The sequence below is a fragment of the Acinetobacter sp. HZNU-JH01 genome, assembly GCF_037996845.1.
Taxonomy (GTDB): domain Bacteria; phylum Pseudomonadota; class Gammaproteobacteria; order Pseudomonadales; family Moraxellaceae; genus Acinetobacter; species Acinetobacter haemolyticus.
Window position 1 is genome coordinate 173015 of sequence record NZ_JBBMZX010000001.1, and the last position, 115343, is coordinate 288357.

A 115343-nucleotide genomic window follows, 5' to 3' on the forward strand; every position below is an offset into this window, starting at 1 on the left:
GGTTGTGGTGTTTGCCATTTTTGCATCTGTTGAAATAGCCATTCAAAATCTTTAGTTTTCGGTTTTGCATCGATCTGTATAAAGTTTCGAATGATATTTTGGATTTTAAAATATTTTTCAACATGAACCTCAGGTGAGCAATTGAACTGAATGATGTCAAACTCGACTAGCAATCGCCAAACAGGAGAGAAGTCTTTTATTTCCTTCAATTCTTTTTGTGCTCTCAACACTGCACTAGTGAGTGCAATCAAAGTGTTTGGATGTTGTTGAGCCCATTCTTGGGTTACTGCTAGTACTTTATCAGCTACATTTGGGATAATTTCCTGACTCGAACAAACAATATGGCTCAAGCCAAAGACTTCAGCTTGAGTATTCCAAGGTTCACCCACACAAAAACCATCAATCAGGTGGGTGTTGAGTGCTTCGACCATATAAGGTGGCGCTAAGGTTTTGACATCCATCGAATGTGCGAGATCTTCATCTGCAAGTGCTAACCACTCTCTTAAACAATAATGATGAATAGAGTGTTGAAATACATGCGCCAAAGAAAGCGTTTGGTGCGCTTTTATTTTTTGCACCAGCTTCTGTGCGGAAATTTCAACGGGATCGTGTTGGTGAATATCTAATTCATAGCAAAGTTTTTGACTCAGGCTAATAAACGCACGGTTTTCGCTCAAAACTAACGGGGTTTGCAATGGTATACCGATTTGATCTGCACCAACTGCGGCAGCTGGAAGCATTGCAGATAGGCAATGTGCGGCATCGAGCAGCCCAAAAGCAAGGCGATCACGCAAACTTGCCCAAGAAGCTTCTTTAACCAAACTGATATTTAATCCGACATCTTCAAAATAGCCACGTTGTTTGGCCCATAATAAGGCAACGCAGTCCAGTAATGGTATGTAGCCAAGCTGCAAGTCTACTTTTTCTAATTCTACTAAATGGCTCATCTATTCATCCTTTAGTTGATTATTTAAAAGTTGTTGCGCATCGAGTAGGCGACGAGCCATCTCACCAATGGTCATGCGATGGCTCATGGCATTTTTTCTGAGCAGCTGAAAGGCAGTGTCTTCACTTAAATCATGTAATTGCATCAATAAAACTTTGGCTTTCTCGATATCTTTGCGATCTGCAAGTTTGGTTTTTGCATCTCTAAGATCGCCTTCAAGTTTTTTATGCTTTTTATATTGTTCAATTGAAATATCTAAGATGGTATGTAGGCGAGACGGTTCTATACCATCAACAATATAGGCAGTAATACCAGCATCAATCGCTTGTTTTATGGTGTTTTTATCGGTGTTTTTGGTAAACAACACAGTTGGTAGATCAAAGTTACTGACACAGCTTTCGATTACATCACGATGTGGATGATCCATATCGAGTAAGATTACATCTGCTTGCAGATGTTCAAGTTTGAATATATTTAAGTGATCAAGGGTAAAGCAAGCAACCACATCAAAATCATGTTCTATCAAACAGGTTTTAATGTATTCCGCCCGAGCCTGATCATCGTCTATGAGTACGATCTTGAGTTTCGGCATAAGTATAAAGTCAAACAGTCGGTTTATGCACGTTATGAAGTCAGTGCTGTGGGTTTTATTATTTAAGCAAAATTAATGCCATGAGAAAATTTAATATAGTGCAAAAGTTCCAAAGGCGATCTATTGATGCGCTGTATTGTATTGCTGCTTAAATATTTAACGAAATAATTATTTGGTTTTATCCATCTATTTTATTGGGATGTGCATTTTTGGTGCGAAAAAAGTCATGTTTTGAAGCAAGCTGAATTGTGCTTTAAAACAGGTCATCTGCATATTTGTGTTGATGAGCACAATTTAGTGCGTGTTAAGAAAACTCGTTGTTTTGGATAAAATACTTATAAAACAATAGTTAATAAAATATTTTTGTTTAAATAATAAAATGTGGCATGACATTTGCTAAATCTTTACTAAGTCAAAGACGACTTTTCAAATAAAATGTAAGACGGCCAACGATGTCCGATCTGATCGGTTTGTTTACACAATGATTTGTGTCGACAAAGCAGTATACGTTCAGTATAGGAGATGGCAATGTCTTTAGATCTATCGGCTAAAAAAGCCACATCAATTAAGTTATTTAACTTTTCTGCTCCAGCGATGCGGGCATTCCATATGAGTTGGCTTGCTTTCTTCGTATGCTTCTTTGCTTGGTTCGCATGTGCACCTTTGATGCCAGTGATTGCTGGCGAATTCAATTTAACCAAAGATCAGATTGCCAATATCAATATTGCAGCAGTGGCAATCACGATTGTCGTGCGACTTATTGTTGGTCCATTGTGTGATAAATATGGTCCGCGAATCACTTATACCGCTTTACTGTTGATCGGAAGTATCCCTGTATTTGGAGTTGCCGCAGCCAATAGTTATGAATCATTTTTATTCTTTCGACTGTTGATTGGTGCAATTGGTGCAAGCTTTGTCATTACGCAATATCACACCAGCATCATGTTTGCTCCAAATGTTGTCGGAACCGCAAATGCAACAACCGCAGGCTGGGGAAATGCGGGTGGTGGTGCAACGCAAGCACTGATGCCTTTAGTCCTTGCAGCATTGGTAATGTTTGGTGTTGAACAGGCGATGGGCTGGCGTGTTGCGTTAATCGTACCTGGCTTGATGATGGTTATCGTCGGGATCTTATATTGGAAATATACACAAGACTCACCACAAGGCAACTTTAAAGAGCTTCGTGCACAAGGTGTGGTTGTCGGTAGCGATAAAAAAGGTGGATTAGCAATTTTAATGCACGCAGCACGTAACTATCGTGTGTGGATTCTCTTTATCTCTTATGCTGCTTGTTTCGGAATTGAAATCTTCATCCATAACATCATCGCGATGTATTACGTCACGCATTTTGAGTTTGGCTTAAAAGAAGCAGGCTTAGCTGCAGGAATCTTTGGTCTACTTGCATTATTTGCCCGTGCTTTAGGGGGGATGGTATCGGATCGAGTGGCGCTTAAAAAAGGATTGGATGGGCGTACAAAGGTTTTATTCCTTCTCATTTTAGGTGAAGGCTTATTCCTGATTCTTTTTTCTCAAATGAACAGCGTGACATTAGCAATTTTGAGTATGACGATTTTCGCTTTATTTACCCACATGGCGTGTGGAGCGACTTATGCATTGGTTCCATTTATTGATCGAGAGGCACTAGGTGGTGTTGCAGGCATTATTGGTGCTGGTGGCAATGTTGGTGCAGTTGCAGCTGGGTTCTTATTGAAAGGTATGTTGGATATCCAAACTTGTTTAATGGTTTTAGGTGGCTTGGTTGTTATTGCTGCGGGTTCTGTGATGTTTATCCGATTCTCAGTAGAGCATAAAGAAAAAGAGCAGCGTCTATTTGAACAAGCACTTATAGAACGCCACGCAGAACAAAACAGCGCAGCTTAATTGCAATCAGATTTTAGGAGAAACACAATGAAATTAGTGATGATTGGTCACGGTATGGTGGGGCATAAATTCATCGAAGCCATCTTAGAGAAAGCAGATGATGAATTGGAAATTACAATTCTCGCTGAAGAACCTCGCATTGCATATGACCGTGTACATTTGACAGAATATTTCTCTGGTAAATCGGCAAAAGACTTGTCTCTTGCACGTTTCGATTTCGCCGATGCACATGGAATTGATCTTCGTTTAAATACCAAAGCGACTGCCATTGATACAACTGAACAAACCATCACAACCAATCATGGTGATGTGATTCATTATGATAAATTGGTGTTGGCAACTGGTTCATACGCATTTGTTCCACCAATTTCGGGTAACGATCGTGAGAATTGCTTTGTTTACCGTACCATTGAAGATTTGGATGCGATTAAAGCTGCAAGTCTAAATGCGAAAACAGGTGTGGTTATTGGTGGTGGTTTGCTTGGGTTGGAAGCGGCTAAAGCTTTACGTGATTTAAATCTAGAAACCCATGTGGTTGAGTTTGCACCACGTTTAATGGCGGTACAGATTGATGATTTAGGCGGTAAAGTATTACGCCGTAAAATCGAAAACTTAGGTGTAAAAGTTCATACTCAAAAAGCGACACAATGTATCGAAGCAGGGAATGACGCTACACATGTGATGAAGTTTGCCGATGGTAGCGAACTTGAAACAGACATTATTTTATTCTCTGCTGGGATTCGTCCGCGTGATGAATTAGCACGTTCAAGCGGTTTAGCACTTGGGGAGCGTGGTGGTATCAAGATCAATGATTACTGCCAAACCTCTGATGAAAATATTTACGCAATTGGTGAATGTGCGCTTTGGGACAATAAAATCTATGGTCTCGTTGCGCCGGGCTATGACATGGCGCGTATCGCAGCCAAACATATCTTAGCTGAAGAAACACATTGTTTCGCAGGTGCTGATATGAGCACTAAGTTGAAATTGATGGGTGTAGATGTGGCATCGGTTGGTGATGCTCATGGCATGACACCGAATTCGCTTAGCTATTTCTATGCTGATGAAGATGCATTGGTTTATAAGAAAATCGTTGTCGATGCAGATAAAACCAAATTACTGGGTGCAGTACTGGTTGGTGATGCAAAAGAATATAACGATCTTCTGCAAATGATGTTGAATGGTATGGCATTGCCAGAAACACCTGAAAGCCTGATCATGCCAGGATTTGCTGATTCTGGTGCGAAGGCGGGTGGCAGTGGTGTTGATTTACTTCCAGACAGCGCAACGATTTGTTCATGTAACAACGTATCGAAAGCAGATATTTGCCAAGCCATTTGTGATGGTTCCACCTCTTTAGGTGCTTTAAAGAAATGTACTAAAGCAGCAACAGCATGTGGTGGTTGTGCACCATTAGTTACTCAAGTTTTAAAGTCTGAGTTACAACGTCAAGGTGTAACGGTTAATAACCATGTTTGTGAGCACTTCCCGTACTCACGTCAAGAGATCTATCACTTGGTGCGTGTCAATGAAATCAAAACATTTGATGATTTGATTCAACAACATGGTCATGGTTTAGGTTGTGATATCTGTAAACCAATGACAGCAAACATTTTGGCATCGTGCTGGAATGACTTTGTATTGGAGCCAACGCACGCAGGTCTACAAGACAGTAATGACTACTACTTGGGAAATATCCAAAAGGATGGTTCATACTCAGTTGTACCGCGTATGGCAGGTGGTGAAGTTACTCCAGATGGTTTGATTGCTGTAGGTCAAATTGCTAAAAAATATAACCTGTATACTAAAATTACAGGTGGTCAACGTGTTGACTTATTTGGTGCTCAACTGCACGAGCTACCATTGATTTGGGAAGAGTTGAATGCAGCAGGCTTCGAGTCAGGTCATGCTTATGGTAAATCATTGCGTACAGTGAAATCATGTGTAGGTAGCACGTGGTGCCGTTATGGCGTAGATGATTCTGTTGGTTTAGCGATTGAATTAGAAAATCGCTACAAAGGCTTACGCTCACCGCACAAACTAAAAATGGCTGTGTCGGGTTGTACGCGTGAGTGTGCTGAAGCACAAGGTAAAGATGTTGGTGTAATTGCGACAGAAAAAGGCTGGAACCTATATGTGTGTGGTAATGGTGGAATGAAACCACGCCATGCAGAGCTTTTAGCTTCTGATCTAGATACTGAAACTTTGATTCGTTATATCGACCGCTTCTTTATGTTCTATATCCAAACTGCTGATCGTTTACAACGTACCAGTGTATGGCGTGACAACATGGAAGGTGGTTTAGATTATCTCAAAGCTGTAATTGTCGATGATTCGCTTGGTCTTGCAGAAGAACTTGAAAATCGCATGGCACATGTCATTGGAACTTATCAAGACGAATGGCGTACTGCGGTAGAGAATCCTGAGATTCGTAAACGCTTCCAAACTTACATTAATGCAAGCGCTGAAGAGCAAGCTGATCCATATATTCAATTTACTGAAGTGCGTGATCAGATCCGTCCATTAAATGAAGCTGAGCGTTCAGTTGATCGTATCCCGATGGTAGAAGCATAAGGAGAATCAAAATGACAAATCTAAAAGACATGAATATGCTTCCAGAAAATCAATGGATTGATGTGTGTCATCTTGATGACATCACGCCAAATACAGGTGTAGGTGCACTTATTGCGGGTCAATCCGTTGCTTTATTCCGCGTAGGGAACGAAAAACGTATTTATGCATTAAGTAATAAAGATCCGTTTAGCCAAGCAAATGTAATGGCGCGCGGTATTATTGGTGATTTGCAAGGTGAGCGTGTTATTGCCTCACCGATTTACAAGCAGCACTTCAGTCTAGCAACAGGTCGATGCCTAGAAGATAAAGATCAAAAGCTTTCTGTTTTTCCAACCAAAATCGAAAATGGTCGAGTTTGGGTAGGTACTGTTCCGCAAAAAACTTATATTACCAATAATGGTGTTTCTCAAGAAAAACTGAAGCTCGTTTTGATCGGTAATGGTTTGGCTGGAATGCGCTGTCTAGAGGATTTACTCGACATGGCACCTGATCGTTATGATGTGACGGTGATTGGTGAAGAGCCTTGGGGTAACTATAACCGTATCATGCTTTCACCCGTGCTTTCTGGTGAGAAAACTATTGATGACATTATGTTGCATCCACATGCATGGTACAACGATAAGGGCATCAAATTTATTGCTGACGATCCTGCTATAAAAATAGATCGTACTCGTAAAGTAGTGCATACGCAAAAAGGCGAAAGTGTCGATTACGATCGTTTGATCATTGCAACAGGTTCATCTCCATTTATCCCACCTGTACAAGGCGTGGATTTGAAAGGTGTGATCAGCTTCCGTGATATTTATGATGTCAATACCATGATTAAATATTGCGAAACGAAGAAAAATGCTGTGGTGATTGGTGGTGGTCTGCTTGGCTTAGAAGCAGCTTACGGTCTCAAGCAACGTGGAATGAATGTTACTGTTCTTCATTTGATGGATCGCATTATGGAGCGTCAGCTTGATGGACGTGCGAGTCGTATGTTGCGTCAAAGTATTGAAGAAAAAGGGATTAATATTATCACTGAGGCAAATACTGAAGCGTTGATTGGTAAAGATGGTCATGTTAACCAAGTACGTCTGAAAGATGGAACAGTGTTGGATGCCGACCTTGTCGTATTTGCAGTCGGTATTCGTCCAAATATTGCTTTGGCTCAAAGTGCTGGTTTACGTTGCAATCGTGGTATTTTGGTTAATGATACGATGCAAACATTTGACCCAAGTATTTATGCAGTGGGTGAATGTATTGAGCATCGTAATCAGACTTTTGGTCTCGTCGAACCATTGTGGGGACAAGCATTTATCTGTGCAACACACTTGGCAGAACACGGTAGTTTAACTTTCAAATCACCAACCGTTCCAACTCAGCTTAAAGTTAGTGGTGTTGATGTATTCTCGGCTGGAAATTTTGAACCGAAAGAAGATTACGAAGACATTATCCTGAATGATGAAAAACGACAAATTTACAAGCGTATCATTATTCAAAAAGATAAAGTCATCGGTGCTGTTTTGTTCGGTGATACTGAAGATGGTATGTGGTATGCGGAATTGATTGCAGATCAAACACCAATTTCAACATTTAGAAATAAATTGTTATTTGGTAAGGATTTTGCAATGAAGAAAGCAGGATGAAAGCTAATCCTTTCGTAAAGATTAGGTTAAGCGTTAAAGGCATTGCCGCATATGTTGTGTAGGAGCAGATGTTTTTTGCAAATGCATTGCCTTACTTTTCAGGGATGAAAAGTAACAAAAATCCTTTGTTGAGCTGACGGTACGTCCTTGCTACCGCAGCCCAACAAGGCGGCATCCATGCCGCCTGTCACGGTAGTGTTTGAGGAGAAAATTCCAGTATTAGAATGGTGATCTAAGCTAAAACTGGGGAAGAACTCAGAATGATTTTTTAGTTAAGTGTAGAGTTCAGCGGATTAACTAGGTAAAAGGGGCAGTCATGAACAGTATTCAAAATTTAGAACACAGTCGCTCCGATCAAGCAGAAACAATCATTACAAAAACAACGTGTCCCTATTGTGGGGTTGGATGTGGTGTTGATGTCACGGTAAATCATAAAGCACAAGGAACAACGGTTCAGGTTTCTGGTGATTTGGAACATCCATCTAATTTTGGACGCCTTTGTATTAAAGGCAGTAATTTGGCGGATACTCTAGGATTAGAGACTCGCGTTTTGCATCCGATGTTTGGTCGTAAGAACCATCGTAAGGTAGCGACATGGGATGCAGCCATAGAAAAAATCGCAGATCAATTCCAAGCTTGTATCGATCAACACGGTCGTGACAGTGTGGCATTTTATGTATCAGGGCAGCTATTGACTGAGGATTATTACGTCGTCAATAAGTTTGTGAAAGGCTATCTAGGTACAGCCAATATCGACACCAATTCACGTCTGTGCATGTCTTCAGCAGTTGCAGCGCATAAGCGTGCTTTTGGTGAGGATATCGTGCCAGCAAGTTACGAAGACTTTGAATTTACCGATATGGTGGTGTTGGTGGGTTCAAATACTGCATGGTGTCATCCTGTACTTTACCAACGCATCATGCAGGCTAAAAGTAAAAATCCAGATTTATTCGTTGTTGTGGTTGATCCCCGTTTTACTAGTACCTGTGAACAAGCAGATTTGCACCTTCCAATTTTACCTGGACAAGATGTCGCTTTGTTCAATGGTTTATTTCAGTATTTATATAAGAATAACTTTATTGATCAACATTTTGTCGATACACATACAGAAGGTTTAGACACTTTACTAGAATCTAGTCAGACTGAAGCTGATTTTGACTCAGTCGTGAAACGTACGGGAATTTCAGCAGAAAAGCTAAAATTCTTCTTCGAAAAATTTGCAACAACTGAAAAAGTTGTGAGCTTATTTTCAATGGGGGTGAATCAATCTTCTCAAGGGGTGAATAAAGCCAATAGCATTATCAATTGCCATCTTTTGACAGGGAAAATTGGTAAGTTAGGTGCCGCGCCATTCTCAATGACAGGTCAACCGAATGCCATGGGTGGCCGTGAAGTGGGTGGTTTAGCCAATATGTTGGCAGCACATATGGACATCGATAATCCATCACACCAAACACTTGTACAAAACTTTTGGAACAGTCCTGTGATTGCCAATCAAGCGGGACTGAAAGCAGTTGACTTATTCCAAGCTGTAGAGTCTGGGAAAGTTAAAGCCATATGGATTATGGCAACCAATCCTGTGGTGAGTTTACCTGATGCGGATCAAGTAAAACGCGCATTGAACAAATGTGAGTTTGTCGTGGTTTCAGATATTTGTGCTGATACAGATACCACAGCTTATGCGGATGTGTTGCTTCCTGCGTTAGGTTGGGGTGAAAAAGATGGAACGGTGACCAACTCAGAGCGCCGTATTTCACGTCAAAGAGCTTTTTTACCTGCTCCAAAGCAAGCAAAAGCAGACTGGTGGGCCGTTGCTGAAGTTGCGAAAAAATTAGGTTTTTCTGGTTTTGATTTTAACCATGCATGTGACATCTTTAATGAGCACGCCGCCTTATCTGCGCATCAAAATGCAAGTTTGGATCAACGTGATCAAGTTGAAAACTTTCGTTATTTCAACCTAAAAGGACTAATGAATTTGTCTTTGGATGAATATGATCATTTACGTCCGATCCAATGGCCCGTTTGGGAAAAAGGTCAAAGTACTGCGGTTGAGCAGTTATTTGATCAAGGCTTGTTTAGCCATAAAAGCAAAAAAGCAAAACTGATCCCGACAGTGGCAATTGATCCTGTGCATGCAATTTCTGATGATTATCCATTGGTGTTGAATACAGGACGTATTCGTGATCAATGGCACACTATGACGCGAACAGGTTTATCAGCAAATCTGACCACTCACCGAGCTGAACCTTTCTGTGAAATTCACCCGAATGATGCTTTAAAATTTGGTATTCGTGATAAAGCATTGGTTGAAGTGAAGTCGCAATGGGGCAGTTGTGTTCTGCGTGTCACTTTGGCTCAAGGTGTTCGCCGTGGTCAAATTTTTGCACCGATTCATTGGACTGAGCAAGTTGCCTCTGATGCTCGTGTCGGAAAAGTAGTTAATCCAGTTGTAGATGCAATATCAGGCGAACCTGAGTTTAAACATACACCTGTTGCAATTCAGCCATTCCATACGACATGGCAAGGTGTTTTGTATGTCCGAGATGGGTTTGAACAACAAATCAAAACCTCATTGCAAACATGTGCATGGTGGGCAAAAGTTAAAATAGCCAAAGCAGTTCGTTTTGAAATTGCAGATCGTCATAATTTTGATCAGACTCAGAAGAATTTAAAAAGTTTCTTGCCTTTTGTAGATGAAACTTATGAATGGTTGAGTATTGAAGATGTTTCAGCGCAAATGAGTCATAGCATCATTCTGAAAGATGGGATTTTGATTGCCAGTCTTTATATTGCGCCATCGGATATGTTGCCTGACCGTGATTGGGTTGCGAGTTTATTCAAACGTGAGCGTTTAAGTGCATTACATCGTAAAGCACTGCTTGCTGGTATGCCGATGTCAGCCGCAAATAATGATGGACCATTGGTTTGTAGCTGCTTTAAAGTAGGTAAAAATAAGATCATTGAAGCGATTAAAACGCAGAATATTACTCATGAAAAACAAGTGACAGCTTGTCTAAAAGCGGGTGGTAATTGTGGTTCTTGTTTACCTGAGATCAGAGGTTTGATTAAAACCTGCCAGTTGGAGGCGGAAGCATGAATACAGATTTTCCCGCTACAGATCTCGTGATCTTGGCGGGAGGACAGGCACGACGAATGAATGGGATGAACAAACTATTGCAACAGTTTGATGATCAGATTCAATTGTCAAAAATTTGTCAACGCTTTAAATCGGAAGTTCAGCAGATATGGGTCAATAGTCATCGTGATAGCTCGATCTATAAAAGCATAGAGCCGACTGTTGAATGTTTTTCTGATGATCAACAAGGGTTTTTAGGGCCGTTGATGGGAATGAAAAGTGCATGGTCGCGTGTACAAGCAGAATATGCATTATTTATTCCTTGTGATGTGACTTATATCCCAAATCAAGTGCTTGCAAAGCTGCATAGGGCTTTAGAGAAAAATCCGCAAGCATCAGTTGCGTATGTAAATATCAATGGCGATGCCTTGTATCCATTTTGCTTGTTAAAAAGAGCGAGTTTGTCGATATTAGAAAACCAGCTCGCTGCAAATAAATTAAGTTTAAGAGAAACTTTTAGGCAACTACACGCTCAACACGTTGTCTTTCAAAAGCAAAGCCTGTTTTGTCATAGCATCAATTCATTGGATGAGCTTCAACAATACAAGCAGATGAAAGCTTTTAAACAGATGTTTGTTTCAAACTAATCAGTCAAAAGCTTTCTTGTGTAAAAGTTGATATGAAGGTTTAGATTATGGATTTTTGTAAATAAATTTCCATTTCTTCAACTGGAACCATACCACCACCAGTTGCCCAAACAATGTGATTAGTATTATTCATTTGTTGTGCAGTCAGTTGATGCATAGCAGCATATTCTTGGTGCTGACTGATTAAGATTGGACCTAACATTCCAGCTAAGGCAGATGGTTCCAGTTTTAAATCTTCTGATTGATTGAGTAGCCCTAATAATTTATACATGCTTTGATCATCCAGTGTGTAGAAAGCATCGAGTAGTCTTTCCATCGCTCGACCCACAAATCCAGATGCACGTCCTACAGCTAAACCATCTGCTGCGGTAATGTTATCAATGCCTAGGTCTTGTACTGAGATTTGATCATGTAAGCCTGTTGCTACACCTAGCAACATGCATGGTGAATGAGTTGGCTCTGCAAAGATAATATGCACGTGATCACCCAAAGCCATTTTTAGTCCAAATGCAACGCCACCAGGACCACCACCAACCCCACATGGTAAATAAACAAATAAAGGATGGTCTTGATCAACCGTAATTTTTTGAGATTCTAATTGTGCTTTTAAGCGTTCACCTGCAACGGCATATCCTAAAAATAAAGTTTTTGAATTTTCGTCATCAATAAAAAAGCAATTTGGATTTTTTAATGCTGCTTTACGACCTTCTTCAACTGCAACACCATAATCCTGTGCGTATTCAATAACGGTAACACCATGTGATCTTAATTTATCTTTTTTCCACTGACGTGCATCTGCTGACATATGCACAGTGACATCGAAGCCAAGTTTGGCACTCATGATACCAATCGAAAGTCCTAAATTTCCTGTAGAGCCAACGGCAATACTATATTGACTAAAAAAATCTCTAAATTCTGGACTATCTAATTTTGAATAATCATCTTCAACTGTTAATAAGCCTGCTTGAATGGCAAGTTTTTCAGCCTGATAGAGCGCCTCGTAAATACCGCCACGTGCTTTGATCGATCCTGAGATTGGCAAATGACTGTCTTTTTTTAGCCATAATTTTCCAGTGATATCTTGTTTGAAATGAGCTTCAAGCGTTTGCTGCATCTTTGGAATAGAAACCAGTTCAGACTCAATAATTCCTTTGCTTATCTTAGTCTCAGGAAATACAGACATCAGATAAGGAGCGAAGCGAGTTAAACGATCACGGGCATCATCAATATCTTGTTGAGTCAGTCCTACAAAGGGCAAACCTTGTGCTAAAGAGGTGGTTTGGGGATTCAACCAAATTGTTTCTTTAAGTTGAATCAGATCATCGACAATCGGATGTTGTGCAACAAGGGTTTCAATTTGTTTCGAGTTCATTAGGTTATTCATAAGATCTTTCTATTATGGTGAGGAATCGTTAAAGAAATTCCATTCTTTTTAGATATTCATGTATTACAGCGATTAGATCAATAAAAATTATATTTTTATATCAACAACCTTATTCATTTATAAAAACTCTGTTTAACCAAATCTTAATTTAATTTCGGATCGTTGTACTTGATCTTTACTTAAATAAGTTCTATTTTGGAACTTGATTGATTTTAAGCCATTGTCCAAATGATTTGTTAAGATTGAACATCATGTTTGGATAAGTAAAAAATCAGAAAAATAATCGAAATAAGTGCTTGTTGTGCTTTTTCATCATTTGTAGTTTGAACCTTGTTTGCTTTTTAAAAAATCAAAAAGGCCTTTAGCGGATGAGATCGCAAATCATAGGGAGAATAAAATGCCAATATCGACTACGATAGCAAGACAGGATGTGACTGCTTGTATTTTATGTTCGAGAAACTGTGGTTTAAGTGTTGAAGTTGAAAACAATCAATTTAAGAAAATTAAAGGTGATGAACAGCATCCGTTTTCACAAGGTTACATTTGTCAAAAAGCAGCGCGTTTACAGCATTATCAACAGCATGCAGATCGTTTAACTCATCCCTTGAAACGACAAGCTGATGGTTCATTTCAAGAAATTCCTTGGGATCAAGCGATCCAAGAAATCGCAAATCAATTGGTTAAAATTCGTGATGCACATGGCGGAACAGCATTTGCATCGGTTGGTGGTGGTGGACAAGGCAATCATCTAGGGGCGGCTTATGGTCGCCAACTATTGTATGCAATGAAAAGCTTTTATGCCTATAACTCACTTGCTCAAGAGAAAACTGGTGATTTCTGGGTAAATGGACGTTTGTTTGGCAGTCAAGCATGTCATACCACCGAAGATGTGGAACATGCGGATTATATTTTATTTATTGGAACCAATCCGTTTCAAGCACATGGTATTCCAAATGCTCGTGATACTTTAAAACATATCAAGAAAGATCCAAACCGAACAATGGTGGTTTTTGATCCGCGTGTTACCGAAACGGCTAAGCAAGCTGATATCCATGTGCAATTAAAACCAGGTACAGATTCCTATTTGATGTCTGCAATGATTGCGATCATGTTGCGCGAAGATTTGTATGATCAAGCATTTATTCAAAAACATACGCATGGGTTTGAGCGAGTTAAACAGGCATTTTCTACAATACCAATTGAAGAATATATTGAGAAGGCAGATGTCTCTGTAGAGCTGATTTATCAAATTGTACGGGATTTTGCCAAAGCTAAGCGTGGTTGTGTTCGGATTGATTTAGGTATTCAGCATACTTTAAACACCACCTTAAACGGATATTTGGAAAAACTACTTTATTTGCTTGCAGGACATTTTGGTAAACAGGGAACGAATAACTTACACACCATGTTTATTCCGATCTTGGCCAATACTGATGAGCGTAATCCTAAATATCGTCGTACGGTTCATCATAAGATGTTCCCAATATCAGGTTTCTTTCCACCAAATATTTTACCTGACGAAATTCTAAAAGCAGGCGAGAAGCGAGTACGTGCAGTCTTTGTAGATAGTTGCAATCCATTGCTCACCTATCCAGATACCACAGCTTATGAAAAAGCATTCCAGTCATTGGAGTTGCTAGTCGTGGTTGATGTTGCGATGACAGAAACAGCGCGATTAGCCCATTATGTATTGCCAGCGCATAGTCAATTTGAAAAGTGGGAATTTACGGGCTTTAATTTAGAATTCCCACAAAATGGTTTCCATTTACGTCATCCGCTTTTTAAAGCTCAAGCCAATACACTGCCTGAAGCGGAAATCTATACTCGCTTACTTGAAGCAATGGGCGTCATTCCCAAACAGTTTCCTTTACTGTATAAGATCGCGCAAAAGGATTCTCCGAAGACAGCTTATCTAGGTTATTTTGCTGCACTTGCTGCTAGTTTTGTGAGAAATAAAAAGTTAGTCCCATTTGCGGCATCTATTGTTTATCGAACACTTGGGCAGACATTACCCAATGATGCTGCATCAACGGCTTTATTATTGCCTTTGTGTATGCAGTATTCTGCTCAACATTATAAAGCCGTCAAACAAGCGGGTTATAAAGGAAATCGTTTAACATTAGGCGTAAACTTATTCCAAGCGATATTAAAAAAACGTTCTGGCGTGATTCTCTCTAAACACAACTATGATGATGTCTGGAATTTGGTTGCCTATAAAGATAAAAAGATTCATTTAGCAATCCCTGAAATGTTGATTGAATTAGCACAACTGAATCAACAAACTCAAGGCACAAGTGAACAGTTTCCATTTATCTTATTAGCGGGTGAACGCCGTAGCTATAATGCAAACCAAATCTACCGTGATCCAGCATGGCGTAAGGTTGATGCAGAAGGTCGACTGAGAATGAATCCTGAAGATGCAATTCATTTTGGCGTAGATACAGGTCACACATTACAGTGTATTTCAGAACATGGTCGGATCACAGTGGTTGTCGAGATTGATGAGGGAATGCGAAAAGGGGTCGTTTCGCTGCCGCATGGTTATGGTTTACGTTATAGCGGAGGTCAGGCGATTGGACCTGAATTAAACCGATTAACCTCGTTAAAGCATTGCGATCCTTTGTCGAAAACCCCATATCATAAATATGTGCCTGTACGACTAGAGAAACCTGCGGCATAGTGGATGGATTGAGTTGATGTGCACTATTTTATTGCGTTTAAATTGATATGTGTTTTGAAATAGTGCAATCTCGTTTAACGATAATCTCCTATAAATCATCAGATTTTGTTCTAGGATTAAAATGATAAGTTCATTCAACCAAAGATAGAGCATATAGTTGAATGAGTTTTAGGAATTGGAATAATAATTGCTTAGGTAAAATTCTCATATGTTCAAGAAAATTGATAAGCACATAACTTGTGCTGAACATGATGAGAAAATTCACAATATGAGTGCATATGATGAAGTATGAAATACCTGAAACGAATTTACCGATCTTGCAAGATCAGTATGCTCGTATTAAGCGTAAGTTACGTATTTCGGTGACGGATCGTTGCAATTTTAAATGTGTGTATTGTATGCCCGAGCATCCTGAATGGATGAAAAAGCAAGATTTATTGAGCTTTGAAGCATTATTTTTATTTTGCCAGTACATGGTCAGTCAAGGAATTGAAAACATCCGTATCACGGGCGGTGAACCACTCATGCGACAGGGAGTGGTTCATTTTATTGCTGATTTACAAGCTTTACGTGCAGAAGGGCTAAAACGTATCTCGATTACCACCAACGCTCACTATCTCACCAAATATGCACAACAATTGAAAAATGCGGGATTAGATGATTTAAATATCAGTCTTGATAGCTTAGATCCAACCCAATTTAAGTCGCTGACTAAAAAAGAGTTAGCACCTGTTTTGGCAGGTATAGAAGCGGCAAAGCAAGCCCAATTGCCATTTAAAATAAACTGTGTGTTAATGAAAGGCCAAAATGATAATCAAATTGTACCGATGGTCAAATGGGCTAAACAGCAAGACATTCCACTACGATTTATTGAGTTTATGCCATTGGATGGTGATCAGCACTGGTCACAACAGGCAGTGGTGAGCGAAGCAGAAATTTTGGAACAGCTTAAAGCACATTATGAAATTCAGCTAATTCCGCAGCAATATGAGCCAGCGAGACAATACCAACTGGATGGAAATTATCGCATTGGTATCATTTCTACGATTACTCACTCTTTTTGTGGGGAATGCGATCGAATTCGTTTAACTGCACAAGGTGAACTCTATAATTGTCTATTTGCCCAACAAGGTTTGAATATCAAACCGTACTTATTAAAGATACTCCGAGCGCAAAAAACACAACAATTATCTGATTTTGATCAACTAGATATGCAGGTTAAACCTTATATCTGGCAAAAAGCTCAAGGCTATCATGCAATTCAACATCAACAAGTGCGTAAAATCAGTATGCACATGTTGGGTGGTTAATTTAATAAAATGGTGTGGAGAAGAAATGCAAACCATTGAAGTGAAAATTGAAGCTTTTGGAGCGATAGAAAGACTTTTGCCAAAAGCACTTAGTTTTGAGTTTGCTCATCACCAATTAGTCAAAGATGTATTACAACAGATTGTGACCCTTTATCCAGAATCAAGTAATGCGATGGAAAAATGTGCCTGTGCGATTGGTGAGGATATTGTGACTCGTCAAACGACCTTAGATTCATCATGTACTCTGGTGCTATTATCACCAGTCGCAGGAGGATAACATGCGTGAGTTTGCTAGAGTCCAAGATCAGGTTTTAAGCTTAGACAGTTTTGATCCAATCCAGGATTTTCCAGAATGTGGTGGCATCGATATTTTCATCGGGACAGTGCGTAACCACCATGAAGGTAAAGCGGTAAAAGCACTTAAATACACGTCTTATACGCCCGTCGCTGAAAAAATGATTCGTGAAATCGAACAGGAAATCAAAGATAAATATCAGGTTTCTTATGTGCGCGTGATGCACCGTATTGGCTATTTAGATGTAAGTGATACTGCAATTATTGCGATTGCTTATGCTGCTCATCGCCGTGAAGCATTTCAGGCGTGTGAAGAAGCGGTAGAGCGGGTCAAGCACGAAGTGCCGATCTGGAAAGAAGAGTTTTTTATGGATGGAACGAGCCAATATGTTGAAGGGTGTTGTATTCGCAAAGACAGCCCTGATACCACTGCCCCAGAAAAACATAGACATGAACATAACCATCAACATTGCGCACATGAGCATACACACGAATAAGGTTTTAGGAAGTTAAGATGAAAAATGTTGGGATGAAACCTGAAAGTTATCGTGTTGCAGAAGCACAAGCGATTTTACATGCACCACCACATTGTATTCAGTTACTTCGAGATGGAAACACAGAAAAAGGTGATGCTTTAAAAACTGCACGGATTGCGGGTATTTTGGCAGCAAAACGTACCGATGAGCTGATTCCACTTTGCCATCCCTTACCGATCTATCGTGCAGATGTAGAATATGATTTACACGAAGATCATGTTGTGATTTTAACGACGGTTGAAACGATTGGACCAACTGGTGTTGAAATGGAAGCTTTAACTGCTGCAAGTTTGGCAGGCTTAACGATTTACGATATGTTAAAGCCACATTGTGAACCAGATGAGCTGTGTTTAGACCAATGTAAATTACTCAAGAAAAAAGGCGGAAAATCACATTTCAAACGTACCTTACGTCAGCCAGTCTCTGCTGCTGTGATTGTTCTTTCAGATACTGTGGCCGCTGGTCGCAAACCTGATACCGCTGGAAAATCTGTGGTTGATACACTAACTGAAGCTGGATTTGATCCAATTCATTATCAGATCTTGCCTGATGAATCTGATCAGTTAAAGGATCTAGTGTTAGAGTTAACCAAATCTTATGCGTGCATTATGACTGTTGGTGGTACAGGAATCGGGAAGCGTGACATTACTGTTGATACATTAGAGCCGCTATTAGAACGTAAATTAGATGGATTGATGGAAGCTTCTCGAGCATTTGGTCAAAGACGTACACCTTATGCAGCGATGTCTCGTGGTGTGGCAGGGTTTATTGATCGTTCATTGGTTGTGACTTTGCCGGGTAGCCGTGGTGGTGCAACTGAATCAATGGCTGCAATACTGCCTGCTTTGGTGCATATCTTTGATGTATGCCGTGATCTGCCTCATCCGGGAGGCTATGAATAATGTCTGGATGTGGCGCTGAAAAAGGTTTAATCAGTATTGATGAAGCATTAACTTTGATTCAAACCCAACCTAAAACTCTAACAGCAGAGACGCTGGCTTTAGGAGATAGTTTAAATCGTTATCTGGCAAAGGCGGTGTATTCTGAGGTTAACTTACCGAGCTTTTCTCAAAGTGCAGTTGATGGTTATGCAATCAACTGCTCGCTTGATGATCTTCAAAATGCTAGCTTCAAGCTGAATGGGGAAATCAAAGCAGGTACTGTTTCCGAGTTACCTTTGCAGCAAAACCACGCGATTCGGATTTTCACAGGTGGGAAAATACCTGAGGGAACGACCCATGTCGCTCGCCAAGAAATCGTGATCCTTGAAAGCGCTGATCAAATTCGTTTAAGTGAGCATATTAAACCACATGCTGATATTCGATTTACGGGTGAGGAAGTCCAACAAGGACAACAATTGGCAGATGTTGGACAAAAAATCAATATTGGTACACTCGCTGCTTTGAGTATGGCAGGAGTACAAAGTTTAGATGTCTTCTGCAAGCCAAAAGTCGCTGTGGTGATTACGGGGGATGAGGTTGCTAAAACGCCTAAGGATTTGCAAAGTGGCAAAGTTTTTGATGCGAATGGCCCACTTCTAAAGGCTTGGTTCAAAGATTATGGGCAGGATGTTGAAATCATACATATTGCCGATACTGCAGAGCAAGTAAGTGCATGTTTTGAGCAACTTAAACAAAAATATGATGTAATCATTACGACAGGAGGTGTTTCTGTTGGTGATTATGACTTTGTTCGTCCTTGTGCTTTTGAGACAGGATTTCAACAGGTTTTTTGGAAAGTGAAGCAAAAACCGGGTAAACCACTTTTTTTTGCTGAATATACACAAGCTGATGGTCTTCATCATTGTTATTTATTAGGGTTGCCGGGAAATCCTGCGGCTGTTTATGTTGCTATGCAGATTTATGGAAAAGTGTTATTGGATACACTGCAAAGTCAAACAAAAACCTTACAGTGGTTTAGTGCAACGCTAACCCATGCACTAAAACCTGATGCGCGAGAGCGTTTCTTGAGAATGCATGCTTATTTTGAAAATGGGCAACTCAAACTACAAAGTTTGGCCAAACAACAATCTCATATGCTCAGTAACTTGATGCAAGCGAATTGTCTGGTGCGCGTCCCATCCAATATGCAACTAGAAGCAGGTCAGCAGTTGTCAGGTTTATTTATTCAAAATTAAATTTTGAATAAATTAAAATTATCCTGAGTTTTACCAAGTTCCGATATTGCACTGATGTAAAAGGTGATTTAGTGTATATTCTATATCTTGCTTATTTTGTAAGCATAACGGTTCAAGGTATCGCTGCGATATCTGTTTAAAAAGATTGGGTGATAATAATGAAATGGGAAGAAATTGGTGACCAGCCATGTTCTGTGGCTAGAACACTTTCGATTCTTGGCGATCGTTGGACGATGCTTATTTTGCGTAATGCTTTTATGGGCGTCCGCCGTTTTGATGATTTCCAACGTAGTCTGGGTTTAACCAGACATGTTCTTTCCGAACGGCTAAAGCGTTTGGTTGAGCATGATATTCTTGTCAAAGTTCCATACGTAGAACGACAGGAGCGTTTTGAGTATAAATTAACCGAGAAGGGATTGGATTTATATCCTATTATTCTTTCAATGACCCAATGGGCAGATAAGTGGATGGATATGGGGTTAGGTAAACCAATTGAATTTACACATAAAACCTGCGGAAATAAAATGACCCCTAAAATGGTTTGTTCAGAATGTAATGAACCGATCAAGGCAAAAGAAGTACGTGCAAGTGCTGGTCCTGGCTATTTTGCTTATATCGAACAAAAACAAAAAAGTGCATGATTTAGTTTTTTTGTAGTTCTATTTCCTGTTGAATCGCGTGAGATAGAACTTCAAAAACTTTTTGCTCGGAACATTGAGCAACATTAAAGCGGATAAAGTTTTTATAATTTTGACTTTGGCTAAACGCATTTCCCGGCGCTAAAATGACATTATTTTCGAGACACGTTTGGGCGATACGTGCAGTATCTAAATTCTTAGCTAATTCACACCATAAGAAAATACCTGCTTGAGGCTTTATCCAAGGTCTAATCTTCAATTTTTCTAATTGTTTAATCGTAAAGTCCATTGATTTTGCTAAACGTATTTTTAATTCATCTAAATGTTTCCGGTAAGTTCCGTCGGTTAAAGCAGCGTATAAGATTTCAGCGGATAGATGGCTACCACCAAAACCAGTCGCAATTTTTATATCTGTGAGATCTTCTATCCATTGAGCTTTTGTTGCGATATAGCCCGTACGTACAGAACCTGACAACGTTTTAGAAAAACTACCAATGTGAATCACCTTTGAAAGGCCATCTAGTGCTGCTAGCCTAGGTGCTGGATCTAATTCTAAATCTGCAAAAATATCATCTTCGATTACAATCAGGTTGGATTGTTCCACCAATTTCAATAATTGATAGGCTGTAGATGCTGTTAGTCTTGCGCCTGTAGGGTTATGAATACCAGAATTGGTTATATATAACCGTGGATTATGTTGTGTGATTGCTTGTGAAAAAGCATTTAAATCTGGACCCGTAGGTGTATAAGGAATGCCAATAATTCGAATTTGGTGAACCTTGAGTAACGCATGAAAATTAAAATAACAAGGATCATCTACCAGAACGACATCATTTGGCTTTAAAAAATATCGACAAATTAAATCAATGGCTTGTGTACCCGAGTCTGTTAATAAGATTTGGTTAGGTGTTGCTTCGATTCCTTTACCTAGAATTTTACGCGCTAATAGTTCACGTAAGGCAGGGGAACCAAGTGGGGATGAATAATCAGTTAAAATTTTTGATTCAACTTTAGAAATTTTACGAATTGCTTTACGGATGTTTTCATGTGGCATCCAGTCATCAGGTAACCACCCACAGCCGGGCTTAAGCATATCGTGCTTGGCTTCTAAAGACTGTCTTGAAATCCATAAAGGATCTATGTTCCGATTAATTTTGGGATGAATTTGAGAGATAGATAGAGGCGGAATTGGTCCAGATACAAAAAAACCTGAACCTGTCTTAGACTCGATTAAACCTTGTGATGCAAGGCGCTCATAGGCTTCTACGATCGTAGAGACAGATAAATTGAGTTGCTTGGCCAGAGCTCTGACAGAAGGTAGACGTGAGCCCGCTGAGATTGAACGAGTTTTAATTAGTTCATGGATATGTTGTATAACAAAATCTATTTTCGTGGTTTTCATTGTGATCAACTTAAACTGTATTGTTAATATATACAGTACAGTTATTTGGAATTGTACTGGATTGTGTATGGTGTATCTACCATAACACAGTTTAAATTCTTCATATAGATGTGGAGAGTTTAAATGAAATATTTCAATAATGGATGGGTAAATGGACTGGTTGGGGTCATGATTTTTGCTGGCTCTTTGCCGGCCACACGTGTTGCTGTACTTGAATTTAGTCCTACTTTCTTAACTGCTGCAAGGGCTGTTATTGCTGGTCTTTTTGCAATGCTGTTATTGGTGTTGTTGCAGCAGCAGTTACCAAAACGAGTAGATTGGCTACCATTGTTTTATGTTGCGATCGGTGTCGTTGTCGGCTTTCCACTTTTTACAGCACTCGCTTTGCAATATGTGAGTGCAGCACATAGCATTGTTTTCATTGGGTTATTGCCATTAGCAACCGCTATTTTTGGTGTGGTTAGGGGGGGAGAAAAACCGAGCCAAAAATTTTGGTTTTTTGCAATTTTGGGGGCCGTTTTAGTCTTTGGCTATATGTTAGTTCAAACCAAGAGTTGGCTATTTCATTATGGTGACTTTTACATGTTGCTAGCGATTTTACTTTGTGGCTTTGGCTATGCTGAAGGGGGAAGGCTTTCAAAGCATTTAGGTGGCTGGCAAGTAATCTGTTGGGCACTTCTTTTAACTCTACCTGTAATGCTATGGATCTCATGGTTATATATGCCAAACAGTTTTGCTGATATTTCATGGTCAGCAAAGTTAGGTCTAATTTATGTCTCAATATTTAGTATGTTGATTGGTTTTTTCTTTTGGTATAAAGGCTTAGCTCAAGGAGGGATTGCTGCAGTGGGGCAGTTACAGTTATTGCAACCGCTATTCGGATTGGCAATCGCAGCTGTTTTATTACATGAACATGTCAGTATAACGATGTTTGCAGTTACGGTTGCTGTGATTGCCTGTGTTGCTTGTGCTAAAAAATTTGCTTAAGAAAATTATAAACAATTTGCAGGTTTAGGAACGCCAGCCAAACGGCTTAGATGACGAGCGACTAAACCTGTATTGAATCTTTGTTGTAAAACAGCATTATTAATTTCTGGACTGACAGTTTTCATTAAAAACTTGATCAGTGGTCGAGTTGCAGGTGAATGTCCGAACTGTTGATAGAACTGACGAACCGCTTGAAGTACTTCGAAATGCCATTCAGTTAATTCTAAATCTAGAGACTGCGCTAATACTTGCGCTACATCATGATTCCAAATCGTGTAATCAACTAAATGACCGTCTTGATCTAAATCTAATTGCATAAAATAGCCTAAGTGTATTTCAAATTGAAAGATGTTATTTCAAGCTAATACAGCGATTAAACTGTAATACAAGCTGAGCAAATTGAGCGTAATCAATGCACTTTACATGTGTTTTTAAGTCATCACTCAATAAAGCAGAGTCACTTTCTAAACAATATATATTAGGGTACGTCTCAATGATCATGTGATTGATACCCAATACAGCATCACTCATCATAACGATATGATCATTTGCCTGAGCCATTTGTGTTAAGTCTTTGCATATTTTTTCAATATGAAGATAAGGGGCTTGAATCAAAAAAAGTGTAGCTTCTTTCATTATGGCTCCTTACCAATACAGTACGTGATCAAATGATTGGATGAGCTCGGGATTGAGTTCAATAAACTCAATCTCTTGTTCTGAGTTCTGAACAATCTCGAGTTGTTGATTTTTTGTTTCGATGAACAAGGGGGTTAAATCATAAAACTCGAAACTTTCCACCATATTTGAGGCAATTTTAAAGGCATGCTGAATAGAATCAAAAGTAAGCTGATCATTGAGTAAGCTGAGTGCAGCATCTTTTAATAATACTTTGACAGAAATCCCAAAGGTTGCTAAAACCATAGTTGCAGATAAACTTTCGTTGATTTGCAAACTGGTTAAATTGGGCTGCGTTAGGATGACGAGTACAGATTTCACACAATATACCTTTTAAAAGCAACACTCTATTAAATAACTTAAACTAAAATTGAATTAAGCGAGAACAATCTTGCACTGCATCAGCAAGTTCGCCAAGACCGACTAGCTCAAAGCCATGGGCTAAGTTATGGTGTTGGAGAGAATGGCGTTGTGCATTGCTCGCATCGGTGATACCCCGGGCAAGGGCAGCACTGACACAGACAGGGAGTCGAATGCCAAGCTTTTGCCATTCTTGTTTTAGGTTGCGCTGATCATCAGGAAACCACTGTAAATCATTCGCAACTTGAACTCCATCTTGGTAAAAGAAGACACGAAATTCTTCACGCATATTGTGTAATGCTTGTGCCAGACCAAATGCATGCCAAGCCATGACAGAAGTTGGTGCGGAGGTAATTAGCAGTAATGTACTCATTGAATATTCACGGTCATGTAGGCGAATGATGCGGACATAATTAAAAAAGAAGGTAATTATACAATGATTTTGGTGACAGGTGGTTTAGGCTTTATCGGTTCACATATTGCTTTGAGTTTGCTGGCTCATGGAAAAGAGATTGTTATTGTCGATAATTTAGCGAATTCAACGTTACAAACCTTGGAACGACTTGAATATATTTCAGGGATGTATATCCCATTTGCAAAATTAGATGTCAGAAATACACCAGCGCTCAATAAAGTGTTTGAACAATATTCCATCGACACCGTCATACATACTGCTAGCTTTAAATCACTTGAAGAATCTACCTTAAAACCGCTTGAATATTACAATGATAATGTAAGTTGTATTATGAGTTTACTCAGAGCGATGCAGCGTATGGGTGTTCGACAACTCGTGAACTTGTCCAGTATTGCAGTTTATGGACAGTCTGATGCATTGCTTTCGGAGGAGACTGCGTTTAATTACAGTTATCCGAACCCTTATATCCGTTCTCAGCAAATCGTAGAAGATATTATTGCGGATACTTATAAAGTTGACCATGAATGGAAAATCGTAAACCTACGTTTATCCAATATTGTAGGTGCATTTGAACATGGAGTACTCGGTGAGTATGTCGTTCAATTACCTAAAAATATTGTCCCTTTAGCATTACAAGTTGCAGCGATGCAAAGAGAATGTATCGATCTACAGAATCAAGCAGAAACCGATGATGGAACTGTCGAGCGCAGTTTCTTGCATGTATTAGATGTTTGTGAAGCTGTAATGATGACGATGAATTGGTTAGAAACACAAAATAGCTGCTTAGAAGCATTTAACCTTGCACATAAACAATTGACTTCGATCCAAACCTTATTAGATGAAATTGCGAAAGTTACACAAGCTGAGATACGTGTTCAGCCTGCGGTTTATCAACATCAAGAGCTAGCAAGATTAGGTGCAAATATTGAAAAGGCGAAGCAGGTCCTCAATTGGGAACCAAAGCGGTCTTTGACCCAAATGTTAGAGGATGAGTGGCGTTTTTATCTCAATACGCTAAAAGGAAACTAGATAATGATTCTTATTTACATATTTTGATTGTTCTACGATAATGGTCAAGCTAATCAAATATCCGTCATGGATTGATTCTGATTTCGCTAGCCAAAGCATCTATTTGCTTCAGCCCGTGAGAACTTTAACCAAATAGAGCAGAGGTTGTTTTATGCAAATGCGAATTGAACACGATACGATGGGTGAAATTGAAGTTCCCAATGAAGCCTTGTGGGGTGCGCAAACGCAACGAAGTTTACAGAACTTCAAAATAGGTCAGGAGCGTTTACCACGCGCGATGATTCGAGCCATGGGGTTAGTAAAAAAAGCCGCAGCTATCACCAATGCAGAATTAAAACAACTCCCAGAAGATTTAAGCCAATATATTGTTGATGCAGCTGAAGAAGTGATCGCTGGTCAATGGGATGCTCAATTCCCATTGGTTGTATGGCAAACAGGTTCAGGTACGCAAAGTAACATGAACTGTAATGAAGTGATTGCCAATATTGCGAACCAAAAATTAGGTCAAGCACTTGGTGCGCAGAAGCCAGTACATCCAAATGATCATGTCAATCGTGCCCAATCAACCAATGACTCATTCCCAACAGCGATTCATGTGGCAGCAAGTCTGCAAATCAATGAGTTATTAATTCCTGCTGTCGAGCAATTAAAACATACTCTACAACGTAAATCTGAAGAATTTAATGACATAGTCAAGATTGGCCGGACTCACTTGCAAGATGCGACACCTTTAACTTTAGGGCAAGAGTTTAGCGGCTATGTTTCTCAATTAGAGCATGGCTTAAAGCGTTTGCATCAAGCACTTGCTGGTTTATATGAACTTCCTCTAGGCGGTACAGCTGTAGGCACTGGCTTGAACGCACATCCAGATTATGCAGTCAAAGCAGCAGCGCAATTAGCTGAATTAACTGGCTTGCCATTTGTGACTGCACCAAATAAGTTTGAAGCTTTGGCTGGACGTGATGCTGCAGTATTTGCTTCGGGCGCCTTGAAAACATTAGCTGCAAGTTTAAATAAGATCGCCAATGATATTCGCTGGCTAGCGAGTGGTCCACGCTGCGGATTTGGTGAGATTCGTATTCCAGAGAATGAACCTGGTTCAAGTATCATGCCTGGAAAAGTAAACCCAACCCAAAGTGAAGCAATGACAATGGTGGTGGCTCAGGTACTTGGTAATGACACTACCATTAACGTGGCGGGAGCATCAGGTAACTTTGAGTTAAATGTGTTTATGCCCGTAATTGCGTATAATTTGCTGCAATCTATTCAGCTACTTGGTGACGCTTGTAATAGTTTCAATGATCACTGTGCTGTGGGTATTGAACCGAATCGAGAAAAAATAGATTATTTCCTTCATAACTCTTTGATGTTAGTTACCGCGTTAAATCCTGTAATTGGTTATGAGAATTCAGCTAAAGTTGCGAAAACGGCTTATAAAGAAAACAAAACCTTAAAACAGGTCGCTGTTGAACTTGGTCTAGTCACTGAAGCACAATTTGATGAAGTGGTGAAGCCAGAGAATATGGTTTCACCAAATAGTAAATAGTATCCTGTAGTACAAAGTAGCCTTTTCTCATGAGGAAAGGCTATTTTTATCAGTGGTTTTTATAAAGTGAACTGCGTACAATATCGTTTTGATTGACTAGACCAATGTTTTATTATGCTTAATATTTACTTAACAGATACCCAAACCCATATTCAATATTCTGGTCTATCACATGAAAATCCTGTTAAGTTTTTATTGAATTTAAAGAAAATTTTTCCAAGCACAGCTGATTTATTGTTACCCGTCTTGCCTGATGACAATAATCTAGAAAATGTAACTTGGGAAGCAACATCTAAAGATTTTGAGGTATTTAAAAAGTTACTAGAAGGTTGGGGAATTATTGAGTTGCGTTTAAGTGCAATCACAACCTACAAAGATAAGAATTTTGCCAATGAACTGGTAAAAAAAGCACAAGCTCGACGTAAAAATATCGCCCAAACACAGCCGCAGCTATCTATGATTGCTTTAGATTATATTCTTATGCATGAGATTCATGCGCTGATAGATGCTGAGTTGGTGATGATTGGCGAAAAATTCTATCTGCCGACTTTGCGTGAGCTTTGGAAAGGACAATTTTCTGAACAAATTTTGCAAGTGAAGTTTTAACTTTTAAAAGCAGACCATTGGTCTGCTTTTTTGTGTTTGATTTAGAAGTCACTATTTGACCTACAAACTTTTACAAGATTTTCTTATAGATTTTTTTTCAAACGGCATATATATTGCTTAGAAGGGATATAAATATTATTGCGGGAGAGAAGTTCTTCAATGAACTCGCCGAAGGAGCAACGACCCCGGAAACTCTCAGGCAGAAGGGCTGTAATAATAGACATACAATCTGGAGAGCAGTGCTCAATTTGTAGAAATTTATAAAATCTGATCTACGATATACACTCACCGAAGGGGAAGGCTTAATGATTAATTGGTAATCATCTGCCGAAACTCTCAGGTACCATGACAGATGGGGCTATGCATTAAGGAATGTTCTGCATTTCTAGGAGTTTGCTATGCCACATGTTGTTGTCATTGGTGCGGGGATTACAGGTGTAACGTCTGCTTATGAACTAATTAAGCTAGGTTATCAAGTCACTGTCATTGATCGTCATCTATTTCCAGCAATGGAAACCTCTTTCGCCAATGGTGGGCAATTATCTGCGTGTAATGCTGAAGTTTGGAATCAAAAGGCAACGGTGCTCAAGGGTATCAAATGGATGAGCAAGAAAGATGCACCATTATTGCTCAATCCATCATTCAGTCTGCACAAATATCGTTGGTTAATTGAGTTTTTAACTCATATCAAAGATTATAAAGCCAATACCATTGAAACCGTACGCCTAGCTTTATTGGCAAGGCAGCGTTTATTTGAAATTGCAGAAAAAGAGAATATTTCTTTTGATTTGGAAAAACGTGGCATTTTGCACATGTACCATACCAAAGAAGATTTTGAAATCGCGAAAAAGGTCAACGATGTATTGGTTGAAGGAAAGCTGGAACGGAATGCGATTACACCTGAGGAAATGAAGGCAATTGAGCCGAATTTGACAGGTGATTATTATGGTGGATATTACACAGCTGGAGATGCAACGGGAGATATTCACAAGTATTCAGTGGGTTTGGCAGAAAAAACACAAGAATATGGAGTTAAATATCGCTTTGGTTTGGATGTTGTGGATGTCAAATGTTTGCAAGACAAAGTCCTTATTCAATGTAGAAACAGTTCTGAGAATATGCATCCAGAATCGGATGTCCATACTGAAATTGAAGCTGATCTCGTCTTGGTGTGTGGTGGCGTAGGAAGTTATCAATTGGCGGATCTACTAGGTGATAGTGTCAATGTCTATCCTGTGAAAGGTTATTCGATCACGGTTCAACTTAAAGATGAGCAAAGTGTCAAAAATGCCCCTTGGGTAAGTTTGTTGGATGAGAGTGCTAAAATCGTCACCTCGCGATTAGGCGCAGATCGATTCCGCGTTGCAGGGACAGCTGAGTTTAATGGCTATAATCGTGATATTCGTGCAGATCGGATTCAGCCTTTAATCAATTGGGTAAATCAAAACTTCGATATCTCGACGGAACATGTTGTGCCTTGGGCTGGTTTGCGTCCAATGATGCCGAATATGTTGCCTGTTGTGAAACAAGGAAAGCAGCCACGCGTATTCTATAATACTGGGCATGGTCATTTAGGATGGACGTTATCTGCTGCTACAGCAGTATTGATTAGTGAAGAGATTTCACGGAAGTTTCCAAACTAAAATTCAAAAAAAGCCGATGTTTAAACATCGGCTTTTGGTTTGTTTAGTCATACAAACGATAAATACCTGTAAAGCGTTCGCAACCTTTTTGTTCTGATCTGACCACTAATAGGGCACGTTGAAAGTCAAACTGATACTGACATTTTTTCTCATTGTCGATAATCTGGTTTTTTTGATCAGATGTACTATACGCCAGTAGAGACATCGTTTGCGATTCTAATCGATTGTTTGGGCTGCGATAGGCAGTTCCCTCGATTTTAAGGCGGTCTTTATCGAGTTGGTGGATTTGGATGTGCACAGGTTGCTTAGCTAGAGCGCCGTGTTCATATTTTAGATAATGTTGTGTAAGTGTTTGGTTGATTGATGTGTAAAAGTTCAAGTCATCCATGCGAGCATCAAACTGTTGTAAGTAACACGTTTTAGATTTGCACTGTTGTAGCTGACGTAACCACATTTCTTGGGTTGCGTGCAAAAGTTGCACAGGTGCATCCGTTACTAAATAAGCTGTTAAAAATTTATCATTCAGCTTAAATCGTTGTTCTTCGTATTGCTTAGAACATACATTCTGAAAGTCGGCACGCTGATTTGAACAATCGATTGCTTTAGCAAACGCAAATGTTGAGCATAAACAACTCAATGTGATGATACAGCCCGTTTTCTTTAATTGATTTCTTACAGTGTTCAACAGCATAATCACTTATACTTTCAGTCTAATTTGCTCACTGTACTATAGCGAAATAGAAAGCCTGAATTCAAGATTAGTTCAGTATATTCTAAAAGGAAAATCATATGGTTGCTCAGATTCGAATTGGACAAGGCATCGATGTACATGCTTTTGACGACGGGCAGTATGTTACTTTGGCAGGCATTAAAATACCGCATACACATGGTTTAAAGGCACATTCTGATGGTGATGTAATCCTACATGCGTTGTGTGATGCTTTGTTAGGGGCACTTGCCTTAGGGGATATCGGTCAGCATTTTCCAGACACAGATCCCGAATATAAAGGTGCAGATAGTCGTATTCTACTAAAGCATGTTTATCAATTGATCTTAGATCGTGGTTATCATTTAAATAACGCAGATATTACCGTTGCATGTGAACGACCAAAACTAGCACCACATAATTTAGAAATGCGTCAAAGTATTGCTGATGTATTAGATGTGGATATTACGCAGATTAGTATTAAAGCGACGACCACTGAAAAACTAGGTTTTACTGGCCGTCAGGAAGGTATTTTGGCGAGTGCAGTTGTACTACTTTCACATCAAGCAAAATGATCTGCATTGATCATGGATTGTTGGAGTTCTTGTGTTGCTTTACGACCTTGGAGTTGTAGAGCAATACTGTGAATGAGACCCGTCCATGTTTCATTAGGTTCCCAGATTTCATGTAACAGCGCTTGCGCGGTCGGTAGATCAATATTCATATAAAATTGACGATAGAGATACATCAAGCTACTCACACGCATATTCTTGGCACAATGCAGCCAAACCACTTCATTCTGAACAAGATGATCGATTAAATCTAAAACAAGTAGGCATTGTTCTGAGCAAGGTACATCCCAATCAATAGGAATGTGAATATAGTTAAGACCTAGGTCTAAACAAATTTGATCTTGTTTAACTAAATGATTTTCAGATTTACTTGTTGCGAGATTGATGACAGTGCTGCATCCATACTCTTTAATTAGTTGCAACTCTTCAGTAGAAGGTTGGGCTGAAGTAAAGAGGTGTTCATGCACTGAGGAAAAACTAGGAATTTGTGTGAGTGTTTGTTCTAATGAAGTCATCATGTACGCTATCGCAAGCATTTAATCGTGTCGATAAACTACTATAAGTGTTTTTGTTGGAGTGTTCAATTTAAGCGTATAAATAAAAACAGCACCACGAGGATGCTGTTTATAGGATCAAAGTAAGCGAATACAAGCTTAATCTTTTTTCATATTCTCATTGAGTAAAAATTCCATCAATGCTTTCTGTGCATGTAAGCGGTTTTCTGCTTCATCCCAAACGACCGCATTTTTGTGGTCTAACATGTTTTCAGAAATCTCTTCACCACGATGTGCTGGCAAACAATGCATAAATAAACAATCAGGATGAGCGAGATCCATCAATTGTTCATTGACTTGGAAATCTGCAAATGCTTTTTCACGAAGCTTTTGTTCTTCTTCCTGTCCCATGCTTGCCCATACGTCGGTGACAATCAGGTCGGCATTTACAGCAGCATCTTCTGCTTTGTTAAAGACTTCCACACAATCTGCAAACTCAGCTAGGAATTCTGGTTTTGGCTCATAGCCTTCAGGAGAGGCGATTTTGAGTTTAAAGCCCATCATATGTGCAGCTTCAACATATGAGTTACACATATTGTTGCCATCACCAATCCAAGCGACAGTTTTGCCTTCGATACTGCCACGATGCTCTTGAAACGTTTGCAGGTCTGCAAGGAGCTGGCAAGGGTGATGGTCGTCAGTGAGCCCATTGATCACTGGTACTTTCGAATAGGATGCAAAGCGTTCAACAATATCATGACCAAATGTGCGAATCATGACGATGTCAAGCATGCTTGAGATAACACGAGCAGAATCTTCGATTGGTTCACCACGACCAAGTTGTGTATCGCGTGGGGAAAGGAAGATTGCACTGCCACCGAACTGGCAAATACCTGCTTCAAAAGAAATACGTGTACGTGTACTCGACTTCTCAAAAATCATTCCCAAAACTTTACCAGCAAATGGTTGATACAACGTATTGCTATGCTGCATGCGTTTAAGTTCTTGTGCGCGATCTAAAATGCGTTGCAGTTCTAAAGAAGATAGGTCACGTAAAGTTAGAAAATGCCGAAGCGCCATAGCTACTCCCACAATAATTATTGAGTAAAAACAATAATTAATTGTTGTTTGACGGGTGGTGAATAAAAAAGAATTGAATACTATACTACAGGTATTCGAAAATGCAAAAGAATTAGACCTTTTGATGAGCTTTTAAAAACAAATCTACTGAATATTGAATATAATCAAAGATTTCTAGATCATTTTCTGGGATCTTTAAGCCCATTAAAATGCGCCATTCGACATCACGTAAAATACCGAAATACATTGTTGCTGAGTAATGTGGTTGTGTACAGATGATTTCATTTTTGAGATGGGATTGATGTAGTGCACATGCAATTGTATTTTGAACATTCACCGCACATTTATCATAGAAATAATTTGCCAGTTGCGCATCTTTCTGGGTTTGCTCTGTAAACATGCGCATAAATGCAATATTTTCTGGTTTGATAATGTGGTGGTAAAAGCGTTGAAGCGTTTGAGTTAAATAATGATTCAAACTGACACAATCTGGAGAGTAAGGTAAACATACACCATTAAAAAAAACCTCTCTTCGATAATCACAAATCGCAGTAAAAAGTCCTTCTTTATTACCAAAGTATTTATAAATAGAGGCTTTTGATCCTCCAGCATGACTTACGATGTCATCCAAAGAAACATCATCATAACCCTTTTCAAGAAATAGATCGGTTGCACAAAGTAATAGTGCAAGACGACGCTCTTGTCCGCGACGGGTTTGAGGCTGTTCACAGTTTGGGTAACAAATATCTGCCATTGTATTCGGTACTATTGATGGTGGGGTTGCGATTATTATAGCAAAAACCATATGTGTTGTATGGTGTTCTAGAGGAAGTTGTTTTCTCCTGTTAAATAGAAAAAGCGAGCTGATATTGAGCTCGCTTTTTTAATGACTTCTAAGGCTTAGGCTGAACGAATTTCTTCATCGTCATCATCTTCAGTCGAGTCCATGCCAAGCTCTTTAAGTTTACGGGTCAGGGTGTTGCGTCCCCAACCTAAAAGCTCAGCGGCATGACGTTTTCGACCACGGGTTTGCTGTAAAGCTGCTGTGATCAGTGTTCGCTCGAACATCGGTGTTGCAATATCAAGTATTTTCATTTCACCATTTTTGAGTTTTTGGATAGCCCATTGTGCCAATAACTCATCCCAATGATGAACAGCAATTCTTTCCACAATATTAGGATTGCTCGGAACTGTTGAGGCTGCTCCATCATTTGCTGATTTTTGGATCGAAACTTGTTTAAGTTCAGCAGGTAAGTCCTCTGGGTAAACTTCACGACCTGTGATCATTACTGTAAGCCAACGACACGTATTTTCGAGTTGGCGAACGTTACCTGGCCATGGCAACTGCTGCATATAGTCCGTGGTTTCGGTACGTAAAATTTTAGGACTCACGCCGAGTTCTTTACCTGCACGTGCCAAGAAATGCTGTGCAAGCATAGGGATGTCTTCGCTTCGATGAGCAAGTTTAGGAATATGAATACGAATGACATTCAAGCGGTGATATAAGTCTTCACGGAAACGACCTTCATTTACAAGTTTTTCTAGGTCTTGATGTGTCGCTGCGACAATTCGTACATCCACTTTCACAGGAATGTGTCCGCCAACACGGTAGAATTCACCGTCCGCAAGAACACGGAGCAAACGTGTTTGGGTTTCAAACGGCATATCGCCAATTTCATCGAGGAATAAAGTGCCACCATTCGCTTGTTCAAAACGACCTTGATGTTGTGTGTTAGCCCCTGTGAATGCGCCTTTTTCATGACCAAATAACTCGGTTTCAATCAAGTCCTTTGGAATAGCGGCCATGTTTAGTGCAATAAAAGGTTTAGCGCGACGAGGTGAGTGTTTATGCAATGCATGGGCAACCAACTCTTTACCTGTACCAGATTCACCATTGATTAGAACAGTAATATGGGATTGCGATAAACGTCCAATGGCACGAAATACTTCCTGCATAGCAGGAGATTCACCAATAATTTCGGTCGATTGCAGTGGTGAAGCTGTTTTGGTTGCTTCTTGTTGCTGCAATTTATTGATATGTAAGATTGCACGATTAACGAGTGCAAGTGCCTCATCAATATCAAAAGGTTTTGGTAAATACTCAAAAGCACCTGTTTGATAACTAGAGACAGCTGATTCAAGATCAGAATGTGCTGTCATAATAATTACAGGTAAATCAGGGTGTGAGTTCTTAACCTTAGATAAGAATGTTAAACCGTCAATTCCTGGCATGCGGATGTCGGTCAGAATGACATCTGGTGCATCATCATGTAAGCGCTCAAGAGCAGTTTGTGCTTCTTCAAAGTTGGTGACATCAAAACCTTCTTCTTTGAATGTTTTTTCAAGTACCCAACGCATGGCACGATCGTCATCTATAACCCAAATTTTATTTCGTGACATGGTTTGACTCCCAAGGTAGATATAAGCTAAATACGGTTTTTCCAGCAACGGATTGACATTCAATCATTCCGTTATGTTGATGCATAATGTTTTGAGCAATACTAAGCCCTAGTCCCGTACCTTTAGCACGTCCTGTGACCAGTGGATAAAAAACAGACTCCAGAATACTTTCTGGTACGCCTGGTCCATTGTCTTCTATGTCGATTCGGATCGTTGATCGATTTAACACGCCATTAATTGTGACAAGTCGTTGAATCCGAGTTCTTAAAATCAGTTCAGGTTCAGAATCAACAAAGAAATCCTTATTTTCAGTCATGGCTTGTACTGCATTGACACTAATGTTGAGCATGACTTGAATGAGTTGGTCACGATCAGCCATCACGTCAGGTAATGAAAGATCGTAATCACGAGTGATCTTGATTTTCTTTTTAGTTTGGTTGGTAATTAATGAGCGTACTCGCTCAAGTGGCTCATGCACATTGACATGCTCGTAACTAGGCAGTTGGCGTGAACCAAGCATCGTATCTGCGAGGTTGGTCAGCCGATCTACTTCACTAATAATAATGTCTGTAAATTCACTATAACTATCATCATTTAAGCTGCGAGCGAGTAGCTGAGTTGCACCACGGATTCCAGCCAATGGATTCTTGATTTCATGTGCGACTCCTCGAACGAGTTGACGAGCAACTTGATGCTGTTGAACTAGATTTTCTTCTTTCGAAATTTTCAGCATGCGATCAATCGGGTTGAGCTCAATTAAAAGTAAACTAGATTGATTTTTACCTGTATTGAGTTGTGAAACTGTATAATCGACATGGATGGATTTGAAGTTGACATTTATTACAGCTTCACGACGAGTGTAATGTTGTCCACTTTCCAAAGTATTTAATAAAGCTTCATGTGTGTTGAATGTGTCGTCGTGTGCATGTAACAAGTTAAGAACAGGCTGACCCGATGCACGCAGCAAACTAATATCAAATAATGCTTCACATGCTGAATTTAAATAAAAAATATTAAGCTGACTATCGACCAATAAAATGGCAGTTGTTAGGTTATCGACCAGTAGTCGATAGTCGATAGTGTTATGTTGATCCATTTGTGAATCGTCCTGTTTTAAAATGGCGCAATTAAATATCAATTTGAATAGATTGCCATTAACTTCTTAAATGTACGTTATGCAAAATGCAAGCCAACTTTGTATTGGCTAATTTTCAATAGCTTATTGATGAATACATCCATTTATACGGTATTTTTCACATAGATAGGATGATTTAATAATTTTATCATGTTCCAAAATGGTGCATGTGTGGATTTTTATCAAAACTTTGGTTGTATTTTGGTGCATTACACAAAGAGATGGCTTTGTAGCTATGCGTAAGGCGAGAAAAGACATACAATACGCCGATTCAAGTGGAGCGCAGATTCATGAAGACCCCCAAAGTCGGTTTTGTATCTTTAGGTTGTCCTAAGGCATTGGTAGATTCTGAACGAATTTTAACTCAGTTAAAGACTGAAGGTTATCAAGTTGCATCAGATTATGATGGTGCAGATTTGGTTGTGATTAACACCTGTGGTTTTATTGAATCTGCAGTACAAGAGTCTTTAGATGCGATTGGCGAAGCCATGAGCGAAAATGGTCGAGTTATCGTTACAGGTTGCCTAGGTAAGGACGAAGATAAAATCCGCCAAATGCACCCAAATGTTTTAAAAGTAACAGGTGCTGCGGCATATCAAGATGTGATGGAAGCTGTACATGAGTATGTACCAGCACCACCAAAACACAATCCATTTATTGATTTAGTTCCTGAGCAAGGTGTGCGTTTAACGCCAAAGCATTATGCTTACTTGAAAATCTCAGAAGGATGTAACCACCGTTGTACATTCTGCATCATCCCAAGTATGCGTGGTGACTTGGTTTCTCGTCCTATAGGTCAGGTGCTCGATGAAGCAGCAGCGCTTAAGCGTGCGGGCGTAAAAGAAGTTTTGGTGATTTCCCAAGATACTTCTGCGTATGGTGTAGATACTAAGTACAAGTTGGATTTTTGGAACGGGCAGCCAGTCAAAACCAAATTCTATGATATGTGTGAGGCACTTGGTCAATTAGGTATATGGGTACGTTTACATTACGTTTATCCTTATCCACATGTGGATGCTGCGATTGATTTAATGGCACAAGGCAAAATTTTACCTTATTTAGATATCCCTTTTCAGCACGCCAGTCCGCGCATCTTAAAATTGATGAAGCGACCAGCTCACAGTGAAAATACATTAGAGCGCCTTAAATTGTGGCGTGAAAAATGCCCTGAATTGGTGATTCGTTCTACTTTTGTTGTTGGTTTCCCTGGCGAAACAGAAGAAGATTTTCAAATGCTCTTAGATTGGTTGAAAGAAGCACAACTTGATCGTGTTGGATGCTTTACATATTCGCCAGTTGAAGGTGCGACAGCAAATGATTTGCCAGATCATGTACCAGAAGAAGTAAAACAAGAACGCTATGAACGTTTTATGGAAGTTCAGCAGCAAATTTCGGCTGCTAAATTACAAAAGCGTATTGGTCAACGAATGATCGTGTTGGTTGATAGTTTGGAAGAAGAGTTCCCGGTTGCAGTCGCACGTTCGTATGCTGATGCACCAGAGATTGATGGTAATGTTTTTGTTGAAGATATCGACAAGAGTGTAATTCAAGCAGGTAATTTGCTTGAGGTCGAAATTACAGATGCGGATGAATATGATTTATTTGCAAAGTTAATTGCGATTAAATCTACTTAATGTTGAATGAGATATAAAGAATAATTTTTGAGATTGGTCGGTTTGGAGTAACAGTATGTCAACGTCTAAAAATCCACGTTATGCGCGAATTTTGCTAAAGCTTTCGGGTGAAGCTTTAGCTGGAAATAAAGATATGGGTATCGATGCCCAAGTTCTAGATCAAATGTCACTTTCAATTGCGCACCTAGTTGGTTTGGGTGTTCAGGTCGGTATCGTGGTTGGTGGTGGTAATTTATACCGCGGTAGCCAATTGCAAAAAGACGGCTTGGTTGGACGTGTAACTGGCGATCAAATGGGAATGTTGGCAACCGTTATGAATGGCCTAGCAATGCGAGATGCATTGGTTCGTCGCAATATTAAAACCCGTTTAATGTCAGCTTTGTCGATCGGAACAGTGGTGGAGTCATATTCTAGTCGCGATGCGATTCGCCACTTAAGTCAAGGCGAGGTTTGTGTTTTTGTTGCAGGCACAGGCAATCCATTCTTTACAACCGATACCGCGGCTTGCTTGCGTGGTATTGAGATCGAAGCGAATTTGATCTTAAAAGCAACCAAAGTTGATGGTGTATATAATAAAGATCCAAGTAAATATGATGACGCTGTAAAATATGACAATCTGACTTTTGATCAAGTGCTTGATGAAAAGCTAGGTGTAATGGATCTTACAGCAATTTGTTTATGTCGTGACCATAATGTGCCATTACAAGTCTTTGATATGAACAAATCTGGTGCATTGCTTTCCGTCGTAATGGGCGAAAAAGAAGGAACTCACGTTACGAACTAATGTACGTAAGCCTGAAAGCTCTTTATACTACGCATAATTTTTTTGTAATATCTCATGAATAAGTAAGGAAGATCATATGATTAACGATCTTAAAAAAGACGCAGAAGACCGTATGAATAAGTCACTTGACTCGTTAGAACATGGTTTTGCCAAGGTTCGTACTGGACGTGCTCACCCATCAATTTTAAATGGTGTGATGGTTCCTTACTATGGTTCTGATGTTCCGCTTAACCAAGTTGCAAACATTGGGCTTGAGGATTCACGTACTTTACTCGTGCAACCATTCGAACGTTCAATGGTTTCTGCAATTGATAAAGCGATACGTGAGGCAGGTTTAGGATTGAATCCTATTACGGCTGACGCTATTCGTGTACCAATGGCAGCATTGACGGAGGAAACTCGTCGCGATATGCAAAAAGTTGCACGTAATGAAGCTGAAAATGCAAAAGTGGCGATTCGAAATATTCGTCGTGATGTATTGGGTGATATCAAAGCATTATTGAAAGAAAAAGAAATTTCTGAAGATGATGATCGTCGTGCATCAGATGAAATTCAAAAAATTACGGATAAATTTGTTGCCGAGGTTGATAAGCGTCTTGCAGCGAAAGAAGCAGAATTGATGAAGGTCTGATTTATGACCTCATCAGAAGAACATCATCCTCCTCAACATGTTGCCATCATTATGGATGGCAACAATCGTTTTGCTAAAAAAAAGCAAATGCAAAAAGGCGATGGGCATCGTGAGGGTAAAAATGTCCTAGATCCTGTCGTTGAACACTGTAAAAGATCAGGTGTACGTGCTTTAACTGTTTTTGCATTTTCAAGTGAAAATTGGAATCGACCACAATATGAGGTTGATTTACTCATGCAGTTGCTCAAAGAAACAATCTATGAGCAGCTTCCTCGTATGGAAAAATTCAATATTGCATTACGTTTTATTGGTGATCGATCTAGATTATCTGAAGAATTACGGGATTTGATGCAAGAAGCGGAGCAGAAAACAGCTGCGTTTGATTCTATGACACTTTCTATTGCAATTAGTTATGGTGGTATGTGGGATATGGCACATGCTGCAAAATCTATTGCTGAAGATGTGGTTGCAGGAAAGCTCCAAACAGATCAGATAAATGTTGATTTATTTGATAAATATGTCAGTCTAAATGATTTACCAGCTGTCGATTTGTTGATTCGTACAGGCGGTGATTATCGTTTGTCTAACTTCTTGCTGTGGCAGGCGGCCTATGCGGAGTTGTATTTTACCGATACTTTATGGCCAGAATTTACCATAAAGGAGTTAGATCACGCATTTCGTGTTTTCTCAGGGCGAGAAAGACGTTTTGGTAAAACCTCTGAACAAATTCAACAAGCGAAAATAGAGAATTAATAATGTTTGAGCGGATTATTACCGCATTGGTGTTAGTTGCAGTTGTTTTAAGTTGCATGTTTGCAACGCAATCACATTATCCAATGTTTGTGCTTATGATTTTAGCTGCGGGGGTAGCAGGTTATGAGTGGTTTAAACTCATGCCTCGTGTTCAAACGACTGCCTCAAAACCCAAAGCATGGGTGTATGGTGGCTTTGTCGCACTGGTTTCGACACTTGCATTGTTTTATGATGATGTTGCACTGTTACTTTGGGCTGCATCTATTCTTACTTGGCTAGGTAGTATTTATTGGGTGAGGAATTATCCCGAATCTGATAATTGGTACAATCCGTCATTATATCTTATTGGCTTTATCTTAATTTCAGCTGCGGTTACAGCGCTATATGCGGTTTGGCATAGTTCACCATGGTGGTTAATGTATTTGTTCCTTTTGGTTTGGGGAGCAGATAGTGGGGCTTATTTTGTGGGTCGTAAGTTTGGTCAAAAGAAACTTGCACCTTCAGTCAGTCCAAATAAATCACTAGAAGGTTTGTATGGTGGTATTGCAACAACTGTAATTATTATGTTGGTTGTTCAATATTTCTATCTAAATCTAACAATTGTACAGTTGATCCTATTTTTAATGCTCTCCATCATTACTGTATTTGCGTCAGTTTTAGGTGACTTATTTGAATCTATGATTAAGCGTCGTGCAGGTATTAAAGATTCTGGACGCGTGTTGCCAGGTCATGGTGGTGTGCTTGATCGTATTGATTCTTTACTTGCAGCCGCTCCGATTTTTGCAGCTGGAATGTATATTTTAAAACTTATTGGTGTAGATCTTTAGATGACTCAAGCTGTATGTATATTGGGTGTTACGGGCTCAATTGGACAAAGTACTTTAAGAGTATTACAACAACACCCAGATCAATACTCAGTATTTGCAGTTTCTGCTTATAGTCGTTTAGATGAACTTTTAGAAATTTGTAAACAATTTCATCCGAAAGTTGTTGTGGTTCCAAATAAAAAAGCATTGGAATTACAACAAAGATTCAAGCAAGAAAATTTAAACAATATTGAAATATTAACCGATGAAGCAGGTCTTGTTGCAATAGCTGAGCATTCAGAAGTTGATATTGTGATGGCAGCAATCGTCGGTGCTGCTGGGCTTTTGCCAACCTTGGCTGCGGTTAAGTCAGGCAAGCGAGTATTACTTGCGAATAAAGAGTCACTGGTGATGTCTGGTGATATCATGATGCAAGCTGCTAAGCAACATAATGCATTGTTATTGCCCGTAGACTCCGAACATAATGCAATTTTTCAATCACTTCCACATGATTATTTGGATGCTGAAAGAACGGGACAACCTCAGTTAGGCGTTTCTCGTATCCTATTAACAGCATCAGGTGGTCCATTTCTCAATCATTCGTTGGAACAATTATCCAAGGTCACTCCTCAACAAGCGTGCAAGCATCCGAATTGGTCGATGGGGCAAAAGATTTCTGTTGATTCTGCAACCCTGATGAATAAGGGGTTGGAATTGATAGAGGCGTGTCATTTGTTTTCAATATCCGAACATTTTGTTACAGTTGTTGTCCATCCACAAAGTATTATTCATTCGATGGTGCAATATGTGGATGGTTCGACTTTGGCACAAATGGGTAATCCTGATATGTGTACACCAATTGCACATGCATTGGCTTGGCCAAAACGTTTGGCAACAGATGTTCCAGCGTTAAATTTATTTGATACGGCACAGCTTGATTTTCAAGCACCTGATATTATTAAGTTTCCTGCATTGGATTTAGCTCGTCAAGCGATGCGTGCAGGCGGTTTGGCACCAACGATCTTAAATGCTGCGAATGAAATTGCTGTTTCGGCTTTTTTGCAGCATAAAATTAAGTTTACAGCGATTCCTGAAGTTGTTGGACATACTTTACAAGTTGTACAAAACGCTAAAGCAGAAAATATAGACATCATTTTGCATACTGATATGATCGCTAGACAAGTTGCAGAGACGTATATTGTGGATATAGGGGGCTAAATCGTATGAATGCACTATTTATGATTGTTGCAGCGATTTTATTACTTGGTCCACTTATCGCTATTCATGAATTTGGTCATTATTGGGTTGCTCGTAAATTAGGTGTCAAAGTCTTGGTTTATTCCATTGGTTTTGGTCCTACGTTATTGAAATGGCAATCCAAAAAATCAGGTATTCAATATCAGCTTTCTGCATTACCTTTGGGCGGTTACGTCAAAATGCTCGATGAGCGTGAGGGAAATGTCGCTGAAAAGGATCTTCCTTATGCATTTAATCGACAATCACCTTGGAAAAGGATTGCGATTGTTGCAGCAGGACCACTGGTTAACTTGATTTTTGCTGTATTACTGTTCTGGATTTTATTTTTACCCGCTCAGGAACAATTGAACACACGCATTGGCAAGATCATGCCGGATACTGTTGCTGCACAGGTTGATTTACAGGTGGGTGACAAGGTGGTTGCTGTTGATGGTCAGTCAACACCAACTTGGGAAAAACTAAATTTTGCATTAATTAACCGTATTGGTGAGTCTGGGCAGGTTTCAGTCGTTGTAGACCGTGAGGGTTCTGAAAAACAATTTAATTTGCCGATTCAGAACTTCCTTAAAGATCAAAGTCAGTCTCCTTTGGATGCATTGGGGTTTTTACCTTATCGGCCGATGATTCCAGCAATAGTAAAAGAGCTGACTACTGATGGCGCTGCAATACGTCAAGGCATGAAAGAGGGTGATCGAATTGTTGCGATTAATAATGTCGCAATGAATGACTGGTTTGATGTGGTTAATGTAGTACAAAACTCTCCAGAAAAATTGCTGAACATAGATGTAATGCGTCAAGGTGAATTGGTTCATTTACAGATGATCCCTCGTGGTCAACGTGACAATATGGGTAACGTTACGGGTGTTTTGGGTGTTAAAAGTGATGCAGGTAAAGTCACGATACCAAATGAATATAAGCAAACAATTCAGTACACACCTTTAGAGGCTTTAGGTGTTGCTTTTGATAAAACAGTGCAACTTTCACAGATGATTTTTAATTCGATCGTTAAAATGATTCGAGGATTGATTGGTCTGGATAATTTATCTGGTCCAATTACGATTGCTAAAGTGGCTGGACAAAGTGCGGAAATGGGATGGCAAACTTTTATTTCCTTTATGGCACTTATGAGTGTGAGCTTGGGGATTTTAAACCTGTTGCCAATTCCTATGCTTGATGGTGGTCATCTGGTTTATTACTTTATCGAGATCATCCGTGGAAAACCTGTTTCTGAACAAATACAGATATTGGGTCTAAAAGTTGGTATGTTACTGCTCGGTAGCATGATGCTTTTGGCTTTATTTAACGACTTCATGCGTTTATAAAAACGCAAATGGAATTTAACTTACTGGAAAATATATGGGCATGCGTCACACACATTTATTAATGCCTTTGGCACTGGTTAGTGCGATGGCAGTGGTACAACAAGCATACGCAGCAGATGAGTTTCTTGCACGAGATATACGAATTGATGGGCTAGTGCGTTTAACACCTGCAAGTATCTATTCGATGTTACCAATAAATAGTGGTGATCGTGTAAGTGACCCAATGATCGCGGAAGCAATTCGTAGCTTATATGCTTCGGGTTTGTTTGATGATATCAAGGCATATAAGCAAAATGATGTTTTGGTCTTCAACGTTGTCGAGCGACCAGTTATTTCAAAACTCGAATTTAAAGGCAATAAACTCATTCCTAAAGAAGCTTTAGAGCAAGGCTTAAAGAAAATGGGTATTGCTGAAGGAGAGGTTTTCAAAAAATCTGCGTTACAGATTATTGAAACTGAACTAGAGCAACAATATACCCAACAAGGGCGTTATGATGCTGATGTGACGGTTGAAACCGTAGCACGACCAAATAACCGTGTTGAGTTGATGTTGAATTTCAACGAAGGTACTGCAGCAAAAGTTTTCGATATCAATATTATCGGCAATACAGTATTTAGTGATAGTGATATTAAGCAAGCCTTTGCGGTAAAAGAAAGTGGTTGGGCTTCTATTGTTACCCGTAATGACCGCTATGCACGTGAGAAAATGGCAGCAAGCTTAGAGGCTTTACGTGCACTGTATCTCAACAAGGGTTATATCAATTTTAATATTATTAATTCACAACTAAATATCAGTGAAGATAAAAAGAATATCTTTATTGAAGTTTCAGTAGATGAAGGCAGTCAGTTTAAGTTTGGTGAAACCAAATTTTTAGGTGATGCACTTTATAAACCAGAAGAGTTGAATGCCTTAAAGCTTTATAAAGATGGTGAGACTTATTCGCAAGAGCGTGTAAATGCGGTTAAGCAATTATTACTGCGTAAATATGGTAATGCAGGTTATTACTACGCTGAAGTCAATGTCGTTCCAGATATTAACAATGAAACTGGTATTGTTAATCTAAATTACTATGTGAATCCTGGGCAGCAAGTTACAGTTCGTCGTGTTAACTTTTCAGGAAACAATAAAACTGCTGACGAAGTCTTACGCCGCGAAATGCGTCAGATGGAAGGTGCTTTAGCAAGTAACGAAAAAATCGACCTATCTAAAATTCGTTTAGAACGTACTGGTTTCTTTAAAACAGTAGATGTAAAACCTATTCGTGTTCCGAACTCGCCAGACCAAGTTGATCTGAATGTTGCCGTAGAAGAGCAACACTCAGGTACAACTACACTTGCTGTGGGTTATTCACAAAATGGTGGTGTGACTTTCCAAGCAGGTTTAAGTCAAACCAACTTTATGGGTACTGGTAATCGTGTTGCGATAGATCTTTCTCGTTCAGAGACACAAGATTACTACAACTTAAGTGTGACTGATCCATACTTTACGATTGATGGTGTAAGTCGTGGTTACAATGTTTATTACCGTAAGACAAAGCTGAATGAAAACTATAACGTTAACAACTACGTCACGGATAGTATAGGTGGTAGTTTAAGTTTTGGTTATCCAATTGATGAAAATCAGAGTTTAAGTGCTTCACTTGGTATTGATCAGACTAAAGTCAGAACTGGTCCAAGTGTATCGACTTATATTCGTGATTATTTACTTGCAAATGGTGGTAAGGCAACAGGTAGTAGTACTTATTGTCCAGAGGATGAGTTAACTAAGGATGATCAAGGGAATTATACTGGTGAGTGTAATGCTGGGCAAGAAAGAGAGTATTTCAATGCTTTTGAAGGTGAGTTCCTGACTTATATGCTTAATTTAGGTTGGTCGTACAATACACTCAATCGCCCGGTATTCCCGACTTCGGGTATGTCACATCGTGTTGGTCTTGAAGTTGGTCTTCCAGGTAGTGATGTGGATTACCAAAAACTGACCTATGATGCTCAAGCATTTAAATCACTCGGTGCCGGCTTTGTTCTCCGCGGTTACGGAAAGTTAGGTTATGGTAATGATTTACCATTCTATAAAAACTTCTATGCTGGTGGTTATGGTTCAGTACGTGGTTATGACAACAGTTCTTTAGGGCCTAGATACCCAAGTGTGATTTTCCAAGAAACAAGCCGAAATGACCCTGATCCAGAGGAAGTGGGTGGTAATGCACTTGTTCAGTTTGGTACTGAATTGGCATTACCAGTACCATTCAAAGGCGATTGGGCACGACAAGTACGTCCAGTCATATTTGCTGAAGGTGCACAAGTATTTGATACTAAATGTGATATTTCAAACAGTGCTTATGGTGAGAAAGGTATGATCCTGAACGGTCAAGCTATTTCTGATGTTAAGCAATACTGTAAAGATAATTACGGTTTAGATTTTGGAAATTTACGTTATAGCGTAGGCGTTGGTTTTACATGGATTACCATGATTGGACCTTTATCACTGAGCTATGCTTACCCGCTTAATGATAAGAAGGGTGATGATACTAAATCAATCCAATTTGAAATTGGTCGTACTTTCTAAGTACGACCTCGGTTAAATTTGTAAAATATATAAAGGACGGACTCATGAAAACATTAACAGCACTGGTATTCGGTTTGGGTTTAACTGTATCAGCTTTTAGTAATGCTGCGGGTATAGCAGTGGTAGACTTAGCAAAAGTTGTAGAAAGCAGCACTTATCTCAAACAACAAAATGCAAGCCTAGGTCAGTCAGTAAAACCAACATCGACGAAGTTAGAGCAGTTAGGCAAAGAAATCGAGACTTTACAGCAACGTGCTCAATCGGCAAATCAAGCGGATTTGCAGAAACTTTCGGCTCAGTACCAAGCAAAAGTGAATGAATTCAATACGACACAACAAAGCTTGCAGACTAAAGTTCAGTCAACTTTGCAAACGATGAATACCACTTTTGAGAATCGTGTGAAGCAAGCAGCTGAACAATTGCGTAAAGAGAACAATTTAGACTTTATTTTGAATAAAAATTCTACGATTGCCTCTGACGCTCAGTATGATTTAACTGATAAAATGATTCAAAAGGTCAATGCAATGAAATAATCAATGAATAGACGTAGTTACCGTTTAGAAGAAATTGCTCACCTTGTACAAGGTGAGTTTTTTGGTGAAAAAGACTTCGAAATTTTTAACTTAGCAAGTTTAGAACAAGCACAAAGTCAGCACATAAGTTTTGTAAATGGTGATAAGTATTTAGCACAGGCTGAGTCAAGTCTTGCTGGCGTTTATATCGTCACACCGACATTAAAAGCGCAATTGAAAGATAAGAAAAACTTTATTATTGTTGAAAATCCTTATTTAGCTTTCGCAATGTTAACCCATGTTTTTGCAAAAAAGATAACTCAACGTGGAATTGAAAGCACAGCTCAGATCCATCCTTCAGCTATCATCGCAGATGACGCCTATATTGGTCATTATGCCGTAATTGGTGAAAACTGTGTGGTTGGTGCTAACACGATTATTCAAGCTCATGTATTTTTAGATGATCATGTTGAAGTGGGCAAAGATGGTTTCATTGATACTCATGTGACGATCACAGGCGAAGCAAAACTTGGTGATCGTGTTCGTATTCATGCAAATACAGTGATTGGCTCTGAAGGTTTTGGTTTTGCACCATACCAAGGAAAATGGCATCGAATTGCCCAGTTGGGTTCTGTTCGTATCGGAAATGATGTTCGTATTGGTTCAAATTGCAGCATTGATCGTGGTGCTTTAGATGACACAATTTTAGAAGACGGTGTCATTATTGATAACCTTGTGCAAATCGCTCACAATGTACAGATCGGTGAAAACACTGCGATAGCAGCAAATTGTGGTATTGCAGGAAGTGCGAAGATTGGCAAAAACTGCATACTTGGTGGGGCAAGTGGGGTTGTTGGACACCTAGAAATCACAGATAATGTGACACTTACAGCAATGTCAATGGTCACAAAAAATATTTATGAAGCTGGAACCTATTCTTCAGGAATGGGACTTTTTGAAAATAAGCACTGGAAAAAGACGATTGTACGTTTAAGACAATTAGCAGATGTGCCATTGACCCAAATAATGAAAAGACTGGATCATATGCAAGCTCAATTAGAGTCCCTTGAATCAACCTTAAAGTTACGTAAATAATTTATTATGACCGAGTCTACATTACCAGCATTTACAATGCCTGAATTACCAATGGATATTCTCACCATTCGTGAATATTTACCGCATCGTTATCCTTTTTTATTGGTTGACAGAGTAACAGACGTTACAGAGAACAGCATCGTTGGCTATAAAAATGTGACGATCAATGAGGAGTTTTTCCAAGGGCACTTTCCAGCTTACCCAATTATGCCTGGTGTTTTAATCATTGAAGCATTAGCGCAAGTCTCTGGTATTCTGGGTTTTGTACTCACTAACCAAAAGCCAAAAGCAGGTTCATTATTTTTATTTGCAGGCGCAGAAAAAATAAGATTTAAGAAACAGGTTGTTGCAGGTGACCAGCTTGTCTTAAAATCTGAACTTGTGATGCAAAAACGTGGCATTTACAAGTACAATTGTACTGCAAGTGTTGACGGCATTGTTGCGGCAACAGCTGAGATTATTATTTCACACCAGAAAATTGAGCAGGCATGAGTAGTCAAAATTTAATACATCCTACAGCAATTATTGATCCGTCTGCAGAAATCGCATCTGATGTGCAGATCGGACCTTATTGTATTGTGGGTCCAAATGTAAGTATTGACACAGGTACAAAATTACACTCACATGTAGTGATTGGTGGTTTTACACGGATTGGTAAAAATAACGATATTTTTCAATTCGCAAGTGTTGGGGAAATCTGCCAAGATTTGAAGTATAAAGGCGAAGAAACTTGGTTAGAAATTGGGGATCACAACACGATTCGTGAGCATTGCACATTACACCGCGGTACTGTACAGGATCACAGTCTGACTAAAATTGGTAGCCATAACCTTTTCATGGTCAATACGCACATTGCGCATGACTGTATTATTGGTGATCACAATATTTTTGCCAACAACGTGGGTATTGCTGGACATGTACATGTGGGAAATCATGTCATTGTCGGTGGTAATGCTGGTGTACATCAATTCTGTCGAATCGATTCATATAGTATGATTGGTGGCGCAGCGTTGATCCTGAAAGATGTGCCTGCTTATGTGTTAGCTTCTGGTAATCCTGCACATGCGCATGGTTTAAATATCGAAGGTATGCGACGTAAAGGTTGGTCAAGAGAAACGATTCAGGGGCTAAGAACTGCATACAAACTGATTTATAAATCAGGTTTGACAACTGAACAAGCAATTGAGCAAATTCGAAATGAGATTTTAGGCTCAGTTTCAGAAGCGCAGTTGTTGATTGACTCATTAGAACAATCAACACGTGGCATCGTACGATAATTTATTGGTCATCTAAAAAGACACCTCGGTGTCTTTTTTTATTTGTACAATTTAAGGTTCAACTTCAACATATTGCTGTCGATATTGCTTAGGTGATAATTCAAAAGTTCGTTTAAATGCTTGGCTGAAAGCTGTTTCAGATGAATAGCCCACTTTATTGGCGATGACTTGTATAGAGTAGTTGCTTTTACGTAAATATTGGCTTGCTAGGCGCATGCGATGCTGTTGTAAATAGGCGAGAGGAGACTCACCAATGACTTCATGGAATAAACTCGCAAACTTCGAGCGTGACATACAGCACTGCTCTGCAAGGGATTCGACAGTCCAAGCATCTTCCGGATGATTGTGAATCGCTGCAAGACTATTACTAAGCTCGGGGTGATTTAATGCACTAAGCCAGCCATGTTGATTCGAAATTTGTTGAATATGGTCGCGGATACATTTGATCAGTAAAATATTAACTAGATGATCGATAATAATATCTCGACCTGCTTGAATATTTTGAGTCTCTAATGCCAGAAAATGTAATCCAATTTGCAGCCATTCAGGCGCTGTATTATCACCTTGTTGAATATGAATGAGTGAGGGTAGAGCTTGAATAAATGGACGAGCCATAATCGTATCAATTTGACATCGAATGGTAAGTATCAGATTTTTTTCAGATGACTCTGTACCAAACTCAACTGCCTCTTCACGATGACCATCAAACAATTTTGAGATATCAACTGCATCAATAAGCTTGGTGATGGCATTATCTGCGCCTGTATGTGCCTGTCCGGATGGGATTAAGACAATTTCACCTGCATGTGCGACGAGATTATTTTGCGCATCAATTTGAATATATACTGAACCGACTAAAACAATATGTACGATCAAAGCAGCTTGATCTTGGCAAATGAATCCCCATTCTCCTTGTGTTTTCAAATAGATATATTCAGTGTGATTTAAATGAATATCTGCAAAAATTTTACTTAAGGCGTCCATATGCGTTTTATTTAATGTATGTGATTTAAATTATAGAGAGCTGTTGTAATAACTCAATATGTGTTTTTAGGACAAAAACAGGGGGGATTACGCCAAAGACTTCTACATAGCTTTTTTGGACGCTTGCAACTGTCATCGCCTTCATAATTCTTCAAAATATACATATATATACGAAGACATGGATACGACGATGAATGCGCCAGTAAATGTTAGTCAAGAACTTACGCCAGTAAGCATTCCAAAATCAAAAACTGAATTGGATCGTAAACGTTATCTATGGGCCATCAGCCCAGCTTTACCTGCTATTGGGATTGCGATTTTAGCAGGTTATCAATTTGCACCACGTCCCCTAAAGAAAATTTTTGCTTTGGGCGGACCGATTGTTTTACATATTGTCATTCCAACAATTGATACGATTATTGGTAAAGATGCGAATAATCCATGCGATGAAGATATTAAATTGCTGGAAAAAGATCCGTATTATTCTCGCTTAGTAAAAAGCTTTATTCCATTACAATATGCAGCAAACTTATATGCATGTTATTTAACAAGCCGAAAAGAAACCTCTTTTCTTGATAAAATTTTGCTTGGTGTTTCAATGGGTGCGATCAATGGTATCGCCATTAATACGGCACACGAGTTGAGTCATAAACATGATCGTATTGACCATATTCTTTCTCACTTAGCATTGGTACCTACAGGTTATAACCATTTCCGTGTTGAACATCCTTACGGTCATCATAAGCGTGCCGCAACTCCTGAAGATCCAGCGTCTTCACAAATGGGAGAGACTTTTTACGAATTTTGGCCACGTACAGTGATTGGTTCTTTAAAATCCGCAATTGAGATTGAAACCAATCGTTTAAAACGTAAAGGCAAAGAGTTCTGGTCTACAGAGAATGAGTTGTTACAAGGTTGGGGCATGAGTGCTGCATTTCATGGTTCAATGGTTGGTTTATTTGGAAAAGGTGTAATTCCATATTTAGCAACTCAAGCATTTTATGGCATTAGTTTATTTGAAATTATTAACTATATTGAACACTATGGTTTAAAACGTCAAAAAGATGCAAACGGCAAGTATCAACGTACAATGCCAGAGCATAGCTGGAACAACAATAATATCGTGACGAACTTATTCTTGTACCAATTGCAACGTCACTCGGATCATCATGCTTATCCAACTCGTCCATTCCAAGCTTTACGTCATTTTGATGAGGCACCAGAGTTGCCAAGTGGTTATGCAAGTATGCTTCTACCAGCATTGATTCCACCTTTATGGTTTAAAATGATGGATAAACGTGTTGTTGATCACTACAAAGGTGATTTAAACAAAGCGAACATTTATCCAAAACGTCGTGCAAAACTTTTCAAAAAATTTGGCGGGGTTGATCAATCATTAGTACAAACGTCTACGGAAACTACAGACTAATACTAAAATTTGAGGTCTGTTAATATTTACAGACGCTCATCATGTTCCAAGCACTGTTCAGAAATGATCAGTGCTTTTTTCTTGTATTAAAAAATTAAAAAACCACGGTTTTTGCAAATTCTTATTGTATATCTATATAACCTAGAATCAAAACAGCACTTACAATCGATTTTACGAGGCGATGATGACAAAACATTATGATTATATTGCGATTGGCGGCGGTAGTGGCGGGATTGCATCAGTTAATCGTGCTGCAATGTATGGAAAGAAATGTGCATTGATTGAGAAAAGTGAAATTGGGGGGACGTGTGTAAACGTGGGATGTGTGCCTAAGAAAGTGATGTGGTATGCAGCACATGTTGCGGAGACGATACAGAAATATGCATCAGACTATGGATTTAATGCACATGTTGAATCATTTGATTGGCAGCATTTAATTAAAAATCGGCAAGCTTATATACAAAGAATTCATAAGTCTTATCAAAATAGCCTAAGTAGCAATAAAGTGGACCTTATACAAGGTGAGGCAACCTTTATTGATACTCATACGATTGAGGTTAATGGTAATCGACTTACTGCGGATCATATTTTAATAGCTACAGGGACACAGCCATCATTACCTGATATTGAAGGGGTTGAATATGGAATTGACTCTAATGGCTTCTTTGATTTATCTGATTTACCTAAAAGAGTAGCTGTTATAGGTTCTGGCTATATTGCGGTTGAACTTGCTGGGGTACTCAATACATTAGGTTCCGAGGTCAGGCTATTTATCCGTCAGAATCGACTAGTACGTCGTTTTGAATCATTTATTAGTGAAACACTTATGACTGTGATGCAAACAGATGGTATTACGGTACACACGCAAGCTGTTCCTAAAAAAGTCACAAAAAATGGGGATGGTTCGGTGGTGCTTCATTTAGAAAATGGTGAAAGTCATACGATCGATTGTCTTATCTGGGCAACAGGTCGAGAACCGAATACAGCAAGTTTAGCTCTAGAAAAAGCGAATATTGAGCTTGATGATAGGGGCTATATCTGCGTTGATAAATTCCAGAATACATCGCAAGCGGGCATTTATGCTGTAGGGGATATTACTGGAAAAATGGAACTTACACCTGTTGCTGTGGCGGCAGGACGTCGATTATCAGAACGGCTTTTTAATAATAAACCTGAAGAACATTTAGATTATGAAAATATTCCTACAGTGGTCTTTAGTCATCCGCCTATAGGTACTGTTGGGATCACCGAAGATGAAGCGGTAGATCAATATGGTCAGGAAGCTGTAAAGGTGTACAACACCTCTTTTACGGCTATGTTTAGTGCAATTACTGAACATCGTCAACCTACGAAGATGAAGCTAGTTTGCGTGGGTAAGGATGAGAAAATTGTGGGGATTCATGGTATTGGATTTGGGATGGATGAAATTTTGCAAGGCTTCGCTGTTGCTCTAAAAATGGGAGCGACTAAGAAAGATTTTGATAATACCGTTGCGATTCATCCAACTTCTGCCGAAGAGTTTGTGACCATGAGATAGTGACTGATCAATCCAGTCGAATGAGGCTTTCATCAAATTATTCGGAGATAAACTGAATGCTAGGAACTTAAAAACCAAGTGAACCAGATTCACTCTAGTGTAGCCGTGCTCAATAAATCTACTAAATTAGGTCGGTCTAATACCAAAGTTGTTACTGAAATTTGTGCTGTTGAGGGCAGTTCTATTTTTTATTTTTATACAGCAAAGCCTTTCTTAATAATTCACCAATAAGATGTACGTATGAAGCATTGATATAAGCATTGCTGATGAATGCGGAGAATACTCGTTGATCATGAAGATTCAAACATTATTAAAAAGAAAATATCGCTTAGCTCAGTGCAATGTCGTCGGAATTAGGTGTAAAAAACATTTTGGCACATGATGTAGTTAATCTGTCACGAAGTGTTTGTATTTGAAATATTGGCCTAATTTATATCGGTTATAATTCTTATTGGGGGTTGAGATACTTGTTTTATTAAAAACCAGAAGTTAGGTTTCTATTAGAACTTTAAATGTTGAAAGAAAATATTTAAACATCATCGTGTTAGCGAAAGCTGTGCTAAGTACATAGTGGATCTCTCGCATATGCAGGTTTTTAATTTTTTGCCTCAACAGTTTCATTGCAAAACGATAACCTTGACTTGTATTCAGTTATTGGTAGCACAAACTTTTCTTCTTGATATGCCAAAACCAAATATCCAATTTGGGGAACTACAACAACTTGCTCAAAAGATTAAAGCGAAAGGTGAATCTGAAAAGTTGTGTTCCATATGTGAAAATCTACTATGCAGAGATGCTGCTGATTGTTTGAAAAGGGTGGATCAAGAGGGGGCGATATGACATAGGAGCTATCATTATCTGCTTGCACGTAAACAAATACTCAAAATTAAAGATAATGAAGTTGATAAAGAAGCGGGAATAAAAGAGCTTCGAGACCATTGTCTTAACAACCCACAAGATATTTTAAGAGCTCAATCGTATGGAAATCATACATGATTAGCTGAAACACTAGTGGAAAGGAACTGTGATGAAACTAAACTGGAAATATCTGAATGTATTGGTTACTGGTGGTGGTAGTGGAATTGGCAAAGAGATATCAAAGCAATTATTAAACAAGGGTGCAACTGTTATTGTTGCTACTTTATTAGAAACCGAAATTGAACACCTCAAAAGAGAGCTCGGCAATTTACCAGGTAAACTCATTACAATTCAGATTGATTTAACTTCACATCAAGCAATAGATGAATTACTACAATACGTGGAAGAACAGAATTTAAAGATTGATGTTCTTATTAATAATGCTGGTACAGCTTTATTTGGTGATCACATTGATTTGGATATAACGCGTGTAAATACTATGCTGAATCTAAACATTCTTGCTATGACTGAATTATGTAGTAAGGTTGCACAACATATGATTCAAAAGAAAGTTTCTGGAAGTATTTTGAATATAGCATCAATAGGAGGCTTTACGCCTGTTCCTAAACTAGCGGCTTATGCTGCAAGTAAACATTATGTTGTTGCATTTACACAAGCTTTGCATGAAGAATTAGCCCCACATCATATTTTTGTGGGGGCATTTTGTCCAGGTATTACTCGTACGCCAATTTTTGATGCGATGGGCTTGGAACAGAACAGTAAATCTACAGGTTCTGTTAGTCATATAAGCCAAAAATTTTCAATGGATGTTAAAGACGTTGCCAGCTCTGCAATTCACTCATTGGAAAATAAAGCGATTGTTAGTCTGCCGGGCTTAAATAAAATTGTGCCTATATTGGGTCTTCTACCTGATCGGTTTTTAGCACGATTCATGTATCGGGCGGTTGTTGGTCGTAGTGCTAAGTGAGTGTAACAAAAATCAAGTTTAAATGTATGACACTAAAAAACCGAGCTAATTGCTTAGCTCGGTTTTAAAAAATATTATGAATCTATAACAGGGGTACATTTGAAAAAATTATTTTAATTCGCTCGATGATTTACCCAATTCACGACGCGCGATGATCAATTGCTGAATCTGTTGTGTACCTTCAAAAATATCTAGAATTTTTGAGTCACGTGCCCATTTCTCCAGCAATTCATCTTCACCATAACCTACACTTGCAGCTAGCTCTACACATTTCAGCGTAATTTCATTGCCGACACGACCAGCTTTGGCTTTAGCAATTGAAGCTTCTTTAGAGTTCGGCTTTTTATTGTCTGCCATCCATGTCGCTTTAAGCATAAGTAAACGGGCAGCTTCCCACTCAGCCTCCATACGATAGATTTGTGCAGCCAGATTTGAACTTTGCAAATACGGTGTTTGATAGTCAGGATCAAGTTGATCTTTGAAAATCTCTTTGATACGTTCTAAAGAGGCTTTTGCACAACCAATTGCCATCGCTGCAACAAGTGGGCGTGTATTATCAAACGTTTCCATTACTCCTGCAAAACCCTTCGCCACGTCGATATCAGGATTACCTAATAGATTTGCAGCAGGCACACGACAGTCGATGAAACTAATGACTGCAGTATCAGATGCTTTGATTCCAAGTTTATGTTCGAGACGTTCGACTTTCATTCCCGGTGTGCCTTTAGTCACAACAAAGGATTTAATCGCAGCACGTCCAAGTTTCTTATCTAAAGTTGCCCAAACGACAACTGAATCAGCACGTTCACCTGAAGTAACAAAGATTTTTTCACCGTTTAGAATATAATCATCGCCATCTTTGGTTGCAGTCGTACGGATAGCTGCTGAGTCAGAGCCACAACCTGGTTCAGTGATTGCCATTGCAGCCCAAGTGCCTTTGAAACGTTCGAGTTGTTCATCATTGGCAACCGCAGCAATAGCAGAGTTCCCCAAGCCTTGGCGTGGCATACTGAGTAATAATCCAGTATCGCCATAACACATTTCAATAATGCCAAGTGCTGCTGACATATTACCGCCATTTACGATCGAATCTGGATTGGCTGTACCGCGCTTGCTAGCATTTGCTGCACCTACGCCTTCGCCACTTTCATTCATCCCATCTAGTAAGGCAGCTAACATATCCAGTTCTTTTGGATAGGCATGTTCAGCTTTATCATACTTACGAGAAATTGGACGTAATACATTAATGGCAGTTTCGTGTGCTTGATCAACCAGCATTTTAAATTTTTTCGGATTCTGTAAATTCATTATTATTCTCCAAAATTAAGCGTGTAAGCCAGAATGCAAGATTGCGGTCGCACGTAAATCACGATACCAACGTTCAACAGGATGCTCTTTGGTAAAGCCATGCCCACCCAAGATTTGAACGCCATCCGTACCGATTTTCATTGATTTTTCAGCACAGAGTAGTCGTGCCAAATACGCTTCGCGGTGGAATGGTTGTCCAGCTTCCGCCAAACTTGCTGCGTTAAGTACCAACATACGCATCGCGTCAATTTCAATGGCCATATCAGCAATCATGAATGCAACGCTTTGACGGTGTGAGATTGGTTCCCCAAAGGCAGTACGTTCGTTTGCATATTTGATGCAATACGCTTTTATGGCTTCACAAGTTCCGATAGCCATTGCACACCACATCAAATTACCTAAATCCACAAACGCAGTGTAATCGAAGTCTGTATCACCTAAGCGAAGAGCAGGAGTTAGATTGAATTGAAGTGTCGCAGTCTCTGCTGCTTTTAAACCCATCGCGGGATTTGCTTTGATTGCAATCGTTTCATCACACTGCACCACAAAGATATCGGGTTTTCCGTTCCATTCAGCACTGACAATAAAGACATCTGCTGTATCACCTAAAACAACGAGAGTCTTTTCACCTGTGATATAGAATTTTCCATTTTGCTCAGTTGCTTTTGTTTTTAACTGGAATGGATTAAATGCTGGGGTTGCTTCTTGGAAGGCGAAAGTTGCAGTGACATCTGGATCTTCTGCAAACACAGGTAAATACATAGATTGAACTTGGGTTGAACCCCAACGAGTCATTGCATTGATCACACTAAAGGTACTTAATAGGCCTGCGGTTAAACTGAAATCACCTTTAGCAAGACTTTCTGCAATTAGAATATTACTGACAATATTCTGTTCAGCCGCAACACCGCCCAAAGCTTCGGGTAATGCGTAGTAATTTAAACCAAGATCAGTTAAATGCTGCCAAAGTTCTTCTGGAAATTGAGCATGATGATCTGCATCATGCGCTAAAGTATATAAAACCTCTTCAGCAAATTGTGACATGGCATCGCAGGTCATTTGCTGTTCTTCAGTTAAACTCAGATCAAATAGGTTTTTATTGCTTTGATTTGGTAGACGCTGTTTATCTATTGCTTGCGGTTTAAAGGCTTTTTGTGTTTTAGTCAGCACCTTAAAGCCAGTCTTTGAACCTTGATATAGCGATTTTTCAACAAATTTTCGTAGCTTGAGTTGATCAAGCATTTCGCTTCCTGCGATTTTTGTGATTAGAGATAGCCCGAAACCTTGAGCCTTATTCATCATATTAGACATGACTTTATCCTAGGGGATGATTGTAAATTCATGCTGACATGCCCCAGTTAAAAAAACTATGTCTTCTTTGACACGCTGAATTGAGAACGATAAAGTGTAATGTGAATACCTAAGTGGATTTATGTTATTGTTTTTTAAAATTTTAAAAAAATGATGAAAAATAAAAATTAAAAAAAATTGACCAATCTGACAAATCAGATTGGTCAAGATGACTTTGTATAGGTATTTTATGCAAATTGACGAATCATTTTACGGACGTTTGTCTTTGCATCAATGACGGTCATAAAGGTATATGCACCAATAAATTTACGGCTAATAAACATAAATTCTTTTGGGGGAACCGAGAAGTAGCGAGAAGCCATTGATTGCGCTGCTTGTTGCATCACTCGACTATGAAGCTGACTTTTCTTCCAGTCATAGCGATCTTGATCATCCATAATACCAATAGGCATGTCTGGATTGTTTTCAGGGCAACTAAATGCTTCAGTTGCAATTAAGAAAACATCTGCCATGCCTGGTTTAATACTTTCTGGCATACCATCAAAAAATTCGTAGCCTGTCATCGCTTTGACCATGGCTGCTTTGTCGTGATCATAGCCCGCTTGAATTAGGTTACGCGCAACAGACAGCAAATTCTCATCGAATTGACGTATCGCACCAAAATCAAGTAATACAATTTTATCGCGGACGTCAGTACCGTTCCCTAAACGGACTAAATAATTACCGAAGTTAGGATCGGTTTGCATTTCACCCCATTCAAATAATTCACGTACTGCGATCTCTAATGATGCTTCGCCCAATTGATTTCTACGTTCTTGTGGCAAAGAGAGCATGACAGGGCTGTTTACAGGAACACCACGCTCAAAAGTCATACAGAGCACTTTTTCAGCACAGAATTCATTGACAATCTGAGGGACAATATATCGAGGATCTTCTTTTAAACGTGCAGCAAAGCGACGTGTGGTCGCAGCTTCGATGCCATAATCAACTTCTCGATGCATCATTTCTCTAACTTCATCAAACCATTGATCAAATTCACGGGTCTGCGGAACCATGCGCGTGAGTTTAAGCATGTTTTTGAACAGATTCATATCTGAATCAATCGCTTCAGCTACACCTGGATATTGGATTTTAAGCACTAATTCTAAACCGTCCGATTTACGGATAGCACGATGTACTTGAGCTAATGAAGCTGTACCGATTGGCTCATGGTCGATGGTCAGGTCGTCCATTCTAGAACCTAGTTGTTCTTGTAAATGTGCTTTAATAGCAGGCCAAGCCAAAGCAACAGTTTGGTTGTTCAGCGTGTTTAATGCTTGAGTAATTTCTTCAGGTAGGAAATGCTCGCCATATAAGGCCATCATTTGCCCGATTTTTACGATCGAGCCTTTTAACTTTCCAATTTCAGAAACCAAATAATGAGCTTGTTCAGCCATCGCTTTCTTACGTTTCTTTTCTTTATCTTCTTCACTTGAAAACATAGAAGTAGCACTTGCGGTTGCCCAACGTGTTCCAGCAAGTAATGAGGCTTTAGCGATAGATAAGCGACGATCCACAGATGAGGTTTTTAGGTTCTTGAGCTTATCGTTCTGATCTGACATGAAAGAAAAATCCTATGCTGAAATCGGAGGGTTGAAAGCTGAGCGTAAATTGTAGTGGATATTACAGCGTTTGAACGTATTAAAATAGTTCAATCTCTTGAATTATCAGTCTAAATTTGTGAAATAGATCAATATTTATAAAATAGCCTAAGCAAATAATAGAATTTTTTAGACGCTAATAGATCTTTACATTAAATTCTAAACTGAATTTTTAATTCAGATTTTTTCATCAAATAAGTACGGTTACTTTGGATGTGCTGCTTTAACATTTGTTTGACTGAATTATGGTGAAAACCTAATGCATGAGCTTTAACAATAATAATACTGGGCAGGGTAAAGAAAAAATATTTGGTATCTTCTAAAGTCGCGTCTTTAAAGATACCTTCTTCAATTAAGGTGTGTTTAAGCAATTGTTTTTCAGCCTGTACGATACTTGAAGACTCATCATTCCAGTAGTTTTGGCGCATTGCCATTAGATTATTATGTTTGTAGCTCATTTGATTGCAGGTCCTATTTTTGATCCACATTGAAGAATATATGCGGGTAGTTGAGTAATTATCAAGAATAGATTTATATCAAAAATAGCCTAAGTAAATTTAAACATTTAACCTAAAATGCTACACTATTCCCACTTTAAAATTTTTATAACATCACTGAGTAATCATGACGCCAGCTTGTAAATTGCTTGAAAAACACAATATACCTTTTTCAATTCATGAATATGAGCATGATGTAAATGCTAAAAGTTTCGGTCTAGAAGCTGCTGAAAAACTAAATTTGAATGTTGAAGAAGTATTTAAAACGTTGATGGTTACTGATGAAAAAAACTTTTTTATTGCGATATTACCTGTAAACCATCTATTAAATTTGAAAAAGGTTGCTGCTGCAGTTGGTTGTAAAAAGTTGCAGATGGCAAATCCCAAAGATGCTGAGCGTTTGACTGGCTATCTTGTTGGGGGGATTAGCCCCTTGGGTCAAAAGAAACGCTTAAAGACTGTGATCGATAAAAGTGCACAAGCATTTGATAAAATTTACGTTAGTGGTGGAAAGCGTGGGCTTGATATTGGACTAAAGCCGCAAGATTTGGCAAGTTTATTAAATGCTTCATTTTTTGACATATTAGATTTTTGATGTGGGGAAATATTATATTTGAGACTATTTAAAAATTTTATACATCTATAAAAACTATTGATGGCTACAAGCTGATCATTTTATTTAATGAGAATTATTATTATCTTTTTGTATCTTTACTGAGCAATATCCCTTATTAAACAAAATAAATTCAATGATTTAGTGTTGTTTTTCTAGATTCTTTTATGGAATTGAAATAGTAAATGATAATAATTATCATTAGTTCCATCTTAACTACAAACTCCCTTGTACTTAAGATGTGTTTCAGGCCTAAAACATTTCGAAAAACAAATTAACTCTTTTGAAAGAGGATATCGACAGATGCAATCACTTGCTAATCGGTTGGCGTTACAACATTTCGTCAATGCATATACGCAAGAAACTGGCAAAGGTCACTTGCTTCATAAAAGTCAGCAATCTCTTCAACTACAGACGTTTAGCCAAGGTTTGACGCTGTTATCAATACCGATTACCTCTATTCAAGCACGTTGCTTTTTCCCTTTATCTTATGTGAGCTGTGTGGGGCGACATCGCTTAGCAGATCTTCCGCAAATTATTATCGATGAAAAAATTAAGGTATTTAGTCCTGTAGCAATTGTTGGGTTGTTGCTAGAAGAGCTTGTTCAAGAAGCCGCTGTTCATCTAGATGCTGCTTCATTAGTTGAAAAATGGATTCAAAGTCGAGATGCGCTACAACAGTTTTTACAAAATCGTGAATATGAATTTGATGCTTTAGTAAAAGCAGGGCAAAGCTTTATTGAAACAGAGCAAGCTTTGATTTTAGGGCATAGTATGCATCCCGCGCCAAAAAGTAGGACAGGCTTTGTTCATGAAGATTGGTTAAACTTTTCTCCTGAAAATAAAGGTAAGACTCAACTTCATTATTGGCTAGTGCACCAAGATTATATTGCAGAAGGTAGTGCGACTGATGAACCTATTTCAGCGCAATTAAAAACCGCGTTACAGTGGTATTTATCTGAAAATGATCTCAATTTATTAAAGACACATGCGGAATATAAGTTACTTCCTTTACATCCATGGCAAGCGCGTTATTTACAGGGCAAAGCTTGGTTTGAACGATTAAAGCAAACAGGGCAATTGATAGATTTGGGCTTGCGTGGTTGGCAATTCTCTCCAACCACTTCCATACGCACATTAGCGAGCTTCAATGCACCTTGGATGGTGAAGCCATCACTTTCAGTGATGATTACCAATTCTATTCGAGTGAATTTGGCCAAAGAATGTCATCGTGGTGAATTGACACATCGTTTGTGGCATAGTGAGTTTGGGCAAAATATTCTTAAACAGTGTCCAAGTCTAAAAGCAGTCAATGATCCAGCTTGGATCGCTTTAAAAATCGATGATGAAGTGATCAGTGAAAGTATTTGTATTTTCCGAGATCAGCCTTTCCATCCTCAACAACAAGTCACTTGTATCGCATCTTTGTGCCAAGATCATCCGATTAAGCCTTTAAATCGTTTTAATGCCTTATTTGCAAAAATTGCGAAAGCCCATCCTGATGCTGAAGTTTCAGAGATTGCTTCAGATTGGTTTAATCGGTTCCTCGAAGTCAGTTTGCAGCCTTTGATGTATCTATACCATCGTTATGGTATGGCATTTGAGTCACATCAGCAAAATGTGTTGTTGGAACTGGAAAATCATTTCCCAAAAACTTTATGGTTACGTGATAACCAAGGTTTTTATTATATTGAAGAATTTGCCACTGAAATTCTGCAAGCACTTCCTGAACTGAAAGAAAAAGCCTTTGCGGTAGGTCCGAAAGATTTTGTTGATGAACGTTTTAGTTATTATTTCTTTGGCAATACTTTGTTCGGGATTATTAATGCCATCGGTGCAACAGGCTATATCACTGAAGATGAATTGTTAGCGCATCTAACTGGATTTTTAGAAGAGCAATTACAGCAATATCCTGAGAGTACCTTAATACAAGGACTACTGTTCAATTCAACGCTGCCTTATAAAGGCAACTTGCTGACACGTTTGCATGAATTAGACGAGTTGATCGCACCTGTAGAAAATCAATCTGTTTACGTGCAACTGCCAAATCCGCTGCGTATTTTACAGAAGGACGTCAGTTATGCTTGATTTTATTGGAGTTGGTCTAGGGCCTTTTAATTTAAGTCTTGCTAGTTTGCTACAAAACAAAAGCTCACTCAATTACGTGTTTTTTGAGCAAAAGGTGCAATTTGATTGGCATGCAGGTATGCAACTACCTAATACGGTATTACAAGTGCCATTTATGGCAGATTTGGTCTCGATGGTTGATCCAACCAGTCCATTTAGTTTTTTGAATTATCTGCGTCATCAGCAACGTTTGTATAAGTTTTACTTTTTAGAGCAGCCACATATTCCACGTTGTGAATACAACCATTATTGCCAATGGGTTGCAGAACAACTCGATTGTATCCAATATCAATCTCGTGTCTTGAAGATTGAACCTCAAACGATAGGTTTTAAAGTAGTCGTTGAATCAAACGGTGTTCAGCAAAGTTATTTATGCCGTCATTTGGTGGTTGGTAGTGGCAATGTGCCTTATTTGCCTGAATGTTTGGCAAAAATTCAGAAAATCCGTCCACAACAATGTCTGCATTCAGCACAGTATATGACGCATGCCGACACAGATTTACATGGCGATGTGGTCGTACTTGGTTCTGGACAATCTGCAGCTGAAGTGTTTATCGACTTATTTGATGAACAGCAAGATACTGTCAATCATCAGTTTGATTTACATTGGTTTACTCGTTCTCAAGGTTTCTTCCCGATGGAGTATGCGCCATTAGGTTTGGAACATTTTAGTCCAGATTATGCACAGCATTTTTATGATTTGACTGCGCAGCAAAAGGAACAGCAGTTAAAGCAACAAGCCTTGTTATACAAGGGAATTAGTGCAAAAACCATTCGGGAAATTTATCAAAGACTTTATCACCGCAGCATAGCAGGTCAAAGCTTACAGACACATTTACATAGTCAATGTGATTTGAAAGATGCAGAAGCATTGGATACACAAAAAATCCGACTGCATTTCCAGCATCGTGCTACAGCTCAGTCTTTTCATCTCGACTGTGATTTTCTTGTAGCCGCAACGGGTTATTTCACACCTGATTTTGGTTTTATGCAGTTGCTCAAGCCATACATCGAGTTTGATCATAAACAGCGTTGGCAGATTACAGACGACTATCGTGTTGTACATCGGCTGAATGGTCATATTTTTGTTCAAAATCAGGAAATGCATAGTCATGGTGTCGGCACACCTGATTTAGGTCTTGGTGCTTATCGTGCAGCAACGATCATTAATCAATTGCTTGCTGAGCCTCTTTATGAATTAGGCAATCAAGCGCAGACATTCCAACACTTTAATCTCTCTCAAAATCCAAAAATTTGTATGGCAGATGACAAAGCACAATCAAACGAGTGCCTTTGCGAAAATTCTCCCAATAAAAACCATTCAATTTTCAAGAAAACAGAACAGAACGTGATGACGGCGCATCCTAATCGCCGTGGTGCAAACACACGTACACAAACTGCTTCTGTACATTCAACTTATGAGAAACTGATATGAACTTTGCAACTTTAAAAATTAATCAGCAGCAATGGCGTGCCGCAGGACAACGTCTTATTGAAATGGCGATTGCAGAGTTTCTATACGAAGAAATTATTGAAGTTAAAGCATTGTCAGCAGGGCTTTATCGTTTAGATTTAGGCAATCGTCGGTATGAGTTTCAAGGACATCAATATCTACTCGGACACTGGAATATTCAGGAAGCTTCGGTACGTGATGTGACTCATAGTCAGGAAAATGATCAACCTGCTTGGAACTTACATGAGTTCATTGTCGCAATGTCTGACAGTTCTAATGTTAAGCCATTTACTAAAGCGTATTTGATCAAAGAAATGAATAATACTTGGCTTGCAGAAGCACATTTGTTCAATGAAACACGTTTGCCAAGTACAGCGGTTTTGACAGAGCCACATTACAAAGTTGAAGGCATGCTACGTGGTCATCCTTGGCTCATCATGAGTAAAGGGCGTATGGGTTTTGGTTATGATGATTATTTAAGCGCTGCGCCAGAGCTTTCACCTGAAGTTAAAGTGTTGTGGTTAGCCGTTCATCGTGATTTAGCAGAGTATCGAAGTACTGAAGATTGGAACGCATGTGGTTTATATCAGCATGAGTTTGATGCCAATGAACTACAGCAGTTCATCAATATTCTCCAAGAAAAAAATCTAGACCCGCAAAATTACTTTTTGATTCCCGTACACGCATGGCAATGGCATCAATGGCTTGTTCCGACTTATGCCAATGAGATTGTGGATCAGAAAATTATTGAGTTAAATATCAGCCAAGATAGCTATGTGCCGATGCAATCAATCCGCACCTTATGCAACATATCAAATTTGCAGCGTCATTATATAAAGCTACCAGTCAGTATTTTTAATACCGCTGTTTATCGTGGATTACCCTCAAAACGTAATCTTGCAGCACCAGCAGTGACCGCATGGTTAAAAAAAATCCATCAACAAGATCAGGATTTACAAAATACAGGTGTGATTTTCTTAGGTGAAGTTGCGACTTTAACTATTCATCAACCATGTTTTGACCGCATTGACGGTGCACCGTATCAATTTAAAGAGCTGTTCGGTTGTTTATGGCGTGAAAGTGTTGATCGTTATGTTGATTCATCTCATCAAGTGTTATCTCAAGCAGCATTGTTACACCGTGATATTTCAGGTCAATCGATCTTGAGCGTGTTGATCCAGGCATCAGGTTTAAGCCCTTTGGCTTGGTTAGCACAATTTGCTCAAGTAAGTATGAGTCCATTATTACTTTGCTTATACCGCTATGGTTTGGCATTTTCACCACACGGTGAGAACACGATGTTGGTACATGAAAATGGAGTACCAAAAGCTATGGTATTAAAAGATTTCATTGATGACATTAATTTGGTGGATGAGGATTTCCCTGAGTTAGCTCAGTTACCACCTGAAGCGGCTTTGTTATTACGACATGAGGCGACCGATCTAAGTCATTTTATCTTCACTGGTCTGTTCATGGTGCATTACCGCTATATCTGTAATGTGTTCTTGCAAGACTATCCTGAATATTCAGAGCTTGATTTCTGGCAGACCATTTCCAACACGATTGTTGAATTTAACCACAAACATCCAGAACTGGCTGAACGTGCTGATAAATTCGCCATGCTGCGTCCTAACTACACCAAAATTTGTCTAAACCGTGTACGTCTATTTACCACAAGTTATAACGATGAAGCAGAGCGTCCTGTGCCTGTCTTTCTTGATCCCATTGCAAATCCAGTTAGCCCAGAAACATTGAAAACGTGGGCACAGCAACTTCGCCAAGCGAAAGTGGGCTAATTTTATTCGTCATTTTATAGGTTCGATATGAAAACAATCTCTCAGCAATTACCAGATTATTTTGAATACTTTGAAGATGGTACACAGTACTACTTACGCCAAGTGCAATATCCTCAGGATATTCCTTTATTACATCAATGGATGCATGAGCCACATGTAATTCCTCAGTGGCAGTTAAATAAATCGGAACTAGAGTTACAAGTTTACTTCGACAAAATGTTAGCAGATGACCATCACCGCTTATTAATCGTCGGAATTGATGGCAAAGATGTGGGCTATACCGAAATTTATGAAGGTAAACGAGATCGTTTAGGTCGTTATTACGATGGTGATGACAATGATCTCGGTTGGCATCTCCTGTTTGGTGACAAATCTGTGTTTGGCAAAGGCTTCTTGCGACCAACCATTCGTTTACTCAGCTTTTACATTTTTGAACATTCAAAAGCAAAAAAAATTGTGGGTGAGCCAGATCATACCGTTAAACCTTATGCAGCTGTGGTGGCAGAGCTTTGCTATGAAAGTCAACGTTTAATACCGATGCCTGAAAAAACTGCAATGTTGTATTACTGCTTTAGAGAAACTTTTTATCACAAGTTTGGGGAATATTACCAAACATCACAACAACAGCTAGCAGATCGGCCAGCCAAACTCCTGAGTGTTACATGAGCTTATATATCAATGAAATGCATATCTTAGACATGCGCTTTGCGGCGAATGTCTCTGTTGCAGAATTTGAACAATGGTTAGCACGGATTCAGCACTATTTCGAACATAAGCAAAATTTCGTGTTGATCATGCAAACCGATGTAAATACTGAATTTCCTGAAGAATATAGAGCAATCCAAGGCAAGTGGTATAAACAATATAAACAAGATTTTTACCAATATTGCTTAGGTTTTGCGCGTATTGCTCAGGATGACGAAGATCGTATTCGATTGGATACACCAGCACTACACAAAGCTTGGCACGTCCCATATTTTGTCAGCGTAGATAAAACTGAAGCCATGCAATGGGCGATGCAGAGGTATTTATGAATCAAAATTCATTAAATATTCAGAAAGTCTCAGCTTTGAGCCTGAGTGTCGTGGTGGTTTTATACCTCGCGCATGCTTTACCACTGTATTTTTATAACGTGGCATTACCAGCGATTCTGCGCCATCAAGGTGTAGATTTACGTTGGATTGGCATGTTGTCGTTGCTTTATATTCCTTGGGCATTCAAATTCTTTTGGGCGCCTTTAATTGATCGTTTCTACTTCAAAAAACTAGGAAAGCGTAAGACTTGGTTGCTATTTACACAAATTGCACTGGTGCTAGGTGTTGTTGCTTTGGCATTAACACAGTTTGATTATGGCCTCGGTGTATTTGTCATTGTTGGTTTATGGATTTCAACTTTTGCAGCAACTCAAGATATTGCCATTGATGGCTATACCGTCGAAACCTTTTCAGAGTCTGAATATCGCTTAGGAAGCATGGCGCAAAGCATCGGCGTTGCGCTCGGTAGTATGGTGGGTGGAGCAGCAACTTTATGGCTTTACCAGCTTTATGGCTGGCAAACTGCATTGATTTCCTTAGCCGCAATGACGGCACTGACTATGTTGGCGATTTTCCAAATCAAAGAAAAATCAATTTCTGAGAAAATCGCTAGAAATCCACCAAGTCTGATTCGTGCGTTTAAACGTCCAGAAATGTTATGGGCTTTAGCTTTGATCGTGTGTTATCGCTTCGTTGAAGCACCTGCAATGGCAATGCTGAATCCGATGCTAATTGATCAAAAGTGGTCTTTGGCAGAGATTGGAGTATTGATGTCTGTGATCGGTGCGGGTATTGGATTATTAGCTGCTGTATCTGCTGCATTTCTCTTGAAAAAAATAGCAGCTACACAATTACTGATCTGGGCAGGCTGGGCACGTACTTTGATTTATGCCTTGTTGGGTGCAGCTGTTCTACTCAGTTGGTTTGATCAATGGCACAGATTACTTGGTGTATTTGTAGTTGTCATTCTTGCAATTCGTTATATCGCGATGACGGCGTTATATGCACATTTCATGCAGACCAGCTCTAAAGATCAAGCAGGAACGGATTTTACGATTTTGGTCTGTTTTGAATTATTGGTTTATTTCATTGGTGGTGCGATGTCAGGTTTCTTAGCTAAAGCGTTTGGCTATGGAAATTTTTATTTAATTCTCGCCGCTGCATCCATTTTAAGCGTTTTACTCAGTCAAGTTTTGATTTCTAAAGCAAAACAATCGAAACAACTTATCTAGGGGCTAATTATGAAAGTTCATACACTTTCGACAACACTAACACTTCTAAGCTTGGCAGTAAGTGCCCAGCTTTATGCTCAAACAACTGAGATCGATACCTCGATTCAAAATAATGTTGCAGCAGAAGTCCAAAAACCAACACAACTTGCGCCAATTGTTGTAACAGCAACTCGTTCAGCACAAAGTATCGCTGAAATTGCAGGGACTGTTTACAGTATTAGCCAAGAAGATATTGCCAAACAAGCTGCTGCTGGGAAAAGTACCGCCGATATTTTAGGTTTGTTAGTTCCATCTTTAACTCCAAGTTCAGGTACGACCAGTAACTATGGTATGACCATGCGTGGTCGTACTGTGCAATATATGATTGATGGTGTTCCTCAAACAGGATCACGTGATAGTTCACGTCAGCTAAATAGTATTAGCCCAGACATGATTGAACGAGTTGAAGTTGTATCTGGTGCAAGCAGTATCTATGGTGCTGGTGCTACTGGGGGGATTATCAACATTATCACCAAAAGAGGTTCGGGTGATGGTGTAAACTTTGAAACCAAACTCGGTGTGACTTCTGGTGATAATTTTAAAAGTGATGCTTTAGCTTATGAAGCGTTTCAGTCTGCATCATTTAATCAAGGTGATTGGAGTGGTTTTTTAGGAGCAAGCTATACCAAACGTGGTGAAATCCAAGACAGTCATGGTAATCGCATTGGACCAGAAATTGCACAAACGGATCGCCAAGATACAGAAACGGTTGATGTGAGTGGTCGTTTGAGCTGGCAGTTTGCAGACAAACAAAAACTAAGTGTTGGTGCGCAATACTATAATGATGAGCAGGATAGTGAATATGGTGCGGATTATGGTCCTGGTTTAGCTGTGTTATTAGTTAAAGGCACAAAACCAAGCCAGAAAGCGGTTAAAGGTTTAGAACTTGATACTCAACCACGAACAAAGCGTGCTGCGGTAAATGCCCAATACGAAAATCAAGATTTTTTGGGTCAGACTTTAAATGCAGAGGCGTATTATCGTACTGAAAAAGGGCGATTCTTCCCTAGTGCAAATGCTTTAGCACATGCATCCATTCCAGGTGGAAGTACATTTATTGTTACCCAATCAGAAACAGATATTGATGTTTTTGGTGCTCGTTTAGCACTTCAAAGTAAGCTCAATCTGGCAGAACGTGCGCTAAACTTAACTTATGGTGTAGATTATGACCAAGAAAAAGGAAGTGCAACGGCACAACTATATGATTTAACAACCTTTATGGTAAGTAATGGTCTGAAATTTAAGCCTTTAAATAATTATGCTTTTGGTCCAGATGTAGATACTGAAAAGTTGGGTTTCTTCTTACAAAGCCAATTTGAAGCAACAGATCGCTTAAATCTACAAGCTGGTATTCGTCATGAGCGTATCGATAGTGATGTTAAAGACTCAGTTCCTTATTCTGAAGCAATGGTTGCCGACTTTGTTCCAACTTACCAAGCTAAAACTTTAAAAGGAGGTTCAGTTAAGCATGATGCAACACTTTTCAATGTGGGTGCGCTTTATCATTTAACTGATGCGCAACAGGTGTTTGCAAACTTCTCGCAAGGTGCGAATTTACCTGATGTACAACGCATGTTGAGAGATGTTCCAGCAAACTTTGTTGTAAGCAATCAAACGATTGATCCAATCAAAGTAAATAGTTTTGAGTTAGGTTGGCGTCTACAAGATGACACATTAAGTACAGGTATTACAGCGTTCTATAACAAATCTGACAAATCTTTGAAATTTGGTCCGCCAAGTTTTGCGATAGAGGTTATTGATACTGATGAACGAGTGTATGGCGTTGAAGGTAATGTGAAATATACCGTTTCAGATGATTGGAGTGTCGGAGGGACTTTAGCTTACACGCGTGGTCAGTTCAAAAACTCAAATGGTAAATGGCAAGAGCTAGATGCAATTCGAGTAGCGCCTTTAAAAGCAACTGTTTATTCAGACTGGCAATTTAATGATGGTTTAGGTTTACGAGTACAAGCTTTGGCTATCGACGGTACTGATAAAGCACGTAAGGATGCAATTGCGAATGGTAGTAATCCAACAGCAGAAATCAAAGGTTTTGCAGTGATGGATGTGATTGCTAACGCAAAAGCAGGACCAGGTACATTAGGCTTTGGTGTTTATAACGTTTGGAATACAGATTACAAGTCTGTATATAGCCAAGCAGTTTCGACTGTTTATGGTCCAATTTCTAGTCTACCAGCTCAAGGTCGTACATACGGTCTAAGCTATACACTTAAATACTAATCCAATCATAAAGGCATCTGATTAAGATGCCTTTTCTTTTGATGAATACTACCTATGCAACAAAATTTTAAATTATTGGCTTGGGCAACTCTAGCCAACGGTACTTGTTTTTCAATGATTTTACCTTTACTTGCCCCATTAATTCGTGAGCTTGGCTTAACAGAAGTACAGGGCGGAGTAATTGTTTCAGCGGGTGCAATTTGTATGGCGATTGCATCTATTCTGATTGCCCGAGGGGAAAAAATACAGACTCCTTATCAATTAATGAATTATGGTTTCTGGGGCATGACCATTACTTGGGCTATATTTACAGCGATTCTTTATTGGGGAATACAACAAACATTACCCGTAATGATAGTTTTTGCTTTGTTGGTGATTAGTCGAGCGAGTACTGGTGGTTTTATGGCTATGCCACAAATTGGCCTACAAAGTTATGTCATGCAACATGTCACAGAGGAGCAACAACGCAGTCAAAAAATGGCAATGTATGGTGCGATGAATAGTTTAGGTATGATCGTCGGCCCATTTCTAACTTCAGTGTTATTGTTCGGTGGAATTTTATTGCCAATGTGGATTGCGGTTATTTTATTGGTGATTTTTAGTTTGATTATCACAATGTATTTTAAACATGATGAGGGTAAACAAAACACAATATTGGATCAAAAACAGCCTGTAAACGTAGAACATTCATTTTCATTAAAACCAGCTATGCCTTGGCTTATTTTAGGATTTACTACCTATATGGCTATCGTGACGCTCAATATGACTGCAGGATTCTATATTCAAGACCATTTTCATTTAAGCTCACAACAAAGTGCTATTTATTTTTCCCAATGTATGCTCATTGTTGGTTTTAGCTTAGTGATTACTCAGATTCTGATTGTAAAAGTACTTCATTTAAAACTAAAAGCTTTGGTATTGGTGGGTACGTTTAGCATGGTTATTGGACTCATCCTATCTTTAAGTGCAATCCATATTTGGATGTTTCAAATAAGTTATTTATTTTATGGGGTCGGGGTGGCAAGCCTTTTGCCTGCATTTACCACAGGGGCGGCTCAATCTGTTCCGCAAACTGCTCAAGTCAAAATGGCAAGTATTTGTACAGCTACTCAAGCGATTGGTCTCATTGTGGCGCCTTTACTGAGCACTTTTCTATATCAGTTCGGCATTCAATTACCTTTTTATTTACTCTTAATATTGATGATTGCTGTGGCGATCTACTTGTTGATCATATCCTATTCAAATCAGAATACGATGATAAGCAATAAGGTTAACTCCTAAATCAAATATGCTTGAAAGACAGAGAATATTAAATTTTTATGATTGCAGTCTCGTAATCAATTCTTAGATGATTATTTTTAGTTGGACGTTTGATCTAGGCGTATGGATATTCATTCTGCAGTTTATTCACATTTTCTATCCAAAGGGATTTGCTAAGACAGAAAAACATAAAACCCATATATAAAAAATGTCAATCACAATATCTATCACAATGCAAGTTTTTTGATCAATACTGATAGTATTGAGAGAATCCTTTAGATTTTTGATTAAAATTTAATCATTTTCATTTCATTTATTTACAACTTGAATTATCGCAAATTTTATTCGGTATGCTAAAGATCGTGATAACAATCAAGGAGTAATAATGCTGATTTTTCATGATTATCCTGTCCATGGGGCGATCTTTGATATGGATGGCACAATGTTTGATACTGAGCGATTACGCTTTCAAACATTAAAACAAGCCTCTCAAGAACTCATTGGACAGGAATTCTCTGATGATTATTTGATGCAATGTCTAGGATTAAGTGCAAAAACAGCAGAACAACTCGCACAAAAAATTTATGGAACAGAAGTTCCTTATCAGACAATTCGTAAACGTGCAGACGAATTAGAGCTTGAGTTTGTACGAAATCAGGGGGTACCGATTAAAAAGGGATTGGTACAAGTGCTAGAACGACTGAGAAAGTCTGGACTTAGAATGGCTGTGGCAACATCAAGTCGCAGAGCGATCGCTGAAGAGTATTTGATTAATGCAAATGTATACAAGTTCTTTGATTTGCTTGTATGTGGCGATGAGGTAGAAAAAGGAAAGCCTCATCCTGAGATTTTTTTACAGGCAGCAGAAAAAATTAATTTAAAGCCTGAACAATGTTTAATGTTTGAAGACTCTGAAAATGGTATTCGTTCTGCATTTGATGCAGGAGGCATTACTGTTTTATTCAAAGATATTAAAGAACCGAATGATGCCATGCTGGCAAAAGCAAATTTCTATTATCCTGATATGTATGAATATTTGATTGCATTGGATCAACATATTCCTGAAATGCTTATGCCGCAGTTGCAAGAAGCATTTCCACAAAGTTTAAATCAGCTCACAGTCGGGATTCATGGTTTTGGTGCAATTGGCGGTGGTTATATTGCCCAAATATTATCGCATTGGGATGGTTTTACCCGTCCAAGACGTATTTTAGCATCGACTCGAAATCGTCTATATCGGGAAGCGGTGAATAGTTTTGGTAGTTATAGTATCCGCTATCCACAGTGTTCTTATGATGAACGAATTGAAAATCTAACAGTGATTGATGCTGATAATGAACAGCAGATGTTAGAAATGTATATGCAGTCAAGTCTAATCGCATTGTGTTTACCTGAACAAGCAATTGAGTCTGAATCGAAGATTATTGCTAAAGGTTTGTTAGCACGTTTTATGTCACAAGACGTTCAGAATTATGAACCAATTACATTCCTCATTATTTTAAATAAAGTCTGTGCAAAATATCTGGTGCTTAAATATATTCGTGATGCGTTATTAGAAATCACCGATGAGGACATTGCCGAACATATCCTGAGCGAGCATTACTTCTGTGATACCGTTGTAAACAGGATGGTTTCAAAGTTGACCGATCAGGATTTATATCGTCAATTAAAAATCAAGCATCGTTTATACCAACAATACCAATCTGATTTGAATGATGAGACGATTGAGCTTTCGGACGAAACGGCGCTGAGTGAGAAACAAGAGCAGCAATTAACACAATGTTTAGAAGACATGCGGGAGCAATTTCAAGCAGGTCAGTTCTTGCAAAATATGGATTTGATTTTATTTCATGGAGAAGCTGATATGCCGATCTATGTCGAAAATCGAAGTCCATTACTTGTCAAAATGCGTCAAATGGTTTTAGTGGATCAAATTTCTGATATCCAGATCATTAAGAATCGCTTATGGAATGGTTGCCATGCCATCCTCGCTTGGAATGCAAGTTTAAATGGGCATGAAACGATTGGGATCGCGATGGCTGACCCACAGATACAGGTTTTTGTCGAAAGGTTAGTGGATGAGGTGAAATTAGGTTTAACCAACTTAGTGCCAAATCAAGCGAAACAATTAGATCGTATGGCAAATAGTTTTCTCAACTCATGTCGTTATGCCTACAAAGATCCATGTGAGCGTGTAGCAAGAGATCCATTACGGAAATTAAGCTTTAATGAGCGTGTCTTTGGAAGTATTGAAACGCATATACAGCAACAGATTCCATATCAGAAGCTTGTTGAAGGTGCTGTGTTTGGCTATATCTATGCGATAAAATTTTTAGATTTAGATGAAATGAAGATTGTGCAGCATCTACAAAAGCACGTTAAACAGTTGGATATATCAGAAAGCCAATATAAAGATTTATTGGCTGATATTTACGATGGAATTACCACATATTTAAAGAAGGATCAGGATGTACTAAATCTTAAGCATTTTTCTGAGATTCAAACAGAAACTGTTTAAAGTTTAGAGTAATATATGCTTGAATAACACAACTTTAACTATGTTCAAAATGTTGTGTTATTACAAGCATCAACGAAACTGATGGCAACTGCAAACCACGATTATCCTGAATGGCATCGTGGACGCTGTAATTATGGCGTGTGGTATATCCAGATTAATCCCCCTGAGTTGATCCAATATTTAGACCAATTACAACAACATTTTGCGGATTTATTGATAACGCCTAATCTACGTCAATACCATATCACTTTGTTTGTTGCTGGTTTTTTGACAGAGCAACCAGCTCAGCATAATGATGATTTTGAAATTATTCAGCTCAATCAACAAATCAACATATTAGAAGCATTAGAATTAGATGATTTTGAGCTGGAACTGTCACATATTGATAGTTTTAGTAGCGCTTTATTTGTACAGATTCTGGACTCTCAAAATACATTAGATAAGATACGAAAGAGTTTGTATCAAGTTAAGGACGAAATTGCTGCGCCGATCTATTGCCCACATATCACCTTGGGGCTTTATCGCGAGGCTTGGTCAAGCGAATTAGTCCTAGAGCGTATTCAAGCCCTAACAATCCAAAAAATTAAAGTTCAGGTCAATCAGTTGACTTTCGGTTATTATAACGCTCAGATTTTACAAGGATTACTGTATCCTTATCATCAAGTCAAATTGGGTTGAATATGTTGCAATTAATTCTAGGTGGTGCGCGTTCAGGTAAAAGCCGTTTAGCTGAGAAAATTGCGACAGAAAGTGGTCAAGTGGTGGTCTATGTTGCAACGGCACAGCCTTTAGATGAGGAAATGCAACAGCGTATTCAGCACCATCAACAGCAACGACCGCAGCATTGGAAATTAAGTGAAGAGCCAATATTTCTGGCAGATCAGCTTTTACAAATAGATCAAGAGAATCAAATTATTTTGGTTGATTGTCTCACTTTGTGGTTAACCAATCTCTTGTTAGCTGAAGATTCTAACTTATATTTACAACAAATAGATCAGCTATTCAATGTGCTGCCCAAACTTAAATCACAAATTATTTTAGTGAGCAATGAAACAGGGCTTGGTGTAGTTCCAATGGGGGAAATCAGTCGTCGATTTGTCGATGAAGCAGGGCGCTTACATCAAGCTTTGGGGCAATTAGCAAACAAAGTGATGTTTTGTGTGGCGGGATTTCCTATGATTTTAAAAGATGAGCAATAAAATGTCAGAACAAGCTTGGTGGTTAGAAACAATTAAACATCCAGATTTAGCAGCAAAATCACAAGCTGAGTATCGTCAGTCGCAATTGACTAAGCCAACAGGTGCATTAGGTCAGTTGGAGCAAATTGCGATTCAACTTGCGAGTTTACAAGGAACTATTCAACCTCGGATTCAGAAGCCGTGGATTACGATCTTTGCTGGTGATCATGGTGTAGTTGAAGAAAATATTTCTGCTTATCCTCAAGCGGTTACACGGCAAATGCTTCAAAACTTTGCTTCTGGTGGCGCTGCGATTAGCGTAATTGCCCAATATCATCAAGCACACTTGCAAGTGATTGATTGCGGTACGGTGGGCGATGTTTATGATTATGTTGGTGTTGAACGACATTGTATTCGAGCTGGTACGGCGAACTTCACTAAACACGCTGCAATGACTGAGCAAGAATGCATTACAGCAATGGAATTAGGTAAACAAAGTGTTGATTTGGCACAATCTCAATCAGCAGATATCTTTATTGCTGGTGAGATGGGTATTGGAAATACCTGTTCCGCATCTGCAATGGCAAGTTTATTAATAAATGAAAGTGCTGAGCAATTAACCGGTGTCGGTACAGGAATTAACAATCAACAACTGCAGCACAAAATTGCAGTCATTCATCAAGCTATAAAACTTCATGCACCAAATACTGGCAATAATGCTTTAAAAATACTTGCAGCGGTTGGCGGTCTAGAAATTGCCGCAATGACTGGCGCCTATCTTCGTTGTGCTCAGATCGGTATGCCGATTATTGTTGATGGCTTTATTAGTTCTGTGGCGGCTTTATGTGCAGTGCGTATTCAACCTAGTGTGAGAGATTGGATGCTGTTTGGTCATCAATCTGCTGAGTATGGGCATCAACGAATCCTAAAAGAACTCAATGCTCAACCCATTTTAAATATGAATTTACGATTAGGTGAAGGCAGTGGTGCCGGTGCAGCGTTGTCAATGATTCAACTTGCTTGTGTGCTACATAATCAGATGGCAACCTTTGCAGAAGCAGCCGTCACAGGTGATAAAGTTGCAGATTGATCTATTGCGTCATGGTGAAACAACGCAAAGTCATACTTTACGTGGACACCTTGATGATGAATTGACAGAGCAGGGTTGGTTACAGATGCAAACAACCATTCAAGGTTATCTTGACACTCAGCAACATTGGGATGTCATCATTAGTTCCCCTCTGCAACGTTGCCGTCTTTTTGCTGAAAATTTGGCAAATCAATTACAACGCCCGCTATTGATCAATGAAAATATCAAAGAAATGTATTTTGGTGATTGGGAAGGTGTTTCAACTCAAAGGATTTATGAAACGACTCCTGAGTTACTGGCAAATTTTTGGCAATTCCCGAGTCAATATCAAGCACCGAATGGTGAGCCTTTAGCGCGATTCAAACAACGACTTTTGGTTGGTTTTAAACAAATTCATCAGCAAATGAAGGACAATAATTGGAAAACTGCTTTGATTGTTACGCACGGCGGAGTAATAAAGTTACTAACCTGTTTAGCAAGACAACATGACTTAAATGAGTTATTAAAAATGCCTGCTGAGCTGGGAAAACTGTATCGATTAGAGTTGCTTAAAGGTGAAAGTGAGATTGGTTTTATGGAAAAGTCACTTATTCTTTAGCTTCGAAATACGACTGTATTTAAAATTTTTTACTGAATGGTGTAATAGAACTGTCATTGCTCCTGTCTATGATACATGGCACTTCTTTATCTATAAGCAAAAAATTCATGAATATATTATTTAAAAGCAGTATGTTATGCGCAAGTGTATTGTTGGCCGCATGTAATAATGATGATCATCAACAATCACAAACAACGCCTGAAAATAATACGCCATCAAAATATTATCAAACTAAAACACCTTATCAGCCCTTACAAGATCTAAAAAAATATGAGCCAATTCCACAAGGATTTGAACCAGTTTTTACTGAATTAGTTGCACGTCATGGTTCCCGCGGTTTGTCCAGTATCAAATATGATTTAGCACTTTATAACCTTTGGAAACAAGCTAAAGCAGAAAATGCTTTGACACCATTGGGGGAAAAACTCGGTGCCGATTTAGAAAGTATGATGAAGGCGAATATTCTACTGGGGTATGGCGTAGATGGTATTCGCCAGTTTGGTTATGGCAATGAAAGTTTGACAGGGATATTAGAGCATAGGGGAATTGCTGATCGATTATTACAACGTCTACCGAATTTATTTAAAGCAACAGACATTCAGTCATCATCCATTTTGGTACAAAGTTCAGGTGTCGATCGTGCTGTAGACAGTGCGAAGTTTTTTACCGATGAATTGATTCAACAGCAACCTCAGCTTAAAGACCAAATTACACCGATTTCATATACCAGTTTGACGAGTGAAAGTGTGCCAACAGTTGAAGATGGTGGCGTAGATCGCTTCAAGCTTTATTTCCATAAGTTAACGGCAGATCAAGATTTGGCTCAATCTTTATCTGAGCAAGAAAAAGCCGTTTATGATGCGAGCCAGGCTTACCAGAAATTTGCCGAAGAAGATCATGATTTAGCTCAAAAATTGAAAGCGCTGGCAGGTGATATACGGGCTGAAACGGTTGCAATGCAAGTGCTTAAACCAATTTTCAAAACTGAGTTTATTCAAAAACTAGGGACGAATGAAACTTATACCTTTAGCAATAATGGTTCATATAGCGTAGTCGCACCGAAAGGTGAAACCATTACTGAAAAAGGTAAGGGTAAAAATAGCATTACTAGTGTTGTGGATGCAGCCGCTTATTTATATGAGCTTTATTCAATCATGGGAGGTATGCAGAGTGAACTCAAAGGTGTCGATTTTGATAAATATATGCCTGAAGATGCAGCAAAGTTCTATGCAGAATTCAATGATGCCAATGATTTCTATGAAAAAGGGCCAAGTTTTAGCGAGTCGAATCAAGTCACCAGTGCAATTGCACAGGGATTGACACAAGATCTGTTTAAGCAGGTCGACGCGGTTGTCGATAAACAACAATCACATCGTGCACTTTTACGTTTTGCGCATGCTGAAATCATTATTCCTTTAGCAACGAGCTTGGAGTTGTTTAATATGATGCAACCCTTAGCATTGCATCAAACTTATAATTATAACAATAGCCCATGGAGAGGTGAGATAGTTTCTCCAATGGCTGCGAATATACAATGGGATATCTATCAAAATGCGCAAGGAGCTACCTTAGTCAAAATGCTCTACAATGAAAAAGAAACCTTATTTAAACCCGCTTGTGATTATGCAAGATACCGTACAAATAGCTTTTATTATGACTATTTGAAGCTTAAACAATGCTATCAAATTCAATAATCTAATTTAATAATTTTTTAGGATGGGAATAGAGTTGCTATTCCCATTTTTATTTCTTCATAATGGGTGAATAAAAGATATAGCTTGGCTGAGATTTCTAGCATGACACCTTTTTGGATTGCCTTGCAATTTTTAACTGTTTTACCGATTCAATTAAAAAAGATGCCAACCGCACAGCAAAATGCACAATCCATTTTGTTTTATCCTTTCATTGGACTATTGATCGGTTTAGTTTTATTTGCATGTACAATATTGCTATTCAAACTGCCAACCTTATTGCTGGCAAGTATTATCCTCGTATTGTGGATTCGGCTGACTGGCGGATTACATTTAGATGGATTAGCAGATATTGCAGATGCATGGGTCGGTGGTTTCGGCGATCCTGAACGTACACTTAAAATTATGAAAGATCCAGCATGCGGGCCTATCGGTGTTTTAAGTTTGATCATGCTCTGCTTGCTTAAATTTGTCGCTATTTATGTGTTATTAGAACAACAATTATCAGTATTTCTGATTGTAGTACCTGCGATTGGCAGAAGTTCAGCTTTATTTCTTTTTCTCACTACAAGCTATGTGCGAAAACAAGGTTTAGGACGTTCTATTGCTGATTCGATACCGAAGGTATGCTCGTGGACTGTATTTGTCATTACATTATCATTTCTTTGTATGTTTGAGGGAGCCGGTATTTTCTGTTTAGCAATATTTTTACTACTGCTGTTTTATCTACGTGCGAAGTTCATTGAAAGAATTGGTGGGATTACTGGTGATACGATTGGTGCTTCGATTGAGTTATCAGAGGTATGTGTATTGATGAGTTTCTTGATAGCATTTTATTATCTGCCTTAGACACAAGAAGTTGAATCTCGATAGATTTTGATCCTCTCATTGTTTGTGAGAGGATCAAAAAAACATTATCTTTTTTTACGGTAGGTACAGAAGCCTAGTATCACCAAAACAGCAATCAATGCAGCGATCAGACCCAATAAAATATCACGAACAATTTTATCAATCGGTAACCAACTCCACTTATGCAAATAAGTAAAACTTTTGCCTTCCAGCGCATCCTGTGCAGTAACTTTTGCAGCAATAACACCACTACTTGGTTCTATATAGAGTCGCAATTGGTCCTTTAAATGAGTGTCAACTCTAACCACAGGAAGACGTTTATTAATAAAGCCATATTCTCCGCCAAAACTTGTGACCCAAGTACTTTGTCCGATTTTCTCGATCGGTAGATTGAGATAATCAGCAACAAAAAATCTACTTTGCTCAAGCACATCAATGGGTTTGGCTTTTTCAGCATCAATCCATTGGATCGCAGGCGTCTGATTTTTACTGTGTCCATGATGATCATGTTCTTTAACTGCAGTCATACTGCCTTGAAAGTCCTTTTTACCGATGAGTTGAATCATCCACGCAGCTCGTGTTTGCTCGCGACTATATGAAATAGGTACGAGGTGTAATCGTTGTATCGACTGAGCTGTTGCTAGTTGCCACGACGTTTGATCTAAATCTTGTGTCTTGAAAATAGGCTGAATATTTTTGATCTCAGGCTTCTTTTGCCAAAGATGGTAAAAACCACTGACCACCCAAAGTAAAATAAAGACACTCAGACTGATGCCTAAATAGCGATGCAGGAATCGAGTTGGTTTTTCACGTAAACGATGGTTTTTTCGATTATGAATTTTGAAAAATAATCCAATTCCCATACATGTGATGACGAGTATGCCAATCAGAGCAAACTGCATCAAAAGTGTTTGACCAAACCATTGTTGATTGTTCCATGTCCATGTGTGACCCAAACGAAAAATTCGTGCCATCCACATCTTTTGATCATTTGAAATCGTAGCAAGCCGTGAATGGCTAGGATCTACATAAGCACGTAAACCTTGATCAAAATCGACACGCCAAATTGGCAATAAGCGATTTACACTCGGATAATCATCACTAAACTCTGTAACCAGTTGCGCGAAAACAATACGTTCCTCTGTAAGACCTGTATACCAAACAGCCAAGTGTTTAGCATATTGTAGCTCTGCATTTTCAATACGATGACCCGAATGCACATCGTAGTATTCAGCCATATTTTGGTTTATGCCTAATACACGGTATGCCGTCTGATTGGCATTCACTTGAATCACTTGAAGAGCAGAAAATTGCTCAATCTGATTTTGCTCAAAGACCGTTTTTGCTGGTAAAGCATCGTTTAAATCTAGTTGTTGAGGTGGAGGCATTCGTTTCAATGGCTGGGGTTGTGTTGCACTCATAATTGGATGCAACACACCAGTTAAAGCCCAAAATAAAACCAAAATGCCCAAAACCATCCCAAAGCTACGATGAAACTTGAGTAACTTTTTGAGTTGATTGGCATTCATGGCTTATTTTCCAAAATGATAGCGTAAACCTAACAAATAGGTACGCGGTGCCGCAGGCGTAAAGCTCGCTTGATTATTACTAAATGAGGTACTTTCAGCATAATGTACATCTGCAGCATTGATGATATGACCATAGATTTCATAAGCATTATGGCGATAGGTTGCACGTAGGTTTAATACTGTATGCCCATCATATTTTTCGGTATTGGCATCATTGATCCAGTATGAGCCGACATAAACTCCTTCTGCTGATAATAACAACTCAGGAATGGGTTTAATCTGATATTCAACAGTACCGAAAGCTTTTGGAGAGCTCGGCATACGATTGCCATTATAATTTAAGCTCGCTGATGGCTGAAATTGCTTAAATTCATGTTTCGCCCAACTTCCAGATAGTTTCAAGCGTTGATCGTATTGATCAGAAATATTCCAAGTACCACCAATCTCGATCCCTTGATGTCTTGTTTTACCTGCATTACGAGGTTCGCGGGTGTTATCAGGTTTAGTATAATTAATGACTTCATCTTCTCCATCTAAGCGATAAAGCGTAATTTCACCATCTAAACGCTCATCGAAAAGTTTAAAGCGTATGCCAAGATCAATATTGTTAAATGTTGCTTCTGACAAATTTGGTGTAACCAGATTTGCACCGTATAAACTGCTTACTTCTGGTGGTACAAAACCTTGTGACCAGTTGCTATAGATGTCCAATAGGGGATGTGCATTCCAAATAAAGCCAAGTTGTGGGCTGGCTTTATGGAAGCGGCGTGTTTCGTTAGGTGCACCCGTAATATTTGATGGAGTTAAATTATTCTGATAGTCATATTTAATCCAGTCGTAGCGAGCGCCAGCAACTAGATTTAAGTTATCGAATGTTTGCCAATTTAGTTGGGTGTAAATGGCTTGATTGTCAACGTCTACATTGAAGTCACGTAGCAATTTTCTTGGTTGAAAACCAGTATAAATACGTGTTTCAGGATCACGAAATACTTCAATATCATTAGTTTTGGCTTTATTTGGCGTATGTTCTGCCATCGTACCAATTATCCATTTCAACTGATCGATGCTTGTAGCATGCTGCAAATTTAAACCATACGATTTGAACTGATTATATGTAGTTTGACCCGTGTAAGTCCCTGTAGGCACACCATTTCGCATATCAGTACGAATGCTATAACTTGGGTTCTGTTCAGTGGTGTTATCACGATAATACAGTGTGGCTTGACTTTGGTTCTGATCATTCCACGCATGGCTAATCTGCGAAGACAGGCGGGTAGAGTCTACTTCACGATAGGTAAATGTCTGATAACTGTAGCCAGGACGCTCACTAAAATCCTTGCTGTTTAGACTTCCTGTCATGTCTGCTTTTAGGTGGTTATAGCTCGCGATATTTTTGATTTGTGTGGCATCAGAAATACGCCAGTCATGTCGAAGCGTGAGACTTTGCTTATTGCTTTCAGCATGATCTTGCCAACTATCGCCACGATCACTTGCGTATCCAGATAAACGTAGACCATGTTCACCAAATTCAGTCGCAAAGGTGTTTGATGCACCTAGATCCAGACGGCGATAACCTTCCGTACTTGAAAGTATACCGATTTCAGTTGTCGGCGTTAGGCTTGGCGCTTTAGTTAAAAAGTTTATCGTACCGCCGATGGCATTACTTCCATATAAGCTACTGGCTGGTCCACGTAAGATCTCAATTCGATCAATCCCTGCAAGATTAAGTTCATAAAGCGCATTGTGGTTAAATACACCGACGGGACGAACTGAAATACCATCTTCAAGATATTGATAAACTGCTGCAGTCGTGATTGGTTGTCGGATCGACATCATATGCTGTTCATTACCCAAGTCATTCATCAAAACGCCAGGGGTTTGGTTGACTAATTGCCCAATAAAAGTGGCATTTTTATCGGCTAATGTTTGGCTGTTAATTTGGCTAATTGCAGCAGGGGTATTGCTGATAGATTCCCCCTCACGACTTGCTGTAACAACGATAGTCGCTAAGGTTTTGGTGTCTTGTGTCGGGGCTTCGGCAATCGCCAATGAACTGTAAGTAGCAGATAGACACGCAGCCGTTAAGACTGACAAACGAAAAGAAGTCGTCATTTTGAAAACTCTATAAAAGCATTAAACGAGCCGCATCGCAGCAATGAACTGGATACGAATGTAAAAGTTTGCGATTTATAGAGCGATTGGCGGAGCTTGTTTAAGGGGGGAAATATAGAAAATACGTGGGATGTGCAGATCTTTTGTCCACGCATGGCATAGGCAGCGTACACGACTAAACCAAGCCAATAAGAAAATAAGTATCAAGCCAAGCAATGGAATAATTGCGGCTGCATCTAAACCATAGGTGCACAGTGGACAATGTTTCATGATCTGGCTAGCCAGTGCATAAACTTGTTGTGCATATTCACTGAGTTGCGAACCATGTTGAGCATGCTCAAGGTGATGTTTATGTTGCTCCATCGTATGGTGATGATGTTCACTATGATGGTTGCTGTGCACTTGTGCTGATAGCAGCGTGGCTTTTTGAATCTCTGTGACTTGGCAATGCGATGGCATTGCATAAAGTGCGGGTACGACGCCAGTATGTACCATGGTTGGTAATAAGATATGCCAGAGTAAACAAAGCAATGTTACCGCGCCGATCAAGGCACGCCACTTTTGCAAATGTTGACGAAAACTGGAGTTCATATCAACGAGACGTCGTAGGGGGAAATGTGGCAGCAGTATAAATAAAAAAATGTTACAGTTCAAAACATACTTGATTTATCAATAAAAAAAACAGGCCCATGAGAGCCTGTTTTACATCTATTTAAAGATTAACGATTTGGTAAAACATCTTTTAATGCTTCATGCATTTCTAATAATGCTTTTTCAGTGGTTTCCCAATCAATACAACCATCGGTTACAGATTTGCCGTATTCTAGGTCGCATAAATTTTCAGGAATATCCTGACGACCACCTTTTAAGTGACTTTCAACCATGATACCCACGATTGATTTGTTGCCATCAAGAATTTGCTCTGTGATGTTTTTCAAAACTAATGGTTGTAGGTATGGGTCTTTGTTTGAGTTGGCATGACTGGTGTCGATCATGATTTTGGTGCTGACTTTAGCTTTGGCTAAAGCTGCTTCCGCTTCTGCAACTGAGGTTGCATCATAGTTTGGTTTGCCATTACCGCCACGTAAAACTACATGCGCGTATGGATTACCTTTGGTATTGATGATCGCTACCTGACCACTTTCGTTTAAACCCAAGAAGCTGTGTCCATGCTTTACGGATTGCATTGCATTGGTTGCAACTGTTAAGCCACCATCTGTACCGTTTTTAAAACCGACAGGTGAAGATAAACCTGAAGACATTTCACGATGTGTTTGGCTTTCTGTAGTACGTGCACCAATCGCTGACCAAGAAATCAAGTCTTGATAGTATTGCGGTGAGTTAGGATCAAGTGCTTCAGTTGCACAAGGTAAGCCTTTTTCATTCAATTCGAGCAGCAATCCACGACCAATATGTAGACCTTTTTCGATATTGAAAGAGTCATTCATATCAGGATCGTTAATTAAACCTTTCCAACCAACAGTCGTACGTGGTTTCTCAAAATACACACGCATGATGATGTAAAGTGTATCTTTTACTTTTTCGCTTAATACTTTTAAACGGTCAGCATACTCATGAGCAGCTTTAGGATCATGAATCGAACATGGTCCAATCACAACAAACAGGCGCTTGTCATTACCATCCAAAATATTACGAACGGTATTACGTCCTTTAAGTACAGTTTGAGAGGCGATTTCTGATAAAGGAAGATCGCGTTTGAGTTCTGCAGGCGTAATCAAAGTCTGAATGCTTTTAATGTTAACGTCGTCGATATCTGGCTGAGAAACTGGATTTGACTGTAGAGTATTCATTGCTGTCACAAATTCAATCGAAAGAAGAGGTTAATTTGTCTACGAATATAGCACGAAAAAGCGATTGATTAACTAGCGATTCAAACAAATTGTGTATAAACAATCGGCTATTTGGGGCTTAAACTATTGTCGTAGAATGACTTGTTGGCTGAATCATCATCACTTGAGCTGTTTCAATAGGTTTCGGTTTGGCTTTTACAGGGTTAATAATAAAGTTCAGACCTAAAGCAAATAAGGTGATTCCCAAGATTTTACGGATAAATCGTTCAGGTAAATGTGAGCTGATTAGTGTTCCAACCACAATCGCAGGAATTGAGCCCACCAATAACCACATCAATAAAGTAAAGTCTACGTTTCCTGATGACATGTGGCTTAAACCTGCCACAGCAGTCAATAAAACAGCATGCACAACATCCGAGCCAATAATTCGAATCATTGGTAAGTTAGGGAACATAATCACGAGAGCCATAATGCCAAAAGCACCTGCACCTACCGAAGAAAGTGTCACTAACACTCCCAATACAACACCCATAATCCAAATATAACGGCGTTTATGTTGTAGAGCATGTTGCTCACTTTCCATATTGGCTTGTTCTCGATTTCTAAATCGATCAAAAAACTTCTCAATTTGAGCACGAAAGATAATTGAAATACCTGTCAAAGTCAGCATCACACCTAATACCATCGTGAGTACCGATTTATAGTGGGTGGATTGGCTTAAATAATGTTCCAGTACCCAAGCCGTTGCAAATGATGCTGGGATACTACCTAATGCTAGCCAAATTACAATTGGCCAAACAATATTGAGTTTTTTTGCATGTACTAGGGAACCACAAAATTTTGAGATTGAGGCATAAAGCAGGTCTGTACCAATCGCAATATGAGGTTCAATTTTGAATAAGCTAATCAAGATTGGTGTCATCAAAGAACCACCGCCGACACCTGTGATTCCTACGCAGAAACCAACCAATACGCCAGCTAAAATAAATTCAATGGGACCAAACATTGCTGATATGCCTAACTTATACAGAAAACACCATATCTTATGCTTGTTTTGTATAAGGTGTTGTGATGAAAAATGATTTGCTTATACAAAAAAAAGATAAAGAAGCTATCCTAGACTCAGCCTTTTAATGGTGGTTTGTTGACATCGTTGACCCATAAAATTAACAAGAAGGTAATAGGCGTGGCGAAGATCCACCAACTAATAAAACCTATAGAGCGGCCATATTTCCAACATAACAAAGCACCAGCGATGAACAAACTGAAGAAAGCAATAAGTCTCAAGATCAATCTAAATTGCTTGATGTGATGCTGATATGGGGATTTATTGATTCGTTTATCACTACATTCATAGAGGATGAACATACCGATCAAGATGAGAAATAAACCTATAACAATCATGTTGCCACCTTTGATTTAGCTAATTTTGTTTTGATCTTTTGTGTTGCTTTCATTTGAATAGGTTGGATATTGCGATATATAAATAAGGCAAACAATGCAAAAAAAATAAAAAATAGATCTATTCGTAAAAACAGCCAATAACTATTTAAATTCGAAACTAATTGATTATTAATCAGGTAAATAAAATTATAAATTGGCAAACTGATCGCGAGTAAGCCGAAAACAGTAATTTGAGATTTCCATAAATAGTGTTTCTTTGTGAATAAAGCCACGATAAAGCTGAAGAGCCAAACGCTAAAAAACGTATAGATTTCATAATTTGGCGTGTTTCCTGAGATATGTACCAAACGATTTGCAAATAAATAGCTCAGCATAGCGATAGGTAAGCCGATAAAAGTTGCAATATTCAAACGGTCAACCAAGTAGTAACCGAAATGGAACTGATTTGATTTATTTTGAATCTGACGTTTTAAGCTCCATAACAACAAACCTGAAGCAATCATTAAACAGCCTAGAATTCCAGAAAGGAAAAAAGCCAGTCTAAGTATTGGTTGAGCGAAAGTCGCCATATGCAGGCTATAAACGCCAAAATTCAAAGTTGCAATAGGACTGTTATTTCTCGTATTCGTTAGAATTTTACCCGTATGGTTAAAACTGATTTGGGTCTGATCAAGCGTAATTGAGCGATCTTCAAGTTGCTTAAAGGTAATGATTGCTTGATCTGTATTGGGATTTTTTGCCTCAATGGTGGCTAGTGCTTGATCTCCCCATTGCTGGTGGACCTGTTTCAATAATTCAGATACAGGTACAGCTTTAAACGGCAGAGGCACTGCATTTGATTGCTGTGTTTCGGTAATGGTTCGAATTTCAGTAAAATATTGATAAGGATTATCTGGATAGAGTTTTTTCATCCCTAAGGGTAGATACAGATAAAAGAATATAGCCAAACCTGTAAAAGTAATGGTCAGAAAGAAAGGTAGTGCTACAACCGAAGATACGTTATGGAAATCAAGCCATGAGCGTTGAGACTTGAATGTTCTTAAAGTAAAAAAATCAGTAATTATTTTTTTGTGAGTAATAATCCCTGAAATTAAAACAATAAGCATTACAAATGCCGCTAAACTTGCAATTAATCGCCCAATCAAAACAGGCATTCCATACAATTGATAATGGAAACGATAGAAAAACTCTCCGCCTTGCGTTGCTGAAAGCTGTAATTCTTGTCCTGTATTTGCATCTAAAGTACGACTTTCATAAGCACCGTCAGCTTTCTCCCAATAAATTTTATTTACGGGTTGATCCTGATTGGCGATGCTTAAAAACCATGATTTCGCATCTGTAGCATTTTTTTCCAAATACTGTGTTGCAGTTTGAATTGCTGTGTCTTGATTAATTTGATATTCAGCCAGTTGTGGTTGCATCCACAGGTTTATATGGTGGCGATAGTAGGAACTCGTTCCCATTAAAAAAATGGCAAATAATAACCATCCGAAAATTAATCCAGTCCATGCGTGCAACCATGCCATTGATTGGCGAACACCTTTATTTCCCATTAACTTAGACCTACTGATAAGCCAAACAATACGGCCAATAAAATTGAGCTAATCAAAGTAAGTTTAATTAAAGAATTGGTACAGAAGCCGATGAGGACGAAACAAACATAAAATAGGATAGAGATAAACGCTGCCAAAAAGATAGCTTCGGCTTTGGCGAATAATAAGGATGTAAATAATTCGGTAAGACTTAAACTCAGATACAGCGTACACAAATAGCCCAGTACAAATACTAAAGCGAAACGATAGAAAATACTTATTCGATAGATGAATGAAAGGGAAGCTGACTTGGCCATAAGTATACTTGTAAAGCAAAAGGGAGAGATAAAGAATCACATGTGAAAATGATTCTTGTTTATATTAATATTTCATGTATGTACACGCAATCTGTAATTCATCGCAATTCTAGATAATTTTTTTGCTATAAAATGGTTTATTAGATTGAGATCATTTTCACCAATCGTGAACAAATTACAGTATTTACAGTGATTCGATGTAAAATCATTCTGTTAGAATCTTTTAAACTTTTGAATGGGGCGCAGGTCTTGTTAAAGCAAAAACTAAAAATTGGCATCGTTGTCGGGGAAGTTTCAGGAGATACGCTAGGGGTAAAACTCATGCGGAGTTTTCGCGAACAAGGAATTGATGCTGAATTTGAGGGGATTGGCGGTCCAGAAATGATCGCAGAGGGTTTTCATAGCTATTATCCTATGGAAATATTATCTGTTATGGGGATTGTAGAAGTTTTAAAAGATCTGAAAAAGTTGTTTGCAGTACGCGATGGTTTGGTTGAACGTTGGACAGAGCGTCCAGTTGATATTTTTATTGGTATTGACGCGCCTGATTTCAATTTGCGTTTATCGAAAACGATCAAGGAAAAGAATCTACCGATCAAAACAGTACAATACGTAAGCCCATCAGTATGGGCATGGCGTCAGGGTCGTGTTCATGGCATCAAACGTAGTATTGACCTTGTATTATGTCTATTTCCATTTGAAAAAACATTCTATGAAAATTATGAGGTTGCGGCTGCATTCGTTGGACATCCGCTCGCTAAACAATTGCCATTAAAAAATCCAATTATTGAAGCAAAACATCAACTCGGTTTATCTGCAGATAAAATACATATTGCATTATTACCTGGTAGCCGTCGTGGTGAAATTGAACGTTTACTACCTTTACTCACTGGTGCTGCCGAGATTTTACATCGTAAATATCCTGAGTTAGAGTTTTTGATCCCAGCGATTAATGAAGCACGTAAGCATCAAATTGAACAGGGTATTTTAAATCTAGACATCACACTCAAGTCGAAAATTCATATCCTGGAAAACATTGATTCAGAATCAAAAATTGGCCGTATGGTGATGAGTGCCAGTGACATTGTGGCACTTGCATCGGGTACAGCAACGCTGGAAGCCATGCTATTACATCGGCCAATGGTGACCTTTTATAAGTTGAATTGGTTAACGTATCTTATTGCAAAATTTTTGGTCAAAATTCCATATTATTCATTACCTAATATTATTGCAGGTAAGAAAGTGATTGAGGAACTTATTCAAGCAGATGCCACGCCACAAAATTTAGCTGCTGAAATTGAAAGATTGATGGATCATGAAACGGCTCATATTCAAATGATGCAGCATTTGAGTATGCATAAACGATTGATTTCTGGAGATACTGAAGATCCAGTTCAAGCGATTTTGCATTGTCTGGAAACAGAGTCGAATTAAAAAAAGGTGGCTTATAAATGCCACCTTTTTACTTATGCACGTAGAATTAACTCATAACCAGTGTATTTACGAATATTGATGACACCAATGTCCAATAATAAATACTGACCTTTAATACCCTGTAATACACCACGGATTTTTGGGGTTTTATCTAAATTCAAGGATTTAATTTTTTCAGGATAATGTTCAACAGGGTAAATGAATTCATGTGGCAATTCATTGTCTAAGAACTCTAAACCCTCATCAAACTCAAGATTTTGACTGAACTCCTCACGAATGCTTTGAATTTTTGGAGCAAACTCCTCGATGATTTGATCACATTGTTCAACCAAGTTCAGTGGTTCTGCTTCACCTTTAAGGAGTTTTCGCCAGTCAGTCTTGTCTGCAATCTGTGTCCCGAACATGGTTTCCAAATGCCCAGACAATCGACGTGAACCCACTTTCATGATCGGCAGTGCTTGAGTCGCACCTTGGTCTAACCATCGTGTGGGCATATTTACGATACGTGTAATTCCGATTTTGAGCGCACTTGAATTTGCTAAATACACGATATGAGGCTGGAAGCAGACCTGATGTGCAAAATCATCTTCACGGCAAGTACCGAGATGATAATGGCAGGTTTCAGGCTTCATAATACATAAGTCACATTCAGCCTTGGTTTTAAAGCATTTAAAACAATGTCCTTGTGAATATGACTTTGGTGTTTTCGCACCACAAGATGTACAGAAAATATTTCCTGTCCATTCGATCTCTATTTCTTGACCTAGATTAAACGGTAGATCAGTTTCTGAACGATCTAATATAAATTTATATTCAACATTTGCCTTGCGCGTTGATTGATCAGTTACACTATGCGCTGTGAGTGCTGCATGCATTTTATGACAAATGCCTTGTAGTTCCATGAATAAACTCTCATCTTTCTCAATCAAGGGTTGCAGTTATGGCTGAACAAAATGTCATCACTTCTATGCTAGACGATTTATCTCAGGAACAGCCCATACATACTGCACTTTGTATCGGTCAACAGATTGACCAAAATGCTTCAATTCAATGGCATCATTTTAACGTAACTGACTTTTTAAATCTGCCTTTTACTCAGCGTTATGATTTAGGTTTTGTATTATTTGACACCGAAGAAATGCAAAATATTACAGAAACACAAAAAGCACAGTTATTGGTAAGGTTACGTGACCTTATGGCAAAACGAATTGTGGTCGTAAGTAAAATTGATGACGAAAAGTTATTACGTTCACTTGGTTTCACTCAATTAATTGATAAAACAACACATGAAAGCAATTTTGCCTTGTGGCAGTTTAATATTTTGACCTATAAGCATGTGCCAGATTGGTTCAATTCCAAGTTTTGGGCAAACCCAGAAAACTGGGATAAATTCCGTTGGTAAATATCATGAACTGTTGAACTATTTGATCACTATCATCTGATTGAGTGTGTGTTCAAGTTCTTGCAAAATTTAACAATTCAATTTTGTTCTATACTTTCAAAGCAGCGTATGCTTTTTGGATAAATATTCCAAAGGAACATATGCGTCATGACAGATTTAAGCAATATTGTTGAAATGTTAGCAAAACAAGCTTTAGGCGGTCAGCAACAATCGAGTAGTGGGCTAGGTGGTATTCTTGGTTCTGTATTAGGACAAATGGGTGGACAACAGGGCAACTCCAATCAACAAGGCGGTTTGGGCGGAATACTTGGTTCTGTGCTGGGTCAATTGAATGGTGGTAATCAACAAAGTAGCGCCAAAGGTGGAAATTCAGCCCAAACTTTGCTTATAGCCGTTTTGCCCCTAATTTTGGCTTGGATTCAAAAACAAGGCGGTTTGCAAGGTGCGTTGGACAAATTAAAAAATGCAGGTTTGGCGAACCAAGTACAAAGTTGGGTTGATCCTAATCAGCCAAATAATACAGATATACCAACTCAAAACATGCAAAGTTTATTTGATGACCAAGATGTTGAGCAAGTTGCACAGCAAACTCAGGCGCCTAAACAAGCCATTTATGGCGCAATTGCATCGGTTTTACCGCAGGTGATCGACTCTTTAACGCCACAAGGGAGTGGTACTAATCCACAAGAAGCGAATAATGATATTCAAAATGTTTTGAATCTAGTGAGTGGTTTTTTGAAGAAGTAAATATTAAACGTAATAGATTTATAAGATAAAGCTCATTTGAATATGGGCTTTGTTTTTTTAGAGTTTAAATTTAGGAGATAGAATGACTGTAGCAGGTTCTGGAGTGGGCTTCTTTTTAATATTTTTATCTATTTCGTCATCACTTTACCGATGTTGATACTTGTTGCTTTTTTTATTAAAGAATTCCGACAAAAGTTATTTATCTTTTCATCTCTCTTATCGATTTTATTTATACCATCTTTATACAAAGACGTTTATTTTGTAGTAGAAAAAAATATTTGGGAAAGCTCCCAATTACTTGGAATAATTTGGCTGTTTTTCTCCACGATACTGCTGATCATACTTTTAATTTATTATGTTTTAAGAAAGGATCATTTTTTTAAAATTTTATGGTATTCATTTATTTCAATTGTTTTCATGAATGTAGTGGCAACGATTTATCTATTCTCTAAATGAAAAAAGGGCATAAAGCCCTTTTTTACTGATTAGGAAATAAGCTTCAAATTAGAAGTTATATTCCATACCTAAACCAATAGTTGTTTTCTTATCATCTTTCACTAACCAATCACGTTTTTGCTGACCAACTACGCCATAGAAACGTGCTTGTTTATTGATTTGATAATCAGCACCTAGACCATAAAGATCTTGTTTACGATCATCACGACCATTCGACTCTGTCGTAGCAGAAATATACTGTGCTTTTAACTTAATCGGAGTAGAAGGGATTTTGTATGCTGCTGTTACACCATATGCATCTTCTTGTAGGCCTTTATAAGAGGTTACATCAGAACCACTGGTTGTCGTCACAGTATCATCTGTAGGTTGAGCAGTTTGCCATAAAGCGCCCAAAACAAAACCATCAAAACCTAATTTCGTGAAATCAAGTGAACCTGTTACACGGATAGCATCTGTATAAATACCAGATAATCCATATGCGCCATATTTAGAAGCGATGCCATAGTTTCCAGCTACTGCAGCAGCTAAACCATAATCTTTATTGTCATAAGTGATCGAAGCAGAAACACCGTCACCGAAACCATCACGGCTGCCTTCTTTACCTTTAGATGCGCTATCAGCAGCAGAAGATTCTTCACCTTGTTGGAACATGATGTTGAAAGCTAAGCCACCTAATAATTTTTTATCAGTCTCAAAACCAATTACGTTAGTTAAGCGATCTTCACCAACAAGAACTTTAGTCATATCCAATTCGTTGTTATCGTTAAAGATGTCTTGATTGTTACCTGCAGCAGTTTTAAAGTAAGAGTCAAATTGACCTACTTTTAATGTTCCAACACCAGCAGATTTAACACCTACAAAACGGTTACGGTTTTTAAAAGCATCACCATCGCCATCTGCGAAAATTTCCCATTCAACTAAGTAAACTGCTGATAAGTTATCAGTCAATTTTTCTTCACCTTTCACACCCAAACGTGAAGCGTTTGAGTTTACTTTCACTACGCTTTCGTCTTTAAAATCATTGTTATCAATATTGTCTACAGTTACACTCAGCTTACCGTACAAAGTTGGTGCTGCTTGCGCTGCATTCATGGCTAAAGTTGCTACAGTAGCAGCAAGAAGCAATTTTTTCATTGAGATTTCTCCAAAACACTTTTTTGTAAATGGCAATTGCCTTAGTTACTGTTATAAGTTTGCTTGTGTACAAAAAGTTACATAGCTCACTAACTTGTATGCAGTATCGGCAAACTTTGTGACAGAGAAGTGAAAGAAAAATGACAGTTTAATGACGATTTACATTGGATATAAGTTTTGTTTGTTATTGATTTTTATATAAATAAATGAAAATAAAAAACGGAGTTTTCACTCCGTTTTTAGTCAAATCAAAGCTTAAAGTGCAGCTTTGATCTTTTCAGCTAGGGCCTTAATCTTTTCTTGATCGCCCATTTGCGCTGCATGACGACCTAGTTCATGGATTGAACTTGGGATCAGATGAAAATGTACATGTGGGACAGTCTGACCAGCAGCAGCACCTGAGAGCTGCATAAGTACAATGCCTTTAGCTTCTAGAGCTTTTTCCATCGCTTGAGCAACTTTTTGTACGATTTGAATCGTATAAGCAGCTGCATCGGCAGGTAGGTCGAGTAAGGTAATTGCTGGTGTCTTAGGAATCACTAGGGTGTGACCATCGGCTTGAGGCATGATATCCATAAACGCAAGAACTTGCTCATCTTCATAAATTTTTATCGCGGGTAGTTCACCACGAAGGATTCTTGCAAAAATATTTTGGTCATCGTATGCCATGATTAGTCCTTTAAACCTTTCTCCTCGTTGAGCTATATTCATGATCGTTTCAGCTCAAGATTAAGAGAAGATGCTTATTTACAATTCAATTCTTTTTGACGTGCTTTAATTTCATCTAAGCGTTGTTGTTCTTTCTCAGAAAACTTTGGCTTAGTAGTATGACAGTTTTCGTTACCGTACTTTGCTTTAGCATCTGCATCTTTAAAGCAGAAGCCTTTAGACGCATAGATAAGGTTATAGTTATCTTGTAACTTTTTACATTCTTGCTCTGATGCTGAAGCTTGCATGCTGAAACTTGTCAGTGCGACAAATCCAGCAAAAACTGCAACTGTAAACTTCTTCATGAGGTATTCCTCTCGTTATGAGTAAGCACTAAGTCGGACTTAGCGCATGTACTAATATAAGGTTTATTGATGAAATTTCAATGAAACTGTATTATTCGAGTGTAATTTTACCCTATCTTTTATCCTGAATAATATAGAAAAACTTTAGATATCAATGGTTTTTTTAAAGTGGTGCGAAAATTAAAAAATATATAGATTTTTCAGCTTTGTTTGATGTGTATTGTTCTGTTTGTTATTGATCAATGGGTTTTTACAGTGTTTCCTATCCTGAAATCCATAAATTTTAATCATAAGACATTCAATAAATAATTTGCTAGATTGTGTGATTTTTATAGTAATTGATAGGATTATGAAGAAATTATTAACTGCATCTGTATTGGGATTAGGGCTAGTTGGTTGTGCTTCATCGAATTATGAAAACTTTAATAAGCCACCAATTGTGCCTGTGAATGAAGCATTTAATAGCGTAAAAATGCCCGAACATGGGTTCATCACAGATCAGGATGTTCATAACATGCCTGAGCATGTAAATATTAATTATAGTTATAAAGTTGATTTCTAAAGTTAGCTATTTGAAATATTGAACACACAAAATGCATGTCTTTACCTTTGAACTTTAGGGTTCAAGGGGGAGAAGGGATACAAATGTAGTTGGATTGACCAACGGATTATGAGTCCGCTGCTCTAACCATCGTTTCATTTAGTTCTTTGGAATCTCATGCTCAGTTGACTTTCCTAGCATTGAAACATACGGGGCAGATAACGTAATCACCATTTGATGGCTCATCTCTTGTTAAGATAGTCATAGCATAAGCATGGATAGAACATTTTTTATTTCTATGTTGGTTGACAGATTGAACTTTAAACAAGAACAGTTGGTTGGGAAATTAGCTATTTAGCCATAACCAATAATTCAAAATACTTCAAGATGAGTTATAGTTTTACGATTATTGATAGTTAGGGATATAAAAAGTGTCATTTATAAAATATAAAGAAGACATGCCGAACTGGTTTAAAATAGATAAATATATTGATAAGGTAGGTAATGCTAGAGTAGCACTTTTAAACCTCGTATACAGACGAGTTCTTTTATTGATTATAAATAACAGACTTAAAATTGAGGTTGTTGATAGTGAAGAAATATATGGGCAAGAATGTATTTTAGAGTTAAAAGGTTACCTTAAAATTAATAGAAAAATTTCCCCCTTTTCTAATGAAGAAGCAAAAAATAAAATTATTAAAAATATGTTTTTAAATATAGCAGAAAATAATTTATTAGCATTTGAAAGAGAAAGTTATGAAGATAGTTCCATGCTAAATCCTATTAATATGTGCTTTAACATATATGCACATGGTCAGATAGAAAGTGCAAAAGCTAATACCATCAAAGAATTAACACCAATTGAGATTGCAGAAGAGTATTTTAGCTTTCCTAAACCACATAGGCATATTATTAAACAGCATCTATGTGCCTTAAGTACTATAAGGTGCAAAGATAATGAAAAAGAATTATTAGATCATGAAATGTGGTATGACGTAGGAGGAAAAGAAGAACATTTTGATGATTGTAGAAATTCTAGTTTTGATTTTTATATCAAAAATATGAAAGGAAAAGTTTTTGATAAGAAGCCAATTATTGAGGTTGATTTAGGATGTACGAATGCTGTACTGCTAAGAAATTTTGAAGAGTGGTTAATACAAAAAAGAAAACAATTGGCAATAAATGAAATTTCATATGAGGATGAATTACTTGATTCTGATCCAAAAACATTAGTTAAGAAAATTAATGACTATCGTCTATTTGCATACATCGATTTGAGTCTATGGGAGATAATTTCTGGGCATAAAATTAAGAAATCAGTGTTTGCAATCACTCTTTTTCCTAATGGAGAAAAAGGTGAAAGTTTTTTTAAGACTCTGGAAAGTCTCACTCCAAGATTGTTATCAAAGCCTTACTCACAAGAAAATAGAAAACTAGTTTCTTTATATAATTTGGAAAAAATGGAATATTGATTTTTTCCATTTTTTAAACTTTAAATAATTTCCATTTTTTTAAATTGATTGATTAGATAATTCACCTATCCCATTTGATAGACCAAGTAGTTATGGCGATAGCTAAATATGAAAGAAGTAGAAGTAAGCAAAGGAGATCCCTATGAACACACAAAGTCAGCCAATAGCGGAAGTTAAAACCTATGATGATGGTGATTTATTGGATGCCTATGCTGTTGCTCATGAGTCAACAGAATGGCTATCTACACTGATTACCCAAATTAAGAAAGAAGTGAAAAAAACTCAAAAGGATCTTGAAGAGAGAGGTATTCACCCAGCGCATTTTTATACATTAGAAAACCTATTGGGTTTGACGGAGTATTTTGCTGAAGATCGTGCCAATTTCTTTGATGTACAACGAGAGGAGTACGAAAAAAAATGGGATGCCAGTAAATAATCTTACAGAGCCTTGCGAAAGCAGGGCTTTTAAATATCTTCCCAAACTTACACTTGAAGAAATATAGCTTAAAACCTATAATATTTCCAGGTAATAAGGATTGAGTTATGTGGACTGTTCTATTTGAGCAACCTTTTGAAGAGTGGTTCTTGGAACTGACTACTGAAGAAAAGATAGACATACTTGCAAGTATTAAAGTACTTGAAGAATATGGTCCACAGTTATCACGCCCTCATGTAGATACTTTGAAAGGTAGTAAGTTAAAAAATCTGAAAGAATTACGTGTACAACATGCTGGCGATCCTTACCGTATTCTGTTTGTATTCGACCCATTAAGACAAGCTGTATTGTTATGTGGTGGCAATAAAATAGGTGATAAGCGCTTTTATGATCGTATGATCCCCATAGCGGAAAAGAGTTATCAACAATATCTTGAGGAGTTGAATGATGGCAAAACCGATTAGTGAATTATTTAATACGCTTTCTGTAGAGGATCAAGCCGCTGTTGAGACTAAAGCAGCTGAAATGATTACAGCGATGCGTTTGGCAAATTTACGCAAGCAGCTTGGTTTTACACAAGCACAAGTAGCAGGCGCAATGCACATTAAGCAACCCACTGTTGCACAGCTAGAAAAACGTGCAGATATTCAACTATCAACCTTGCGCCAATACCTCCATGTACTTGGGGCAAACCTGGAAATTAATGCCACCTTACCTGATGGTTCTCGTATTAATTTAACAGGTTTATGAGGCAAGTTATCATGGCCTAAGCCACAAGATTTAAGTTAATTATCTACTCCAAGTATTTTATTAGAATCGTAAAAAAACCGCTCAAAATGAGCGGTTTTTTGACATTCAAAATAGGGGATTTTACGCTTCATTTACGCCATAAAATTTTAAAATTAAAATAACCTATTGTTTTTAAATAACAATCCTATTCTAGCGTAATTTTACTCCATGATTCATACATTTTTACAGCAGCCGAAAAGTCACTATTAGGCTCAGCCGTTAAACTTGCCGCTTGGATTAGACTTTGTGTCAAAGAGAGGATTGGTGCAGGTAGTTTTGCATCATGAACTAAATCTAAAGCAATTCCAGTATCTTTCGCTAGCAATGGTAGAGCAAAGGTCACAGGAAATTCACGGCTTAACACACGTTGCGGAAAAATATTTTCTGTGACAAGACTTTTACCACTCGATGCATTGATACAATTTAATGCTGCATCGAGATTTACACCATGCGCTTTTAAAGTACTAAAACCTTCGGCAACAGACCATAGATTCACGGCGAGCAACATATTATTGATAGCTTTGACAGCAAAACCGGCGCCAGAATCCCCAACATGCTGAATCAATTTTCCAACTGCTGACATCGCAGGATATGCACGTTCAAATGCATGAACATCGCCACCCACCATAAAAGTTAAAGTTGCATTTTCAGCACCAATTGTTTGACCACTCACAGGAGCATCAAGAAAATCGATATTTTGAGGCTTTAACTTTTCAGCTAACCGCTGAGCAGCCTCTGGCACTCCACTGGTACAGTCGATCCAAATCGCACCTGATTTAATTTCAACACTGTCAATTAATGTTTCAACATCTTGGCTCGTGGGCAAACAAGAAAAAATAATATCTGCTTGTACAGCTTCGGATAGTTCAACTGCTGTGGTGCCATATTCTGTTGCATGTTGTTCAGCTTTACTGAAATTTCGATTCCAAACCAAGACCGTATCGAAATGCTTGGGTAAATGTGCCGCCATGCGATAACCCATAGCGCCTAAACCGATAAATGCAACAGATTGAATCATTGTCTACCTTCTTATTAGCGTTGATCGTTCTGATAGCCAATTTGTAAGTGTTGGCCAGAACTCAATTGAACTATTTTGACTAGACATTAAACCTAAATGTCCGCCCGGTATCAAGGTAAACGTCACATCTTGGCTACTGGTCAGTTGAGTTAAAGGAAAAGCGGCATCTGCTGTAACCAATTGATCACTTTTCCCTGCACCGACCAAAAGTGAACAATTAATATTTTTCAATTCAATGGTTTTGTTCTTGAGGGTAATTGCACCGTTCTTCAGAGGGTTCTGCATCCAAACATTAAACAGCATGTCTTGGTTAATACCACCCGGATAATCAATCATGTTGTTTAAGAAATGGCTCAGTGTCGCATCTTCTTGTACAAGTTTAAGATTATCCAAGTTTTTTAATAATTGGATATTTCCATCAATCCAGCCTTTAGGATCAAGAAGTTTAAATCCAAGGGAGTTTAAAAAACCCGGAGAATGAATCATTACTTTGGGTAAGCGATTATAAATGTAATCTTTAACTTTTTCATTTCGTGAAGTCACATAAGCAAGTGTTTTATAGAGTTTGCCGATATAACCAGATGCATAACTATCAATTGGGCTACCAAGCACCACGAGATTTTTGACAGCATTAGGTTGATGTCGTGCGGTATAAAGTGTGACAAAGATGCCAGCCATACTCCAACCATGTAGTGAAATTTTTTCAGATTTAGAATGCTTTTGAATTGCTTCAATACAACGTGGAATAAACTTATCAAGAAAGGAAAGAAAATTAATTTGATAATTTTTATAGGTGAGCTTACCCCAATCAATCAGATAGACATCAAAACCAGCCTCTTGGAAATGTTTGACTAAAGAGCGATAAGGATAGAGGTCATAGATATCCATATTGATGGCGAGTGGAGCAACAAAAACCAGGGGCTCTTTGTAGCGTTTATTCTCAGATGCATAAAAACGTACACGGGTTTGTTTAAATTGAGCGATGACTTGATAGGGTGTTGATTGGGACAGCACGAGTTTGTCAGATTCAAATACGCGCATAGCGAGATGTTTAAAATTTATTTTTTGCTGTTCCACAAGCGATTTCATCTATGAAAGTCTCATCATGAGTCAAGATTGCACGAAGTCTAAGCGATAATTTCATCTTATGCCTTGACCTTAAATACATTAGGCGATCAAAATGTTGGCATATTTAGACAGGATTTGATAACCCTTTATAAAAATTATTACTTTTTATAAAGGAAGATTGAGACCATTGATCATAAGGCATACAAAACGATGAATCCAAGCGATGATTTAGAATACCAACTTGAAACACTGGCCATTCGTACTGGGCATGATCGTACCTTTGAAGGTGAACACAGTGAACCTATCTTTTTAACGTCATCGTTTGTCTGTGAGAGTGCTGCCGATGCTGCTGCCAAGTTTTCTGGGCAAATCGCGGGGAATACATATTCACGGTATACCAATCCGACTGTACAGGCATTTGAGAAGCGTTTAGCGGTGCTTGATGGCGCAGAACGTGCTGTAGCGACCAGTTCAGGTATGGCGGCAGTGCATGCGATCTGTATGGCGTATCTGAAAGCAGGCGATCATGTGATTTGCTCACGCGCTGTATTTGGTTCAATCATCGCTTTGTTTGAAAAATACGTTGCTAAATTCGCAGTTGAAGTGACTTTTGTTGATTTGGGCGATCTTGAGGGATGGAAACAAGCGATTCGTCCAAATACGCGTTTATTATTTATAGAAACGCCATCAAATCCATTGGCGCAAGTGGGTGATATGCAGGCAATTGCGGATATTGCACATGCACATGGTGCTTTGTTTGCAGTAGATAATTGTTTCTGTACGCCAGTATTACAGCAACCAATTAAGTTTGGTGCAGATTTAGTTTTATACTCAGCAACGAAGTATATCGATGGTCAAGGTCGTGCTTTGGGTGGTGCAGTAGTTGGAAAGCATGACCTGCTTGAAGAGATTAATGGGGTTATTCGTACCCTAGGTAACTCAATGAGTCCATTCAATGCTTGGATTTTCTTAAAAGGTTTAGAAACGCTGAGCATTCGAATGAAAGCCCATTGTGAAAATGCGCAGAAATTGGCTGAGTGGTTACAACAGCATGATAAAGTGGAAAAAGTTTATTATGCTGGTTTACCAAATCATCCAGGCCATGAGCTTGCCAAGAAACAGCAAAAAGGTTTTGGTGGCGTGGTATCGTTTGTAGTGAAAGGTGAGCGTCAAGCTGCTTGGACTGTGATTGATAATACCCGTTTCTTATCCATTACTAGTAATTTGGGTGACGTTAAGTCAACAATTACCCATCCAGCAACCACCTCACATGGTAGAATGTCAGCTGAAGCTAAACAAGCCGCAGGAATTGAAGAAGGCTTAATTCGTGTGTCTGTCGGTTTAGAGGACATTAATGATATTATTCGTGATTTATCACGCGGTTTAGATTTAATTTAACGAGAGAAACTTATGAACATTAATATGCTCATGCAGCAAGCTCAACGCATGCAAAAGGATATGGAATCGAACCTTAAAAAAGCCAAAGAAGAGCTTGCGAACACCGAAGTTCATGCTGAAGCGGGTGGTGGTTTAGTTAAAGTAACGATGACTTGTCGTAATGTGGTGAAACGTATCGAGATTAGTCCAGATCTTTTACAAGATGAAGCCGATATGATTGAAGATCTAATTGCAGCGGCAATGAATGATGCGGCGCGTCAAGCTGAAGCGATTTCTGAAGAGAAGTTGCAAGGTGCAAATTCTGGTATGGGCTTACCGCCAGGTCTATCTGGTTTATTTTAAATCCCTCCCAGCCTCCCTTTCTTGCGATACTCTAATCGCATTTTGGGGAGGGGCTGCCTTCTTTATTAAAGAGGGATTGGCGGAGATTCTGAGAGTTAATTTGTGTTTAGTGAAAGATTTGAACAATTAGTTCAAGCATTGCGTATCCTACCGAGTGTTGGTCCAAAGTCTGCGCAGCGTATGGCATTACATTTATTGATGAAAAACCGTGAAGGAGCATTTGCTTTGTCACATGCTTTGCATGAGGCTTCTAGTCATATTCATGAATGTCATATTTGTCATTCTCTAACCGAAAATGAAATTTGTGATATTTGTGCATCGACTGAGCGTGATGAGCAGTTACTTTGTGTGGTTGAATCGCCTGCAGATGTGATGGCGATTGAACAAAGTGGTAGTTTTAGAGGTAAATATCATGTCTTGGGTGGACACTTATCACCTTTAGACGGAATTGGCCCTGAAGAAATTGGTATTCCCTATTTGATTCAGCGTTTGAGTGAAGGGAAGGTCCAAGAGGTGATTTTGGCAACCAATGCAACAGTAGAAGGCCAAGCGACAGCGCATTATTTGGTAGAGGCAACCAAGCATTTACCGATTCATATGACACGCATTGCACAGGGCGTACCACAAGGCGGTGAGTTGGAATATGTTGATAGCCATACTTTAAGTCAAGCTGTACATAATCGAATGCGGATGAAATAACAGTAAAATAATCATTTGTGGATATTTATTTTAAATTCATGCTGTTAATTTAAACAAATAATTAACTTTTACATTTTGTCTAACATTATTCTAGATCTATTTAGCGCAATGTATGGCACTATTAGCAGGCGAAAAGGATTTTCGTTTTTTTGATTATAGGGAAGAGGAGTAATTTCATGTGCAAGTGGAATACTGATTGAGTTTTGCGTTTATTTTGTTTGAGTAATCACTGTGTTTTTGCAGTTTGATTGCAAATGGTTCTTTTTATTGTATTTGAGCAAATATGTTTCAGTTTATCCAGCAGCAAGAAGATTTAGCTGTTCTCCTCCACAAAATGGAACATTGTTCCACCTATGCACTTGATACTGAGTTTATTAAGGTTGATACCTTATATCCAAAACTCGGGGTGTGCCAAATTAATCTAGACGGTCAGGTTGCATTGCTTGATGGTACGGTATTAGATCTCACACATTTTTGGGACAAAGTGTTCAATGCACAGCAGAATATCTTTCATGCATGTAGTGAAGATATTGATTTAATTTATCATTATGCTGATCAAAAACCATTGCATAATATTTTTGATACACAAGTCGCGATGGCTTTTCTTGGGAATGGTTTGCAGGTTAGCTATCAAAACGCTCTCAAGACTTATTTAGATATTGAGATAGAGAAAGATCAAACACGCTCAGATTGGTTGGCACGTCCGCTAACACCACAACAAATCAGTTATGCTGCGAATGATGTACTTTATTTACCTAGACTTGCTGAAGCATTAAAACGCGATTTGCAGAGCAAAGGGATATATCACTATGTGTTGGAAGACTGTCAGAATTTAACCAAAGAAATTGGAACAGATACTCCACTCGCCGAGCTGTATACCGATATCGGTAATTATCGCCATTCACGCCGTGAGTTAATGCAATTACAACAATTAAGCATCTGGCGTGAGCAAATTACCAAAGCGATGAATCAACCGCGTAGTTTTATTCTTAAAAACGCAACGATGATTGATTTGGTAGAGAAAAATCCGCGCAATACATTTCAACTTGCTCAAGTCAAAGATATTCGACCTAATGTTGTGCGTGAGCACGGCAAAATGATTTTAGAACTTTTGAGGTTTTTGCCGCCAGAAGATGAGTGGCCGCTTAGAATTGCACGTCCGATTAAGAATAATTCGAAAGAGTTAGCCCCGAAAGTTGATCAGTTGATTGATGGTATTGTTAATCAAACATCTATACCTAAAGAGGTGTTGTTACGAAAGAAATGGCTTCATGCGATTTATGAGCATGTCGTATTTGGTTTGGACGAACAAGTTTTACCAGATTATTTATTAGGCTGGCGTTATGAGCTTTTAACTAAGCCTCTGATCGCACTTTTGCATCAAGATAGTGAATATTTAGCAATGCAAATGAAAGTCACTCGGTAAAAATACGGTTGCTAAAAAATACGACTCTAGCGTTAACATTCCTTAATGTACCTGTGGTTTTTTTCATGTATCCTGTTTAGTGTCTATTGAGGTCTAATTGGCTTGATAGTCACTAAAATTGACAAAAGTTGTGAGTAAACATGCACTGCGATATTTATAGATCGAGCAAAAAAGACGAAATGTATATGTATATTGCTCGTCCGAACTCTTCTGAGAATAATGAGTCTGAGAACCCTTTTGACGGTATTCCAGAAACTGTTTTACAAGCATTTGGAAAAGCCACTTTTGTTATGCGTTTAGAACTTCATGCTGAGCGTAAACTTGCACGTGTAAATGTGATGCATGTTATGGATTCGTTAGAAACCAAAGGCTTTTTTATTCAAATGCCACCAGAAGGATTAATCAATCCGAATGCGGTAGAACCTGAGGGCTTACGAGGTGCTTGAGACATTAACAGCGGTATGGGCAAATATTCTTTCAGTACTGGATCAGTTTCCTGAGGAAAATGTTGCGATCATAGTCTATGTTACTGGAACAATCATTGCCTTGTGGTGTTGGTATCGTTTAATGACGCGTTTACCGAGTCCCATCGGTGGCATCTTGTGGATTATCGCTTTTGCAGTCCTTGCAACACCAACAATTTCTGAAGGTCCGAATTCTGGAATCGCACCTGCAATTTTTGGATTGATTTTTGGTGTATTAACCAAAGAACATGTGTTGGTGTGGGCCAATTTATCCTTGATCCTCTTTGTCATAGGGATTGGTTTATCGATTGGTTTTTGCTGGTCAAAATATACCACCAATAAAAAAGCTGCTCGTTCAGTTTAAATATTTACACAAAGTTAGATACAGAAAAATAAGGTTTTTTAAATGTCTGCTGATAATCAACACTTTACTGGTACAGATCAATATATTGCAACCGATAGCCTAAAGCTTGCTGTAAAAGCGGCGCGTGCTCTACAAAAACCATTATTGGTTAAAGGTGAGCCGGGTACAGGTAAAACGTTACTGGCTGAACAGGTTGCCGAAAGTCTTGGGTTAAAACTGATCACTTGGCATATCAAATCAACAACCAAAGCACAGCAAGGTTTGTATGAATATGATGCTGTTTCGCGTTTACGTGATAGCCAGCTAGGTGATGACCGTGTCTATGACATTAAAAACTATATTAAGCCTGGTAAATTGTGGGAAGCATTTACTAGCGATGAGCGCTGTGTATTATTAATTGATGAGATTGATAAAGCAGATATTGAATTTCCAAATGACTTGTTGCATGAGCTCGACAAAATGTCGTTCTATGTGTATGAGACAGGTGAGACGATTACTGCAACTCAGCGTCCAATCGTGATTATTACTTCAAATAATGAAAAAGAACTTCCAGATGCGTTCTTGCGCCGTTGTTTCTTCCATTACATTGAGTTCCCTGATGAAGCAACGATGCGTGACATCATTGCAGTTCATTTCCCAAGTATTTCGAACACTTTGGTGAGTGAGGCTTTACAGATCTTCTTCAAATTACGTCAAGTACCAAGTTTGAAAAAGCCACCCTCAACGTCTGAATTAATCGATTGGTTAAGCTTATTGATGGCAGATGATATGCCAGAAGATGTGTTACGTAATCATGATAAATCAAAAGCGATTCCACCGTTGTATGGTGCGTTAATCAAGAATGAACAAGATGTACAGTTGCTAGAACGTTTAGCCTTTATGTCACGTCGTTAAGAGTGCTCGTATATGTTTGTACGACTTTTCTACACTTTACGCAAATATGGCGTACCTGTTACGACACGTGAACTGATTGATCTGAATCAAGCGGTGGCTTCAGGTCTTGTTTTTGCAGATCAAGAAGAGTTTTATCAATTGGCTAAAACGGTTTTAGTCAAAGATGAACGTTTCTTCGATAAGTTTGATCGTGCCATGAAAGATTATTTTGATGGTATTGAAACCTTTGACTTAGATGAGCTACTTAAACACGTTCATAAATTGCCAAAAGACTGGTTTGATCTTGAGCTACTAGAAAAGCATTTAACCCCAGAGCAACGTGCTGAATTGCAAAAAGCAGGTTCTCTGGAAGAACTGATGAAAATGTTGGAAGAGCGTTTGCGCGAACAACATAAAAAACATCAGGGTGGCAACCGGATGATTGGTACAGGTGGAACCTCACCTTTTGGTGCTTTTGGTGATCATCCTGAAGGTGTCCGTATCGGTGGGCCGGGTCGTAAACGCTCAGCGGTAAAAGTATGGGAACAACGTAAATACCAAAATCTTGACGATGATCAGGTTTTAGGAACACGTCAGATGCAAATCGCCTTACGTCGTTTGCGGAAATTCGCGCGTCAAGGGGCTGCCGAAGAGCTAGATGTTGATAGCACGATTCGTGAAACTGCAAAACAAGGTATCTTGGATGTGCAACTTGTTCCAGAACGCCGTAATCGAATCAAAGTATTGATGTTGTTTGATGTAGGTGGTTCTATGGATGCCTATATCGCTGAATGTGAAAAACTGTTTAGTGCTGCAAAATCTGAGTTCAAGACTTTAGAATATTTTTATTTCCATAATTGTCTTTATGATTATGTTTGGAAAGACAATCACCGTCGTAGCTCGACACGTATGAACACATGGGATCTATTGCATACTTATGGACGTGATTATCGGGTTATCATTGTAGGCGATGCTAGTATGGCGCCTTACGAACTCAAGTCTGCTGGTGGTTCAGTTGAATATATGAATGACGAGGCTGGGGAAGTGTGGTTAAGACGTTTACGTCAGCACTTTGATAAAACGGCTTGGCTCAACCCTGAAGTGGAGGGTTATTGGCATTACACCCAAACTATTCAGTGGATTAAAGAAACATTTGAAGATCATATGTATCCAATGACCTTGAAAGGGATCGAGGATATGACCCGTTATTTGTCTCGTTAAAATTTAAATAAATCCGATATAAAACCGTTTCTTTGATCTGAAGCGGTTTTTTCTTATTAAATAAGCTTCAAGATAGCTAGAAACTGGTTAAAGCGTTGCTTTGCTTTTCTTGGCTCAGGTAAAATAAACCGTTTTGCAATTAGCACTTTTGGAGACGCCTAAGTGGAGCGACCAACGATCAGCCCTGAACATTTACAAGAAGCGGCTGAAAACTTAGTAAACATAAGAGATTTTATCCGTTTTGGTGTCACAGCACTTCGCCAATACGACGCGCACTTAGGTCAAGGCACAGAAGATTATTTCGCTGAAAGTTCGGCATTGGTTTTGCAAACACTTTCTCTTGAGTGGAAGGCTGATGCGGAAATCCTAGATGCGAAGCTATTACCAAGTGAAAAAGCAGAATTTCTAAGCTTATTAGAACGTCGTATTAATGAGCGTATCCCAACTTCATACTTATTAAATCTTGCATATTTCTTTAATAAACCATTTTATGTTGATGAACGTGTCTTAATCCCACGTTCACCGATTGCTGAGTTAATTGAACAGCGTTTTGCACCATATTGTTTAGATGAAAATGGTCAAATGCTTGAAGCGTTAAACAGCCTACCAGAAAACCCTAAACCGAAAACACCACAACGTATCTTGGATATGTGCACGGGTTCAGGCTGTATTGCAATTGCATTGGCGTATGCATATCCAGAATCAGAAGTTGATGCTACAGATATTTCTAAAGAAGCGTTAGAAGTTGCTTCGATCAATACAGAACATCACAATAAACAGTATCAAGTTGCACTACTTGAATCTGATCTATTTGCAAAAATACCTGCTGAAAATCAATATGACTTGATCGTAAGTAATCCGCCTTATGTAGATGCTGAAGATATGGCAGATTTACCGGAAGAATTCTTACATGAGCCAGAACTTGCGCTTGCTGCAGGACAAGATGGTTTGGACTTGGTGCGTAAAATGTTGGCTCAAGCTGCAGATTATTTAACTGAAGATGGTCTGATCGTTATCGAAGTGGGTAATTCAGAATGGGCGATGCGTCAAAATTTCAATACGGTTGACTTTCACTGGCTAACTTTCCAAAAAGGTGGTTCTGGTATTTTTGCTTTGACTGCTGAACAATGCCGTCGTTATAAAGAAATATTTCAGCAATCCATTCAGAATTAAGGGGATAGAACATGGCTGGGAATAGTATTGGTCAACTTTTTCAAGTCACGACATGTGGAGAGTCTCATGGCGTCGGTTTGATGGCAATTGTTGATGGCGTGCCGCCGGGTCTTGAACTTTGTGAAGCTGATTTGCAGAAAGATTTGGATCGCCGCAAGCCTGGTACATCTAAATTTGCAACTCAACGTAAAGAGCCAGATGAAGTCGAGATTATTTCTGGTGTTTTCGAAGGGAAAACAACTGGAACTTCGATTGGTTTATTGATTCGTAATACAGATCAAAAATCTAAAGACTACGGCAATATTGCTCAAACTTTCCGTCCTGGTCATGCTGATTATACCTATACACAAAAGTACGGATTCCGTGATTATCGTGGTGGCGGACGTTCAAGTGCACGTGAAACTGCGATGCGCGTTGCAGCGGGTGCGATTGCAAAAAAGTATCTAGCTGAAAAATTTGGGATTGATATTCGTGGACATGTCACTCAAATTGGTAACGAAGTTGCAGAGAAATTAGATTGGAACGAAGTACCTAACAATCCATTTTTCTGTGGTGATGTTGATGCGGTGCCACGTTTTGAAAAATTGGTTACGTCTTTACGTGAACAAGGAACAAGTTGTGGTGCAAAACTAGAGATCATTGCCGAGAATGTTCCTGTTGGTTGGGGTGAACCTGTATTTGATCGTTTAGATGCTGATATTGCACATGCAATGATGAGTATTAACGCGGTTAAAGGGGTTGAGATCGGTGATGGCTTTGCTGTAGCGGGGCAATTTGGTCATGAAACTCGTGATGAACTCACCACAGATGGTTTCCTTGCTAATCATGCTGGCGGAATTTTAGGTGGGATTTCGAGTGGTCAAACTATTCGTGTTGCAATTGCATTGAAACCAACAGCTAGTATTACAACACCAGGTAAGACAATTACGATTAACCGTGAAAATACCGATGTCTTAACTAAAGGTCGTCATGACCCTTGTGTGGGCGTACGTGCAACACCAATTGCAGAAGCGATGTTGGCGATCGTATTAATGGATCATTTTTTAAGACATCGTGCACAAAATGCAGATGTCGTACCTCCATTTAAACCAATCGAAGCATAATCATATTTAGTCACACTTTTAATTTATTATAAGTGTGACTTTTATTTAATGTAATATTCAATTAATTTACTGAATAATAATCTTCTGTATATTATAAAGCTTCAGAAATCATATTTTCAGAAGAGGCGATGTGATATTGATTTCTACCATTACTTTTCGCAATATAAAGGGCATGGTCGGCACGAGAAATAAATTCTGAAAGACTATCACCTAAACTTGGTACCATCGTCGCAACACCAACACTTATCGTTACATGTTTAGAAATTTGGCTTTTAGGATGATTGATGCCAATATTACTCACCAGCTCCATTAATCGTTTAACTTGGATGAGTGCTTGATCTTGATCCGTCATTGAAAATAGTAACAAGAATTCTTCCCCACCATAACGCGCTGCTAGATCACCACTGCGTGAAGTTATTGACCCCAATAAAATAGCGATACGTCTTAAGCATTGATCACCTTGAATATGACCAAGTGTGTCGTTATAGAGTTTAAAGAAATCAATATCAATCATCATAATCGTGATGGGCATTTCATGGCGCATGGCTCGTTTCCATTCATTTTCAAGTACTTCATCGAGATAACGACGATTCGCTAAACCCGTTAGAGCATCTTGTTGTGAAAGAATTGAGAGTTGTTGTGCCTGTCGCATGAGCTCTAATCGGTTAAGTTCGATCATGCAGTTTTGCAAGTAATTTTCGCGGTGCTGTCGATCCGTCGCATACGCTAACGCCATCCCCAAAAAACTACTAAATGTGTATGTTCTATGTAAAAAAGTCCAATCAATAGAACCACTTAACCAGGTGCTTGCTGCAATACCAATTAAACCTCCCATCCATCCTGCAAACATTGCGGTATAAAAACGCATACCAACAAAGCCATAAATAATGACAACCGCATACATCATTGCAGCATGGAATAAAATGTTATGTTGGCCTTGTGCAAGAACGTTAATGAGGGTGAAAGTAATGGCTACAGCACCCATTGATCCTATACAAACGTAATGATCGAACCACCGATTCATGATCGGAACAAAAGACAATAACCATGCGAGAAGGATAATAATACCAACCCAGCCATAGTAAGCAATCCACTCAAGACGCATATCTGGTGGTAGGACTTGATAAATACCAAAGCTCAGAAATAAATATAGGCCCAAGATGATTGGCGCACGATAACGGAATTCGTGTGCGGCCTCATTTCTATACTGATCTCGGTAGATCGCTTCTAACTCTTTAGGAAACCAAACAAAATTTAGCCCACGAGAAATTAGCAAGTCGATTTGATCTTGTCCCAATATATTGGAAGCTTTCAACTTCATCTTATCGCTTACCACTCCCTAATGTTTTTATGTAAGTCATCTAATATTGGAATTGTTTTTTACTACGTTACACTGAATTAAATAAAATGTGTATTAGATAATCAAAAAATCCCACTTTTTTGTGATAATCATCTTTTTGTTGTTCAAAACTTATGCTGATTAAAGGTTTATATCGCTTTTATTGTTGATAACATATGGATTAAATGAGGATGATATTCAATAAATAACTCAGTAGTACAAATCGAGGAATGGTAATTGTATATTTGCTGCAATAAGATACAATCTAGAAAAAGCAGCAATCATGGAATATGATTGGATTAAGTCATACGAAATAGGATGCATCGCAATGACTGCTATGAATCAATACGAAAAAAAATTGGAAATTACGGCTCATTCTGAGTGGTCACAACGGTTCTGGGATGAACTTTTGCCAGCAAAAGAACGAGTTAGCAAACACCCTTTATTCTTGGATATGGCAAGTGGTTCATTAAGCTTGGAGTGTTTTCGCTCAGCCTTATTGAATTTTTATCCTTTAGTCGCTCATTTTCCTTCTTATATGGCTGGAACACTAGCCAAAGCTACTGCGTTTTCCTTATCTGGTGTAACCGAAACACGAGATTGGCTGATTCAAAATATTAAAGTTGAGGAGCGCCATCTTACTTGGTATCAGGATTGGGCAGGTGGTTTTGGACTTACGGTCGACATGCTAAATAATGTTCGGCCCCCAGCAGCGATGAATGCAGTTAATCATTTCTTATGGGATGTGAATTACCGAGGTAGCTTAGCTGAGAGTATCGCAGCCACGAATCTTGCAATCGAGTGGGCGACAGGGGACTGGAGTATACAAGTTTACAAGGGGGTGCAAAGTTATACTGAAAATCCAGAAGTAACGATAAATAAACGATCATTGGCTTGGTTGAGAGCACATGCGCATTATGATGATCTTCATCCGTATGAAGCGATGGAACTTATCAAACGGTTATGTGATCAAGATCCTGTGATGCAGAAAAAAGCATTTTTGGCTGCACAAGAAGGTTTAGCGTATTATGAACTTGCATTGGATGAGTGTTACAAAATTCAGCAAGCGAATCGATAATACAAAGAATAAAACTGCGATCTAGCTTGGGGACGGATCGCAGTTTTTTTATAATTTTTTTACATTTGTTGGTTAGGTTTTAGGATTCATTTTTTCATCAAAATTTTCAAGATGAGGAAATTCTAGAGGGCTAAGATTATCCAGATTTTGAAGGTATTGTTCCAAGTTGGTTAAAATGTCTTGTCGGCTTTCATTGCTAATATATGGAACATGATATGCAATAAATGGCGGTATAACTTCAAAACCAACATAAGCCAAAGAACCACGTTGAATTGAAGATAAATATTGTTCGATTGGACCATGAATTGAGTTCTCACCAAACATATGATCTCGTCCACCAAGACTAAAACAAAGCATTGCTTTTTTGCCAATCATACCACCATGATTATAAAAACGTTTACCGCCATAAAATAGTCCTGAGACAAATACTCGATCTATCCAACCTTTGAGGATCGCCGGTATAGATGTCCAATATAAAGGAAAAGTAAAAATCACAAGATCAGCACGTTTAACTTTTTCGATTTCAACGGCAATATCAGGCGAAAGTGTATTGCTTTTTAATGCATTACGTTGCTCGAGGGCATAATTTAGATATTCAGTTTCATCAAAATCACTAAAATCATGAACTGATGCAACAGGATTAAATTTTATTTCATACAAATCAGATACTTCTACTGTATGTCCAAGTTGTTCAAAAGTCTGTTGAATCGTGGTTTTCATAGCAGTTGTAAATGATCGTTTTTCAGGATGCGCGTGAACAATTAGTACATTCATTGGAAAATAAACCTTTAACCTTGGATTTTTTACGAACTTACTATGCCTTAATGATAAATCGTGGCATAGTTCATAAACCGCCAATTTTTACCAATTTACGCCAAAATATTAGCTGTATAGGATCTAAAAATATGAATCCTGAACTTCCTGGTAGTTATGTGAATTTATTAGTTGATGTACTTAAAAAATGGGGCATTGCACCCGAACAACTATTATCTGGAACAGGTATTTCAATTGATAAACTCAATGCACCTTTTTGGTATGTGGATTTTAATATTTTCAACTACTTGTTAGAACGAGCTGCACAGATTACTGATGAACCAGCAATCAGTGTATATCTTGCAAAAGAAATGAAAATTTCTTGTTATGGACATATCGGAGTCGCTGCAACAGCTTCAGAAGATCTTGGTTCCGCGATTAAAGTTTTGGAGCAATTTATCGGATTGCATTGTACAGTATTTAAGCCCAAACTTCAGGTGAATGATGGAAAAGCATACTTGTATTTTAATCAACCTTTACAACAATTTAGGTTTAACAGACATGCGATTATATTCTTGGTTTTTGGTTTTGCTCAGATTGTAGAAAACTTAGCTCAACAGCGGTTGGATATCCGTTTTGAATTCCAGCAAGATAAGCCAGATTTCTACAAAAAAATATTTAATATTAATCAGTTAAATGGTGAGTTTAACGCAAAAAATGACTGCTTAATATTGAATCAAAATGTATTATCTTTACCATTAAAGACAGCCGATGCATTGGTTGCGCGATTAACAATTCAGCAGTGTAAACAGGATATTCAAAAGCTATTTTTAAAAAGGAAAAATGTAGATAGTGCGGCAAAAAATGTGAAAGAAGAACTATATGATGAAGCACTTGGATTTCTATCGCTTAAACAGGTTGCTGAAAGATTACATTTGTCAGAGAGAACATTACAGCGCCAACTCGCGAAAGAACAAACTTCATTTCAGTTGTTAGTTGCTGAGGTTCGTAGAAAACAAGCAGAATTTTTATTAAAACAACAACATCTATCTATTGAACAAATTGCAGAACGATTAGGATACGCAGATATTTCTCATTTTTCACGTGCATTTAAAAAATGGACGAACGTTACGCCCAAGTTTTATAGAGAGGTTGAACGACACAAAACAACAGTGGTTTTGTAGTATATGTTAGCAATTTTATTCATGGATAAATTGTTAAATATCAATATCCTATGTTGGTAAATTGCGCATAATGTATATTATGTTAAATAGAAGATTCAAAGAACGGCACGCTATTCACTACTAATTGTGCGTGCCGCGTTTGACTAAATTTAATTAAGATAGCTGGTACTACTTAATCAAACCCAGTCAAACGTCCTCTATGTAACATAACAAATATTATGCAAAATCAGGACACCATCATTAGAGCCTATATTCTCCAGTAACAGTGTTACCCACCTACTTTAACCGCATATTATAAATGGGGGTTGCTCGAGCTAAATTTGTGAGGCTTTCCTTTGTGTTTTCTTTGTTTTTGATTGTTTTTTGAACAGGTTTTTCCTCATAGCGAACTTGAGCAGCATCTACTCTGTCTGACCATGATTTTTGTTGTTCTTGGGTAATTAGATTTAATTCAAAGTATGACTTGATGAAGATACGCATCTTGTTCAAATCAGATTGAAGTGCTTTCTGAGAAATTGGCTTTTTACTCTCAAATTTAGAGATACGTTGTTCAAGTGAATCAACTAATTTCTGAGTGTGGGCATTAGCAATCATTACTCATCCTCATCTGGACGATTAAATTCATGTTCACAGCAGTCAGAACATAAATGCATGTGAATAGCAGTCTCTCGACGACCTTTACTGTAATAATGAAGCGTTTCATCTGTTGTTAAGACACCACAGATTTCACAATGAATTGGCTTTTCCATTAGCACTCACCCTCTAAATATTCTGAAATTTCAGCGTTAAATTTTTTATAAGTATCTAAATACGCATCAATCTTGGTGTAGTCATACGACCAGTCAGAAGCAACTACAGCCAACTGCTCTAAACAACGTTCTGTAGGAATAGCTGGAACACATGCTTCTACACATGCATTGCCATGTTCTGACACGATGCGAGCCACCTCATCAAAGGCTGCCTGAATAAAGGATTGTCGATCACTAAAAATTATATTCATTGTAATCACATTACATGTAATTTTATTGGAGAAACTTTACAGCATTACACGTTACAAATCAATTCGTGACAAAATAACAGAATCCTAAGTAATGCTGTAATGGTGTTTTATGAAAAAAACTGACTTATCAAAAGCTTATCGTGTTCGCGGAGAATTCATTGAGGACATTAAAAAGAAATCAATTGATTTCATAGTTGAAACAAAAGAAAGAATCGAAGAAGCCGATATAATTAATGCGTTAGTTTACAAGCACTTAGGTGAATTGAAGGCTAAAGATGTAACAAAATATATTGAAGAAATAAAAAAACCTGACTAATGCGGAGAAAGAAATAATGGATAAAATTGAGCAACTTGGATATGCGGTGGAATTCCTATTCAATGGAGAACCCAATGGATATGTGCAAAACTTTGAATTTAAGTTTAATGCTAAAAAAAGAGATTCTCAAAAAATTGGCTATACAAGATTGCAAAGTCCAACAATAAAAACAAACAAAGATTCATATATTTATGATGATATTCCTGATGCTGAAATGGTATTAAAAATATTAGAAGCAAATCGAAGCTCAGGAAGAATTTGCAAAGTTATAAAAACGACCAAAGCAGGCAAGGAAAAAATAGAAATATCCCCTGTTGAATAAATACCGTCACTGAAGTCGCATAATATCCCATTATGTTAAATAGAAGATTCAAAGAACGGCACGCTATTCACTACTAATTGTGCGTGCCGCGTTTGACTAAATTTAATTAAGATAGCTGGTACTACTTAATCAAACCCAGTCAAACGTCCTCTATGTAACATAACAAATATTATGCAAAATCAGGACACCATCATTAGAGCCTATATTCTCCAGTAACAGTGTTACCCACCTACTTTAACCGCATATTATCATTGTAATTCTGTATGTCAGTTCGCTTTCGGAATACTCCGAAAGCTCTGTTAATGCTATGCAAGAGCCAATCTTTTTTATTTGTAATCAGAAAACGAGATGCTCAAATTTCGTTGTAACGCTGGCTAGACAGCCAGCTTTAGCCGCACAGACGTGCGGTATTTTCTAGGATTTAGGAAAGTGATTCTGTTTAGATCGATATATGCGCTTTGTGAGCGCATATATGGCACAGCATAGCTGTGCTAAATCAAATAATTTTGTATAGCTTTATATATTCAAAAACTTTATCAAGATCGTTGTATTGAGCATGATGATGAGAACTAAAACCATCACCAAAGGTATCGAGATAAAGTAAATAAGCAATCTGTCCATTAACAATAGCGAACTCTATCTTAGCAAAACCGCAATCAGACTTAATCGCATGCGGACCATCTTGAGTAAATTTCAAAATGTCACCCCCCCAAAAAAAACTTAAAGGTAGTGTCATATTTTGCCAATCCATTTCTTCTACTCCAACGAACTATCAATAACTTAAGTACATTTTTGTTCCACTGCAGATCTCTCCGGGATAATCGAGCGATGTAATAAAATGCCAATCAATCAATGTTGTCATGATAATGATTTTCTGATTTTTCAAAGAAACCAGCACAAATCGGACATGGTCTATAAAACTGAAAAATCTTATCAAGTATTATGTTTTCGCTATCTAATCGCCCAGAACGCATAAGCAACCAAAAATAGTCTCAACCTCATCTTTTGAAAATTTCATAAGTACGTCCCGATCCAATGACTGTTTAAATTCAATCTTCAGACACATCAAGAACTATAGCAATGATTGATGCTATAGAAAAACCCAATATCATCAAAACACCACCAGCGATGCTAAGTGAAAACACTTCATCATTAAAGTATAAATCTATATAACTCACATATAGATTAAATAAATAAAAAGCAGCATCTCTAATGAACCCCAAAAGCTTTAAAATCAATGGAGTTGCAAATAAGAGTACAGCAATAAAAACAACTAATTTCAGGATAAATTTCTTATTATCAGACATAAATAGTCCCACCTTATAAATTACAATGAACTAGCAGCAAAACCCTGAGATTTAAGCGTTTGCGTTTCTATAACAACATTATTTGCCGTATTGGTATCAGCAAGATATTGCAAGTATCTTGCATACTGATCAGGCGTCATTTTTTGTTGCTGATCCTGCCCCATTGACACAAAACCCCTATTGTTATCAGCGATCATTGAGCCATTTCTATTATTTTGATCTACAAAGTAATTGAATGGCCTATCACCGTTTTCAATCAACTTCTTACAGTCATCTTGTGACACATTCAGACGTGTACCTTGTTGCGTATATGCATAGTAATTACCCTCAAATTTAACGCAACCAGCGAATACTGGCTTGGTTGTGGCTTGATAGTTAAAACTAGCAGCTAAATCGCGATATGGATCAGATGGATCGTAATTAATTGCTTGAGCAACTTCGCCTTGTAACTTTGCATTTCTCTCACGCTGAACTAATTGGCA

112 protein-coding genes, 1 pseudogene and 1 riboswitch (2 of these 114 running past the window's edge) are annotated in these 115343 nt (G+C 38.6%); of the genes and pseudogenes, 72 read left to right on the plus strand and 41 right to left on the minus strand.

What is annotated here, in order from left to right; all coding sequences use genetic code 11:
* On the minus strand, positions 1-947 hold the 5' portion of the coding sequence (locus AAC851_RS00835) for an ABC transporter substrate-binding protein (protein WP_100833696.1). It extends 88 nt beyond the left edge of the window; 947 of the gene's 1035 nt are visible here — the first part of the coding sequence; the start codon lies at positions 945-947; its stop codon lies off the left edge, out of view.
* A complete protein-coding gene (locus tag AAC851_RS00840; protein WP_004638917.1) occupies positions 948-1538 on the minus strand; it encodes an ANTAR domain-containing response regulator in 591 nt (196 codons plus the stop codon).
* Positions 1539-2066: 528 nt separating this feature from the next.
* Between AAC851_RS00840 and AAC851_RS00845 the strand changes: the two genes are divergently transcribed.
* From AAC851_RS00845 to mobA, 5 genes are all read left to right on the plus strand, one after another.
* Positions 2067-3419, plus strand: coding sequence for an MFS transporter (locus AAC851_RS00845; RefSeq protein ID WP_005080938.1), 1353 nt, complete (start codon positions 2067-2069; stop codon positions 3417-3419).
* A 27-nt stretch (positions 3420-3446) separates the two neighbouring features.
* Positions 3447-5993 carry a nitrite reductase large subunit NirB gene (gene nirB, locus AAC851_RS00850; RefSeq protein ID WP_340600339.1) on the plus strand — a complete coding sequence of 849 codons (2547 nt, stop codon included), beginning with the start codon at positions 3447-3449 and terminating at the stop codon, positions 5991-5993.
* A gap of 11 nt (positions 5994-6004) precedes the next feature.
* Positions 6005-7624: a nitrite reductase small subunit NirD gene (gene nirD, locus AAC851_RS00855; protein WP_099948753.1), complete on the plus strand. Its 1620-nt coding sequence runs from the start codon at positions 6005-6007 to the stop codon at positions 7622-7624.
* Positions 7625-7940: 316 nt separating this feature from the next.
* Positions 7941-10721: a molybdopterin-dependent oxidoreductase gene (locus AAC851_RS00860; RefSeq protein ID WP_340600340.1), complete on the plus strand. Its 2781-nt coding sequence runs from the start codon at positions 7941-7943 to the stop codon at positions 10719-10721.
* Complete coding sequence (gene mobA / locus AAC851_RS00865; protein WP_340600341.1) at positions 10718-11347, plus strand: molybdenum cofactor guanylyltransferase; 630 nt, start codon at positions 10718-10720, stop codon at positions 11345-11347. The genes AAC851_RS00860 and mobA overlap by 4 nt, the downstream gene beginning before the upstream one ends.
* Positions 11348-11387: 40 nt before the next feature.
* Here the strand turns inward: mobA and dsdA are convergent, their stop codons facing one another.
* Positions 11388-12719: a D-serine ammonia-lyase gene (gene dsdA, locus AAC851_RS00870; RefSeq protein WP_340600342.1), complete on the minus strand. Its 1332-nt coding sequence runs from the start codon at positions 12717-12719 to the stop codon at positions 11388-11390.
* Between the two features lie 409 nt (positions 12720-13128).
* On the opposite strand from dsdA, the gene AAC851_RS00875 reads away from it, so the two are divergent.
* The 7 genes from AAC851_RS00875 (at position 13129) to AAC851_RS00905 (ending at position 20329) form a co-directional block, all read left to right on the plus strand.
* Positions 13129-15411 carry a molybdopterin-dependent oxidoreductase gene (locus tag AAC851_RS00875; RefSeq protein ID WP_340600343.1) on the plus strand — a complete coding sequence of 761 codons (2283 nt, stop codon included), beginning with the start codon at positions 13129-13131 and terminating at the stop codon, positions 15409-15411.
* 278 nt (positions 15412-15689) lie between these two features.
* A complete protein-coding gene (moaA, locus tag AAC851_RS00880; RefSeq protein ID WP_340600344.1) occupies positions 15690-16721 on the plus strand; it encodes a GTP 3',8-cyclase MoaA in 1032 nt (343 codons plus the stop codon).
* 25 nt (positions 16722-16746) lie between these two features.
* Positions 16747-16998, plus strand: a complete 252-nt coding sequence (locus AAC851_RS00885; protein ID WP_100833689.1) for a MoaD/ThiS family protein — start codon at positions 16747-16749, stop codon at positions 16996-16998.
* Position 16999: 1 nt separating this feature from the next.
* On the plus strand, positions 17000-17512 hold the full coding sequence (locus tag AAC851_RS00890; protein WP_100833688.1) for a molybdenum cofactor biosynthesis protein MoaE: 513 nt from the start codon (positions 17000-17002) through the stop codon (positions 17510-17512).
* Between the two features lie 17 nt (positions 17513-17529).
* Entirely contained in the window at positions 17530-18453 is a 924-nt protein-coding gene (gene moaCB, locus AAC851_RS00895) for a bifunctional molybdenum cofactor biosynthesis protein MoaC/MoaB (protein ID WP_004638941.1), read from the plus strand.
* A complete protein-coding gene (locus AAC851_RS00900; protein ID WP_340600346.1) occupies positions 18453-19688 on the plus strand; it encodes a molybdopterin molybdotransferase MoeA in 1236 nt (411 codons plus the stop codon). Before moaCB ends, AAC851_RS00900 begins: the two co-directional genes overlap by 1 nt.
* 158 nt (positions 19689-19846) lie before the next feature.
* On the plus strand, positions 19847-20329 hold the full coding sequence (locus AAC851_RS00905; RefSeq protein WP_005080915.1) for a winged helix-turn-helix transcriptional regulator: 483 nt from the start codon (positions 19847-19849) through the stop codon (positions 20327-20329).
* A 1-nt stretch (position 20330) separates the two neighbouring features.
* On the opposite strand, the gene AAC851_RS00910 is transcribed toward AAC851_RS00905, so the two are convergent.
* Positions 20331-21728 (minus strand): aminotransferase-like domain-containing protein, encoded by a 1398-nt coding sequence (locus AAC851_RS00910; RefSeq protein ID WP_340600347.1) that lies wholly within the window; start codon positions 21726-21728, stop codon positions 20331-20333.
* Between the two features lie 123 nt (positions 21729-21851).
* Here AAC851_RS00910 and AAC851_RS00915 point away from each other — a divergent pair, with 123 nt between their 5' ends.
* Positions 21852-22715, plus strand: a complete 864-nt coding sequence (locus AAC851_RS00915; protein ID WP_340600348.1) for a DMT family transporter — start codon at positions 21852-21854, stop codon at positions 22713-22715.
* Between the two features lie 5 nt (positions 22716-22720).
* Here AAC851_RS00915 and AAC851_RS00920 read toward each other — a convergent pair whose 3' ends face one another.
* Genes AAC851_RS00920 through tusD form a run of 4 tightly spaced genes read right to left on the minus strand, consistent with a single transcriptional unit; the run spans position 22721 to position 24123 of the window.
* A complete protein-coding gene (locus tag AAC851_RS00920; protein WP_004638950.1) occupies positions 22721-23032 on the minus strand; it encodes a TusE/DsrC/DsvC family sulfur relay protein in 312 nt (103 codons plus the stop codon).
* 34 nt (positions 23033-23066) lie between these two features.
* The gene (locus AAC851_RS00925; RefSeq protein ID WP_004638951.1) at positions 23067-23351 is read right to left on the minus strand and encodes a DsrH/TusB family sulfur metabolism protein; all 285 of its coding nucleotides are present in this window, start codon (positions 23349-23351) and stop codon (positions 23067-23069) included.
* Between the two features lie 9 nt (positions 23352-23360).
* Complete coding sequence (locus AAC851_RS00930) at positions 23361-23711, minus strand: hypothetical protein (protein ID WP_150026035.1); 351 nt, start codon at positions 23709-23711, stop codon at positions 23361-23363.
* 43 nt (positions 23712-23754) lie between these two features.
* On the minus strand, positions 23755-24123 hold the full coding sequence (gene tusD, locus AAC851_RS00935; protein ID WP_005080906.1) for a sulfurtransferase complex subunit TusD: 369 nt from the start codon (positions 24121-24123) through the stop codon (positions 23755-23757).
* A gap of 63 nt (positions 24124-24186) precedes the next feature.
* On the opposite strand from tusD, the gene AAC851_RS00940 reads away from it, so the two are divergent.
* The 4 genes from AAC851_RS00940 (at position 24187) to AAC851_RS00955 (ending at position 28989) form a co-directional block, all read left to right on the plus strand.
* On the plus strand, positions 24187-25194 hold the full coding sequence (locus AAC851_RS00940; RefSeq protein ID WP_008941473.1) for an SDR family NAD(P)-dependent oxidoreductase: 1008 nt from the start codon (positions 24187-24189) through the stop codon (positions 25192-25194).
* 151 nt (positions 25195-25345) lie between these two features.
* Positions 25346-26740: a class II fumarate hydratase gene (fumC, locus tag AAC851_RS00945; protein WP_100833683.1), complete on the plus strand. Its 1395-nt coding sequence runs from the start codon at positions 25346-25348 to the stop codon at positions 26738-26740.
* A gap of 114 nt (positions 26741-26854) precedes the next feature.
* Positions 26855-27346, plus strand: coding sequence for a hypothetical protein (locus AAC851_RS00950; RefSeq protein WP_100833682.1), 492 nt, complete (start codon positions 26855-26857; stop codon positions 27344-27346).
* A 131-nt stretch (positions 27347-27477) separates the two neighbouring features.
* A riboswitch (glycine riboswitch) is annotated at positions 27478-27567 on the plus strand.
* Between the two features lie 177 nt (positions 27568-27744).
* Complete coding sequence (locus tag AAC851_RS00955; protein WP_125501633.1) at positions 27745-28989, plus strand: D-amino acid dehydrogenase; 1245 nt, start codon at positions 27745-27747, stop codon at positions 28987-28989.
* A gap of 43 nt (positions 28990-29032) precedes the next feature.
* Here AAC851_RS00955 and AAC851_RS00960 read toward each other — a convergent pair whose 3' ends face one another.
* Positions 29033-29680, minus strand: coding sequence for an A1S_1983 family putative colistin resistance protein (locus AAC851_RS00960; protein ID WP_160127043.1), 648 nt, complete (start codon positions 29678-29680; stop codon positions 29033-29035).
* Positions 29681-29778: 98 nt separating this feature from the next.
* Between AAC851_RS00960 and ispF the strand changes: the two genes are divergently transcribed.
* Positions 29779-30270, plus strand: a complete 492-nt coding sequence (ispF, locus tag AAC851_RS00965; RefSeq protein ID WP_004638973.1) for a 2-C-methyl-D-erythritol 2,4-cyclodiphosphate synthase — start codon at positions 29779-29781, stop codon at positions 30268-30270.
* Here the strand turns inward: ispF and AAC851_RS00970 are convergent.
* The 5 genes from AAC851_RS00970 to glnL all read right to left on the minus strand — a co-directional run bounded on the left by AAC851_RS00970 (position 30258) and on the right by glnL (position 35337).
* Positions 30258-30782 (minus strand): protein tyrosine phosphatase family protein, encoded by a 525-nt coding sequence (locus AAC851_RS00970; protein ID WP_151212305.1) that lies wholly within the window; start codon positions 30780-30782, stop codon positions 30258-30260. The genes ispF and AAC851_RS00970 overlap by 13 nt on opposite strands.
* Positions 30783-30920: 138 nt before the next feature.
* Entirely contained in the window at positions 30921-31841 is a 921-nt protein-coding gene (gene argF, locus AAC851_RS00975) for an ornithine carbamoyltransferase (RefSeq protein ID WP_005080892.1), read from the minus strand.
* A gap of 112 nt (positions 31842-31953) precedes the next feature.
* Entirely contained in the window at positions 31954-32595 is a 642-nt protein-coding gene (locus tag AAC851_RS00980) for a TetR/AcrR family transcriptional regulator (RefSeq protein WP_005080889.1), read from the minus strand.
* Between the two features lie 146 nt (positions 32596-32741).
* Positions 32742-34241, minus strand: a complete 1500-nt coding sequence (gene glnG / locus AAC851_RS00985) for a nitrogen regulation protein NR(I) (protein ID WP_151212063.1) — start codon at positions 34239-34241, stop codon at positions 32742-32744.
* A complete protein-coding gene (glnL, locus tag AAC851_RS00990; protein WP_340600349.1) occupies positions 34228-35337 on the minus strand; it encodes a nitrogen regulation protein NR(II) in 1110 nt (369 codons plus the stop codon). The genes glnG and glnL overlap by 14 nt, the downstream gene beginning before the upstream one ends.
* 329 nt (positions 35338-35666) lie before the next feature.
* Between glnL and rimO the strand changes: the two genes are divergently transcribed.
* From rimO to lpxA, 12 genes are all read left to right on the plus strand, one after another.
* Positions 35667-37010 carry a 30S ribosomal protein S12 methylthiotransferase RimO gene (rimO, locus tag AAC851_RS00995; RefSeq protein ID WP_118902385.1) on the plus strand — a complete coding sequence of 448 codons (1344 nt, stop codon included), beginning with the start codon at positions 35667-35669 and terminating at the stop codon, positions 37008-37010.
* Between the two features lie 55 nt (positions 37011-37065).
* Positions 37066-37794, plus strand: a complete 729-nt coding sequence (gene pyrH / locus AAC851_RS01000) for a UMP kinase (RefSeq protein ID WP_004638988.1) — start codon at positions 37066-37068, stop codon at positions 37792-37794.
* A 76-nt stretch (positions 37795-37870) separates the two neighbouring features.
* On the plus strand, positions 37871-38425 hold the full coding sequence (gene frr / locus AAC851_RS01005; RefSeq protein ID WP_004638989.1) for a ribosome recycling factor: 555 nt from the start codon (positions 37871-37873) through the stop codon (positions 38423-38425).
* Between the two features lie 3 nt (positions 38426-38428).
* Positions 38429-39178: a polyprenyl diphosphate synthase gene (gene uppS, locus AAC851_RS01010; protein WP_004638991.1), complete on the plus strand. Its 750-nt coding sequence runs from the start codon at positions 38429-38431 to the stop codon at positions 39176-39178.
* A 2-nt stretch (positions 39179-39180) separates the two neighbouring features.
* A complete protein-coding gene (locus tag AAC851_RS01015; protein ID WP_004638994.1) occupies positions 39181-40005 on the plus strand; it encodes a phosphatidate cytidylyltransferase in 825 nt (274 codons plus the stop codon).
* Positions 40006-41202 carry a 1-deoxy-D-xylulose-5-phosphate reductoisomerase gene (gene ispC / locus AAC851_RS01020; RefSeq protein WP_340600350.1) on the plus strand — a complete coding sequence of 399 codons (1197 nt, stop codon included), beginning with the start codon at positions 40006-40008 and terminating at the stop codon, positions 41200-41202. It abuts the gene before it with no gap.
* Positions 41203-41207: 5 nt separating this feature from the next.
* The gene (rseP, locus tag AAC851_RS01025) at positions 41208-42563 is read left to right on the plus strand and encodes an RIP metalloprotease RseP (RefSeq protein WP_075315547.1); all 1356 of its coding nucleotides are present in this window, start codon (positions 41208-41210) and stop codon (positions 42561-42563) included.
* A 34-nt stretch (positions 42564-42597) separates the two neighbouring features.
* Entirely contained in the window at positions 42598-45129 is a 2532-nt protein-coding gene (gene bamA / locus AAC851_RS01030) for an outer membrane protein assembly factor BamA (RefSeq protein ID WP_335962160.1), read from the plus strand.
* A gap of 44 nt (positions 45130-45173) precedes the next feature.
* On the plus strand, positions 45174-45662 hold the full coding sequence (locus tag AAC851_RS01035) for an OmpH family outer membrane protein (RefSeq protein ID WP_005090640.1): 489 nt from the start codon (positions 45174-45176) through the stop codon (positions 45660-45662).
* A 3-nt stretch (positions 45663-45665) separates the two neighbouring features.
* Positions 45666-46736, plus strand: a complete 1071-nt coding sequence (gene lpxD, locus AAC851_RS01040) for a UDP-3-O-(3-hydroxymyristoyl)glucosamine N-acyltransferase (protein ID WP_005080875.1) — start codon at positions 45666-45668, stop codon at positions 46734-46736.
* A 6-nt stretch (positions 46737-46742) separates the two neighbouring features.
* Positions 46743-47228 carry a 3-hydroxyacyl-ACP dehydratase FabZ gene (fabZ, locus tag AAC851_RS01045; RefSeq protein ID WP_004639006.1) on the plus strand — a complete coding sequence of 162 codons (486 nt, stop codon included), beginning with the start codon at positions 46743-46745 and terminating at the stop codon, positions 47226-47228.
* On the plus strand, positions 47225-48013 hold the full coding sequence (gene lpxA / locus AAC851_RS01050; RefSeq protein WP_125501621.1) for an acyl-ACP--UDP-N-acetylglucosamine O-acyltransferase: 789 nt from the start codon (positions 47225-47227) through the stop codon (positions 48011-48013). Before fabZ ends, lpxA begins: the two co-directional genes overlap by 4 nt.
* Positions 48014-48064: 51 nt before the next feature.
* Here the strand turns inward: lpxA and AAC851_RS01055 are convergent, their stop codons facing one another.
* Positions 48065-48997 carry an AraC family transcriptional regulator gene (locus tag AAC851_RS01055; RefSeq protein WP_262443956.1) on the minus strand — a complete coding sequence of 311 codons (933 nt, stop codon included), beginning with the start codon at positions 48995-48997 and terminating at the stop codon, positions 48065-48067.
* A 190-nt stretch (positions 48998-49187) separates the two neighbouring features.
* On the opposite strand from AAC851_RS01055, the gene AAC851_RS01060 reads away from it, so the two are divergent.
* From AAC851_RS01060 to AAC851_RS01075, 4 genes and pseudogenes are all read left to right on the plus strand, one after another.
* Entirely contained in the window at positions 49188-50426 is a 1239-nt protein-coding gene (locus tag AAC851_RS01060; RefSeq protein ID WP_340600351.1) for an alkane 1-monooxygenase, read from the plus strand.
* A gap of 184 nt (positions 50427-50610) precedes the next feature.
* Complete coding sequence (gorA, locus tag AAC851_RS01065; protein WP_340600352.1) at positions 50611-51963, plus strand: glutathione-disulfide reductase; 1353 nt, start codon at positions 50611-50613, stop codon at positions 51961-51963.
* Positions 51964-51994: 31 nt separating this feature from the next.
* Positions 51995-52119 (plus strand): annotated as a pseudogene (locus AAC851_RS01070) (IS5/IS1182 family transposase); the annotation flags it as partial.
* Between the two features lie 871 nt (positions 52120-52990).
* On the plus strand, positions 52991-53809 hold the full coding sequence (locus AAC851_RS01075) for an SDR family NAD(P)-dependent oxidoreductase (protein WP_320532288.1): 819 nt from the start codon (positions 52991-52993) through the stop codon (positions 53807-53809).
* Between the two features lie 108 nt (positions 53810-53917).
* On the opposite strand, the gene AAC851_RS01080 is transcribed toward AAC851_RS01075, so the two are convergent.
* The 4 genes from AAC851_RS01080 to AAC851_RS01095 all read right to left on the minus strand — a co-directional run bounded on the left by AAC851_RS01080 (position 53918) and on the right by AAC851_RS01095 (position 58526).
* Complete coding sequence (locus tag AAC851_RS01080) at positions 53918-55117, minus strand: acyl-CoA dehydrogenase family protein (protein ID WP_005080867.1); 1200 nt, start codon at positions 55115-55117, stop codon at positions 53918-53920.
* 15 nt (positions 55118-55132) lie between these two features.
* A complete protein-coding gene (locus tag AAC851_RS01085; RefSeq protein WP_320533488.1) occupies positions 55133-56419 on the minus strand; it encodes an acyl-CoA dehydrogenase family protein in 1287 nt (428 codons plus the stop codon).
* A 236-nt stretch (positions 56420-56655) separates the two neighbouring features.
* Positions 56656-58029, minus strand: a complete 1374-nt coding sequence (locus AAC851_RS01090) for an ABC1 kinase family protein (protein WP_004639024.1) — start codon at positions 58027-58029, stop codon at positions 56656-56658.
* Positions 58030-58220: 191 nt separating this feature from the next.
* Complete coding sequence (locus AAC851_RS01095; RefSeq protein ID WP_005080861.1) at positions 58221-58526, minus strand: hypothetical protein; 306 nt, start codon at positions 58524-58526, stop codon at positions 58221-58223.
* 166 nt (positions 58527-58692) lie between these two features.
* On the opposite strand from AAC851_RS01095, the gene ybaK reads away from it, so the two are divergent.
* From ybaK to AAC851_RS01175, 16 genes are all read left to right on the plus strand, one after another.
* The gene (ybaK, locus tag AAC851_RS01100; RefSeq protein WP_320532287.1) at positions 58693-59160 is read left to right on the plus strand and encodes a Cys-tRNA(Pro) deacylase; all 468 of its coding nucleotides are present in this window, start codon (positions 58693-58695) and stop codon (positions 59158-59160) included.
* Positions 59161-59481: 321 nt separating this feature from the next.
* Complete coding sequence (gene acbA, locus AAC851_RS01105) at positions 59482-61266, plus strand: acinetoferrin biosynthesis protein AcbA (protein ID WP_340600353.1); 1785 nt, start codon at positions 59482-59484, stop codon at positions 61264-61266.
* A complete protein-coding gene (acbB, locus tag AAC851_RS01110) occupies positions 61259-62740 on the plus strand; it encodes an acinetoferrin biosynthesis monooxygenase AcbB (RefSeq protein ID WP_340600354.1) in 1482 nt (493 codons plus the stop codon). Before acbA ends, acbB begins: the two co-directional genes overlap by 8 nt.
* Complete coding sequence (acbC, locus tag AAC851_RS01115) at positions 62737-64554, plus strand: acinetoferrin biosynthesis protein AcbC (RefSeq protein WP_340600355.1); 1818 nt, start codon at positions 62737-62739, stop codon at positions 64552-64554. The genes acbB and acbC overlap by 4 nt, the downstream gene beginning before the upstream one ends.
* A 27-nt stretch (positions 64555-64581) precedes the next feature.
* Positions 64582-65220 carry an acinetoferrin biosynthesis acetyltransferase AcbD gene (gene acbD, locus AAC851_RS01120; protein WP_332861228.1) on the plus strand — a complete coding sequence of 213 codons (639 nt, stop codon included), beginning with the start codon at positions 64582-64584 and terminating at the stop codon, positions 65218-65220.
* A complete protein-coding gene (gene actB, locus AAC851_RS01125; RefSeq protein ID WP_340600357.1) occupies positions 65217-65588 on the plus strand; it encodes a protein ActB in 372 nt (123 codons plus the stop codon). The genes acbD and actB overlap by 4 nt, the downstream gene beginning before the upstream one ends.
* Positions 65585-66820: a putative ferric acinetoferrin MFS transporter permease subunit ActC gene (gene actC, locus AAC851_RS01130; protein ID WP_340600358.1), complete on the plus strand. Its 1236-nt coding sequence runs from the start codon at positions 65585-65587 to the stop codon at positions 66818-66820. Before actB ends, actC begins: the two co-directional genes overlap by 4 nt.
* Positions 66821-66829: 9 nt before the next feature.
* Positions 66830-69100 carry a TonB-dependent receptor gene (locus AAC851_RS01135; RefSeq protein ID WP_262443951.1) on the plus strand — a complete coding sequence of 757 codons (2271 nt, stop codon included), beginning with the start codon at positions 66830-66832 and terminating at the stop codon, positions 69098-69100.
* A 54-nt stretch (positions 69101-69154) separates the two neighbouring features.
* Positions 69155-70381 (plus strand): putative acinetoferrin export transporter ActD, encoded by a 1227-nt coding sequence (actD, locus tag AAC851_RS01140; RefSeq protein ID WP_262443950.1) that lies wholly within the window; start codon positions 69155-69157, stop codon positions 70379-70381.
* A 364-nt stretch (positions 70382-70745) separates the two neighbouring features.
* Positions 70746-72878, plus strand: coding sequence for a bifunctional mannitol-1-phosphate dehydrogenase/phosphatase (gene mtlD / locus AAC851_RS01145; protein WP_262443949.1), 2133 nt, complete (start codon positions 70746-70748; stop codon positions 72876-72878).
* An 81-nt stretch (positions 72879-72959) separates the two neighbouring features.
* Positions 72960-73556, plus strand: coding sequence for a 2'-5' RNA ligase family protein (locus AAC851_RS01150; protein ID WP_262443982.1), 597 nt, complete (start codon positions 72960-72962; stop codon positions 73554-73556).
* 2 nt (positions 73557-73558) lie between these two features.
* Entirely contained in the window at positions 73559-74077 is a 519-nt protein-coding gene (gene cobU, locus AAC851_RS01155; protein ID WP_262443948.1) for a bifunctional adenosylcobinamide kinase/adenosylcobinamide-phosphate guanylyltransferase, read from the plus strand.
* A 1-nt stretch (position 74078) separates the two neighbouring features.
* Positions 74079-75146 carry a nicotinate-nucleotide--dimethylbenzimidazole phosphoribosyltransferase gene (gene cobT / locus AAC851_RS01160; protein WP_340600359.1) on the plus strand — a complete coding sequence of 356 codons (1068 nt, stop codon included), beginning with the start codon at positions 74079-74081 and terminating at the stop codon, positions 75144-75146.
* The gene (locus AAC851_RS01165; protein WP_340600360.1) at positions 75136-75744 is read left to right on the plus strand and encodes a histidine phosphatase family protein; all 609 of its coding nucleotides are present in this window, start codon (positions 75136-75138) and stop codon (positions 75742-75744) included. Before cobT ends, AAC851_RS01165 begins: the two co-directional genes overlap by 11 nt.
* Before the next feature lie 107 nt (positions 75745-75851).
* A complete protein-coding gene (locus tag AAC851_RS01170) occupies positions 75852-77438 on the plus strand; it encodes a histidine-type phosphatase (RefSeq protein WP_340600361.1) in 1587 nt (528 codons plus the stop codon).
* Between the two features lie 102 nt (positions 77439-77540).
* Entirely contained in the window at positions 77541-78284 is a 744-nt protein-coding gene (locus AAC851_RS01175; RefSeq protein WP_340601026.1) for an adenosylcobinamide-GDP ribazoletransferase, read from the plus strand.
* Between the two features lie 65 nt (positions 78285-78349).
* Here AAC851_RS01175 and AAC851_RS01180 read toward each other — a convergent pair whose 3' ends face one another.
* The 8 genes from AAC851_RS01180 to AAC851_RS01215 all read right to left on the minus strand — a co-directional run bounded on the left by AAC851_RS01180 (position 78350) and on the right by AAC851_RS01215 (position 86989).
* Entirely contained in the window at positions 78350-79813 is a 1464-nt protein-coding gene (locus AAC851_RS01180; protein WP_340600362.1) for a PepSY domain-containing protein, read from the minus strand.
* A 3-nt stretch (positions 79814-79816) separates the two neighbouring features.
* Positions 79817-81925, minus strand: coding sequence for a TonB-dependent receptor (locus tag AAC851_RS01185; RefSeq protein ID WP_340600363.1), 2109 nt, complete (start codon positions 81923-81925; stop codon positions 79817-79819).
* A 75-nt stretch (positions 81926-82000) separates the two neighbouring features.
* On the minus strand, positions 82001-82516 hold the full coding sequence (locus AAC851_RS01190; RefSeq protein ID WP_340600364.1) for a hypothetical protein: 516 nt from the start codon (positions 82514-82516) through the stop codon (positions 82001-82003).
* A gap of 128 nt (positions 82517-82644) precedes the next feature.
* The gene (locus AAC851_RS01195) at positions 82645-83736 is read right to left on the minus strand and encodes a 3-deoxy-7-phosphoheptulonate synthase (RefSeq protein ID WP_004639065.1); all 1092 of its coding nucleotides are present in this window, start codon (positions 83734-83736) and stop codon (positions 82645-82647) included.
* A 118-nt stretch (positions 83737-83854) separates the two neighbouring features.
* The gene (locus tag AAC851_RS01200; protein ID WP_115736450.1) at positions 83855-84742 is read right to left on the minus strand and encodes a sulfite exporter TauE/SafE family protein; all 888 of its coding nucleotides are present in this window, start codon (positions 84740-84742) and stop codon (positions 83855-83857) included.
* A 116-nt stretch (positions 84743-84858) separates the two neighbouring features.
* On the minus strand, positions 84859-85140 hold the full coding sequence (locus AAC851_RS01205; protein ID WP_340600365.1) for a DUF1634 domain-containing protein: 282 nt from the start codon (positions 85138-85140) through the stop codon (positions 84859-84861).
* Positions 85137-86693, minus strand: a complete 1557-nt coding sequence (locus AAC851_RS01210; RefSeq protein ID WP_340600366.1) for a PepSY-associated TM helix domain-containing protein — start codon at positions 86691-86693, stop codon at positions 85137-85139. The genes AAC851_RS01205 and AAC851_RS01210 overlap by 4 nt, the downstream gene beginning before the upstream one ends.
* Positions 86693-86989 carry a hypothetical protein gene (locus AAC851_RS01215; protein WP_340600367.1) on the minus strand — a complete coding sequence of 99 codons (297 nt, stop codon included), beginning with the start codon at positions 86987-86989 and terminating at the stop codon, positions 86693-86695. Before AAC851_RS01215 ends, AAC851_RS01210 begins: the two co-directional genes overlap by 1 nt.
* Positions 86990-87238: 249 nt before the next feature.
* Between AAC851_RS01215 and lpxB the strand changes: the two genes are divergently transcribed.
* On the plus strand, positions 87239-88423 hold the full coding sequence (gene lpxB / locus AAC851_RS01220; protein WP_340600368.1) for a lipid-A-disaccharide synthase: 1185 nt from the start codon (positions 87239-87241) through the stop codon (positions 88421-88423).
* A gap of 32 nt (positions 88424-88455) precedes the next feature.
* Here the strand turns inward: lpxB and AAC851_RS01225 are convergent, their stop codons facing one another.
* On the minus strand, positions 88456-89325 hold the full coding sequence (locus tag AAC851_RS01225) for a DUF2797 domain-containing protein (RefSeq protein ID WP_340600369.1): 870 nt from the start codon (positions 89323-89325) through the stop codon (positions 88456-88458).
* A gap of 38 nt (positions 89326-89363) precedes the next feature.
* On the opposite strand from AAC851_RS01225, the gene AAC851_RS01230 reads away from it, so the two are divergent.
* Complete coding sequence (locus AAC851_RS01230; protein ID WP_005080811.1) at positions 89364-89825, plus strand: DUF6231 family protein; 462 nt, start codon at positions 89364-89366, stop codon at positions 89823-89825.
* Positions 89826-89972: 147 nt separating this feature from the next.
* Complete coding sequence (locus AAC851_RS01235; protein ID WP_004639083.1) at positions 89973-90572, plus strand: YidB family protein; 600 nt, start codon at positions 89973-89975, stop codon at positions 90570-90572.
* Positions 90573-91076: 504 nt separating this feature from the next.
* Here the strand turns inward: AAC851_RS01235 and AAC851_RS01240 are convergent.
* The 3 genes from AAC851_RS01240 to AAC851_RS01250 all read right to left on the minus strand — a co-directional run bounded on the left by AAC851_RS01240 (position 91077) and on the right by AAC851_RS01250 (position 93175).
* Positions 91077-92162, minus strand: coding sequence for a porin (locus tag AAC851_RS01240; RefSeq protein WP_125501571.1), 1086 nt, complete (start codon positions 92160-92162; stop codon positions 91077-91079).
* A 255-nt stretch (positions 92163-92417) separates the two neighbouring features.
* Positions 92418-92831: an HIT family protein gene (locus AAC851_RS01245; protein WP_340600370.1), complete on the minus strand. Its 414-nt coding sequence runs from the start codon at positions 92829-92831 to the stop codon at positions 92418-92420.
* Positions 92832-92905: 74 nt separating this feature from the next.
* Positions 92906-93175, minus strand: coding sequence for a YARHG domain-containing protein (locus AAC851_RS01250; RefSeq protein WP_008941438.1), 270 nt, complete (start codon positions 93173-93175; stop codon positions 92906-92908).
* Positions 93176-93524: 349 nt separating this feature from the next.
* Between AAC851_RS01250 and AAC851_RS01255 the strand changes: the two genes are divergently transcribed.
* From AAC851_RS01255 to AAC851_RS01275, 5 genes are all read left to right on the plus strand, one after another.
* A complete protein-coding gene (locus tag AAC851_RS01255) occupies positions 93525-93737 on the plus strand; it encodes a hypothetical protein (RefSeq protein WP_125501568.1) in 213 nt (70 codons plus the stop codon).
* A gap of 410 nt (positions 93738-94147) precedes the next feature.
* A complete protein-coding gene (locus tag AAC851_RS01260; protein WP_125501566.1) occupies positions 94148-95188 on the plus strand; it encodes a DUF6387 family protein in 1041 nt (346 codons plus the stop codon).
* Between the two features lie 142 nt (positions 95189-95330).
* Positions 95331-95624, plus strand: coding sequence for a hypothetical protein (locus AAC851_RS01265; RefSeq protein ID WP_125501564.1), 294 nt, complete (start codon positions 95331-95333; stop codon positions 95622-95624).
* Positions 95625-95731: 107 nt separating this feature from the next.
* The gene (locus tag AAC851_RS01270; protein ID WP_340600371.1) at positions 95732-96088 is read left to right on the plus strand and encodes a type II toxin-antitoxin system RelE/ParE family toxin; all 357 of its coding nucleotides are present in this window, start codon (positions 95732-95734) and stop codon (positions 96086-96088) included.
* A complete protein-coding gene (locus AAC851_RS01275) occupies positions 96072-96374 on the plus strand; it encodes an XRE family transcriptional regulator (RefSeq protein WP_160127065.1) in 303 nt (100 codons plus the stop codon). Before AAC851_RS01270 ends, AAC851_RS01275 begins: the two co-directional genes overlap by 17 nt.
* Positions 96375-96558: 184 nt before the next feature.
* Here AAC851_RS01275 and AAC851_RS01280 read toward each other — a convergent pair whose 3' ends face one another.
* Positions 96559-97431, minus strand: a complete 873-nt coding sequence (locus tag AAC851_RS01280; protein ID WP_340600372.1) for an NAD(P)-dependent oxidoreductase — start codon at positions 97429-97431, stop codon at positions 96559-96561.
* Positions 97432-97434: 3 nt separating this feature from the next.
* Complete coding sequence (locus AAC851_RS01285) at positions 97435-98520, minus strand: alpha/beta fold hydrolase (RefSeq protein WP_151212040.1); 1086 nt, start codon at positions 98518-98520, stop codon at positions 97435-97437.
* Between the two features lie 189 nt (positions 98521-98709).
* Between AAC851_RS01285 and AAC851_RS01290 the strand changes: the two genes are divergently transcribed.
* The 10 genes from AAC851_RS01290 to aroC all read left to right on the plus strand — a co-directional run bounded on the left by AAC851_RS01290 (position 98710) and on the right by aroC (position 107562).
* Positions 98710-99897: an O-succinylhomoserine sulfhydrylase gene (locus tag AAC851_RS01290; RefSeq protein WP_004639100.1), complete on the plus strand. Its 1188-nt coding sequence runs from the start codon at positions 98710-98712 to the stop codon at positions 99895-99897.
* A 12-nt stretch (positions 99898-99909) separates the two neighbouring features.
* Positions 99910-100239, plus strand: a complete 330-nt coding sequence (locus AAC851_RS01295; protein ID WP_004662103.1) for a YbaB/EbfC family nucleoid-associated protein — start codon at positions 99910-99912, stop codon at positions 100237-100239.
* Between the two features lie 102 nt (positions 100240-100341).
* The gene (gene recR, locus AAC851_RS01300) at positions 100342-100938 is read left to right on the plus strand and encodes a recombination mediator RecR (RefSeq protein ID WP_004639103.1); all 597 of its coding nucleotides are present in this window, start codon (positions 100342-100344) and stop codon (positions 100936-100938) included.
* A 283-nt stretch (positions 100939-101221) separates the two neighbouring features.
* The gene (locus tag AAC851_RS01305) at positions 101222-102364 is read left to right on the plus strand and encodes a ribonuclease D (RefSeq protein WP_340600373.1); all 1143 of its coding nucleotides are present in this window, start codon (positions 101222-101224) and stop codon (positions 102362-102364) included.
* Positions 102365-102504: 140 nt separating this feature from the next.
* Positions 102505-102810 (plus strand): YcgL domain-containing protein, encoded by a 306-nt coding sequence (locus AAC851_RS01310; RefSeq protein WP_004639107.1) that lies wholly within the window; start codon positions 102505-102507, stop codon positions 102808-102810.
* Entirely contained in the window at positions 102803-103192 is a 390-nt protein-coding gene (locus AAC851_RS01315) for a hypothetical protein (RefSeq protein WP_340600374.1), read from the plus strand. The genes AAC851_RS01310 and AAC851_RS01315 overlap by 8 nt, the downstream gene beginning before the upstream one ends.
* Positions 103193-103234: 42 nt before the next feature.
* Entirely contained in the window at positions 103235-104086 is an 852-nt protein-coding gene (locus tag AAC851_RS01320) for an AAA family ATPase (RefSeq protein WP_004639112.1), read from the plus strand.
* 12 nt (positions 104087-104098) lie between these two features.
* Entirely contained in the window at positions 104099-105286 is a 1188-nt protein-coding gene (locus tag AAC851_RS01325) for a vWA domain-containing protein (protein WP_004639114.1), read from the plus strand.
* A gap of 162 nt (positions 105287-105448) precedes the next feature.
* Positions 105449-106459 carry a 50S ribosomal protein L3 N(5)-glutamine methyltransferase gene (gene prmB / locus AAC851_RS01330; RefSeq protein ID WP_005090566.1) on the plus strand — a complete coding sequence of 337 codons (1011 nt, stop codon included), beginning with the start codon at positions 105449-105451 and terminating at the stop codon, positions 106457-106459.
* A gap of 11 nt (positions 106460-106470) precedes the next feature.
* Positions 106471-107562 carry a chorismate synthase gene (aroC, locus tag AAC851_RS01335; RefSeq protein WP_005080790.1) on the plus strand — a complete coding sequence of 364 codons (1092 nt, stop codon included), beginning with the start codon at positions 106471-106473 and terminating at the stop codon, positions 107560-107562.
* A gap of 91 nt (positions 107563-107653) precedes the next feature.
* Here the strand turns inward: aroC and AAC851_RS01340 are convergent, their stop codons facing one another.
* Complete coding sequence (locus AAC851_RS01340) at positions 107654-108883, minus strand: GGDEF domain-containing protein (RefSeq protein ID WP_075315578.1); 1230 nt, start codon at positions 108881-108883, stop codon at positions 107654-107656.
* Positions 108884-109229: 346 nt separating this feature from the next.
* On the opposite strand from AAC851_RS01340, the gene AAC851_RS01345 reads away from it, so the two are divergent.
* Positions 109230-109979, plus strand: a complete 750-nt coding sequence (locus AAC851_RS01345; RefSeq protein ID WP_340600375.1) for a TenA family transcriptional regulator — start codon at positions 109230-109232, stop codon at positions 109977-109979.
* A 72-nt stretch (positions 109980-110051) separates the two neighbouring features.
* Here the strand turns inward: AAC851_RS01345 and AAC851_RS01350 are convergent, their stop codons facing one another.
* Positions 110052-110753 carry an NAD(P)H-dependent oxidoreductase gene (locus AAC851_RS01350; protein ID WP_005090557.1) on the minus strand — a complete coding sequence of 234 codons (702 nt, stop codon included), beginning with the start codon at positions 110751-110753 and terminating at the stop codon, positions 110052-110054.
* Between the two features lie 131 nt (positions 110754-110884).
* Here AAC851_RS01350 and AAC851_RS01355 point away from each other — a divergent pair, with 131 nt between their 5' ends.
* Complete coding sequence (locus AAC851_RS01355) at positions 110885-111916, plus strand: AraC family transcriptional regulator (protein ID WP_167737295.1); 1032 nt, start codon at positions 110885-110887, stop codon at positions 111914-111916.
* Positions 111917-112192: 276 nt separating this feature from the next.
* On the opposite strand, the gene AAC851_RS01360 is transcribed toward AAC851_RS01355, so the two are convergent.
* From AAC851_RS01360 to AAC851_RS01370, 3 genes are read right to left on the minus strand one after another with little or no spacing between them, the layout of a single operon-like run.
* The gene (locus tag AAC851_RS01360) at positions 112193-112510 is read right to left on the minus strand and encodes a hypothetical protein (RefSeq protein WP_340600376.1); all 318 of its coding nucleotides are present in this window, start codon (positions 112508-112510) and stop codon (positions 112193-112195) included.
* Complete coding sequence (locus AAC851_RS01365; RefSeq protein ID WP_340600377.1) at positions 112510-112665, minus strand: hypothetical protein; 156 nt, start codon at positions 112663-112665, stop codon at positions 112510-112512. The genes AAC851_RS01360 and AAC851_RS01365 overlap by 1 nt, the downstream gene beginning before the upstream one ends.
* Positions 112665-112916: a hypothetical protein gene (locus AAC851_RS01370; RefSeq protein WP_340600378.1), complete on the minus strand. Its 252-nt coding sequence runs from the start codon at positions 112914-112916 to the stop codon at positions 112665-112667. Before AAC851_RS01370 ends, AAC851_RS01365 begins: the two co-directional genes overlap by 1 nt.
* A 109-nt stretch (positions 112917-113025) precedes the next feature.
* Between AAC851_RS01370 and AAC851_RS01375 the strand changes: the two genes are divergently transcribed.
* Both AAC851_RS01375 and AAC851_RS01380 read left to right on the plus strand, forming a co-directional pair.
* On the plus strand, positions 113026-113232 hold the full coding sequence (locus AAC851_RS01375; RefSeq protein WP_340600379.1) for a hypothetical protein: 207 nt from the start codon (positions 113026-113028) through the stop codon (positions 113230-113232).
* Between the two features lie 16 nt (positions 113233-113248).
* Entirely contained in the window at positions 113249-113554 is a 306-nt protein-coding gene (locus AAC851_RS01380; RefSeq protein WP_340600380.1) for a hypothetical protein, read from the plus strand.
* A gap of 496 nt (positions 113555-114050) precedes the next feature.
* On the opposite strand, the gene AAC851_RS01385 is transcribed toward AAC851_RS01380, so the two are convergent.
* The 3 genes from AAC851_RS01385 to AAC851_RS01395 all read right to left on the minus strand — a co-directional run.
* Entirely contained in the window at positions 114051-114305 is a 255-nt protein-coding gene (locus AAC851_RS01385) for a hypothetical protein (protein ID WP_340600381.1), read from the minus strand.
* Positions 114306-114603: 298 nt separating this feature from the next.
* Positions 114604-114861: a hypothetical protein gene (locus tag AAC851_RS01390; protein ID WP_340600382.1), complete on the minus strand. Its 258-nt coding sequence runs from the start codon at positions 114859-114861 to the stop codon at positions 114604-114606.
* 20 nt (positions 114862-114881) lie between these two features.
* A protein-coding gene (locus tag AAC851_RS01395) for a zonular occludens toxin domain-containing protein (RefSeq protein WP_340600383.1) crosses the window boundary here: on the minus strand, positions 114882-115343 show its 3' end. It continues 942 nt past the right edge of the window; only the last 462 of its 1404 coding nucleotides appear in the window; its start codon lies off the right edge, out of view — the gene reads right to left on this strand; the stop codon is at positions 114882-114884.

What these genes read in the sequence shown, in the direction of transcription:
- AAC851_RS01200 (WP_115736450.1), bottom strand. Translation starts at nt 84,742, where the DNA reads ATGTTTGGTCCCATTGAATTTATTTTAGCTGGCGTATTGGTTGGTTTC.
- fumC (WP_100833683.1), top strand. Translation starts at nt 25,346, where the DNA reads ATGCAAATGCGAATTGAACACGATACGATGGGTGAAATTGAAGTTCCC.
- AAC851_RS01135 (WP_262443951.1), top strand. Translation starts at nt 66,830, where the DNA reads ATGAAAGTTCATACACTTTCGACAACACTAACACTTCTAAGCTTGGCA.
- cobT (WP_340600359.1), top strand. Translation starts at nt 74,079, where the DNA reads ATGTCAGAACAAGCTTGGTGGTTAGAAACAATTAAACATCCAGATTTA.
- AAC851_RS00875 (WP_340600343.1), top strand. Translation starts at nt 13,129, where the DNA reads ATGCCAATATCGACTACGATAGCAAGACAGGATGTGACTGCTTGTATT.
- acbC (WP_340600355.1), top strand. Translation starts at nt 62,737, where the DNA reads ATGAACTTTGCAACTTTAAAAATTAATCAGCAGCAATGGCGTGCCGCA.
- AAC851_RS01255 (WP_125501568.1), top strand. Translation starts at nt 93,525, where the DNA reads ATGAAGAAATTATTAACTGCATCTGTATTGGGATTAGGGCTAGTTGGT.
- AAC851_RS01055 (WP_262443956.1), bottom strand. Translation starts at nt 48,997, where the DNA reads ATGGACGCCTTAAGTAAAATTTTTGCAGATATTCATTTAAATCACACT.
- AAC851_RS01245 (WP_340600370.1), bottom strand. Translation starts at nt 92,831, where the DNA reads ATGGCATACGATGACCAAAATATTTTTGCAAGAATCCTTCGTGGTGAA.
- ispF (WP_004638973.1), top strand. Translation starts at nt 29,779, where the DNA reads ATGGTTGCTCAGATTCGAATTGGACAAGGCATCGATGTACATGCTTTT.
- lpxD (WP_005080875.1), top strand. Translation starts at nt 45,666, where the DNA reads ATGAATAGACGTAGTTACCGTTTAGAAGAAATTGCTCACCTTGTACAA.
- AAC851_RS01085 (WP_320533488.1), bottom strand. Translation starts at nt 56,419, where the DNA reads ATGATGAATAAGGCTCAAGGTTTCGGGCTATCTCTAATCACAAAAATC.
- AAC851_RS01230 (WP_005080811.1), top strand. Translation starts at nt 89,364, where the DNA reads ATGGCTGAACAAAATGTCATCACTTCTATGCTAGACGATTTATCTCAG.
- AAC851_RS01385 (WP_340600381.1), bottom strand. Translation starts at nt 114,305, where the DNA reads ATGGATTGGCAAAATATGACACTACCTTTAAGTTTTTTTTGGGGGGGT.
- AAC851_RS01265 (WP_125501564.1), top strand. Translation starts at nt 95,331, where the DNA reads ATGAACACACAAAGTCAGCCAATAGCGGAAGTTAAAACCTATGATGAT.
- AAC851_RS01285 (WP_151212040.1), bottom strand. Translation starts at nt 98,520, where the DNA reads ATGAAATCGCTTGTGGAACAGCAAAAAATAAATTTTAAACATCTCGCT.
- gorA (WP_340600352.1), top strand. Translation starts at nt 50,611, where the DNA reads ATGACAAAACATTATGATTATATTGCGATTGGCGGCGGTAGTGGCGGG.
- rimO (WP_118902385.1), top strand. Translation starts at nt 35,667, where the DNA reads ATGAAGACCCCCAAAGTCGGTTTTGTATCTTTAGGTTGTCCTAAGGCA.
- AAC851_RS01075 (WP_320532288.1), top strand. Translation starts at nt 52,991, where the DNA reads ATGAAACTAAACTGGAAATATCTGAATGTATTGGTTACTGGTGGTGGT.
- ispC (WP_340600350.1), top strand. Translation starts at nt 40,006, where the DNA reads ATGACTCAAGCTGTATGTATATTGGGTGTTACGGGCTCAATTGGACAA.
- AAC851_RS01290 (WP_004639100.1), top strand. Translation starts at nt 98,710, where the DNA reads ATGAATCCAAGCGATGATTTAGAATACCAACTTGAAACACTGGCCATT.
- moaA (WP_340600344.1), top strand. Translation starts at nt 15,690, where the DNA reads ATGATGAAGTATGAAATACCTGAAACGAATTTACCGATCTTGCAAGAT.
- AAC851_RS00955 (WP_125501633.1), top strand. Translation starts at nt 27,745, where the DNA reads ATGCCACATGTTGTTGTCATTGGTGCGGGGATTACAGGTGTAACGTCT.
- uppS (WP_004638991.1), top strand. Translation starts at nt 38,429, where the DNA reads ATGACCTCATCAGAAGAACATCATCCTCCTCAACATGTTGCCATCATT.
- AAC851_RS00915 (WP_340600348.1), top strand. Translation starts at nt 21,852, where the DNA reads ATGAAATATTTCAATAATGGATGGGTAAATGGACTGGTTGGGGTCATG.
- ybaK (WP_320532287.1), top strand. Translation starts at nt 58,693, where the DNA reads ATGACGCCAGCTTGTAAATTGCTTGAAAAACACAATATACCTTTTTCA.
- AAC851_RS01235 (WP_004639083.1), top strand. Translation starts at nt 89,973, where the DNA reads ATGACAGATTTAAGCAATATTGTTGAAATGTTAGCAAAACAAGCTTTA.
- AAC851_RS01320 (WP_004639112.1), top strand. Translation starts at nt 103,235, where the DNA reads ATGTCTGCTGATAATCAACACTTTACTGGTACAGATCAATATATTGCA.
- AAC851_RS01150 (WP_262443982.1), top strand. Translation starts at nt 72,960, where the DNA reads ATGGCAACTGCAAACCACGATTATCCTGAATGGCATCGTGGACGCTGT.
- AAC851_RS01210 (WP_340600366.1), bottom strand. Translation starts at nt 86,693, where the DNA reads ATGGGAAATAAAGGTGTTCGCCAATCAATGGCATGGTTGCACGCATGG.
- AAC851_RS01180 (WP_340600362.1), bottom strand. Translation starts at nt 79,813, where the DNA reads ATGAATGCCAATCAACTCAAAAAGTTACTCAAGTTTCATCGTAGCTTT.
- mobA (WP_340600341.1), top strand. Translation starts at nt 10,718, where the DNA reads ATGAATACAGATTTTCCCGCTACAGATCTCGTGATCTTGGCGGGAGGA.
- AAC851_RS01225 (WP_340600369.1), bottom strand. Translation starts at nt 89,325, where the DNA reads ATGGAACTACAAGGCATTTGTCATAAAATGCATGCAGCACTCACAGCG.
- AAC851_RS01370 (WP_340600378.1), bottom strand. Translation starts at nt 112,916, where the DNA reads ATGAATATAATTTTTAGTGATCGACAATCCTTTATTCAGGCAGCCTTT.
- AAC851_RS00840 (WP_004638917.1), bottom strand. Translation starts at nt 1,538, where the DNA reads ATGCCGAAACTCAAGATCGTACTCATAGACGATGATCAGGCTCGGGCG.
- rseP (WP_075315547.1), top strand. Translation starts at nt 41,208, where the DNA reads ATGAATGCACTATTTATGATTGTTGCAGCGATTTTATTACTTGGTCCA.
- AAC851_RS01060 (WP_340600351.1), top strand. Translation starts at nt 49,188, where the DNA reads ATGAATGCGCCAGTAAATGTTAGTCAAGAACTTACGCCAGTAAGCATT.
- AAC851_RS01275 (WP_160127065.1), top strand. Translation starts at nt 96,072, where the DNA reads ATGGCAAAACCGATTAGTGAATTATTTAATACGCTTTCTGTAGAGGAT.
- glnL (WP_340600349.1), bottom strand. Translation starts at nt 35,337, where the DNA reads ATGGATCAACATAACACTATCGACTATCGACTACTGGTCGATAACCTA.
- AAC851_RS00920 (WP_004638950.1), bottom strand. Translation starts at nt 23,032, where the DNA reads ATGCAATTAGATTTAGATCAAGACGGTCATTTAGTTGATTACACGATT.
- AAC851_RS00950 (WP_100833682.1), top strand. Translation starts at nt 26,855, where the DNA reads ATGCTTAATATTTACTTAACAGATACCCAAACCCATATTCAATATTCT.
- bamA (WP_335962160.1), top strand. Translation starts at nt 42,598, where the DNA reads ATGGGCATGCGTCACACACATTTATTAATGCCTTTGGCACTGGTTAGT.
- AAC851_RS00960 (WP_160127043.1), bottom strand. Translation starts at nt 29,680, where the DNA reads ATGCTGTTGAACACTGTAAGAAATCAATTAAAGAAAACGGGCTGTATC.
- acbB (WP_340600354.1), top strand. Translation starts at nt 61,259, where the DNA reads ATGCTTGATTTTATTGGAGTTGGTCTAGGGCCTTTTAATTTAAGTCTT.
- AAC851_RS01350 (WP_005090557.1), bottom strand. Translation starts at nt 110,753, where the DNA reads ATGAATGTACTAATTGTTCACGCGCATCCTGAAAAACGATCATTTACA.
- AAC851_RS01195 (WP_004639065.1), bottom strand. Translation starts at nt 83,736, where the DNA reads ATGAATACTCTACAGTCAAATCCAGTTTCTCAGCCAGATATCGACGAC.
- actB (WP_340600357.1), top strand. Translation starts at nt 65,217, where the DNA reads ATGAGCTTATATATCAATGAAATGCATATCTTAGACATGCGCTTTGCG.
- AAC851_RS01340 (WP_075315578.1), bottom strand. Translation starts at nt 108,883, where the DNA reads ATGAAGTTGAAAGCTTCCAATATATTGGGACAAGATCAAATCGACTTG.
- actD (WP_262443950.1), top strand. Translation starts at nt 69,155, where the DNA reads ATGCAACAAAATTTTAAATTATTGGCTTGGGCAACTCTAGCCAACGGT.
- nirD (WP_099948753.1), top strand. Translation starts at nt 6,005, where the DNA reads ATGACAAATCTAAAAGACATGAATATGCTTCCAGAAAATCAATGGATT.
- AAC851_RS00905 (WP_005080915.1), top strand. Translation starts at nt 19,847, where the DNA reads ATGAAATGGGAAGAAATTGGTGACCAGCCATGTTCTGTGGCTAGAACA.
- AAC851_RS01170 (WP_340600361.1), top strand. Translation starts at nt 75,852, where the DNA reads ATGAATATATTATTTAAAAGCAGTATGTTATGCGCAAGTGTATTGTTG.
- AAC851_RS01095 (WP_005080861.1), bottom strand. Translation starts at nt 58,526, where the DNA reads ATGAGCTACAAACATAATAATCTAATGGCAATGCGCCAAAACTACTGG.
- AAC851_RS00925 (WP_004638951.1), bottom strand. Translation starts at nt 23,351, where the DNA reads ATGAAAGAAGCTACACTTTTTTTGATTCAAGCCCCTTATCTTCATATT.
- AAC851_RS00900 (WP_340600346.1), top strand. Translation starts at nt 18,453, where the DNA reads ATGTCTGGATGTGGCGCTGAAAAAGGTTTAATCAGTATTGATGAAGCA.
- AAC851_RS01345 (WP_340600375.1), top strand. Translation starts at nt 109,230, where the DNA reads ATGACTGCTATGAATCAATACGAAAAAAAATTGGAAATTACGGCTCAT.
- AAC851_RS01280 (WP_340600372.1), bottom strand. Translation starts at nt 97,431, where the DNA reads ATGATTCAATCTGTTGCATTTATCGGTTTAGGCGCTATGGGTTATCGC.
- AAC851_RS01015 (WP_004638994.1), top strand. Translation starts at nt 39,181, where the DNA reads ATGTTTGAGCGGATTATTACCGCATTGGTGTTAGTTGCAGTTGTTTTA.
- AAC851_RS01175 (WP_340601026.1), top strand. Translation starts at nt 77,541, where the DNA reads ATGACACCTTTTTGGATTGCCTTGCAATTTTTAACTGTTTTACCGATT.
- AAC851_RS00885 (WP_100833689.1), top strand. Translation starts at nt 16,747, where the DNA reads ATGCAAACCATTGAAGTGAAAATTGAAGCTTTTGGAGCGATAGAAAGA.
- AAC851_RS01035 (WP_005090640.1), top strand. Translation starts at nt 45,174, where the DNA reads ATGAAAACATTAACAGCACTGGTATTCGGTTTGGGTTTAACTGTATCA.
- tusD (WP_005080906.1), bottom strand. Translation starts at nt 24,123, where the DNA reads ATGAGTACATTACTGCTAATTACCTCCGCACCAACTTCTGTCATGGCT.
- moaCB (WP_004638941.1), top strand. Translation starts at nt 17,530, where the DNA reads ATGAAAAATGTTGGGATGAAACCTGAAAGTTATCGTGTTGCAGAAGCA.
- acbD (WP_332861228.1), top strand. Translation starts at nt 64,582, where the DNA reads ATGAAAACAATCTCTCAGCAATTACCAGATTATTTTGAATACTTTGAA.
- AAC851_RS01305 (WP_340600373.1), top strand. Translation starts at nt 101,222, where the DNA reads ATGTTTCAGTTTATCCAGCAGCAAGAAGATTTAGCTGTTCTCCTCCAC.
- AAC851_RS00845 (WP_005080938.1), top strand. Translation starts at nt 2,067, where the DNA reads ATGTCTTTAGATCTATCGGCTAAAAAAGCCACATCAATTAAGTTATTT.
- glnG (WP_151212063.1), bottom strand. Translation starts at nt 34,241, where the DNA reads ATGTCACGAAATAAAATTTGGGTTATAGATGACGATCGTGCCATGCGT.
- AAC851_RS00980 (WP_005080889.1), bottom strand. Translation starts at nt 32,595, where the DNA reads ATGGCAGATATTTGTTACCCAAACTGTGAACAGCCTCAAACCCGTCGC.
- AAC851_RS01325 (WP_004639114.1), top strand. Translation starts at nt 104,099, where the DNA reads ATGTTTGTACGACTTTTCTACACTTTACGCAAATATGGCGTACCTGTT.
- AAC851_RS01090 (WP_004639024.1), bottom strand. Translation starts at nt 58,029, where the DNA reads ATGTCAGATCAGAACGATAAGCTCAAGAACCTAAAAACCTCATCTGTG.
- AAC851_RS01390 (WP_340600382.1), bottom strand. Translation starts at nt 114,861, where the DNA reads ATGTCTGATAATAAGAAATTTATCCTGAAATTAGTTGTTTTTATTGCT.
- lpxA (WP_125501621.1), top strand. Translation starts at nt 47,225, where the DNA reads ATGAGTAGTCAAAATTTAATACATCCTACAGCAATTATTGATCCGTCT.
- cobU (WP_262443948.1), top strand. Translation starts at nt 73,559, where the DNA reads ATGTTGCAATTAATTCTAGGTGGTGCGCGTTCAGGTAAAAGCCGTTTA.
- actC (WP_340600358.1), top strand. Translation starts at nt 65,585, where the DNA reads ATGAATCAAAATTCATTAAATATTCAGAAAGTCTCAGCTTTGAGCCTG.
- dsdA (WP_340600342.1), bottom strand. Translation starts at nt 12,719, where the DNA reads ATGAACTCGAAACAAATTGAAACCCTTGTTGCACAACATCCGATTGTC.
- AAC851_RS00890 (WP_100833688.1), top strand. Translation starts at nt 17,000, where the DNA reads ATGCGTGAGTTTGCTAGAGTCCAAGATCAGGTTTTAAGCTTAGACAGT.
- AAC851_RS01270 (WP_340600371.1), top strand. Translation starts at nt 95,732, where the DNA reads ATGTGGACTGTTCTATTTGAGCAACCTTTTGAAGAGTGGTTCTTGGAA.
- aroC (WP_005080790.1), top strand. Translation starts at nt 106,471, where the DNA reads ATGGCTGGGAATAGTATTGGTCAACTTTTTCAAGTCACGACATGTGGA.
- AAC851_RS00910 (WP_340600347.1), bottom strand. Translation starts at nt 21,728, where the DNA reads ATGAAAACCACGAAAATAGATTTTGTTATACAACATATCCATGAACTA.
- AAC851_RS01380 (WP_340600380.1), top strand. Translation starts at nt 113,249, where the DNA reads ATGGATAAAATTGAGCAACTTGGATATGCGGTGGAATTCCTATTCAAT.
- AAC851_RS01250 (WP_008941438.1), bottom strand. Translation starts at nt 93,175, where the DNA reads ATGAAGAAGTTTACAGTTGCAGTTTTTGCTGGATTTGTCGCACTGACA.
- AAC851_RS00860 (WP_340600340.1), top strand. Translation starts at nt 7,941, where the DNA reads ATGAACAGTATTCAAAATTTAGAACACAGTCGCTCCGATCAAGCAGAA.
- argF (WP_005080892.1), bottom strand. Translation starts at nt 31,841, where the DNA reads ATGGCGCTTCGGCATTTTCTAACTTTACGTGACCTATCTTCTTTAGAA.
- frr (WP_004638989.1), top strand. Translation starts at nt 37,871, where the DNA reads ATGATTAACGATCTTAAAAAAGACGCAGAAGACCGTATGAATAAGTCA.
- AAC851_RS00940 (WP_008941473.1), top strand. Translation starts at nt 24,187, where the DNA reads ATGATTTTGGTGACAGGTGGTTTAGGCTTTATCGGTTCACATATTGCT.
- mtlD (WP_262443949.1), top strand. Translation starts at nt 70,746, where the DNA reads ATGCTGATTTTTCATGATTATCCTGTCCATGGGGCGATCTTTGATATG.
- nirB (WP_340600339.1), top strand. Translation starts at nt 3,447, where the DNA reads ATGAAATTAGTGATGATTGGTCACGGTATGGTGGGGCATAAATTCATC.
- AAC851_RS01190 (WP_340600364.1), bottom strand. Translation starts at nt 82,516, where the DNA reads ATGAACTCCAGTTTTCGTCAACATTTGCAAAAGTGGCGTGCCTTGATC.
- AAC851_RS01310 (WP_004639107.1), top strand. Translation starts at nt 102,505, where the DNA reads ATGCACTGCGATATTTATAGATCGAGCAAAAAAGACGAAATGTATATG.
- AAC851_RS01360 (WP_340600376.1), bottom strand. Translation starts at nt 112,510, where the DNA reads ATGATTGCTAATGCCCACACTCAGAAATTAGTTGATTCACTTGAACAA.
- AAC851_RS01185 (WP_340600363.1), bottom strand. Translation starts at nt 81,925, where the DNA reads ATGACGACTTCTTTTCGTTTGTCAGTCTTAACGGCTGCGTGTCTATCT.
- AAC851_RS01080 (WP_005080867.1), bottom strand. Translation starts at nt 55,117, where the DNA reads ATGAATTTACAGAATCCGAAAAAATTTAAAATGCTGGTTGATCAAGCA.
- AAC851_RS01215 (WP_340600367.1), bottom strand. Translation starts at nt 86,989, where the DNA reads ATGGCCAAGTCAGCTTCCCTTTCATTCATCTATCGAATAAGTATTTTC.
- AAC851_RS00970 (WP_151212305.1), bottom strand. Translation starts at nt 30,782, where the DNA reads ATGACTTCATTAGAACAAACACTCACACAAATTCCTAGTTTTTCCTCA.
- AAC851_RS01375 (WP_340600379.1), top strand. Translation starts at nt 113,026, where the DNA reads ATGAAAAAAACTGACTTATCAAAAGCTTATCGTGTTCGCGGAGAATTC.
- AAC851_RS01295 (WP_004662103.1), top strand. Translation starts at nt 99,910, where the DNA reads ATGAACATTAATATGCTCATGCAGCAAGCTCAACGCATGCAAAAGGAT.
- AAC851_RS01365 (WP_340600377.1), bottom strand. Translation starts at nt 112,665, where the DNA reads ATGGAAAAGCCAATTCATTGTGAAATCTGTGGTGTCTTAACAACAGAT.
- AAC851_RS01205 (WP_340600365.1), bottom strand. Translation starts at nt 85,140, where the DNA reads ATGATTGTTATAGGTTTATTTCTCATCTTGATCGGTATGTTCATCCTC.
- fabZ (WP_004639006.1), top strand. Translation starts at nt 46,743, where the DNA reads ATGACCGAGTCTACATTACCAGCATTTACAATGCCTGAATTACCAATG.
- AAC851_RS01355 (WP_167737295.1), top strand. Translation starts at nt 110,885, where the DNA reads ATGAATCCTGAACTTCCTGGTAGTTATGTGAATTTATTAGTTGATGTA.
- pyrH (WP_004638988.1), top strand. Translation starts at nt 37,066, where the DNA reads ATGTCAACGTCTAAAAATCCACGTTATGCGCGAATTTTGCTAAAGCTT.
- AAC851_RS01240 (WP_125501571.1), bottom strand. Translation starts at nt 92,162, where the DNA reads ATGAAAAAATTGCTTCTTGCTGCTACTGTAGCAACTTTAGCCATGAAT.
- acbA (WP_340600353.1), top strand. Translation starts at nt 59,482, where the DNA reads ATGCAATCACTTGCTAATCGGTTGGCGTTACAACATTTCGTCAATGCA.